Below are 115,343 nucleotides of genomic sequence, written 5' to 3'. Positions count from 1 at the left end.
AAGGAGTAATGCTATTTGTTCATCGGACAATGCGGCTACTTTCTCCAGCAGCCCACTGTTGGCTTGCGGTGGGGTCACTTCTGTATGAGTGGTAGTGGCAGTTGGAAATAACTTTCTATAGATGAAGCCGGCCAGTTTATCGATGGAGGGGTATTTATATAATACGCCGATGGCGAGATCGATATTTAACCTGCGTTCCAGCAGATTTCTCAGCTGTACGCCGTGGAGAGATTTCATGCCCTGATCTACCAATGGTTGGATCAGGTCTACATCTGTGGCCGAAATTTTAAGCAGGGAGGCAACTGTTTCCTGCAGCCAGTTTTCAATTTTGTATAACCGTAGAGTAGGTTGCTCCTGCTGCCATTGATCGAGGAAGCGCCTCGCTGATAGGGACTTCAGGGCATTCAGCACCTCATCAAATTCACCGCGGCGGAAGCGTTGCAGCAATTCAAAATGTTGAATTTTCCCGCTGGTGGTTTTGGGAATTTCTCTTACTGGTATCACCACATCGGGAACAATTCCGAGCACATCGCTGAGGGTCACCACCACTGCTTCTTCGGTATCAGCAAAGGCAGCAGGTGTGCCTTTAAACAATACGAAAATCAACAGCCGCTCCCGTTCATTGCTGTCGCCTGGAATACCGCATGCTACTACTTTTCCGGCGGCTATACCGGGAATATCGAACAGCAGCCTTTCTATATCGTGATGATAGTAATTATTACCCTGCAGGATGATCATGTTTTTATGGCGACCGGTGATAATCAGCTGGCCGTTGGGATGAATCAGTCCGAGGTCGCCGGTGCGCACCCAGCCGTCGTTTGTCAACAGTGCTTTGGTCGCTTCTTCATTGCGGTAATATCCTGCTGTAACATTCAGGCCACTGATATGGATATGCCCTACCGTACCGGGAGCCAGTATCTCATCTTTATCTCCGCAGACCCTTACTTCGCAGTGCCTGGCGGGCGTTCCGCACTCTACAAAACCTACTGTCTGAGGGGAGCTATTTCCTTCTTCAATCACGGTGTCAAACACACGAAGGTTATCGCGCTGAAAGAAATGTTCAATTACAGGTGCATCTGCGGCGCTTAACGTTACGCAAACGGAAGCCTCTGCCATACCGTATCCGGGGGCTATAGCCAATGGCGACAATCCCATGGGCTTCAGTTTGGTGGCAAAGCGGCGGCATACTTCTGCAGAGATAGGTTCTGCGCCGTTGATAATCATGCGTACAGAGGAGAGGTCCCAACTGCCTGCAGGTTTGTTATCCATGGCTTCCATGAAGTATTCATATCCAAAGTTGGGTGAATACAGGATGGTAGCTTTATGGCGGTTGACTGATTCCATCCACAGCAGCGGCCTTCTGATGAACAGTGGCGTTGGCATAAGATACTGAGTGCATCCGGCTTGTACGGCGGTGAGATGGAAGGCAATCATGCCCATATCGTGCGACAGCGGCATCCAACTGAGTTTTTTATCTGCTGGTGTCAGCTGCATTTTTTCGGTGAGATCAATTGTATTATAGAAAAGGTTGCGATGTGTGAGCATCACGCCCTTAGGGGCACCCGTGGAGCCGGAGGAATATTGTATGAATGCAAGATCGTCCAGTGCGGGCGTGTGCAGAACCGAGGTATCGGGGAAACTGCTAAAGTCAGTACCTGAATAAATTGTATGCTCGAGCAGCTGCGATATGGAAGTTTCGGGGGCTTCCACCTGTATATAGCTGATGAGGCGTTGTATATGATCTTCTGCAGCAAAGAGGTGAGGATGCTTTAGGGTATCCCAAATCTTCAGCAGTTTCAGTTTATGTTCATTCTTTGTTCCGGTAGATACAGGAACGGGGATGATGCCCCCGAGGATGCAGGCCCAGAAGGCCGTGAGCAGCAGTTCATTATCTTCTTCCTGGATAATGAGTTCATCGCCAGATTTTATACCTGCAACAGTTTGCAGGTAATACAGGCAATGTTTTGCTTTTTTAATAAGGTGCGGATATGCAACGAATGTTTCCTGGTCCCCGCTTTTAATAAAGGTGATTCCTTTTTCAGTTTCATCCTGCAGTCGAAGCAGCATATCAGTTAGCGGTATGCAGGTAAGGGTGTGTAAAGAACTCTCCATAGGGAAATAACATTTATGATAAATATTGTTGTTGCAGATGTTCGCTGATGGAGGCAAAAGGATGCAGGGCTAAAACGGTACGTGTTTTATTTACGGTAATAAAACAGTACGCGTTTTAGCATGCACCTCCCGGCCGCACCGGTAAATGCGGCAGACTATAGCAAACGTTCGTTGGTAAAGGAGTACCGGCAAAGTTCCACCAACACCGGGTTCCCGGCGAACGATCAGCTCAGCATGTGCTAATTGAAATTTTTAAGCGCATAGTCTCCTGGGACATTGACCAGCATTGCTACCGGCCGTGGCTAAAGTCCTTTTACTATAGGGCGTCCATAATTCAATCCGTTTCTTTCTATTATTAAATAAAAGTTTCATGGTGATAAACAGTATTTCAGCAATCATTCTATTTTTGTTATAGGGGGTATACACATTACCAGTTCGTCTCTCCTCCCAATAAATAATTAAAACAACGGGGATACTCCATGCTCGCAATGCTTACATGTGACAAGTAATCCGTGACAGTTAATTAGCTAAACAAAAAGACATGACAGCTGACAATAGCGATGGTATACTATTGCAACAATGAAACATTGGTAGCTCAGAGCCTGAGGTCGCTCTGAAAAATAACATCATCCTGGAATTTGGGAATTCATCGGTATGCTCTCATATGAAAACAATAACTCCAAAAGGTATCATAGTGTTCAACTTTAAAAACAGAAAAAGGTCAGAAAAATCATTTTGCTATTGCAGTATTACCGTAAAATACTGTAACATCTTTTCAACATGCAGTAAATAATAAAAACTGAACAGACAGTGGGGCCTGTTTTAACTATATAGCTGCAGGTTTTAAAACGCTACTGACTATCAACACTTGGGGTCTTCGTCTACTTTAAGTTATGGTGGATTAACCAACGAGTCAGAACGTTATTTGATTAAATTTATTATCCTTTGCATACCGTGTACAATGAATAATGATCGTAAAATAAAATAAAATGCCTGACATAACCAAATTTCAAAGCTTTGATTAACATTAATTTCAAATCATTTTCGTTTAGTAAAGCATATTCATCCTGAAAATAGTCTAAAATAGCTATAGTTATTACTAATTGTGTTTCAGTATATTTCATGTGGGAACTTCAAAATAAACAGGTCGATTATTGCGTAGGTTTTAAAGGAGGTTTGTTGGAAGTATTTGTCGAAGAAATTCTACAATCGCTAGCAATGTAAACACTGGGAACCATTCAAAGCCATTGAAGCACTCAAACGGATCATTAAAAAAACAGAAGGGTACTAAGTAATAATTCCAAAAGCCGTAACTAATACGTGCGACTTTGGGGTTTTGTAATGAAATAGCAGATGCAGTTGCTTGTACGCAACTCTATAAACAGATTACCATAACCGCCGATATACATGTACGCTGTGCTTTAGTACAGGTTCAGTAAGAATAATTTTGGGGGCGCTTTAAGAAACCCATTGTATAGTGGTAGGATATTCGTTCCTCCTTTTAAGGATGAAGCTGGCTATTTTGTTTTAGGTCAACATGAACCCTTAATCAGTGAGGCTTTGTTTAATGAAGCACAAAGAATACTTGATGGTAGAAAGCGGATTGTAAAACCCAAAGTAGTTTGTATGGATGGCTTACCATTGAGAGGCTTTTTGATATGTCCGAACTGCAACCGAATGTTGACTGGCAGAGCATCTAAAGGCAAGACGAGAATTTATTATTATTGTCATTGTTCCAGTTCATGCGGTGTTAGATTTAAGGCAGAAGATGCTAACAATGCTTTTATCAAGCAGCTCAGATACTTAACACCAAAAGAAGGAATGGTTGATGTATTTATAGAGGCTTTCATAAATGATTTTAACGAGCAAACTAAAATGCAGAATCGGGAAAAAGCCGATCTTTTGACACAAATTGAAGCGCACAACACCCGTCTAAAAAATGCCCTTATTCAGAAAATTGATGGTGAGTTGGATAACAAAGACTACGTGGCGCTGAAAAAATTTACAAGCGAAACAATTGAGAAGCTGAGGCAAGGTTAAGTGAATTGGCTATCGTTAATATAGAAATAAAAGACCTTATAAAGTCCGGTTTGCCGAAGATATCAAACATTGATCTACGTACGCTACGAGAATGGAGATATTGAAGAAAAGAGAACTATTGCAAGTTCGATCTTCCCCGAATTTCTGGAATTTGATGGAACACGACATCGAACTCAAAGATTAAATTCTGCTATAACGCTGTATTATCAGAATACTAAGGAGTTAGAGGGCAAAAAAAAGGGACAAGCCTTTTTTTTAGACTTGTCCCATGTGGTGATCCCGTTGGGACTCGAACCCAAGACCCATACATTAAAAGTGTATTGCTCTACCAACTGAGCTACGGAATCTTTCCACGTTTTCTCTCAAACGGAGCGCGAAGATAGTAAAATATTTATTTCCACCAAATATTCTTTACGCCTGATTGTAACGCCTATACCAATTTCATCCTGGTCCTGCTGTATATAAGCATTCCCTCCACTTAAAAATCACTTTTCCATTTATCACTCAATATCCAATTGATACACGGTTCCGTCCACTGTGCCGCTGCTGTCTTATTATTCACCCCAAAGCCATGCCCACCTTTTGCATATAAGAACATTTTCACGGGAACATGATGTTGCCTTAACGCAGCCTCCAGGTAAAGGCTGTTTTCCACCTTTACCACATCGTCATCAATAGCAGATACTATAAACGTAGGAGGCGTGTCGTCCGCTACCTGCAGTTCATTGGAATACTCCCTGACCCTTTCAGGTGTGATATCCGGGCCGATAAGGTTACGCCGTGAATCAAGATGCGTCAGACTGTCTGCAAAACTTACTACCGGATACACAGCCACTACAAAATCAGGTCGCAAACTGAAATTACCTGGATTATCTAATCTCGTTTGATGAAAATGAGTTGCTACGGTAGTCACCAGATGGCCGCCGGCAGAAAATCCCATGATGCCTACCTTGTCGGGTTTTATGCTGTATTGCTTTGCATGTGATCTTACATAGATGATAGCCGCCTGCACATCCGTGAGCGGAACGATTTCTTTTTCACTCATCCTGGAAGCATTCGGCACGCGATAGTCTAACAAAAAGGCAGTGATACCCGCTTCATTCAATTTCCTGCAGGCGGGTATTCCCTCGACATCGTTGGCACGTCCGCCATAAGCACCTCCCGAACAAACAATAACAGCCACGTTTGATTTCTTTTTCTCCGGCACAAACACCGTAATCTTTGGTTGTTCGGTGTTCTCTTTCGCAAACGGAATCTGATTTGCCGGGTAAAGAGGCAGGCTTTCCTGCGCCATCACATACTGGCAGGCAGCCACCAATACCGCTACACTCATTAATTTTTTCCTCATAATTCTTGTGTGTTCTTTATCCTGTTATTTAAAAATCAATCCCCTTATAATCCTTCGGCTGCCAACAGGGCCATCCTTGCCGGCATTGCCATGCAGCGCCTTCAGACAGGATATCCCAGGAACTTTGTATCGTTTTCTGCGTAAATAAATTGCTGCCGGCATTCCGGTGTTATTTAACAAATTTTCATACGCGTTGACCTAATACCTGTTCGTGCCTGACCGATACAACGCTGTGCCAAACCATACAGGACCATTCGGATCAATCGTTGTAAAGGATTTACCTAAATTTACTGAATTGAAAGGTGCACCCCATTACTTTAAAATTGCTTTCGCAACATTTTGTGTGTCGGCCAGGTATTGTGGATGGCCGGTCGCACTATAAAGTAAGGATGCAAATGCTTTTACCAACCAGGGTTTTGAACGATTTTCTTGTCCCTGTCCAGTTCATACTGACTAATGGGCCACCAGTAGTAAGGTGCCCTGAAAAGATGTGGTGTCATGGTAGCGACTATATTATAAAAGGCATCTCCGTCTTTAGTAATATCCATACCATGCATCGTTCCCATCACCTGTGGTGCAATTTTCCATCTGCGGATGTCAAAGAACCGGTGACCTTCATATGCCAGTTCTATTTTTCTCTCTGCCCGGATCTTTTCGCGCATTTCATCCTGGCTACCCGGCACCGGCAAACCAGCGCCATACTGAGGAATACCGGCACGCTCGCGGATCAGGTTGAGATACCTTACAATATCGGGGTTACCCGGATCATATTCATTGAGTGCTTCGGCATAGTTCAGATAGATCTCGGCTAACCGGAACAAGGTCGCCGGCCTGTCCTGCCGCTGCCCATTGCCACCTGAACCGATATTGGTTGCAGGGCCTACATTCTTCCTGACCAGGTAGCCGGTCTTTGAAAAATCAGTTGGATGTCCATTCCTGCCGTTAGGCCCTGATACAAAAAAGCTGATAGCTGCAGGAGACTGCATAGTGCCCCCCTGCCAGATACTGTTATTGTAAGTAACGTCCCTGTAGAACCTGGGCTCCCGGTTCAGGTACATATTGAAAATTCTTTCTCCACCTATGGTTGTAAAACCAGTTGGCGTATACAATGAAGAGGCTGAAGGCAGTTTTCCGTCGGACATAAAGTAAGCATCTACCATTTCCTGGGTGGGGCCTATCCCGCACCATCCGCCAGCCTGCCTGGGTGTGCAATGCACATCCCATTGCGCCAATCCGTTCCCTTTGCGCACGAAGATCTGTTCATCGTTCCACCCCTGGAAGAAAATGCCCTGCAATGACCTGATCACATCGCCGGACGGATCTTTGTATAGCGAATAAATACCCAGATCGATGACTGCCTTGGCAGCATCAGCGGCCTTCTTCCATTTTGAACCATCTGTTGAAGCAGCAATTAGTGGCACACCCTCCGAAGTTTTGAAGGACGCTAACAAAGGATCTGTGTTCCCATTATACAAGGGACTTGCCGCATATAACAGCAGACGTGCTTTTACAGCCAGAGCCATTCCCTTCGTCGCCCTGCCGAAGTCCGCATCGCTTTCCTGGCCATTCCTTTTAGGTACAAGCGGCAGTACGTCAGCTGCTTTATCCAGTTCACTGACTACATAACTGACGCAGTCATCGTAGGTGCTGCGCGGCAGCTGCAAATTGCTGGCCGGTGCATCTGGTGCAATCACATCATCTCCCAGGAGGATAGCAGGGCCATATTGACGCATGATGCAGAAATAATAGTAGGCCCGCAGGAACCTTGCTTCTGCTTTATACTGATCTATCAGTTGCTGCCCGTTTAGATTACGTATTTCATCATTACCATCAATATGATTAATAAAATAAGAGGCTGAACGGATGCCCTGGTAATAGAATGCCCAATATTCAAAAGCATTGTTGACAGGACTCAGGTTGCCAATATTGACCTGGTAATTGGATGAACCAGACCAGGTAATATCCGCTTCGTCACTGGTGCCTACCCATGGGAAGTTATGGATCGCTTCCCACTCATCGGGTACATAGCTGTATACACTGGCCAGGAATTGTTCTGAGGTCGCTTTCTTTTTAAACACCTCGTCGATCGTGATCCTGTCGTCAGGTACCTGGTCCAGGAACTTCTTACAGGACGTAAAAAACAGTATGCTAACTACTAAAAGTATGATGGAGCGTTTTAATTGTCGAAGCATGATCATTGTTTTTCTGTTTGCAGAGAATAAGGATGTTCAGAAATTACATCTCAGGCCAAAATTGTAGGTTTTCAGCAGGGGGTATTGCGCTCCCCTCCCATCACCCAGTTCCACATCCCAGAGTTTGAACCCGCTGAATGTAGCGAGGTTGTATCCCATAAAGTAGATATCAAGCGTGGATATGCCAAGGTTAGACAACCACCTGTTCTTACTCAGTTCATAATTCAGTTGCAGTGTCTGCAACCGCAGGAAAGCGCCGTTTTTCATCCACCAAGTACTTCCTTCATAGTTCATGTTATCAGCCCCGTAAGTAAGCCTTGGATAGAATGGGCGGGGGTTTTTATTATCAGGTGTCCAGTGATCATTGATCTCTGCGAGCAGGTTGCCCCGTTCTCCTCCGTAAGTAAAGGGGCGGAAGCCATCTCCGTACAAACTGACATCAACTTTGCCGATACCTTTGAACCAGGCAGCTATTGACCAGTTTTTCCAACTGAGAGTGGGTCCGAAACCATATACGATTTCCGGCATGCTACCATAGCCGATCGGTGCCTGGTCGTAGGAGTCAATCTTTCCATCACCGTTCATATCTCTATATCTGATATCTCCCGGTTTGTTAGTGCCCGGCTGGAAGGCGCTGTGGGCCACTTCTTCGTCAGACTGAAAGAGTCCCTCATCAATATAACCGAAGCGCTGGCCCAGCTTACGACCTATACGTTGTTGCCAGGGATATGGCCAGGGAGCATTGGCATCATCAATTACGATGGCCCGGTTCCATGTGATATTACCCCTGAAACCCAGTTTAAAATTCCTGCCTACCTGTTTGTTTATTTCGAGTGTGGCATCAATTCCTTTGTTGTTCACCGCGCCCAGGTTCGCCTGCGGCAGGTTAATAATACCTACGAACTGTGGTACATCTCCCCGTGGGCGAAAAATGCCCCTTCTTTTTTCCCGGAAGAAATCCGCTGTTAATGAAATGGCGTCCTCCCATGTCTTGAACTCAATACCGAGATTGTACTTTTTTGCCCGCTCCCAGCTGACGTCTACTGCATAGTCGCCGAAGTTTAAACCGTTTATCGTGTTGTTAATATTATTACGTCCATAATCATATCCGCCCACATTGGCAACGGTAGCGATATAACCAAATCTTCGCCCCCCAATGTTACTGTTCCCCACCTCACCATAGGAGAATCTGAATTTCAGGAAGGAAACAGCATTTTTAACCGATTCCAGGAACTTTTCCTGTGAAGCTACCCATCCTATGCCAAAGGAGGGGAAAAAGCCAAATCTGCGGTCTGGAGTGAATGTTTCTGATCCATTGTAGCCGAAGTTGACTTCTGCCAGGTAGCGGGTGTCATACGCATAAGTAGCTCTTGCTGCCACGCCCAGGTACCGGTAGGGAATAGAGCTGATAAAATCTCCTGCAAAGGCATCTATCCTGTCTGACTGGTTATATAATACCATTCCTGTTACCTGGTGCTTGCCGAAATTCCGGTTATAATTGATAGCTGATTCCAGGTAGAATTGCCTGGAGCCGCCGTTATCCCTGTTATAACCCAGGAAATCAGTTCCGATCTGCGTCTGTATAAACTGCAAATTGCCCTGACCGTCTCTGCCGGTGGCGAAATAACCATTGACTGATTTACTCCGGGAAATGTAGTGTCCATTGTTATTATCAAAGGAGTACATGCCTGTAATGGAGAGTCCCCTTGTTAAAAAATCCAGGTTTTGCGTAACGCGGATATTGCTCCACAACTGGCTGTTAAACCGGGTGGCATAACCTGATTGCGTGAGCATAGTATAAGGATTAGCCATATCACCGGTACGAACCTGCGAGAAATAACCATTCGAATATTTAACAGGAATAGAGACGGGAGGCATTACATAGGCTGCGTTAAAAATTGAGCCGGTTGCATTGCCCGGGTAATTACCATTGCTGATCCAGCCGGATGCACCGAAATCAACACGTGTCGTTTTCGTAACATTTAAGGTCAGGTTAGAAGTGAAGTTATACCTGTTAAACCGGATAGACGAGTTATACTTAGCTAATTCATCTGTTTTAAACATACCTGTTTCATCGTAATAACCGATGGACAAATAATACTGTGCTTTGTCGGAGCCACCGTTTGCATTGACCCTTACTCTGCGGTTGTTGCCATATTTTTTAAAGATAGCATTGAACCAATCTACATCAGGATACAGGTCGGGGTCGGATTTATCAGCTGTTTTCTGTATCCTTTCCTGTGAATACCTGGGTAAGGGATCAGAAGGGTTGCTGTTTTTATATGCTTCATTTGAAATTTCAAGGTAGGTAATGCCGTCGGCAAACTTAGGCAGCCTTGTAAACGAGGTCCATCCCTGGTCTACCTGTGCATTGATAATTGTTTTGCCGAGTCTTCCTTTTTTTGTTTCGATCACAATAACGCCATTAGCGCCTCTTACACCATACACAGCGGTAGCAGAAGCGTCTTTCAAAATAGTAAAGCTGGCAATATCTTCGGGATCAATATTGTTGAATGCGCGCTCAACACCATCTACCAGCACCAGTGGAGAACTGCTTGTAAACGTGGAAATGCCCCGGATATAAATTTCAGAATTGTCAAACCCCGGCTCGCCACTTCGCTGCACACCAATGATACCGGCCACCCTGCCTGCCACCAGGGTGCTCAGGTTCGCTACCGGCTGTTTTAATTCCTCTGTGGTGATCGTACTTTGTGCACCGATGGTCGTTATTTTTTTCTGCCTGCCATAGCCGACCACAATCACTTCGTTCATTTCAGAACGGTGAAGATTTAATACGACATTGACTATTTTCTGATTTTTAAGTGTTACTTCCTGGGGATCATACCCTACATAACTGAATACAAGCACCGGGCTGTTTTCAGGCACCGCAATCTGGTACTCGCCCAGGGAGTCTGTAGTGGCCCCGATCGCCAGGCCCTTAACGACGACAGTTACCCCAATCAGTGCAAGTCCCTGATCGTTTGTTACTCTCCCGCTGATGGTGATCTGCCCGGCTTTCTGGGTTGCACCTGGCCCGGGAGCAGGAACATCCTCCAGTTTTACAGGCCGGATCAGGAGCGTGCCGTTATTGTATTCATAGGTCAGCGAGCGTTCCCTGCGCAGCTGTGCCATCACCGTCTCCAGCGGAGTATCCGCAAAGTTTACTGAGATTTTATCAGCTACATTAATGCGCTCGTCAGAATAGTAAACGGTGAGATTCGTTTGCTTCTGAACAGCTTTAAAAAATTCTTTCAGGGAAATACTTTTGTTGACCAGGCTTACCCTATACCTGTCAGGAATTTTATTCTGAGCTTGCGCGAGGCAGGACAAAATAATCATAACCAGGGTCAATCCTGAGATACCCTTTTTGTGGAATTGGATCATCGGCGGTGATTTTTTACTGACTTACTATAATACAGTTCAGTAAAAAATACTTTTGGGTGACCCTGTCTCCAATTTTTTTATTTTCCTTCAATATGCACAACTAAATCGTTTTAAGCTATCTTTGGTTGTAATCTTTGGGGATATATGATAAATTTATTGGGAATTTCAATTGTATCCTTCGTTGATTCCACGTACAAATCAACCACGCATCTATATGGTATTACCGTCAACTGTTGCTGACCTATGCAGGACGATCAAATATTACTACAGGAATTGAAAAATGGTCAGGTAAGTGCTTTGAAGTCACTTCATGACAGATACGCACGTTTCTTATTTTTCACAGCACTCCAAATACTGGGATCAGAAGACGAAGCAAAGGACGTCGTACAGGATTTCTTTGCAGACTTCTGGGACAAGAAGAGATATTTTGACGTGCGGGGAAACGTCAGGAGTTACTTTTTCCAGGCCGTTCGCCTGTTATCTCTTCGCTTGCTTGAGACAAAAAGGAAGAGAGCCGCCATTGTCCGCAACATTTTCGATACAAACACCTTACCCTTATACCAGATGGACCCGGCAGAAAATAGCCAGATCAGGCTTGAGTTTACCGAGGCGGTAAAAAGCCTTCCCACACAGCAGGCGCGGGTGTTCGACCTGGCAATTATGGCTGGCAAAAAAAGAAAAGAAATTTCTGCAGAACTGGGTATTAATGCGAATACTGTCAAGACTCACCTGGCAGATGCCTTGAAAACTCTCCGGAAAAAATTAATTCATTTGCGTTAACAAGTCACCCATTTTCCAATCTCAATGAACTTAATATAGTGGATATCGACAATTTAGATGATATGGATCTACACCAGCTCATGATAGAGAAGCTTTCGGGGATTATCCGGCCGGAAGATGAACGACTGCTGGAACAACTGATCCTGGAAGACCAGGAGATCAGGCGGCAATGGGATGAACTGCGGCGCACCTTTCCGGAACAGCCTGCCCTGCAATATGACCTGGAGGAATCATGGGAAAAGATTTCCGGCAATACCCGCCGTGCAAAACGCCGGCGATGGCTATTGCGCACAACAGCTGCTGCCTTGCTGGTGGGAATACTGGCTGGTGGCTTCCTCCTGAACAAACCTGGTTCCAGGCAGCAGATGGCGCGCCATACGGGTGCCCCGCTGCCAGCAGGATTACACCTGCAGCTGGCAGGTGGTCAGGTAATTGATCTGAGCAAGGACAGTACCACTGATGCTGGAAAGTTCCACATCGCGAACAATCCTGCTGCGAGAACGCTCAGCTATACAGGTAGTGGCAACGAGGTGAGCATGAATAAATTGTGGGTACCGGCAGGAATGGATTATACATTAAAATTGTCTGACGGATCGGAGATTATCATTAACGCGGCCACAGAAATTCAATTCCCGTTTCAGTTTGGTGACTCCTCCCGCATCATCAGGATCAAAGGAGAAGCTTACTGTAAAATTGCAAAAGACGGTGCCAGGCCCTTTATCGTAGAATTGCCGGATAGCAGGCAGGTGCAGGTTTTAGGAACTACATTTAACGTGAATACTTATAAGCAGGATAACCAGAAAATATCACTTGTAGAAGGGGCTGTCGCCGTTAAAAGCGCAGCCAAAAAAGTAGTGCTGAAACCGGGCGAGCAGTGTAGTTATGCAGCAGGAGTCAATGAAATATCTGTACATACACTCAATACAGATGAACTCTCCTGGATCAATGGGCAGTATATACTGGATAATGCTCCGATCAGCGAACTGGCAGATGTCATTCCAAGATGGTTTAACACGCCTGTTCAGCTGGACAATCCGGAACAAGCTGCCAGCGTGCATTTCACAGGCATCATCTTCAAGAACAAGTCACTCGCGGAATTGCTGAATATCCTACGTTCAACTACTAACTGCGAATTTTATTATAAGGAAGAAATCCTGCATATCGGAGTGCATACTAAATAAGTAATTCATGTGAAGAACAATGCGCTGCCATATCGTTCACTCAATAACCTGCAACTGGTACATCTGATGAATCAGATAACCAGCAGGCATTTGCGGAGATCTGCCAGCGGTATTTCAGTTGACTTTACATACACACTTATAACAGGATAAATAACAGGATTGCAAATTCAAGAGAATAAAATGAATAAGATCAGAAAAGATTTCATAGCAGCAATCACCTGCATGGCGTTACTATTCACCTTATCTTCCTTTGCTTACAAGCCAGGTCCGAAGATCGTTAATATCGTAAATTTCATTCGTCTACTGGAACCGCGGGATGCCAGCATTACAGAGGATGTATTGTATCAGACGGTGGTCAAACAACTTGAAATAATGCGGCAATACAAACTACCCGGCACATTCTTACTGCAATACGATGCACTGATGGATGCCAGGTATCAAAAACTACTGGCCGGCCTGCCAAAAGATTCTTTCGAAATAGGCGGATGGTGGGAAATTCCACAACCACTGGTGGAAAAAGCCGGTTTAAAATGGAGAGGACGCTATCCCTGGGACTGGCATGCTGACATTGGGTTTTCTACCGGATACACACCGAAAGAAAGAGAGAAACTGATTGACGTATACATGGCTGATTTTAAAAAGATCTTTGGCACCTACCCCAGATCAGTGGCTTCCTGGTTTATAGATGCACACAGCCTGAATTACATGTATGAGAAATACCACATCTTAGCCTCCGCGAACTGCAAGGACCAATATGGAACAGATGGTTATACATTATGGGGTGGCTACTGGAACCAGGCGTATTATCCCAGTAAGATCAACTCTTACATGCCGGCACAGCATGCGGAGGCACAGATACCGGTACCTATCTTCAGAATGCTGGGAAGTGACCCTGTCAGGCAATATGATGACGGCGTGGGCACACAACGACAGGGCGTGATCACGCTGGAGCCGGTATACCGCTTCGGAGGAGGAGATGCCGCCTGGGTAGATTGGTTCTTTAAAACTTTTACCGGCGATGAAGCATTAGGATTTAACTATACACAGGCCGGACAAGAGAACTCTTTTACCTGGAACGCTATGGCCAAAGGTTTCCATATACAGATGCCACTGATAGACCAGTTGCGGAACGAGGGAAAACTCAGGGTCGAAACACTGGAGCAATCAGGCCTGTGGTTCAGGAAAAATTATAAGGTGACGCCCGCCACTTCATTTGCAGTTACCAAAGATATAGCAGGCAGCAACCTGAAAACACTCTGGTTCAACAGCCGGTTTTACAGGATCAATATGCTGTGGGAAAATAATCACCTTCGCATCAGGGACATCCATCTGTTTAACGAAAAGTTCCCCGACATATATACAACACAAACGGCAACATCCAACGAATGCACATTTTTTACCCTGCCTGTTGTGGATGGATATTTATGGAGTAATAAAGACCAGGTGGCAGGTGTAAGAGTGAAGGCACTGATAGACGGAAAAGAGGCTTTACTAACGGGAGGGACACCTGAATTTACAGAGAACGGCGTTAATACAGTACATGTATCCTGGCCACTGACAGACATAAAAGGCTCGCTTGAAATGGACCTGGGTGAGCAGACCATCAATATCAAACTGGTGAGCGATCAGGTTTGTGGCTGGTACCTGGACATGGAGACGGCAGCTTCAACGAAGTTACCCTTTCAGAAGATCGGCACACAACAAATTGAATGCAGTTTTGAGGGAATGAAATACAGGCTGCAGGCAAGGAAGGGAACATTTTCAAAACCGGCCAACAAGGCTTCGTTCAGGCTGACACCACAAATGAATATTATTACACTGGATCTTGCCGATGTGAAAAAATAATGTCTTTTGATCAGACTTATCCGGGGAGTATTTCCCCGGGTAAGTATTGATGAAGATGTCTTCTCTTCACAGCAGCCTTCTTATTTAGGCTCCGGGGACTTTTTTAAACTCTTCGCCACAGAAGATCCCCTTATCTTCATTTTTGTTTTCAACACGACTTCCCTGGGTGCGGCTGCACCCTTCTCCGCATCCAGCCGGTCGAGCAGCAACCCGATTACTTTATGTGCTATTTTTTCTATTGGCTGCGCAATAGCCGTTACGGGTGTCGCAAACAATTCAAAGATGTCATGGTCGTCAAAAGAGATCACGGCCAGATCATCAGGCACTTTGAGTTTTAACTGTGTCATGGCTTTCAGCCCGCATGATCCCGCCTGGATGGCACCGAACAAAACCGCATCCAGCTTTGGATGGGCCTGCAGGAACTCACGTATCTTTTGTACCATCACTCTTTCCTCAGGCGTGAAATCTATCTCCAGCACATACGGTTTCAACCCCTCTTGCTTCAGTGCATTTTTATACCCTTTCAGTCGTCCCTTCATCTGGGTGAGCGAGGAAGAAAAGGTAATAAACCCAATATTGCTATATCCCTGCTTAATCAGGTAACTGGTAGCACTCTCCGCACTTGGCTCATTGTCAATCACCACATAATCTGTCTTTACCTTCGGCAGATAACGATCAAACATGACCACCGGCATCCCTGCCTTTATGAGCTCGTTCACTTCCTTCTCTACACCAGGTGGAGGGGAAATAATATAACCATCTACGTTCCGGTCTTTCAGTACATTGATCAGTTCCTTCGTTTTCTCAGTGTCATTGTCCGTGCTACAATAGATGATCCTGTATCCTTCCTTATAAGCTTCGTTTTCAATTAAACGGGCTATGGTCGCAAAGAATGGGTCAGAAATGCTCTCTACCATCAAACCAATGATATTCGATTTACCCGTTCTCAAACCCCGGGCAATAGGACTTGGCCGATAACCTACCTCCCGGATATATTTCTCTACCCGCTCCACCAGCTCATCACTGATCCGCTTTTCCTCCGCCTTCCCGTTCAGGATAAAAGAGACCGCTGTCTTGGAGATATTCAGGTCATTAGCAATATCCTTGATTCTTAATTTCTTCACAAGTGGTTATTTAAGATCAAAAATAAAGGCATTTCTGCTGTAAAGCGATGCCCGGTATCGGAATTTTTCCAAACTTTCACATTACCCTTTCGCCAGCCGTGGATAATTATAGCCGAATAATAAGATAATGATATAACAAATGACAGGCAGATAGTAGGCCGCGGCTACATTATGATTGGCAATCAATCCCATCAAAGGAGGAAAGATCCCCCCGCCTACCACGCCCATCACAATGAACGATGAAGCCTGCTGCGTGTGCTTTCCCAGGTTCTTCAACCCCAGGCTGAAGATGGTAGGGAACATTATACTGAAAAAGAAATTGATCATTAACAGGGCTATAAACGATATCCAGTTCCACTGCTGCGCAACGATTACACACATCAGGATATTCATTCCTGCAAACAAAGCCAGTAACTTATAAGGCGGGATCACTCTCATCAAACCAGTCCCTGCAAAGCGACCTACCATCAGCAGGAGCATACTCAGAGAAAAAAAATAACCTGCTTTCTCATCACTCAATCCCATCACATCATGACCATAGTTGATAAAATAAGCCCAGGTACCTCCCTGTGCTGCCGTATTAAAAAACTGTGCTACCGCCGCAAACACAAAATGCTTTTGTCTGACCAGTGGCTTCGCCTCCCCTGGTTCTTCATGGGTAGCATACTGCACACGAGGCAGGCGAATAAATAAGAACACTATGCCCAACAGAGCTATCACCCCTCCTATTGCCATATACAGATCCCGCACCGCCAGTAAATCGTTGGATGCCTTCAGTATTACATAACTACCCAGGGCAGGGCCTATCACCCCTCCCAGCCCATTGAATGACTGGGCGAAATTAATTCGCTGATCGCTGGTGCGCTGATCTCCCAATGCTGCGATCAACGGATGTGCCACCGTCTCCAGTGTAGCCAGACCACAAGCCAGCACGAATAATGCTAACCTGAAATAATTAAAAGAAACCGCTTCTGCCGCCGGAATAAATAAAAATGCCCCTAATGCGTACAACAATAAACCCAGTAAAATTCCCCGCTTGTAACCAAACCGCTTCATGAAAATACCCGCTGGTATACCCATCACCGCATAAGCGCCAAAAAGGGATAACTGTACCAACCCGGATCGTGACTTTGAAATATGCAGCACATGCTGAAAATGCCGGTTTAATACATCCCCTAGCGTGAGTGCTACTCCCCAGCAGAAAAACAGGGAGGTCACAAATAAAAAAACAGTCAGGTATTTTCTTTCCGTGAAATTTGGTTTACCGCGCATTATTATTCCTTTTTACCGGCGACTGCCACAGCTACTCTCGAATCTGCACAGCCGTAATAAAGGAACCATTTATTCCTGAATAACACAAGTCCTTCTATAAAAACTGTACCCGCCGGGTATTGTCCACTCTTTTCAAAAGCCTCCTGCGGCACAAGGAAAGGCTGATCCAACCGGTCCAGCAGTTGCCCGGGATCATGCAGGTCAAACAATGCCTGTCCTGCAGCATAAGTGTTCGCTGTATACCGCTTGTCGCCACGGGTCGCATTGTTCTTGCCATTGTACAGCAGCACTATACCCCGAGGGGTCTTTACTGCCGGAGGGCCACATTCTGTCAGGTCACTATCAAAATATCCCCTTCTTGGAGACATCAGCTCTTTCAGTTTGCCATCCTGCGTCGTCAGCGGTGTCCATTCATAGAGGTTATCAGAAGTGGCGGCGTATACATGGTGCTCGCCCCAATACATCCAATACTTACCATTTATTTTAGAAATGACAAGCTGTCCGTTATCTACTTCTGTGAGAATAGATGCTGATTTGGAAGCAATATCCCGGAATGCCCCTTTAAATATGGGGCCTTTCTTCTCCCAGTGGACCAGGTCCCTGGATAACGCAGCTCCCAGGCGGGGCACCTTGTTATTCCATTCTGTATATAATACCAGGTAGGTACCATCCGCGGTCACTGCGACACGGGGATCTTCACAGCCACCTTTCCATTCAAACTCCTTCGCATTGTCATTGTCAGGAAATAAGACCGGCTGCCTGGACCTGTTTGTAATAGTCACCCCATCCTCGCTGGTTGCCAGACCTATGCGTGATGTACGCATCCCGATGCCCACACCGGAGCGATCTTCCGCGCGATACAGGATACAGATCTTCCCATCTTTCATTACAGCCGCAGGATTGAAAGTATCATTCGACTCCCAGCCCACCAGCTGCCCCGTCATAGGGTCCCGGAAAGAGGTTGTTGAATCAGGGCTTATCAGGGGATTTACGCCCGCAGGACGGGTAAATGGGCCCAATACCCAATCCTTTGCAGAAGAGACGGAAAAGGGCTTGTCTGCCACATGAATGCCCCGTTTCAAATCAGGTTGAGGCCCCATTACTAAATGCAGGACACCCCCGTTCATAATTGCCGCATGTGCGATATAGTTATGCCCGTAAGGTATTCCATTCAATGTCGCTGACTGGATGTATACATTCTCCTTACTGTTATTCTCCGCCTCTACTATAAACTGGCGCCCGTTTTCCAGCGTAATGGTCATCTTAGGAAACAGGGGACTACCTATTACATATTGATCAGTACCGGGGCATACACTATAAAAACCTGCTGCACTCAGCACATACCAGGATGACATCTGGCCCTGATCTTCATCGCCCGGATACCCATTCTCAGTAGCATTATACATGTTCTGCATGATCTGCCTTACATGCCACTGGGACTTCCAGGGCTGGCCGGCATAATTATACAGGTATACCAGGTGTTGAATCGGTTCATTTCCCTGCGCATACTGGCCCATTTTGAATGCCGCCATTTCTGTCATTTCATGGATCACCTGTCCATAACCGCCCACTTTGATCGTGCCCGGTATGCTGAATACGGAGTCAATTTTATTCGTAAACTGCTGGTCTCCCCCCATTAAATTGATCAATCCCTGCACATCATGGAATACTGACCATGTCCAGTGCCACGCATTCCCTTCTGTATAAGGTCCACCCCAATCCAAAGGATCAAAGGGGGTCATCCACTGACCTTCTTCATCTCTTGCCCGCATAAAGCCTGTAACAGGGTCATACAGGTTTTTGTAATTATACATCTGCCGGCTAAATACGTTTTCATAGAACGGTTGATTGGTCATCTTCGCTAACTGGTACCCGCAAAAATCATCGTAAGCAAACTCCAGTGTCCACGAAGTGGCGCCTAAGTTTTTTTCTGAATAAGGGCAATAACCTAATTCATAATATGCTTTAAAACCCGGTCTGCCGTTGGCACTCCCCCAGGGTCCTTTGTTTGTTGCCTCGTGTAAGTAAGCCTTCAAGGCACGTTGTGGATCGAAGGTGCGAATACCTTTTGCCCAGGCATCTGCCAGTAATGAGATAGCATGGTTGCCTAACATTCCCCCGGTCTCTCCCGGGAATGACCAGGCGGGGAACCAGCCGCACTGCTCCTGTGCATCCAGCAATGCCTGTGCATAACGCCCCTCCATGGTGGGATGCATGATCGTATTCAAAGGAAACTGACCTCTGAAGGTATCCCAGAAACCATTGTCGGTATACATGTATCCCTGGTGCACTTTGCCATCATAGGGGCTGAAGTAATAAGGATTCCCCTCCTTATCATATTCAAAGAACTGATGCGGGAAGAGGTTGGCGCGATATAAACAGGAATAAAAGGTGGCTTTTTGCGCTTCTGTACCTCCTTCTACCTTCATCCTTGAGAGCAGGGTATTCCAAACCTTATCTGCAGCCGCATGGGTAGCATCAAATGACCCGGTCACTTCCCGCTGCAACGTGAGCGAAGCCTGTTCAGGACTGATATAGGAAGATGCAACTTTTGCCGTTACCAGCTTCGCATTGCCAAAGTCAATGTATGCCCCCACGCCTTCACCTTCTGCTGCCGGAACATTTGCCTGCACCGTGTTATTCTTATTTTCCCATGTGCCATAAGACCTGAATGGCTTATCAAAAATGATCTCGAAATAATTACGGAAGTGCTGTGGGGCCCACCTCACATTATTGACATAGCCGGTGATCTTACGATTTGCTACGTCGATCTTTACGCCACTCATTTTTGTATACCCATCCAATACGATGATGGCTTTCTTAGAAGGAAAGGTAAACCGGAAATGCGCCCCCCGCTCTGTCGGTGAAAGCTCGGTCTTAATACCATTATCAAAAGTTACCTTATAGTAGCCGGGTTGTGCTATTTCATTTTCATGTTTAAAGACAGCGGCACGCTCATCTTCATTTACCACCAGTTTGTCTGCCTCGGGAAAAAGAGAGAATACTGCATAATCATTCACCCAGGAGCTACACTGGTGAGATTGCTGAAATCCTCTGATGGAGTGTACAAAATACTGGTATTTCCAGCCATCACCATTCTTCCCCGTCTGCGGCGTCCAGGTATGCATGCCCAAAGGCAGAGCGGTAGCCGGATAGGTATTCCCATAAGAAAATTCGTACTTACTATTGGTTCCCTGCCTTGTATTTACATAACTGACCTGGCTCCTGCCCGGCAGGATAGCACCAGTACAAAAGAACAAGGCGAATAATAATTGCTTCATCAATGAGTTAGTTTAAGTCTGAGAAACCGTGGACGATATAAATGTGGATGTTTTTGTAAATCGTTAAAAAACTCAACGGAGTTAACATTATAACTGATCAGTAATTCACCGGGAGCAGAAATACCCGGATGGGCTTTGGCATTGTACATTACATAGGTCTTTTCTTCTGCGTCCTTACTACAATCCCAGAGCCTGATCACAGGTCCGAAAGGGCCGACAGGTGTTGTACCCACCCGCATGCCGATACTCGTACCCAATCCTCCTTCCTGGAAAATGAGGGCATATGTACCATCTGGCAACGGGGATACACTCAATTCATTCGATACCTTGTCTGTCACATCTGCCACTTTATTCATCTCTTTAACCCACGCCGTTCCATCATAAAAACGCCACTGCTCAAAATGATCGAATTCCGCGGGTTTCACCCTGGCTACCACCAGGCCCTTACCCATGCCATGCACCCCGTAGATGTACACATAGCCATCGGGTGCCGGGGCGCCTGCCTTCCTGGTGTTTACGTAAATACCGGCACCGAATGAACCGATCTGACCATCTGTGTCTGTAAAAAAGAAAGGAGTATCCTTTTGTTCGTATCTCGTAAATGGAGGTGCGGTTCCCCTGCTGATCTTTATTAAGGTATTGCCCACCTCCCTGAAACCGAAGGCTTCCTGCGATACATTGTGAATACGATAACCAAATATATACAGTGCGTTGTCCTGTTCCTGGTTCACAAAACCATCACCCAGCCAGTAGTAATCATTTTGCGCTGTAAGCGGTGTGGATGGTTCGAATACAGAAACAGCCTCATGCGACTCATTCTCCGGCCAGTAGAACTTCATCTCTTTCCCATTCCAGATAGCCACACTATTGTGGATCATGCGGGAACCCGGTTGCAATGAGTCATTCTCAATGGTGCCAATCATAGAGTCGCTGAAGATGAAGAGCAGACTATCTGATCGGCGATTCTCCACGCCGTTGAACGGAATGGAATAAATACCATCGCCACCAAACCAGCCATTATTCCTGATGAAACGCGCGGACCATTCAGGAGCCTCTTCTACCTTGTATTGTGCCTGTAAATTGAAATGCAGTAACAGACCTGAGAGCATCAACAGCCATCTCTTCATAACTATGGAATTTCTTTTGCAGGTGAAAAATAAGCCCTACCCGTTAACCAAACAAATCCGGCAACCCCTCCGGCCATAAAAAGTAAGGCGATCATCTGCGCCTGGCTCAGCTGGAAGAGCGTATATTTGGGCGTTATTCTTATTATTTCGATGTAATAACGTTCAATGCCGTTTAAGAGTAAAAATAAAAAAAACATCGATCCCGGTGCACGAAGCCGTTTTCTAAAAAGCCACATTACCCCAAATAACAAAATACACAACACCGCTTCATATAAAGGTGTTGGATAAACACCTACAGGCAGTTCGTAATACCCATGTTTAAATATACCCGCATTGATGGCATTGTGGGGGTAAGTATCTACCCATGCCCATTGGGGTATCCAATCGGGTTTTATATGCCTGTTTACAATGCCCCAGTCTCCATCACCTGACAACTGACAACCTATCCGCCCGATTCCATACGCCAGCATCATACCCGGTGAGCCGATATCCGCCATATGGATCAGCTTAATTTTGTGCCGGTATCCGATATAGAGATAGGTCAATGCCCCGAATATCAAACCGCCGTAATAGGTAAAGCCACTACGTGCAAATAGTACAGTAACCGGATCATACATCAGCTCCTGGAAATGCTCCACAGCATCAAACAATTTAGCGCCCAGGAAGCCCCATACCGCCACCATAAATACGATATATGGCATCAGCTGGTATGGATGAATAACGGTGGCTGTCATCTCCTGTTTGGAGACATACGCCCATATTCCCCATACCAGCGCCAAAAGACAACCTGCTATCCAGTTGCCACGCAAAGAAAAAAGTAAGGACACCGGATCATGACCCTGAAAAAGCGCCCATACAATTGCAACAACCTTGTACCCTATCAAAAATCCTATACACGCATTCACTATTACTTCCACCGGTTTACCGGCATTTTTCACCTGTATCCCCACGATCGTGCCATCCTTCTCCCGCCTTTTAAACTCTGACACAAATACCACGTAGGCCCCGGCAAAAGCCAGGGCCATACATGTACCGAATGTCTGAAGATTGAACTTCACCTGAACGTGGAACAGGTAGCTGATAAGATCTCCGATAGTAGGAAACATATGCTTATAGACTTAATTGTAAACCCAGGTTCACTACGCGCTGATTAATATACGCATCTCCTGCCGTATTTGTACTGATCTCGGGATCCTGCTGATACTTCCGGTAGTTATCCCAGGTAAACAGGTTGTAAGCACTGACATATACCCGCGCACTGTTCAGTTTGAAAGGCAGCATTTTCGTAGGGAACTGATAGCCCAGATCCACTGTTTTCAGACGGATGTAATGAGCATTCACTAACCAGTAATCAGATGGATAATAGGTAGGACTATTTACAGATGATTTATTTGTCGTAAGTCTTGGATACTTAGCGCTACCCGCCGTCTCCAGTGTCCAGGCCTCCAGATGCACCGGCTGGAACTGACCAATAAACGGTTCTATACCAGTACCGGTAATGATAAAGCTGTAGTTGAACGAGCCCTGCAACAACACACTTACACTAAACCCTTTGTAAGACGCCTGCAGGTTCAGACCGAGGTTGGTATTCGGTAAATTCGGATGACCGATCGCACGCTGGTCAAATACATTGATAAAACCATCTCCGTTCAGGTCCTGGTATTTCAGATCACCTGCATGTAGTGGTAACCCATTATCCGGTATTGCCACATGCTTATTACCTGCATTGCTGCCACCGTTAGACGCCATATAAGTGTTTACATTATCAATATCCTCCTGTGTATAATAACCTAATGAATGATAACCGAATGGCTGGTTCAAAGGTTTGCCGGTATGTGCTAACCATGGATAGGCCGGAGATGCCTCACTCTGGTAGAGGATCTTATTCTTTGCATAAGAGAATACAAAACTGGTACCCCACTGTACATTACCGATACTACTATGATAACCGATCTGACCGTCAAAACCCTGGTTCTGCGTACGGCCTACATTTACAGCTGGGAGTCCCACCCCAATAATATCCGGTACGTTGTTAGGTACAATCAGCTGATCATAACGGATATTCCTGAAGACCTCGATAGTAGCAGAGAGCCGGTTATTCTTCAGCATATTGATATCGAGAGCCAGGTTGGTTTCTCTTTGTTTCTCCCAAACCACATTGCTGTTCGCCAGGTTACCTTCGTAGAACATGGTATAATTGGAAGGTGATTCGCCAAACGGATAACTCGCCTGGTTCTGTATATAATTCTGTGCATAGATATATCGGTTATTAGGCGCCACATCAGAGCCTACTATACCATATGAGCCACGGATCTTGAACAATCCAAATACAGGAAATGCTTCCTTAAAAAATTTCTCGCCTGACAAATTATAGCCCAGGCCAATCGCCGGGAATAACCCAAACCGGTGGCTGGCTGCAAACCTGTCTGTTCCGTTGTAAGCGGCTTTCAGATCCACCAGGTATTTCCCGTCGTATTCATAATTTGCGGACGCAGATACCCCCTGAAACTTTGCGGGAACACCCACTGATGCCGGATCCAGAAAATCATATGCATCGAAGGTCTGTGATTGCTGGTTCAGTAATAACAAGCCTGTCACATGGTGCTTCTGACTAAAAGTGCGGTCATAGTTAGAGAAGAACTGTAAATTGACATTGGTCGTGTAAATATTGGTATTGCCTGAATAATAGATATTAGGGAACACATACGTACCTGCCGGATTCAGGGTATAAGACTTATCGGTAGGATTGTAATGATAAGATGGAATAGGACCAAAATTGCCTGTACCTCTTGTATACTGCTCCTGGCTGCTATACGCAATACGCGCACTGACAGACAGACCATCAGTAATTTTATTCAGCTGCTGGGTTGCATTGAATACGATATTATAATCCGTGCGCTTTGCATTCTGATAGCCACCCGTAGCCAGTCTGGCATTCAGGGTTGGCAAATGCGCTGTATTGAAACGGGAATATGCATAAGCATAAGAACCATCAGGATTCAGGAACGGTGCTGTAAAGGGTGTCAGCCTGCTGAAGTCAAATACTTCAGACAGTGCACTGTTCGCAGAAAGGTTCGGAGAATTTGTCGTAGAGAAACGGGTAGTTACGTCCAGTCGCATGGTCAACGTCTTATTGGCTCTTAAGTCCAGGTTAGACCTGAAGTTATATCGCTTAAAGTTGTAGTTCGTGTTCACCGTTCCGCGCGGGTCAGGGAAACTGCGCACCAGGCCATTCTGGTTCATCGCACCGCCTGAAATGAAGTACTTTACGGTTTCATTTCCACCAGAGATATCGAGATTCGTATTTTGCTGAAAACTGAATTGCCTGAAGATGGCATCATACCAGTTTACATCCGGGTGCCCGTATGGATCGGAGTGATCTTTAAACTGCTCGAGGTCCTGCTGCGTGAACTCGGCTGTGAGACCATCATTGGCATCTGCCTGGTTAATGAGGCGTGCGGATTCATAAGCGTTCAGGAATTTAGGAATCTTGGTAGGGGTCTGGGTGCCGCCTTCTACCCTTACATTGATCTGCGGTTTGCCCAACTTACCACGGCGTGTGGAGACTACCAATACCCCATTCGCTCCCTTGATACCATAGATGGCGGTTGTACTGGCATCCTTCAGTACGGAGATAGAAGCAATCTCGTTCACGTTAATCTGTTGTAGCTGGTCGTAGGTATACTCCACATCATCTACAATGATCAGCGGTTTATTACCGGCAGGGTTCAGCGAACTCACCCCACGAATATAAAAATCAGAAGCATCTTTACCCGGCTGTCCGGAAGATTGTTGTGAAAAGAAACCGGGTAACCTGCCAGACAGTGCATTCTGCACATTTGCAGTAGGTACATTCCTGATCTCGGCAGCATTGATGGTACTCACAGAACCGGTAGTGGTGATACGGGTCGTTTTACCATATCCTACTACGACTACCTCATCCAACGCCTGATTATCTGATGCCAGGGAAACATCGATCCCATCAGCCTTACCTGCCACATTCAACTCCCGGGTCACATACCCCAGGTAGCGAAATACAAGCACGTTAGACGAGCCTTTTAACGTGAGTTTGAATCTACCTCCCGCATCAGTGATCACCCCATTTGTGGGCACACCCTTTTCTGCCACTGTCACCCCCGGCAGTGGGCCCTGTATATCCCGCACTGCGCCGGATACTACCCGTTGCTGCGCCAGCAAAGCCCCGGGGAGTAAATTTATTATTATACAAATCAGCAGTATTATTTTCCGCATATCTGATTGTTTGTAAATTTTAAGAATTGAGTCGCTTACCATCCCGGATTTTGTTTCATAGCCGGGTTCTTTGCCACTTCATTGTAAGGAATAGGATACAGGTACTGCTTGTCCTTAAACACCGTGGTCAGTATCGTTTGCGTATTATAAGTATAGGACACGCCATTCTTTACGATAGAGATCCCCGTACGTGGCTGATTCATGACAGTACCCGCTACTTTCCAGCGGCGAACATCAAAATAACGATGCTCTTCGAAGGCAAACTCTATTCTCCATTCATTCTGTATCACAGCCCTCATTTCTGCCTGCGTCATATTCGGTTTAAGACCATAGCTGCCATCATCTCCGGCTGCAATTCCTGCCCTTGCCCTGATGGCGTATAATTGCTGATAGACGTCTGACTGCGGTGCGGATTCCACTTCATTCCGGGCTTCCGCATAACCTAACAGGATCTCTGCATACCGCATCACAATCCAGTCTGAAGAGTGGTTACTATAAGTACTGGCGCCTTCAAAATCACCCATGAATTTGCGCATGTAATACCCGCTCTCCGTTTGCTGTAAAGAAGAATTAGGTCTGCTCTTACCTCCGTCGTAGGTATCGACAGTACTGCTTAACCAGACCGCACCATTGTAAAAGATGGTCGCGTCGAACCGTGGATCACGTTTTACAGGATTCAGCAAACTGTAAGGATCGCCAGCAAGGTAACCGGATGCAGGATCTGTAATCGGCAATCCGTTCTGCATAGGGAATGCATTGACGAGTTCCTGTGTAGGACTGGTGTTGCCTGTACCACCGGCCTGAAAACCAATAGGACCATTTCTTGTTTCAATCCCGGTAGAGTTATTGCCCGGGCGGATAAATATTCTCTCTGCGTTATTCTGATCCAGGAAGATGTGTTTAAAAGAAGGTAACAGGGAATAAACACCCAGGTTCATCACATCCTGTGCTGCCTGGGCCGCCAGCGTCCAGCGGTTCACGTCGTAATTCGTATATCCTGTCAGCGCGTTACCATTCTCCACATTACCACCATTGAACAGCGGACTGGCTGCCAGTAACAATGTTCTCGCTTTCAATGCCAATGCAGCCCCTTTTGTCGCCCGGTAGTTATCTGCATCGGCAGCAGGTGCAGCAATCAGACTATCTTTGATGGCATCACACTCACTCACGATATAGGTAATGCAATCTGCAAAGGTGTTCCGTGGAATATCCAGATTATCTTCAATGTTATATACCTTGTCGCCTAACAGTGGAACACCACCATATCGTCTTACCAGCTCGAAGTAAAAATAAGCCCGGAGAAAACGCGCCTCACTTCTCCATACCTGTGCAGTAGTAGTACCATTAGATAAACCACCTTTTACAGGTACTACGCCAATCCCATTAATGAAGATATTCGCATTTCGGATCCCTGCCCAAAACGCATCGGGTACACCGGAACTGGTGGGCGCCTGCGAGAGATTCGTCCCTTCCCAGAAATTCTCTGCTCCCGGAAAATTGAAGGAGGTGACTGCGTTCGTGGCCAGCAGGGTCACCGGAATATTGCTCCCCGTCTGTGAAGACACCGCATCATCAGCCGCTGCATCGAGGTAATCTCCCCCCACACGATTATGTCCGTTCTTTACAATGGCATATATGCCATACAGGTAAGATTGTGCATTCACGCCTGCAGAATCCAGCGGATCGAAGACATAATTGCCCGTCACTTTATCTACCGGAAACTGCTCGTACTTTTTACAGCTACCTACAATCGCCGCTATCAGCAGTATACTATGTATATATTTTTTCATGGCTCAATCTCTTTTTATAACTTAATACTTACCCCTGTGCTTACGACCCTTTGAATAGGATAGCTGTATGGTTGTACCTCCGGGTCCATGCCTTTAAATCCTGCAATGGTGAAGAGGTTCTCTCCATCTACGAAGATCTTCAGCCCGGAAATACGGATCCTCTTCAATAAACTATAGGGCAGTGAATAGCCGATCTCTGCATTCTTAAGCCGCACATAGTTGCCATTTTTCAGGTAGAAAGTCGAGAACATTGTATTGTTAGTAGTAGAGGATACTGCCAGTCTTGACAACGTTGCTTCACCGGCGGTTTCGGGAGTCCAGCGACCAGTGGCATTTTCATACACCTGACCATTGATGGTGTTATAATCCATACCAAAGTGAGTAGCCGCATTGTTCAAAGAGCTGATCTGCCGGTTGCCGACACCCTGTATCAGGAAACTAACATTGAATCCTTTGTAATTACCGCCCAGTGTGATCCCGAAGAACGCCAATGGCTTAGTCCCCCCAATGGTAGACTGATCAAAGGCATCAATCACTCCATCTCCATTCAGGTCTTTATATTTGATATCACCCGGTTGTGGGTTATACCCAGCGATGTGTGCACTGCTGGCTGCATCTTCCGCAGTCTGGTACAGTCCCAGTGAGGTATAACCATAGTAGGTGCCAGATACCGGTAACCCTGTTCTCCTGTTCCAGGCATAAGGGGTAGCCAGTTCATCATTGAAGAGGATTTTGGAATAAGCGAGGTTACCATTGGTCGTAACGAAGTAATTAAAATTGCCGAGGTGATTATTGTAGGTGAGTGTTACTTCAAAACCATGATACTGATTTTTTCCAATGTTCTCCAGTGGATATCCTGTACCGAGCAAAGCGATTGAATTACCCCGATAACCGAGGATATCCAAATACACATCATGATAGTAGTCTGCCGCGAGCTGCAAATGATTCCGGAAGAAAGAAATGTCGGTACCTACATCAAACTTGTTCGCTTTTTCCCAGGTGATGTAAGGATTAGCGAGAGTACCTTCATATTGGTAATACACAGTTGTATAACCTGTACCTACCTGGTAGTTCTTCCCGTTGTTATTGGAAGAATAAGTTTGAGAATAAGCATAGTATAGGGATGAGTTCAGATCTATATTGGCGTTCCCCGTCCTGGCATAAGTGGCCCGCCATTTCCAGCTGCTGATCCACGGCAGGTTATCTTTAATGAAATCTTCATTCGCCATCTCCCATCCCAGGCCAGCACCGTAAAACAGTCCCCAGCGCTTACCATCAGGATACCGGTTGTTACTACTACCGATCAGGGTAGCATTCACAAAGTATTTCTTCCTGTAGTCATACCCTATTCTACCGCCAGCATTCGTTGTAGTGGAAGCCAGGTCGTAGTTCGCTACGATTGACTTACGATCGTACATCAACTGTGCGTCTATATCGCTTTTTTCAAAGCTCCGGTTGTAGTTCAGACTTCCCTGCGCATACGACTGGCGGGAGGTAAATACGGTATGGAAAGAGTTATTCTGTGACGTAGTAGTCCCATAAATCACATAGGCACTATCTATATAACCATAAGAGGGATTCTGTAAACTTCTATCCAACGCTGTAATTGACTGGTAGGCCAGATTGCCTTTAATTTTAAAAGTCAACCCCTTCAGCACACTATTCAGGTCATAATTCAGATCTAAATTAGCCAGGATGTCGTTGGTATTGTTTTGTGTATATCCAGAAAACTGTGCTCTGGACAGCAGGTTGTTACTGTAAGGTCCCCCATTACCACCAATGTTGTTCCCGCCAAAAGTACCGTTACGGTTGTACATCGGATAGGCATTATTAGGCGTGGAGAACAAGGCATTCAACACGCTATTGTAATCATTACCCGGCTCACGGGTATTTTGTACACGTCCGAACAATTGCAGATCAACGTTGAGGTGCTGGTTGACCTGCACACCGATATCGGAATTAATCACATAGCGCTTCAGACTATTGTTGGTACTATAAGGCACAGCGGGACTTGTTTTGAAAATTCCCTCCTGATCAAAATAGCTGAGAGATACAGAATAACGTGCTACATTGCTTCCTCCGTTCACATTCAACTTATAGTTGGAAATCGGTGTATAGTCCTTTAAGATTGTCTTGAACCAGTTAATATCCGGATGACCATACGGATCAGTATGATGCTTATAAGCATTGAAATCATCAGCGCTGTATAAAGCAGGTTTGCCATCATTCATCAACGTTTCATTCAGCAGGTAAGCATATTGATAAGCAGGCAGGGGTTTGGGTAACCCCAAGGACTGCTGCATACCTGTTTGTGCCGTGAAGGTAATATGCGGACGGCCCATCTCTCCCCTTCTCGTGGTCACCAGCATCACCGGACGGGAGCTATTATTACCTAATAACAAAGTAGACAAACCATCTTTCAGGATAGAAATGGATTCAATAGATTCCGGATCAATGGAAGAAATTTCCCTTTGAACACCATCGATCACAGTAACCGGTGCCTGTCCACGGACACTCAGGCCGATTTCAGCGTTATCAGTAGAGCGGTTGTTATTGGAAGAGGCGTTGACAAGTGTTTGTCCAATCACGGCAGAAGAAGAGATATCGCTGATATTAAAAGAAGTAAAACCGCTATTCTGTTTGGTATACACACCTGAAAGCTGGCCAGGGAAAGCATACACATATAAAGATGCGGGCGTTGTGGTGAGCTGTTTGGTATAGATCGTAGACACAGCTCCCAATACTTTCGCCCGGTCTACTCTTTCATACAGCATATCTACCTGCCGGGGAGATTGTAAGAAAGCGTCAGTCAACTGCACAGTCATTGCCGGCGTAGCATTCAGCTCCCGGGTATAGTAGTCTTTATATGAAAACACCAGCACTGTACCAGGAGGCGTATCTATGTTAAATTCACCATTTGCATCAGTAAATATGGTTTGCTTTGTATCTTTTACCATGACCTTTACACCGGTCATAGGCTCACTGAATTCGTTAACGACGGTGCCATGAATGCCCTGCTTTTTTGCATCCTGGGCAAAGATCTTTTGCTGCGTAATGGCAAACAGGCAGATCAGGCAAAGTATGTAGCGCATAATCATCCACATTTAAATTTGTAAGTGAAAGGAGCAGTGGTGTTACCATATCCCACCTGTTTGGTGCCGGTCTTATCGGTGATGAAATAAGTCATGTTGGTAACAGTCTGACTATCGCTCACGCCGAAGAATGCCCGTGGCCAGAGCGTGATTTCATAGCGGCCACCCCCTACAGGTTTCATCAGGGTCCTGGTCGTCTGTTCACAGATTTTGATAGTTTGCCCGTCGTTGGTAGTACCTGTCGCGCAGAGGTATACTTCATCACTACCGGAAAGGACCGTCTCAGTTACATTTGCGTCGAATGAGATAGTGACCAGGTCATTGTCGAGCGATTTAGGCGGAGAGATGGTGGTAAGCTGTGGGTTACAGAAGTCTACCAGGTCGCCACTACCACCAGTTACGGTAAAGCAATCGCCGATGTACTGGTTATAATATTCGGCAGTAGGGCCATACCCTTCGTCGAAATAGGTATCGGAGGTAAAACCGTTGGACGTATTGGCCACAACATAAGCCAGTTTCACCACAGTAGGATTATCATCAGCACCCACCTTGAGGTTGATGAAAATAGAGCCCGTGATCTTGTCGCCATTGGCATAGGTAAATGGATTATCACTTTGCATCACCACCCATTCCATATCGTCGATGAGATTACCGGCAATACCGAACGTAGCTCTCATGTAATCAGGCCAGTTCTTGCCATCTCCGTGAGCAGCAAGGGTGGTGAGTGGCACCATCGTGAAGGCACCATCTCCCTTGCTGCTCTTGTAGGTAGCGGTCATATTCTGTGTACCTTTCCAGCCTTTAGGCATCAGTACACCGAGAATGAGACGGTCGCTTCCCCCGGAGTTGCAGGATTCATCAATATCCAGTTGAATAGGAACAACATCACCTACCTTGGCGGACGCAGGGATGGTAACTTTAGAGATCTTTATATGACAGAAGCTGAAGACGATGCCAATAAGGAGTAATGCAGACAGCATCCAGATCTTACGCCCTTTGATATTTAAATGTGGAAGCATAAAATTATCAGTTATCTTTTTCCAGTGTATAGATATATGCATTCAGTTCACAGCCAGGTACGAAGGTGAGATTCAACTGCCGGATACCTGCTGTAGTGATGTAATTAAAGGAGGTCGCAATAGCCGTTCCGCCCTGCGGTGTGAAAGTGATTTTGAAAGGATATGCCGGATCATCCAATGCATATGTTCCATTTGCATTCACCAGGAAAGGCACCCTGTTTGTAATGGTATAGTTACCGGCAGAATCGAACTTCACGCGGAATAGTGAGAAGTCAAATGCCTGGGTGATATCAGTTCCGTTTCTGGTAGCCTTTAAGATTTTCCAGCTACCGGAGATATTTTTAGGTGCCTCGCCTACAGGAGATACCTCCTCTATTTTGCAGGAAAAAAGCATTAGCCAAAATACGGATAGAATGAAATAACGATTCATACATGGAATGATTAGAGATTAGTAACCCGGATTCTGCACCAGTTCTGAAGATTTACCTGTTTCAGACAGAGGGAATGGCCACAGGTACATAGCCGGGCGGAAATTGTGTTTGGTCACGTTAAAGGTGCTGTAGCCTACGGTGCTATTAAAGCGGTTGACTTCCATGCCTTTTGACTGTATACTCTCCGTTTGCGGAGCGATCTTCCATCTTCGCACATCCCAGAAACGATGGCCTTCGTAAGCTAATTCAATACGTCGTTCGTTTTGAATATAGGTCCTCATTTCTGACTGGGAAAGGCCTGCAGGCAACTGGTAAGGATCCAGTCCCGCGCGTTCACGAATCGCTTCTACTGCAGCATATACATTGCCGGTAGGTCCTTCAAATTCGTTGGCAGCCTCCGCATAATTGAGCAGGACTTCCGCATACCGCATCAGCGGCTGTACCCTGTCAGAGCCGTGGTTGATAGTAGCAGCAATTGCTTCAGGATCCAGCATTTTATTATTGTAATAACCGGTGAGCGTTCCCTGGTGAACGGCATCCTGACCAGTAGATACGCCATTATAATTACCTATGTAAATATTCACCGGTGCACTGCCATTTGTCTGACCATTACTGGTACGTACCAGCAATACTGTCTGATCGTGAATAATACTATAATCCAGCCGGGGATCACGGTTCTTATAAGGATCATTTGGATCATAGCCGGAAGCCGGGTCGGTAATAGGTTTACCATTCTTCATCGGGAAGGCATCTACCAGTCCCTGGTAAGGGAAAGAGCCCTGACCATTACTTCCCCTGGAGGGAGGCAGGAACAGATTCTCAAAGTCACTGTTGCCGGTAGGACGCATCAGCTGGAAAATATATTCCGTATTCACGCGTTGTGGAAACAGCCCCTGGAAGCCATATCCGGGGGAAGTAGTCTGGTAATTGTTCTTTTTGTTCAGGGTATAAGTACCAAGTGTGATCACTGCCTGAGCCGCTTCCTCTGCCAGCTTCCAGCGGTTGATGTCAGCAGCAGGATACCCGACAAGCGCAGGATCTACAGTGATACCACCACCGGCCCCCGCATCAGCCGGCAAAGTGGTGCCATTGAATAAGGGACTGGCAGCATACAGCAACACCCTGGCTTTAAGCGCCATACAGGCACCTTTGGAAGCCCGGCCATAGTTAAGACCGGACTGTGTAACAGGCAAAATAGCCCCGGCAGCATCTAATTCAGCAAGAATGTAATTCACGCATTCCTCGTAAGTGCTTCGTTTGGCCTGAATAGGCTTATCATAGGTTAGTAAAGTATCGCCCACCAGTGGGACACCTGCATAATGCTGTACAAGCATGGCATAATACCAGGCACGCAGAAAACGGGCTTCCGCGATCATCTGTGTTTTATAAGCCTGTCGCAGGGGAGCATTGCCAATATTCTTCAACAATACATTGACAGCCCGGATCTGGGAATAGCAGGTTTTATAAGGCTCTTCACCAATAATACCAGCATTTACAGTCCCCGTGGCAAACTGGGTAGCAGGTGTGGAAAAGGCATGTGACGGCTCGGCCTCATCGCAGGCCGCTTCCAAACCGCCACATACAATGAAGTTGTAGGAAAAGCGGCTAAGGCTGGCACTCATGCCTACATTGGAATAGATGTTGGCAAGGAATCCCACTGTTCTGGAACTGTCGCCAAATACACTCTTCTCATCCAGGTTCGTGGTAGTGGTTGCAGTCAGAAATCCCTCCTTCCGGCAGGAAGAATAGATGAGAGCTGTTGCCATTAGTATAAAAACGGGAATACAGCGTTTTATCATAAATGGGCGTGATTTATTTGTATCAGAATATTTGCAGTGATAACGTGGTATAGTTTTATAAGGTTCCCCACTTCAAATGGTTAAACCGATTTAGCTATAAAAAACGTGAAATCCTTTGTCTCCCCTCTTTTCTTAGTCCTGTTCTGGTTGATTGTCTGTTATGACACTAAAATACGATTGTTAAACCGGTTTAGCAAATTAAAATGAATTATTTTTCCCGCTCGAAATAGTTATGGAAGAACAATACCTGGTACTGGATGGAATTCGACCAGTATTCCCACGTATGACCACCTGGTCTTACAGTATAATCATGTGGGATATTTCTTTCCAGCAGTTTCTCGTGGAGCCTGTCATTACAGTTATGAAAGAAGTCTTCCGACCCGCAATCGATGGTGAGGTCCAATAGGTTCGGAGTGAGGAGATGAACCATATTGATAACACAGTTTTTCTCCCATCGCTCCGGGTTTTCGCTGTACTTACCGAGCAACTTCTCCAGGTCCCAGTTCATCGGAAAGGGCCGGAGGTCTACTCCCCCACTCATGCTACCTGCAGCACCAAAAGTACCGGGATGGCGGAAGGCGAGGAACAGCGCGCCATGCCCTCCCATACTGAGCCCGGTAATAGCCCTGCCGGTACGGTTGGGAATGGTCGAGTAATGCTGATCGATCCAGTTGATCAGCTCTGTTCCAATATACGTTTCATATTTAGATCCTTTCTTCACCTCACTATCTATATACCAGCTCCCAAAGTCTCCATCAGGACATACTATAATCATATGATACAGATCTGTCAGCGTGGCAAATCCGGGATCTTTGGTGATCCAGTCCCTGTAATTGCCACTATATCCATGCAGTAAATACAATACCGGGTAATGCCGGCTGGTGTTGTAATCGGATGGCGTGATCACCACCGCCCTGATGTCTTTGTGCATCGATGCACTATAGGTATTCACGGTATCTACACTGGCAGCTGACAGGCGAGTAGTACTCAGTATAAAAAGTAACGATAAGATATGTCTCATAAATCAGGTTATCGGGCTGCAACAATGGCTACTTTGTGCAACTGAGGTCTATTGATTTCATAAATTTTATTGATCAGCACATCCTGTTCCTGTTGCCACACATCGCGCAATGCCTTATAGCGGGAACGGGTGTAATTGTCCCTGTTACCAGCTACAAAGATGTTGTTGGCAGCAAAGACATTCACAGAATCCATGGCCGCATTGCTATCTTTGAATAGCAGACCTTTTTCTTTCAGAAAATCGTAGTTCATCCACGCATACATCCTGGTTCTTCTTTCTATATCCCAGCGTTCCTCGTTCATTTCCCGGATCTGGATGGCCTGCTGGTACTCCGGTGTACGGGTATTCTCGGCAAGGTTAATGCCGGCGCTCAGTTCACTGGCATCGTAAGTACCCACGTTCTCGCCATCCATGAGCAAATTGTATTTACCTGCTTTCAAACCACTTACCTGGAGGATTTCCTGATTGAATGCTTTATTAAAAGGCACCACTTTCAACGCATCAGATTGTTTGTGGAGCTGGCCCCAACCACGTGGGATTGTATCTAACGGATAGGGCAGTGATTGTGCCAGGTAACCAAAGCTTACACCGCCAGCGGTAGTGGCTACATCGGTAATCTGGCAGTTAGTGGCCGTCTTTACCTGTTTGGAAGGAGCATCCACATGAATGACAGCTACAGGTTCGTTCTCCAGTCCCTGGGCCTTCAGGAACAGGTAAGCCATCACCATATGCCCATCATTGTCAGGGTGGATACGATCACTGGGCGTCAGGCTGAAAGTGGAATCTTTTTGTTGCTCACGTTGATTGATCGCCATCATCGGATGATAAAAATCGATGAATGGCCAGCCATTTCTCCGGGCCGCCTGTTCCTGGAAAGCGACTATTGCGGTAAGGGCTTCGGTTTTATTCGGGAATTTATTCTTATCGTTGAACTTAGCCGTATAATCGTAGGGAGAACCCCCGATGAAGATCTTTTTAATGGCCGGCTGTTGTTTCAGTTTTTCTTCGATCTTGCCATAATACTCGTAAGAACTGGCGATTCTCTTCTGCATGGTATCTTTCCCATCTGCGCGATACCACTCAAAATATCCCGAATCGTTCATTCCCCACGTCAAGGTGAGTACCGTCGGATGCTTTGCCAGTACATCGTCATCAAAGCGCTCGTAGATCTGCTTTGCCACATCGCCGCCAATCCCGGCATTCACACAGGTAATACGTCGTTCGGGGAAATGCGTCATGTAATATAACCAGATATAGGAATGATAATGTCCGCCATCTGTAATACTATTGCCAACGAATACCACACGGTCTCCCTTCCGGAAGGGTGCAGCTTTCTGTTGTGCTTTTGCCGTCATTGCGCCGGCAGCCATGAACAGGATCAGTAATTTCTTTCGCATGTGAAATTTAGTTATTGAGTGATACCCCATTGCTCATTGGGCGATGGGCCCATTACAAGTTCCAGTACGCCGCCTTTTACGATGTCCTTATAGTCGATATGACATTGGAGTAAAGGCTTCCCGTTCAGCAGCGCGCGCTGTATGTAAATATTATCTGGTGAATTGTTAGTGGCTTTGATCGTGAAATTGCCGATAACAGCCTTGTCAAATACAGGACTGGTGATCTCCTGACGGGTATCTCCAGGACATACCGGGTGAATCCCGATGGCAGCCAGTACGTACCAGGCAGACATCTGCCCCACATCTTCATTGCCGACCAATCCTTCTACGCCATCATGATAGGCACGCTGGCAGATAGCACGGGTCCATTTCTGTGTAAGCCATGGCTTATTGAGTCTGTTGAAGAGAAAAGGTACGTGGTGGACCGGTTCATTGGCATGATTGTAATAGTCATTCCACATCATGTTGGTAGGTGTTTTGTCAAAGAAGTCTTCCAGGTCTTTCACTACTTTGTCTCTTCCGCCCATGAGTGCTACCATACCATTTACATCCTGTGGTACAAACCATCCCTGCTGATAAGGATTCGCTTCAATACAGCCATACCATTGTTTCAACCTGCCTTCCTGTGGCCACGGCTGCCACTGGCCATCTTTGTTCTTAGGCCTGAACCAGCCCTTTTCTGTATCGAAAATGTTCCTGTATGCAGCACCATTCGCGGGGTAAGATGCATGGAGCCAGCCAGCCAGCTGACCTACACACCAGTCAGTATAGGCATATTCCAATGTATAGGAAATACTCAGATCACCGGGCGTAAAACCCAGTTCGCCATTACCAAAACGTAGCTGAGAATTGACGGACAACTGGTAGGCATCTTTGACATTATATTTCCGGATCCCTTTTGCGTAGGCATCCGTGATCACTGATATAGCAGGATTACCCAACATACAGCCGGAATAAGCATTCAGCAGTTCCCATCGCTCCAGGTAATCCTTGTTCTTTTCTTTTGCCAGGGTGACCAGCGAATTGATCAGGTCATTGATGAGTGAAGGATTGATAATCGTCTGCAGTGGCATCTGGCTACGGAATACATCCCATCCGCTGAAGATAGAACGCTTGTGAAAAGCACTACTGATATGTACCTTGCCATCGCCACCTGTATATTTACCATCTACATCTTCTACAATGCGGGGATCGATCATGGTATGATACAAGGCCGTATAGAAGACTTTCCTTTCTTCGGTAGTACCACCGGATACTTTTATTTTAGAGAGCGCTTTATCCCAGCTGGCGTGCGCGCGCTCCTTTACCCCCTCAAAATTCCAGCTGGTGATTTCATGCTTCAGATTGTTCTCCGCGCCCGCCATGCTCACGAAGGAAATACCTGCTTTCAGCAGTACCTGCACCCCTGCCTGGGTATCAAATTCAGTGTAGAAACCGAGATGTTTACCTTCTTTCTCCCGGATCTTTGGGAGTACCTGCGCCTGCGCAATCTGTTTTAAATACCGCTCACTGGTTACGTCTTCCAGTTTGCGGGTCCAGTTGTCAGGAATATCCGCACTCCATACGCCATAGTTACGAAGTGGCTTACTGAATACAGCGTAGAAATACACGGTATAATCGGCATGGCCTTCGCCATCCCCCCAGCCTCCGCCATCTGGCGTGCATCGCATCCAGCCGGTGATGGTGCTGTCATTCAGTACTTTAATATACTGTCTGGTAGAAGTACCCCCCACTCTGCGGGCCAGGTCGATCTGAATACGGGATTGTTTATTAGCCGGAAATGTAAAACGGAGCATGCCACTATGCGGGGTAGCAGTCATCTCTGCGTGAATATGATTATTCAGTTCTACGGCATAGAACCCCGCAGCAGCCTTTTCGCTTGATTTGATATAATCTGCCCGGTAACCATCTTTGCTGGTCTTTAAAGGCCCTAAAGTGGGCATTACGAGGAAATTACCAAGGTCTCCGTTCCAACCAATGCCACTCATCTGTGTAAAAGCAAATCCCTCTATGCTGGTATGTTCATAGCTATACCCCGAACCATTGTCGCCACCGGTAATGGTATTCGGACTTACCTGCACCATGCCATAGGGCGTAGTAGCACCCGGAAAGGTCTTCCCAAGCCCGTGATAAATACCTGCAGCACCTACACTTGTGCTGGCCCCGATAAATGGATTGACATAGTCAGCAGGCGTTTGAGCCATTGTCCTGCCGGCAATTAAAGTAAGTAGGAGTACCTGCCTGAGTTTCATCATTGTGGATTTATTGAAAGTGTACGAATCGCAAAACGCGGTAAATCTACGACTACCTGCTTACTGTTGATCATCGCTTTCGTTTTCCCATTGAGGGCTATGAGTTCCGCGCCGGCAATTGGCTTTGTGAAGGCAAGGCTGACACGGGATGGTTGAGTAGATGGATTGTATAACCTGATGATCAGACGACCATCATTCCAGGTCATAGATGTTACCTGTACTGGCGTGCGATTCAATGTAAAAATGGAATTATGATCGATCAACGGCTCATTCCATTGCATATTCTGTGCGGGAATGTCACCCTGTTCCCAATTCCCCTTGTGGGGCAGGATAGCGTAATGCACTTCAGAAGGACCATCTATGGTATAATTCCTTCCCCAGAGACCCATACCGGAATATTGGAGGTTCAGTCCCAGCGGGAAGTTAGGGCCATGGGTATAGCTGGTAGTATGGTCTGTGAACAATGCCATGCCATATTTACCATCCGTCAGATCGACCCAGTTCAGGATCACATTATTCTTAATGCTATCCCAGCTACTAAAAAAAGTGTTGTTCAGCCGGCTCTCCGTCACATCAAAAGGAGCATCCTTTGCTATACGCACGTGTGTAAGCGTCGTGGGGAAAACCGCCAGGAGCTTGCTGCTGTCATTGTAAAAAGGCTTATCTCTCCGCTCCCATTTATAGTCACCCTGCAAGGGTTGCCCTATACCCGTGTTTTCTTTCCAGTCGATCTTCAACACGAAATCTATCAACGTTGTCAACGTGATCCGCTGTGTAAAAGGAACACCAGCAATCAGTCCTCTCATTTCAAGCCCATTGGATAAACGGGTTACACACACCGGCGATTCCATAGAAGTACGGCGGCCTCCTTTTTCATAAAAGTTACCCCGTAATTCATTGAAACCATTTACAGCGAAAGATTTGTTATTGAGTTTTTTGGCAACCAAACCGGTCATCACTCCTCCATGCAAAGTATCGATGGTAAGCAGGTAGCGGTCATTCTCGAGCTGATATCCGTTTTTCACAACAGTGATGCGGCAATAATCCTGCTTTACATGGGATACATTCAGCAGGCTATCACATATATGGTGTGTCTGCCTGGTCCATTGGCGCACTTTATCAGCCCAGGTATCACCAGCAGCTCCGTTGTAAGGTACGATCCAGCAGTCATGATGCTCTGCTAATAATAAGCTACGCCAGGCAGCATCAAAGGCCGCCTGTGGCCATTGGAGTTTCCCTTCCCACACAGCCATGGCCAACAGTTTCTCTGTCTGCAGCAACTTATTCTCTGCGGCACGCACCTGCTGTGCAATTCGTTGTGTCACCTGCGATCCCCATACCAGGTTGACCAGGATATCTTCCTGGGAAACGCGCCATTGCGTAGCACTGTCTTTATTCACCACCTGCTCAAAATAATGCCGCCAGGTGGTGTAGTGCGCGTTCTCTCCCAGAAAAGGTCCCCCCTTCCAGCCGGCATCCTGCAATGTCATACCAATGGGATGCCGGATGCCATCCTTTTGAGCACGCTGTAAATACCCGGGACTATTATTCCAGGCGATCGTTTGCCATGTAGACTGATCAGAAAGTGATTCCCCCAGGTAACGCGGAGACGTTAGTATCTTACTGCCATCCGGCCCCGTCCAGTATACTTTTTCACCCGCATGTGCACGGGTATACCCTCCGAAACAGGTATTGGGATTCTTTAAAGATGCATATTTGAAACCTAAGGAAGTAAGAATTTGTGGTAAAGCACTTGTAAAACAAGGTTCCTCGGATGAATAAGTCGTAAATTCAGCATTGGGAAAATATGTTTTCAACGCCTGCATACCATATTGAAACTGGCGGATGATGCTTTCGCCGGAAACATTATATAAATAGGCCTGCCCGTAAGATGGATTCACATATTCAATCCGGCCGGCATCAAAGAGTTTTCTAAAGTCATAAAACGCGGTCGCATCTACCTGCATAGCCCTCGCCCAGGTTTCTGGTTCAATCTCTATATTAATATTCCAATCTGGGTGCTGTGCCAGCTGATCGGCCATAAAACGGGTATTCCAGTCCGGGTAATGCCCCCACACACCACCATGGTAGCCATCTATATACCAGGCCTCCTGCGCCGAAGCAGATCCCCATATAACCCACGCCAGGAGCAGGAATAAAGTACTTTTCATAAACGTGAAATTCGCTAAACTGATTTAGCAAATAAAGAATAAAAGAAATTCCCGTGCAATAACATTAACATATTATTTTAATTACCATACGTATTTAATTATTTATTATATGTTTAAAAAAACAACCTAAACCGGTTTAGCAAATATTTGTTATTATCATAGCTAAACCTTCATCTTTGCGGAAACATTTCACCACTTATGAAATCAATTGCATTGTTGCTATTATTCCATGTTACTGGTACACTACTCTATGGTCAGCAACTTCACTGGAAAATCGCCCCACAGGCGGCAACGAAAGCACAGGCCGCAGCTATCGCCACTGCGGGATTCAATGACAACGACTGGGTACCCGGCGTTGTTCCCGGCACTGTATTCTACGCTTATGTGAAAGCCGGAAAAGAATCGGATCCCGATTATGGAGATAATATTTACAAGGTGGACAAATCAAAATACAATCGTCCGTTCTGGTATAGGACTGAATTTGTCACCCCCCACCTTAAAAATAAACAGCGGGTATGGCTGAAATTCAATGGTATAAATAAATACGGTGCCATCTATCTCAACGGCAAACTGGTAGGCACTACGCATGGTCATATGCAGAGAGGTATTTTCGATATCACCGATCAATTAAAGACTAAAAATGCGATCGCGGTGTTGGTCAGTCCTCCCCGGTGGGACCCTGACCATGATCATCCTTTGGCCAACTGGGAAAGTCCCACCTATATTTGCAGCGGTAGCTGGGACTGGATGCCGGCTGTACCCGGACTGAATAGCGGGATAACTGATACTGTTGCCCTCACCATAAGTGGCCCGGTCACCATCTCGGATCCCTGGATACGTGCAGTGATGCCTGATACTTCCAGGGCTGCTGTACTCATTGCGGCCCAGCTAACGAACTCCTCCCCTGTAGCCATCAGCGGTACACTGAAAGCACTGATCACACCCGGTAATATTTCCATCAGTTCTAAACAGCTCACCTTACTTCCTGGCAGCAATCAGGAAATTACCTTACCACAACAACTACTGCAACACCCACACCTATGGTGGCCCAACGGCTACGGCGATCAGTTCCTGTATTCCTGCAAACTTACCTTTGAAACCGCAACACCAGTTACACAAAAATTCGGCATCAGGAAAGTTACCAGCGATACTACTGCCTTAAACGGACCTATGCGCTTGTATATTAACGATGTTCCCATCTTCGTAAAAGGTGGCAACTGGGGAATGTCTGACTATATGCTGAAAGTAAGAGATAAGGATTATGAACAACGCATCCGTATGCATGCTGACATGCACTTTAACATGATCCGTAACTGGACTGGCGAGGTCACGGACGAAGCCTTTTATGAATATTGTGATAAATACGGTATTATGGTGTGGGATGATTTCTGGTTAAATAATATCGGGGGAATTGATAGTCTACAGATGTTTTCGGATAATGTTGCTGAAAAACTCAGGAAGCTTCGCAACCACCCTTGTATCGTCATCTGGTGTGGCGCCAATGAAGGAACTCCTGGTGGTAATGCACACGGCGAAATCAGCAATGCCATCACAGCTGCTATCAAACAATACGATGCAGATGATAAACTGTACCTGCCCCGCTCCAATGCCAGTGTAGACAATCCTAACTTCTCCATACATGGCAACAGTAAAACCCTTTCCGGCAGTGGTATCTGGGCAAATGTAGATCCAAAAGTCTACTTTACAGATCCACATAATGGTTACCTTTTCTCCAATAATAGCTGGGGCATGCGCAGTGAATTGGGCACCGCCACCTTCGTGAACGCGGAAAGTTTTAAGAAATTCATGCCGGAAGAATACTGGGTAGCACCTACGCCTGCCGCCGTGAACAGTAAAGATAACATGTGGGCCAGGCATTACTTCTCTACCGACTTTGGATTGGGGGGCGGCGCAGATCCCGTAAAGTATATCAATGATATCAACAGCCAGTATGGGCCCTCCGCGACCCTGGAAGACTTCTGTAAGAAAGCCCAGCTACTGAATCTGGCAACCATGAAAGCGATGTTCGAAGGCTGGAACGACCATATGTGGAACGATGCTTCCGGTATGCTCATCTGGATGAGCCAATCTGCCTATCCCACCATGATCTGGCAAACCTATGATTACTACTACGACCTGACAGGCGCCTATTTTGGCGCTAAATCAGCCTGCGAGCCCCTGCATGTACAATGGAATCCTGCCAGTAAAATGGTTAAGGTGATTAATAACTATCCCTTTCCCATGAAAGACATGATCGTAGAGGCCAGTATCTACAACGGGAAAGGCCAACTTATCTCCACTAAAAATGCCGTAATAAATGTAAACGCTAGTGATCTCTGTGACGCATTCACTACAATGGAAGACTCAACCGGGTTATCTTTCCTGCGTTTGAAAGTCTCCAAAGGAAAGGTACGATGGTCAGAAAATGAATACCTGGTAGGTGACTATACATTATTGAATAAACTCCCGCCTACAAAGCAGGATCTTCTTATTACAAAGAAAGACAAACACACTTATACGATTAAAAACAACTCAACACTGGCTCCCGCTGTCGGCATCCGCCTTCAGCTTCTGGATAGCAAAGGCAACCAGCTCCTGCCTGCCATCATCAGTGATTCCTATTTTTCACTGATGCCTGGTGAAGAAAGGACAATAAAAACAGATGTGGACGGACAACTGGTCGCCACCCCTTACAACTAAATCAAATACTGGGTACAACAATGCCCGGAACATTTACAAAGCGATTCGTACCGAATAAGGAAGCCTGTAAAAAGAAATGCCCCCAAAAAGTAAGACACTTTCAGGGGGCATTTTTTTATGTATACAGGCATTGTTTTCCTATTCATATTTTTCAAACCTTTCGCCATTCCACCTGAATAAAGCTGTTGATATACTTTCAACTCCGCCCATGTGTACACACCTGACTTCTTTCTTCACCCATTCAACACCTTCCGCTTCTTCCGTTCCCGTTACGTACAACAGATCCGGATAGGGAACCGACACGAGTATATCTCCCTTTACATGCACCTGCTCTTTGATCCAAAGCGGCGGGAATAATATCATACTTGCCAGGTACTGCGATGCTGCTGTAAATAAATACCCCTTGCCAGATGGACTATTCACCTTTTTAATGCCAGGTAATACTGCCATGTAGAAATTCTTTATAGCCAATTCTTTTAAACTATCTTTTGATAACTGCAATCGCTCAAAAACAGCCGTTGTAAGATAGCTAAAACCTTCCTTCCCGTTTTCTCCGTACACGATCATCAACTGATCGTTATACCGCTCATTCACCAGCGGAAAAGGTTGCTGCCTGTCAAGGTACTTTGCCGGTTTAATAACCGGCATCACCTGCGCCGGATCAAAACCCGCCGCCAGCAAACCGGTGGCAGCTATACAATGCTGTACGGCACTATCAATCCCAGCCGGCCTGGCTGCATACTCCTTGTAAAACGGAGACAAACCAAAATTACTCCTCCTGGCACTGTTCTCTATAAAAAGTGTTTGCCTGTTGATGATCGTTACTTGCACTCCCGGGCATTCTGATTGCAATGCATGCTGGCATTTAGTGGCAAAATCCGCCTTTGACATGAGGTTGGAACTACATGATACAATGACGATACAGCATAGGGAAAATAATAGATAACGCATTGGGTCAAATTTGACCGGCAAGGTATCAATACTTTTCAAACTTTGACCCGTTCCAACGGAAGAGATGATCAGAAACAGTATAACTACCAGTTTCATAACTCTCTGTTGCATAATGCCTTAGCGTATCCAGGCCGGCTTTATTCCGGCTGCCGGTGATGAAGATCAGGTCCCGGGTGGGAATCGCCACCACAAAATCTCCATCTACCGGGCAGTCATCCATCCACAAGGTTGGCAACAGGATCAGACTCGCCTCATAATTGCCCCCCGCTCCTAACATATGCCGTCCATCTTTAGTATATCTTTCTATATTCGGTACCTGCTTGTAAAAGTTGGCAATCGCCAGTTCATGCAGACTATCTGCGGAGATCCCTATACTATCAAAATCTTTTTTCGTCAGGTATTTAAACCCCTCAGGCAAATCTTCTGCATATACGATCACCAATTGGTCATTATATGACTTTGTTGCCATTTCAATGGGTTTATCTCCCTTATTCAAAGCGGCTATATAATCGATCGGTTTAATAATGGGAACAATAGTGGAAAGATCCATTTTCTTCTTCTCTCCATACAATAAATCAGATGGTGCTATAAACCGGTTCAATACCTTCTCCAGTGAATCAGGTTCCAGCTGGTAAGACTTATATGCATTATCCAAATAAAAGATATAGTTCTCGTCCTTATTTTCAGAGGTGATACTACCATCCTGTTTTAACACAAAAGAAACATGGGGATGTCTGGCCTGTAGCACCTTTAAATAAGCATGAGCAAACTCTTCCTCGTTCAGCACATGGTGCCTGGATGTGCAGGAAACAATCATGAATGCCAGGAGCATTCCTAAGGTTGAACGCATATGGTACATTTATTCTATTATTCTTTTATTCAACATTCCGGTTTTTCCTGCCTGAAAAGATCCTGCAATTACTACACAGCCCACTACATTTCAACTTCCCCTTCCTATTCTCTATGAGCCGTTATGCTATAAAAAATGCTCCTTCCAAACCTGTGGCACCAACTCCGAAAACCTGCAGCCAGATTGGAACGCTTTATAAAAGCCAATCATCCAATGGGGGTATGAATCTTTTAATTAAGGCGAAAGTTAATATTTTGTCGGCAATATATCTACACCAGCATCATCTATTGAACTCTCTGCTACTGCCCGCTGTTATAATCAGATAAAAACAAAATTATGGCAACCATTCATGCGTATGCAGCTAAGACTGCAAAAGGGAAACTGGAACCTTTTCAATATGATCCCGGCCCACTGGGCCCCGAGGAAGTAGACATTGAAGTGGAACATTGCGGTATCTGTCATTCTGACCTCTCTATGCTGGACAATGAATGGGGCATTACGGCCTACCCTTTCGTACCCGGTCATGAGGCAATTGGTAAAGTGGTCGCATTAGGTGAAATTGCGCAGAAAAAAGGCCTGAAGATCGGCCAACGTGTAGGAGTAGGCTGGAATGCTTACAGTTGCCTCCATTGCGAGCATTGTATAGAAGGTGAACAGGAACTATGTACTACCGTACAGCCAACGATTGTACACCATCATGGTGCATTTGCCACACAGGTACGGAGTCATTGGATCTGGGCAATTCCTGTTCCCGATGGCGTGGACCCTGCTGCTGCCGGCCCATTGCTCTGTGGAGGGATCACCGTCTTCTCTCCACTGCTGGATAAAGAGATCCTGCCTATCCACAAAGTAGGCGTATTCGGTATCGGAGGCCTGGGACACATGGCCCTGAAATTTCTGAAGGCATGGGGATGTGAAGTGACCGCCTTTACTTCCAGCAGTAAAAAACATGCAGAAGCCAGATCCTTTGGTGCTACACATGCGGCCTCCAGTACGGATGCCGGAGAAATGAAAAAACTGGCAGGTAAATTTGACGTGATTGTTATTACTGCCAATGTAGCGCTGGACTGGAACAGCATCATTTCACTGCTCAAACCCGGTGGTAAATTACATATAGTCGGTGCCATACTGGAACCCATTCCCGTGCGTGCCATGTCATTGATTATGGGGAAGAAATCGATTTCCGGATCGCCGACAGGAAGCCGGAGCGAAATAGATAAAATGCTTAACTTCGCTGCGCATCATAACATAACGCCGAAAGTAGAGCATTTCCCAATGAGCCAGGTGAATGAAGCCATGGATCATCTGAGGGCAGGAAAAGCCAGTTATCGTATTGTTTTAGACGCTGATTTTAAATAATAATATAAATTAAAGGTTGTCTTAAAAATGTAGTGTTGTAGTTTGAATTGTTCTCATATAGCCCTTCACGCGAAGCGCGTTGGCCAAATCATCCAGGTGTACATCAAACTACAACACTACCCTTGAAAGTAAAACCGGTTACACGGGATTTTATGCTATCAGACACATTGAGACCTCCTTCCTTAACCGGAACAACGATGAAGATTGCTTACATCACCTATGCAGGAGATATCAGGTACACCGCTGCCAATGGTTTCAATGAATACAATGACACACTACCCTTCTTACAAAAGAAAGGCCTGGATATAGAATCCGTTATCTGGGATGACCCCACCGTTGACTGGACACGGTATGATATTGCGCTATTAAAAACGCCCTGGGATTATCACCAGAAGATTGATGCCTTCAAGGCATGGCTGGACAAAATAACATCGCTCAACATCCGGCTCCTGAACGATTACCCAACCGTTCGCTGGAACCTGGATAAACACTACCTGAAAGATATTATTGCAGATGGCTTTGATGTAATCCCTTCCGTATTCCTGGACCAGGGCTGGCGCGGAGATCTGCTGCCTGTATTTGAGGAGCTGCATACAACTGCTGTCATCATCAAACCCTGTGTAAGCGGCGGGAGCAAAAATACGATCGTAGTCAGGAAGCACGAGATCGCAGCCAGCTACGAAAAGGTGCTAACACTATTAGCAGATGGCGATTACATTGTACAACCATTGATGAATGAAGTACAAAACGGAGAATGGTCTTTTACTTTTTTCAATCGCCAATACAGCCACACCATTTTGAAAAAACCGAAAGCAGGTGACTTCAGGGTACAACAAATTTACGGTGGCTCTATTGAGCCCCTCTACCCTACTGCTGGACAAATTGCACATGCCGCCACTTATGTAGAACGATATGCCAAAAATTGCCTGTATGCCCGCGTAGACGGTCTTATGGTCAATGGACATTTCGTACTCATGGAACTGGAACTGATCGAGCCCTACCTTTACCTGTCCTATGGCGAAAATGCGGTAGAAAACTATTACCAGGCGATATTGGCACAAATAAACTAGCCTCCTCCTAATCCGGGAGAAATACATACTTACCAACAACTGTCTGCAGCATTTACGCCTGCTGATAATTTCATACGCCGGCGAACTCAAACACAAGATTTTCAAATAATTACGCTACATTCGCTGCTCGAGATCCCAAATTACCATTTCCTAACTATTTACGCTCTTACCTCTATCCACATGGAAAAACTACGTCCTTTACCAGGAAGACACGCTTTGTTATTATGCATCCTCATTGCCTTCGCTTCCTGCAAAAAAGAAGTGCTGATTCAAACCTTATCATCAGACGATGCACCTGCCGCCACTAACTATTTCAACCGTTTCTGGCTCGATACGTCCTACAACCGCCTCTACCTGAACGACACCATCCATATGACCATCAGTGGCAACACCATCACAGGCAGAATTCCATATTATACTGATCTCAGCACATTAATTCCTTCTTTCGAAACACCGGGTGCCGCTGTCACTGTCAACGACAGCCTGCAATACAGCGGCATCACCCCGCAGAACTTCAAAAAACATCCAGTCTATACCGTGACCGGTAAAGACGGTGCTAAAACCGCCTACACTGTCAACCTGGTGAACTTTACCGGGCTCCCTGTTGTCAAAATAAAAACTGCCGCAGCAGTTACCTCCAGGGAAACCTACGTCAAGGGCTCCGTCACCATTGATGGCGCAGGCCAATACGACGACCTGGGCGAAGTCACTATGCAGATAAAAGGCCATGGTGGCACCACATGGGGAAATCCTAAAAATCCCTACAGGATAAAATTCGATAGTAAAACAGCCGTACTTGGCGAACCGAAGGCCAAAGACTGGCTCCTCATCGCTAATTATTTTGATAAGACCATGCTGCGCAATGCCATCTCCCTCTATATGGGTCAATTGAGCAACCTGGACTGGACACCGCACGGACACTTTGCTGAAGTATTCATGAATGAAGTTTACATAGGCACCTACCTGGTAACAGAGAAAATAGAAACCGGCAGCAACCGGGTAAATGTTGGTGACAATGGGTACGTACTCGAAATAGACCAGATCAGCAAACTAGCTGCTGACGATGTATTCTTCCAGACCATGGGGATTCTCTGCACAATCAAAAATCCCACCGTCAGCGCAGGTGATGAAAAGTATAACTATATAAAAAACTTTGTAAGCGCCGCGGAAATCGCTTTATATAGTCCAAACTTCACCGACACCTTAGAAGGTTATAATAAATACCTGGATGTAAACAGTTTTGTTGACTGGTACCTGATAAATGAGATCACGAAAAACAATGATGCTATCTTCTATTCCAGTTGCTATATGAACCTGAAGCCGGGCGGCAAATTAAAAATGGGACCTATCTGGGACTTTGATATTGCTATGGGTAATGTCTACTACAATAATAACCAGGATTATACCGGCTTCTGGATCAGGAATGCTGTATGGATCAACCGCCTCTTCGAAGATCCGGCCTTTGAAGCCAAAGTCAAAGCGCGATTCCGGTATTTTAAATCAAAAGAAGATGCAATACTGGCTTTCATTAACAAAAATGCCGCAGACCTGAAATGGTCAGTGATCGAAAATAACAACAAGTACAATACACTATATAATTACACCTTCCCGAATTATGCTATCTGGGGTTCGTACGATAATGAGGTGTTGTATATGAAGACATGGCTGCACAACAGGATCATGTGGCTGGACCAGGCATTCGCGACAACCACTTTACCCAATTAAAGCAGGAAGCGGTCGTGTGCCATGTAACCTGAAAATAATTCCACGCCTGACCGGCGCTCAGAAGTTTCAGGGTACGTAACAGACGACCGCTTCCATCCGGTTATTTACTTCTTTACCTGCACACTATGCGTTATAATGTGTACGACTGATTTATAAGGTTGATCATGATGTGTACCCTCCACCTTCTCTGTATAAGAAGCTTCTACCAGGTGCTGTCCCGCCTGTACAGGTGAAAAGTTCGCCACACCATTCTCACCGCTCTTCAATTCCTTCACCCATCCATCGGGAGAAATGACTTCCACCTTTGCTGCTGCCAGTGGTGCCTTATCTTTATATACTGTCAACGGCACACTGCTAAAACCTTTCGGTTCTTCTACTCCCGGTACGACTGACAGGAACGTACCTCCTGCCAGGTGAGAAGCACTCTCCTTACCCACCACCACTGTAGCACTGGCATAATATTCTATCCTGGCTTCTCCATATATTGTTTCCACCGTGTGGCTGATGGTCAGGGTATAAGTACCTTCTGTAGCAGGTGTAAACTGACCATTCAGGCTCCTTCCGTCTGCCTTGAGGGAAATTTCTTCACGGGTGCCGGCTGGTGTGGTGACAAACAATCTGACATCCTTCATATTGCTGAACCAGTTGCTCACTGAGTCCCTTTCGTTGGCAGCATATTCTCCCAGAAAGACCCGTACATCCTGTGCTTTGTTCTTCGTGCCTTTCAGGGCGGTTTCAATCCAGACTGCATGGGCTGATGCAAAAAATGCGCACAACAGAAGCGCAACGCTGAGGGTAATTTTCTTCATATAAGTGAAATTTTGCCGCAAAATGCACAAATGGTAACGGACGCGTAACGCCAATCCGAAATTTCATTTACGCAAAAGGGAAACCGCCCGCCCATAGAGGCCAAAATTTTTTTTTTAAAATCTATATGACCTTTTTACCCTCTTCTTGTCTTTAACATATACCACCACTAATGAAGGACAACCAATATCTAATAGAACTACTGGAAAAATATCAGGCAGGCAATATTTCTGAAGAAGAAAAAGCAATGCTGGAATCCTGGTATAATACAGCAGCAGCCTCCGGGGACGCCGCTATGGACAATACTGAAGTACAGGAAAGCCTGCAGCACATCAAAGCCAGGTTACCCTTGCCCAGGCAAGTCAATTACTGGCCCAGGATGGTTGCCGCCGCTGCCGTGGTATTATTGGCAGGTGGTTCACTACTTTATTTTACCCGCAGGGGAACGGAACATCAGCCAACGCCTTTGTCCGAAAAGGCTGATACAATCCGTGCAGGGGGCAATCATGCCATTCTGCAACTGGCTTCCGGACAGCAGATAACGCTGAACAGCCAGCAAAAAGGTATCGTGCTCAAAGGGAAACAGGTCCTCTATAACGACGGGCATGAAGTAACTACAGCCAATAGCAATATACAGCTGCAATACATGCAACTGATCACGCCAAAAGGAGGACAATATCAAATCACCCTTCCAGACGGCACCCTGGTATGGCTCAATTCTGCCAGCAAACTGACCTACCCCGACCACTTTGAAGGGGAAAACAGAAAGGTGGAACTGGAAGGAGAAGCCTATTTCGCTGTCAGCAAGGATGTCCATCCCTTTATTGTAAAAAGCCGCGGACAACAGGTACAGGTACTGGGTACCGAATTTAATATCATGGCCTATGCCGATGAAAGCGAGATTCAGACAGCACTGGTATCAGGTGCAGTCAAAGTAAATGAAACGGTTCTTAAACCGGGGTTTGAGGCCCATTATTCACCTGAGGGGATACAGGTGGTAGCTAGCAATCTAAAAATGGTAACAGCCTGGAAAAACGGCTGGTTTTACTTCAGGGATGCCAGTCTACAAACCGTCATGAACCAGCTGCAACGCTGGTATGACATAGAAGTTATATATCAATCAGAAAGAAAAGGAGATGAGTTCAATGGACAAATACCGCGGGATAAACCGCTGAATAAGGTTTTGGAGATTTTATCACTTTCAGGGATCAACTTTAAAATGAATGGCCGACAATTAATCGTATACTAATCTATTAATTACATGAATATCGTACTCCGTCCTCCTTGATAAATATTTTATTTATCTGATTTCTCGCGTACCACAACGAAGAAAAAAGCTGGTAAGTGCAGCAACACCTACCAGCAGAAAACAATGCCTTGCCAGCCCGCATGTCGAAGCTTCGGGTAGCAACTGGCTATGCTTTTATTAAAATCAACCAAAAGTATGTATTTTAATCTTTGGGCTAAAATATTTATTAGCCGGAAATCGCTGTGTACCGGCGTTTCACTGTTTCTGGTACTCATTTTCCTAAGTATTCAGGGCCATGCTCAGGTCACTATCTCTGCTAAAAACATTCCTCTCGATCAGGCATTTGATCAACTCAGCAACCAGACAGGCTATACTTTCTTTTATAACAACAAAGACGTTCGTAAACTCGGGAAAGTAGATGTAGCCATCAAAAATGTAAGCCTGGAAACAGCTTTGGGACAACTGTTAAAAGGACTGCCGCTCAACTGGCATATTGTGGACAAAACTGTCGTGATCAAGGCGACTACGCCCAGCCACGTACAGGATACCGTAAAAGAAATCAATGGTATTGTAAGAAACCGGATCAATGAACCCCTGCCCCGCGTCAGCATCCGGGTAGGGAATGAAGTATACCAGACCAACAATGACGGTGAATTCAAATTGAAGGTCACGGACGACGATGCCCCCATCACATTTAGCTTTATCGGCTACCAGTCTGCCATATACAGGGCAACACAGGCGAGGAACGGCCGGCTCAATGTCATTCTTGAAGATGCCAAGATCGGCCTGAGCGAAGTAGTGGTGAACGGCTACCAGGAAATACACCGGGACAATTATACAGGCACCGCCGTTGTTGTCAGCGGGGAGAAACTGAAAGAACTCAGTCCGCAAAACCTCCTCCAGGGTATGCAAATGGTAGACCCTTCTTTTAAAATCCTCAACAACAACTTTAACGGTTCCAATCCGAATAGCATGCCGGTCATCAACGTGCGGGGATCTTCTGCCCTGCCCACTGGTAGTGATGGCATTCTGAGAAGAGATAATATCAGCAGCTCCGTGAACCTGCCGGCCTTCATCCTTGACGGTTACGAAGTAAGCCTCGAAAAGGTCTTTGACCTCGATATGAACCGCATTGCCTCTGTTACCCTCCTCAAAGACGCCGCCGCCACTGCCATCTATGGTTCACGCGCGGCAAACGGAGTCCTGGTTATCACCACCAAAGTACCTGCCAATGGCAAACTACAGGTGACCTATAACCATGAAACCAATATCAACGGTCCTGACCTCACAGATTATCATGTACTCAACGCCTCCCAGAAACTGCAATACGAAGTGCAGGCAGGCGTGTACGATGCCGATCAGCAGAAGGTACCTCAGGATGCACTGGATGCTCTCTACTATGAGAAGTTAAAGAACGTAGTAGGCGGTGTCAACACCTACTGGCTCTCACAACCACTACGCACTGCCGTGGGTCAGAAGCATGGCGTATACCTGCAGGGTGGCGCAGAGCATTTCCGGTATGGGATCGATCTCCGTTACCAAACCAGACCCGGTGTCATGAAAGGCTCTTCACGTGATCAATACTCCGGTGGTATGAACTTTAGCTATAACCTGAGCAACCGGATCAAGTTCCAGAACGAACTCACCATCACACAGGTAAAAGCGAAAGAATCTCCTTACGGCAGTTTTGCAGATTATGTTAAGACCAACCCTTACTACCGCATGACCAACGACAACGGCCTTGTGCTGCGGGAACTGGAAACATGGAGTGACAGAAATGGTGACGGTGGCGCCTATCAATATGACTACGTGCTGAATCCATTATACAACTCCACCCTGAGCAGTTTTAATCACAATAACTACGCCGAGGTCATCGACAATTTTGCCGCAGAATTCGAACTGGCCAAAGGATTGCGGGTGCGCGGACAAATGAGTCTCACCACCAGGCAAACCAATGGAGACGCCTTCCTTTCTCCACTGGCCAATGAATACTACTTCTATGCTGCGTCAGAGACAGACCAGAAAGGCTCCTATACCAGCAGCAACACCAAAGAAACCTACTGGGACGGAAATATCCGCCTGAACTATGTGAAACAATTGCATGATCATAGTATCAACCTCGTTGCAGGTGCTAATATCAGAACAGAACTGGCAGACTATTCCTCTTTTACCGCTGTCGGGTTTCCAAATGACCGCTTTACCAGCGTGGGTTTTGCCAAAGGCTATGCAGACGGTGCCCATCCCAGCAGCAATATTGAAAAATCCCGTCTGTTCGGCGATTTCATAAGCACTAACTATTCTTACAAAGACAGGTACCTGATGGATGCTACCTTACGTACAGATGGCTCCTCCAAGTTCGGTACTGACAAAAGACTCGCGCCATTCTGGTCACTGGGTGTGGGATGGAACCTGCACAAAGAAGCATGGTTCGATAATACCGCCATCAGCCAGTTAAGGTTACGCTTCACCACCGGTGTCACCGGCTCTGTACAATTCAGTCCCTATTTATCCCGTACTACCTATTCTTATGACCAGACCAACTGGTATTCTTCCGGCATAGGCGCCATCGTAGACAACTACGGCAACAAGAGCCTTGGCTGGCAGAAAACACGCAGCACAGATTTCGGCTTTGATCTCGGCCTCTTCAAAGACAGGATCTTCTTATCTCCACGCATCTATTATAAGCTTACCAAAGACCTGCTGGCCGATATCAGTCTCGCTCCTTCCACCGGCTTCGGCTCCTACAAGGAGAACCTCGGAGATATGGAAAACAGGGGTATTGAACTCAGCATGCGGGCTGTGGTGGTACAAAACAAAGACTGGGGCGTAAACATATACGCTAACCTCGTACACAATACCAATAAAATTGTGCGCATCTCCAATTCGCTGGAAGCGTATAACGACAAGGTCAACCAGCAGCAGGCAAATAATCCCAATTACAAAGGCGTACCACTGCTTCGCTACAAAGAAGGACAGTCGTACGATGCGATTTATGCCGTACGTTCACTGGGCATAGATCCGCAAAACGGGAAAGAGATCTTCGTAAAACAAAATGGTACCCTTACCTATCAATGGGATGCCCGGGATGTAAGAGTAGTAGGCGACGCCACTCCTTTTGCACAAGGTTCATTCGGTGGTACATTTCATTATAGGAAATTTATGATGAGCCTGAACTTCCAGACAGAATTTGGAGGCGATATGTACAACCAGACACTGGTAGACAGGGTTGAAAATGCCAATCCCCGCTACAATGTAGATAGCCGCGTGTTTGCAGAAAAATGGAAACAACCGGGCGACAGAACATTCTACAAAAGTATCACGGACTGGGGACAAACACAGGTATCTTCCCGCTTTATCCAGCCAAACAATGTACTGTCACTGCAATCCATCTACTGCTCTTATGATCTGCGCATTGTAAAGCAACTCGTACGACTGGGTGTGACTGCCAACGATATTCTCCGCTGGTCGTCAGTGGAACAGGAAAGAGGGATTGACTATCCATTTGCGCGGAGCATCACCTTTTCATTACAAGCTCAATTCTGATCATCATGCGACTCTTAATAACAACACTTATACTGACCCTAACATTTACTTCCTGCAAAAAATGGCTGGATCTGCAACCTGAAAGTGAGATCTCCGACGAGGTGCTGTTTTCAACGCAGGAAGGTTTTCAGGAAGCATTGATCGGTGTATATACCAAATGCTCACAGGAGGCTCTCTATGGCAAAGAACTTACCGTAGGTACGCCCGAAGTGCTGGCTCAAAACTATACGCTTACCGATAATGACAGGTATTACTACCTGAAGACAAGTAAATATGTGTACACAGATCCGGACTTCATCAACAGGAAAGACCAGATCTGGCAGGGTTTATACAATGCAATTGCCAATTGTAACCTGCTCCTTTCAAATATAGACAACAAGCAAAAGATCTTTACGGGTAGCAACTATGCCCTCATCAAAGGAGAAGCACTGGCCCTCAGAGCTTATCTGCATTTTGATTTGCTGCGCATGTTTGCACCTGTTACGCCTACCGCAACCGGCATTCCTTACGTAACCAGGTATACCAAAGACATCACACCGATGTCAACGGTAGGTGCGGCACTGGACTCTGCCATCAATGACCTTAAAAAGGCAAAGGAATTATTGGCTATCGATCCGATCATCAGCAAGTCCTATATAATAGGCTATCCAGCGCAGACAGATACCACCCTGAACACGGAGGAAAGCAACCCGGTATTGTTCCTGCAAAACCGCCGTCACCGCTTAAACTACTACGCTGTATGTGGTACACTGGCAAGGGTATATCTCTATAAGAATGATAAGACAAACGCGCTTGCCAATGCAATGGAAGTAATCAACTCCAAAAAGTTTCCCTGGACCAATAACAGCGATTTTCTGGCAGTAGATGATGATAAAAAAGATCGCATTCTTTACAAGGAATTGCTGTTTGGATGGTATATACCTTCTATGGCCAAGACCTACAAGAATTCATTTTTCCTGTCTGGCACCAGTGGTATTCACATCGCAGAAAATGCAGGACAATATATATACGAAACCGGTGGAGCCGGTGCGGACGATCTTCGCTACAAAGAATGGCTGGTGTCCAGCAGTGGTAATACCTCCAATACACTTAATGTGACCAAGTACATGCACAACACCGACAACACCGCCACAGATGCCAACCTGCATTATATGATGGCACCGGCTATCCGTTTAAGCGAAATGTACTACATCGCTGCAGAATGTTCCAATGATGCTACGTATCTGAATACCGTGCGCACCCATCGGGGAATTGGTAGTCCTGTCACAGGCGACCTGATCACCGAACTGTTGAAAGATTGCCGTAAGGAATGGTACGCTGAAGGTCAGATCTTTTACATGTACAAAAGGCTGAATCATGACATCTACAACCAGAACGGCAGCAGCATTCCTGCATCAGACAAAATATTTGTATTACCACTTCCAAATGACGAAATACTTTATGGCGGAAGATAAAAAACACTACACCATGAAAGCAATCTATATCATCTTATTGATGAGTCTATTGGCAGCCTGTAAGAAAGCAGACGAACTCCGCTTTGATCACACAGCAAATGTCCATTTCAACTTAAGTGGTAGCGACAAGGATAGCATTGTGTATACGTTCGCATATACTCCTACGCTTTCAAAAGACACGATCTGGCTTCCCGTGCAGCTTGCAGGCATAGCCACCAATACAGACAGGACTTATAACGCCTATGTAGAAACTGATTCTTCGTCGGCAAAATCAGGCGTTCATTTCGAACCGCTGAAATCCGGTTATACACTGAAGGCAGGTACAGGCACGGCATTTCTACCTGTGATCATCTACAACGTAGCAGATCTCGAAAATGCAGCGGTGTCGCTCATGATCAAACTTAAAGGTAGCAACGACCTGGGTATAGAGATCCCGACAGGTGACGATGGCGGCAGTATCCTGAAAGCGAAAATTGTCTTCTCCGCGATGCTTACCCAGCCTAACTGGTGGAGTATGTGGCTGGGAAGTTATTATTCCCGTACCAAGCACCAGCTCTTCCTGATCGTAACAGGTGTAACCACCCTTACTACCAACGGACTGGATGCCCCCAGGAATTTGTATATCGCCAATTTGCTCACAACGATGCTCAATGATCCATTTAAGTGGGTCGCCAATAATCCGGCGAAAGGATACATACTGGAACCAGATGGTGCTAACTACTATTTCTACAATAAGGACAATCCTAACAGGAAAATACTTTTGCGCAAAAACACAGCAACTGGTAAATATTATTTCATTGACGAAAACGGTGAGGAGGTAAACTAATATGAAAAATCATCTTACAATCATCATCTGCTTTTTACTGCTGACCGCATGCTATAAGGACAAGGGGAATTATGATATCAATATGCCGCCGACACCGATCGTCACCGGCCTGGATTCAATTTATAATGTTGTTGTCGGGGATAGCCTGATTATTACCCCGAAAGTGACCATCAGTAATACAGACTCGTTAGCATTGGAGTGGCGCATCAGCTCACCGGAAGTAGCGTCAGGCGCCCTGAATTTTACCGGTCCCTCACTGCGAATGCTCTTTGGCTTACAATCCAACCTATACACTGCCAGGCTGACGGTGTATAACAAGAAAAATGGAATACGGTATTACTTTCCATTTCTGATCCAGGGTATAACAGCATTTACTGCAGGTACCACTGTATTAAGTCTTGATAACGGCGTGACAAGACTTTCCTTCATCACACCGGGAGGTGAAGTAAAACCCAATATTTATGAAACCGTAAACGGACATTCGCTGCCACCAAATCCTTTAGCACTGTTCTATATGAAAGATAAACAGCAGGCGGATATGGCACTGGGCTACTGGATCGTTTGTAAAAATGGAGGAAGAAGGTTGAATGTAAGCAGCCTGCAGGATGATCCCACCTATCCCAATACATTGGCCGCTAATTTCTTTTCAGCGCCGGACACCATTGTTGTAGGATCTATGCAACAGGCGATCCGGGGTTCCATGACAGGGATTATCAATGATAAGTTCTACGCCGGTTTTACACTCACCTGGAATCAGGCGGCCACTTATGGAATGTTTGGCGATTATGCTACCGGCAATTACAACCTGGCACCGTCTTTCATCTCCACCTTTATCAATGGCCAGTACTCCTACATTGCATTTGAAAAAGACAAACAGCAGTTTGTACGCATCAGCGGCACGCCTTACTATTATGGTACACAGTATACCACGACCAGCACCACTGCTTTCGATCCTACAAATGTGGGTATGTCCCTGATCCATATGGAACAGATCAACAGCGGAGATTGCTTTGCTTATTGTAAAGGTTCGGATGGTACCGTGTATGAATTAAAGTTCACCGTGAGCTTTACGAATAGTCCCTACACTTTCACACCCGTACATAAACGCGCCTTTATACAGCAGTCACTGATCAATGAAAACACCAAATGGCAGGCTGCGATCAATGGGGTACTGTACCTTACCTCAGGCGAAAAGGTGTACAGATATAATCCTTTGAACCAGGAAGTACGTGCACTGGAGACCAGCTTCAATGGCAATACCGTATCTATGATCAAGCTTTCTGACAACCAGGATACACTCATTGCAGGTGCAGGCAACTCATTGTACTACATGGACATCAGCACAGGCAAATACGGTGTGCTGACAAAGACAATCACAGGTATTCCCGGGCAGCCGGTTGACATGGCATGGCGCCCATAACTTTTAAAAACTATTAACAATGCATAAATTCATTTTATCCTTGCTACTGCCGGCAATAGGCGTAGCACAGCAAAAGAGCTTCGATATTCAGGGATCAGCACCAGTCGCTAAAAATGGCTGTAAAGTATACCTGAATTATCAAAATGACGGCAAATTAGTCCTGGATTCCACCGTCGTAAAAAATGGTCAGTTTTCATTTAAAGGAAGCGTGCATGAATTATCCTATGCACGCATGGTCTTCGATCATGAAAACAAGGGTAGCTATTGGGTACTCAATTTAGGAGACCGTTCCTACTTCTACCTGGCTAATGAAACGTACAGGATTGCCGTAAAAGACTCCCTCAAGAAAGCAACGTTCACCGGTTCTCCCACCCAAAAGGTGTACGCAGCCTACCTGTCACAGATAGGTGGTGGATTTATGAATATTATCGATTCTGCCAACCAGGAGATGAGTGTGGCAGATACAGCAGCAATTCCCGCTATCCGTAAAAAGTATGACGGTAAATTTGCTGCCATGCGTGAAAAAGAGATAAAATTCATAAACGCTCACCCGGATTCCTATTTTTCCATCATCGCATTGACAGATGTGGCGAACAGAGCACCAATGAATGAAGTCGAAACAATGTTCAACAGCCTCAGCGAAAAGGTACGCACCACAGCTCCCGGCAAGGAAATGAAGTCACGCATCGTAGCCACCCATACCATACAGGTAGGGCTGGCAGCGCCTGATTTCGAGCAACCGGATGTAAACGGCAAGGCCGTAAAACTGTCTGACTTCCGTGGCAAGTACGTGCTGGTAGACTTCTGGGCCAGCTGGTGCCATCCATGTAGAGAAGAAAATCCTAATCTGAAAAAAGCATATGGCGTGTTTAAAGACAAAGGATTAGAGGTACTGGCCGTGTCACTGGATGATAAGCAGACCCGCAATGCATGGATCAAAGCCATTGACACAGATGGCCTGCCATGGATACATGTGTCAGATCTGAAAGGCTGGCAGAACCAGGTAGCGGTACTATACGGTATCAGGGCTGTTCCACAGAACTACCTCGTAAACCCGGAAGGTAAAATTGTCGCACAAAACCTGAGAGGCCCGGAATTGTCAGCCAGACTGGCAGAATTTATACACTAACTGTCCTCGCATATTCCCTGATTCACGGGTGTATCATATTAATCTATGATACACCTTTTTTTTTATCATTATTTTTTATACTTTTCTTTCGACGTTGTTCATCTAACATTATATACTTGGCAAAAAGTGACATTGCATTAGAATTACTATCGGACCAACAACTTCTTCAGCTGCTTGCAAAGGGAAGCCAGGCGGGCTATACCGTTATTTATGCGCGGTATAGCGAAATACTGTTCAGGCATGCTTATAAAATGCTGGAAGACCGGGCAGAAGCGGAAGACGTGATACAGGAGGTATTCCTGATGCTGTGGACGAAGAGAGCCGAGGTAGCGGGCGCTACGTCTCTTTCCGGCTATCTGTATACCAGCGTACGCAATCGTATATTAAATCATCTTACACACCAGAAAGTAATCGATAAATACCTGGACAGCATGCGTACCTATGTAGAAGCAGGTGGATACACAGCCGATGAACAGCTACGCGAAAAAGAACTGGCAGCCATCATAGAAAAAGAGATCGGGGCCATGCCTCCTAAAATGAGGGAGATCTTTCTGATGAGCCGGAATGAGCAGCTCTCACATAAATCTATAGGAGAATTGCTGAATATTTCTGACAAAACAGTGAAGCAACAGGTGTATAAGGCTGTGAAGCAATTGAAAGGAAGAGTTGAGCATTTCCTGAAAGTGATTCCTTTGCTACTGTAAATTTAAATAGCGCCGCTTATACACGATCAATATACTTCTAAGATAATCACTCCTTTATATACTTTCTTGTTCCAACCCTTCTCTCCTTTCAAATTTATTCTATATTTGACCCGAATTCCTATGTGCGTTTTTACATTCCCTATCACTTAAAAACCACATGAAAACTGAATCAGGATGATCCTATGCAGGTTTTTCTTCCCATATCATAAAAACCTCCTGGCACTATCGTGGATATCCTATCTCAATCAAAATAACCTAAACAAGCAAAATGAAAAAAACAGTAATCCTCTTGACAACCCTGCTGCTCGCGGTTTATTGCTACGCACAATCGCCCGTATCCCTCAATGGTCAATTGAAAGTAGTCGGCACCAAACTTTGTAACAAAAATGGTTATCCTATCCAGCTCAGGGGAATGAGTACCCACGGTATCCAATGGTATGCCGGTTGTATCACCGATGCTTCGCTGGATACCCTTAAAAGTGACTGGGGTGCAGATATTGTCCGCATCGCCATGTATGTACAGGAAGGTGGTTACGAAACCAATCCTTCGTACTACACGTCACTGGTAAAAACTTTCGTGGACAAAGTCACTGCCCGTGGCTTGTATGCACTCATCGATTTTCATATCCTTACGCCCGGCGATCCTAATTACAACACCAGCAGGGCTAAAACATTCTTCACGGATATTGCGAACACTTACAAAAATTACAACAACGTTTTGTATGAAATATGCAATGAACCCAACGGAGTAACCTGGGCCACGATCAAGAACTATGCAGATCAGATCATTCCACTGATCAAGGCAATAGACGACGATGCAGTGATTTGTGTGGGTACCAGGGGGTGGTCCTCGCTGGGCCTTTCTGAAGGCAGTACCTCTCAGGAAATCCTGAACAACCCACTCACCTATCCCAACGTGATGTATAGCTTCCACTACTACGCCAAAAGCCACCAGGATTATTACATCAATCACCTTGACTGGGCTGCTGACCGACTGCCCATCTTTGTGACAGAATTTGGTACACAGGAAGCATCTGGCGATGGCGCCAATGACCTGGCCATGAGCCAACGATACATGGACCTCTGCAGGAACAAAAAGATCAGCTGGACGAACTGGAACTTCAGTGATAATCCTTTGAGCGGCGCCGTATGGAACAGCGGTACCTGCGCTGGTAATACCTGGACGCCCGGTCAACTGAAGGAAGCAGGAGTATTCATAAGGAATAATATGCGGACGGCCGATGATTTCGGATCTGCTAATAACAGTACTAATATCGCACTTGGTAAAACCGTCACTGTATCTTCTACAGAAAGCTCCACCACTTCATCACTGGCAGGTTCCAATGCAGTAGATGGAAATACCAGTACCCGCTGGGCTTCTGCACTCTATGCAGATCCGCAATGGATCACAGTAGACCTGGGTAGTACCTATAATATCTCCGGCGTAAAACTGACCTGGGAAGCCGCTTATGCAAAAGACTACCTGGTGCAGGTATCATCGGATAATACCAACTGGACAACAGTAAAAACAATTGCAGGCAATACAAGTACAACCAACGAACATACGGGTTTATCATCCACAGGAAGATATGTACGTATCTATGGTACTGCCCGTGGCACGACTTATGGCTATTCATTATATGAACTGGAAGTGTATGGCACCAGTACCAGCAATCCTAACCTGGCACTAAACAAAGCAGTGACTACATCATCAGTTGAAACGACAGGTCTGGAAGGTCAGTATGCAGTAGATGCCAATACAGCTACCCGCTGGTCGGCTACTATGTATGCAGATCCCCAGTGGATCACAGTAGACCTGGGTAGCAGCTATAACATCGGGGAAGTAAAAATAAGCTGGGAGGCCGCTTATGCAAAAGATTACCTGGTACAGGTGTCAACAGATAATACCAACTGGACCACAGTAAAAACGATTTCCGGTAATACAAGTCTGACGAATGATCATACCGGCTTATCTGCAACTGGCAGATACCTTCGTATTTATGGTACAGCCAGAGGGTCTGCTTATGGTTATTCTATCTATGAACTGGAAGTGTATGGCAACAGTAGTGCTGCAAAACAAGCAGCAGTCAACACTACCAGTAAGCTGCAGGACATCGTTGTATATCCTGTGCCGGCACATGACCAGGTAACAATTCACCTGCCAGCCGGAGAACAGAAAACCTATATCAGCCTCGGTGATATGAGCGGTACAAAATATCGTACGATCAGTACTACTGATAAGGTGTATAATATGAATATTGAAAAATTACCAGCTGGGATTTACTATATCATGATCCAGCAGGGAGCACAACGAACGATTAAAAAAATAGTAAAACAATAAAATAAAACAGAGCTGTCTCTTCCCTGCGCAGGCTTGCGCTATGTATTTTCAGGAACTGCAGCTGATTCAATAGCCGAAGTACAGCAGTTTCAGTTCAGAAAAATGTAGTTATATCCAGGAAGAAAAACAGCATTATTCCTGTGATAAAAGGAGCTGTCTCATATCAATTGAGACAGCTCCTTTATAGTTTCACAATTCTTCTTTCTTAATCCAGCCATTCTGCTTTGCAATCCTTTGGCTTACTTTCTCCTTTCTCAGCCGGTTAGCTTCTGATTCCCTGTATACCCTATAGCTAACCATGATGCCATCTTCGTTCACACGTTCTACCCATTCATCTTCCTGTTCTTTCATGTTTTCTTCCATAACTGATTATTTTTATTGTTTTAACTTAAAAACGATGTAATTAAATAAGTCCTTATTAGTTATTTTCCATTCGTTGGTCAATTCTATTAAATTAGGTACTACCTTACTCCCTTTTAATCGGGCCAGAAAATCAAACGAATCTGACTTCCTTAAATCAATTTTTTCTACATGCAACATTGTAATTTGGTTTTAAATCAAACAATGGACGATAACTAAAAACAAAAAATGCCCTATGACACGGATATCTCCGCACCTCAGGCATTCATGTAATAATTTATCGCAGGAAAAATATTAGTCTGAAACTGTTAGCAATTCTAAGTTAAACAGAATTCGGTTATAAAAAAACAATTTTCTAACGCGTACGACTAAATAAATACCCTACTAAAAAAATGCGCGCCTCACGATCAGAATAACATTATTTCATTCTGTAACCTGGAATTCCCATTCCCCCCAAAGCAATAATAATATGTATCATTACTGTACACTATTTGTCCGCAACCGGACAATCCCACCCCCAACATTCCACATAACACAATCATATACAATCATTTACATTCCGGCACCTCCTTTGACGCAAACCGTATAGACTATTTAAAATTCACATGCTCAGGAACTATTTTAAAATAGCATTCAGAAATCTGCTAAGAACTAAAACGTTCTCCTTCATCAATATCACAGGCCTCGTTCTGGGCATGTCATGCTGCATACTCATTTGCCTCTGGATATACAATGAAGTAAGCTTTGATCAATTTCACAAACACAAAGACTACCTGTACCAGGCATGGAACAGAGGCACCTTCGACAATAAACTGCAATGCTGGAACACAGTACCTACCCCACTTGCACCAGCACTAAAAAGTGATTACGCAGGTATCCAAAACACCTGCCGGACAGACTCCCGCTGGTTTGTAACTACAGTCGGTGAAAAAAAGCTCTCTACCCAAGCCCTCGTGGTAGATCCTTCTTTCCTTTCCATGTTCAGTTTTCCACTGATCAAAGGAAATGCAGCCACCGCCCTCAAAGATGTTTTTTCTATCGTGATCACAGAGAAAATGGCGACCAAAATGTTTGGTTCGGCCGATCCAATGGATCAGATTATATCCATTAACAAAGATCGCTTTAAGGTAACCGGGATCTTAAAGGATCTTCCGTTAAACAGTACTTTCAAATTTGAATACCTGCTACCATGGGCCTATTACATATACCTTTCAGGCCATGAAAATCAGTCCTGGACCGATAACAACATAAATGTCTTCGTTCAGCTCACATCTCATACAACAGCGGCTGCCGTCGATCAGCAGATCAGGGATATTATCAAAAAACACACAGGCAGCAAAGAAGAAAACGAAATCTTTCTCCATCCGTTGAGTAAATGGCACCTGTATTCAAAATTTGAAAATGGTGTGATCGCAGGTGGGCGTATTGAAATCGTAAGATTGTTCGGCATCATCGCCACCTTTATACTACTGATCGCCTGTATCAACTTTATGAACCTCAGTACAGCTCGTAGTGAAAAACGCGCCCGGGAGGTAGGAATCCGCAAAGCAGTAGGTGCAAGGCAACAATCACTGGTATTCCAGTTCCTGCTGGAATCGCTCCTGTTGGTGACTATTGCTGGTGTCATTGCCATTATTGCCGTATTCTTTACGCTGCCTGTTTTCAATGTGCTCATCAACCAGGAGCTGGTACTCCCTGTTACCAACCGGGTCTTCTGGACTACACTGGTTGGATTCATTTTGCTGACAGGGTTACTGGCAGGTAGTTACCCGGCATTCTTTCTTTCCTCCTTCCATCCCGCAGGGATCTTCAGACGTAATTTCAAAAAAGGACGTGGTACCGTCAATCACAGGAAGATACTGGTAGTATTGCAATTCTGTATTGCCATCACGCTGATCATCTCTACAATCGTGGTCGTTCGGCAGTTACAATATGCACGTAACCGGAGTGCAGGTTACACGGGAGATTTACTGTTATATCACTGGAACAATCCTTCTTTGGATAAGAACTTCCAGTCACTCAAAAATGAATTGCTGTCAGCAGGTATTGCCACTTCAGTAACACGGACCGCCTCCCAGCTGACAGAACCATTTAGCTCGTCTACATCCGTAACATGGAGCGGGAAAGATCCTAATGACAATACTGATTTTGAACGAGGTGCACAGGATGAAGGACTGATCCGCACCGCAGGATTAAAATTGCTGCACGGACGAGATCTCGACCTCGCAAAGTTCCCGGCAGATTCCACAGCCGCCATTATTAACGTGTCTGCCATGAAAGCCATGGGCTTTACAGATCCCATTGGCCATGTAATCCATGAGTTTAATACAGATTATCATATCGTAGGGGTATTTAACGATTTTATCTTCGGCTCTCCTTATGAGCAAACGCACCCGATGGTCATTTTCGGTCCTAAAAACATGTTCTTCAGCGTTATCCATATGCGCCTGGCACCTGGCGGCGATGTCGTGAAACAAGTGCAGGGTGTCGAAAAGCTCTTTGCAAAATACAACCCGGACTATCCTTTCGAATATCATTTTGTAAACAAAGACTACGAACAGAAATTCCAGGATATGTCTATCATCGCGCGGCTGACTACATTTTTTGCTGTGCTGACAGTCCTGATCTCCTGCCTCGGTTTATTCGGACTGGCAAGTTATATGGCAGAAGAGCGAATCAAGGAAATCGGTATCCGGAAAGTACTGGGTGCTTCCGTAGTCAGGATCATTGGTCTGCTTACAAAAGATTTTCTTATCCTCGTAGGTATCGCCCTCCTGATAGCCGCCCCTATCGCCTGGTACGCCATGCACGAGTGGCTCCTGCAATATGCTTACAGAACGATGATTGAATGGTGGGTATTTGTTATGACTGGTTTGCTGGTGATTGCTATTTCTCTGCTGACTACCGGCTATCATGCATGTAAAGCTGCGTTAATGAACCCGGTAAAGAGTTTAAAAGCGGATTAAAATAATTCCCGGATACTTCTCTCTGCATGGTTGAAAAGGAAGGTATCCCCTTCCTTTTTTCCATTGAGCAATTTTGCCAGTGGTGATAATGGAGAAAGGAAAAATACCGTTTCTCCCGCGATGAGCTGTTTGCCTAAACCTGCCGCAATAAAAAACGATTGATCCTTACACCTGATAAATGTACCCGGTTGAGCGGTCGTATATATTCTCTCAACATTTACTTTTTGCAGCCTGTCCAGTTCCTGCTTATGTTCCTCCTGTTGACGGGCATGCATATCTTTTTCCAGGTGACCCATGGCCCGGCCGGTTTCATATTTATCTCCTGCGGAGCTTTTCTCTTCACTATTCGCGGCCTCCTGGGCATTCACGATCATTTGTCTCGTCAATGCAATTCTGTTATTAATGAGGTCTAATCCTGTTTGCTTTAAAATACTTTTAAAGGAAAGCATTTCCTGGCTCGTCATAATTATGCTATTTAGAAAGATGTCTCAAAATGAATGTGAAAACTTTGAGCATCATCTATTCGTAATTTCGTTCCTGGTAAATTTACATGAAACCTTCCCATTCATGCTAACTTAATGCAGTATTTCAATATACCCTTCAGTCCCGTTCACCCGTATCCGCTGCCCGTCCTGAATCAACCTGGTAGCATTTGCCACTCCAACCACTGCCGGCAGGCCATATTCCCGTGCTATGACTGCACCATGCGTCATCAATCCACCGATCTCAGTAACAAGGCCGCTGACAGCTACAAATAACGGTGTCCAGCTGGGATCTGTAAAGGTAGTCACTAAAATATCGCCTTCCTGCAGATCGGCGTCTTCCATCTTCAGGATCACACGCGCCCTGCCCTCTATGACCCCTGCAGAGACAGGTAGCCCCACCAACGCGTCAGCAGGCATACCTGCTCTCTTGTAGGTAGTATGAATAATCTCTCCATCAGAAGTCATAACACGCGGTGGGTTCATTTTTTCAAACACTTTAAATTCCGCCTTCCGTATGTCGATCAACTGATCATCCACCTTATGCGTACGCACGACCTCCTGCAATTCATCAAAGGTGAGATAAAAAATATCCTCTTTTTCACGAATCACTTTAGCCGCTACCAGCTTCGCCGCTTCTTTTAAAATTGCCTGCTTGTAAATAAAATACCGGCATATTTTACCATATTTAGGGAACTCCCTAAAACCTATAAAATTCCTGATCAGACTGATCTTTTCCTTTGCTTCTGCCGCCTGTGCAGCAGGTAAGCGAGCCAGTAACTCCTGCTCTTTTTGCACTGCCTCTGCTTTTCCCTTCTCAAACTTCCGCTTGCTTTCCCCGGGTGGAAAGTTCCGGATATTACTAAGGATCAACGGCGCCAGCATAGCCGGGTTTTCACTCCAACGTGTCTTCGTAATATCGATCTCTCCTACACACCGCATACCGTATCTCTCCAGGTAATCACTGACCGCCTTCCCACACAATGCATTCAGCGCATACAATTCTTCTAAAAAATGTTCCTGTTTCGCCTGCTGCAGAAATGCTATCACATCAGGATAAGGACGGATCACATCTGCAACATCCAGTAACGCCAATCCCATCTCTGAAGTAATGTTATTGGGTACAGACTGGGAGATAATATCAGCCACCCCCTTCTCTCCCAACCATTCATTCATCTTTTCATTGACCCAGGCAGAAGCTTCCATACCCGCCATAATCACAGCCAGGCTTTGCTGGCCTGACAGCGTTTGCTTAAGCGTCTGCAAATCATGCCGGATAAAATCGAATACCGCTACCCCATCCTGTGACTGTATATTCCGTGCCATTTCTTCAATAGATGCCCGTGTCGATCGAATCAGTTCATCTACCAACGCGGGATCATTTTCAACCTGTACCTGAGGACGGGGCGGAATAGTATCAGCAGCTGATTTGATAAACCCCTCCCGGTCAACAATCGTCTGCAGTGCATCCCTGAACAGTGGATCATATTTTCCAAAAGTACCAATCAGCATCTCCCTGCTGGCAGGCTGCGATAATTGCTTCGCCACATCAATGTATAAGCGGCCACCCGCAGTACACATCCTGGCAGGTGTGGTCATCAGGAAGAAAGATAAACCCAGCGGCTTCATCGCATCCGTCATCATCTGGTTATGCCCCACAGAAAGATAAACGTGGTTCTCATCATCATCGGCTGCGGGAATAGGATATAAAGTAGTCACTGGTCTGCTCTGAACAATGTAAATCTCCCCGCCTGCCAGACACCATTCAATATCCTGCGGCTGGCCAAAATGCGCCTCAATTTTCCGCCCAAGATCATTTAAAGATATCACCTGTTCATCTGTCAAAACAGGCGCATTTTGCCGGTTTATTTCGATTTCCTGCTGTATAGTACCACTGCCTTCCTCCACAGGGAGCACTTCTATATGCTTTACAGCCACTTTCTTTTCAATAATTTCGCGCCCCCGCACCTTGTAATTATCTGCATTCACCAGCCCTCCTACCAGCGCCTCCCCGAGTCCGAAGCCGGCATCTATAGACACCACCTTCCTGTTACCCGTTACAGGATCTGCTGTAAAGAGTATCCCCGACGCCTCGGGGAAAACCATTTTCTGTATAATAACAGACAACAATACCTTCTTATGATCAAATCCATGTTGCTCCCGGTACACAACCGCCCTGTCTGTAAACAGTGAAGCCCAGCATTTACTAATGTGTACTGCAATATCCTCCTTCTTAATATTCAGATAGGTATCCTGCTGCCCTGCAAAAGATACGGTTGGCAGATCTTCAGCCGTAGCACTGGATCTTACCGCATACGTATGCCCCTCACTCAGGGTCGCTATCAGGTCCACAATTGCTGCCGGTACCGGCACTCGCTCAATAGCGGCCCGGATCTCTGCACTGGCATTCACCACATCTTCAAAGTCCATCTGCCGGATAATATCCTTATATACATCCGTCGTGATACAAAATCCCTCCGGCACCTGCACCCCTTCTATTTTGCACAGTTCCCCCAGGTTAGCCCCCTTGCCCCCGACTAACAGCAACTTTGTACGATCTATTTCCTTAAATCCCAGTATCATAATTTACTAGTTGTTTCATTCATGATATCAATAGCTCCCGAAAAGTACTTTTCGAGCACCTTCAACTCCTTATTATTGAAGGAAGCTATCAGCTTTTCTGACGCACTGCGGAACTCCCTGTACAAAGGCTCCAGCAATGCCATGATCTTCTTCGTGTCGGGTACAATCATCACCTTCCGCCTGTCATCCGCGGCAAATTGCCGCTTTACCAGCTTTTTCTTTTCCAGCCGGTCTATCAATCCGGTTACAGCACCCGTCGTCAGGCCGGAAAGAGTCGCCAGCTCCCCCGCCGTCATCTCCCCCTTCTGCAACAAAAACCCCAGGTATTTATGATCTGTACCTGCCAGGCCCGCCTTCCGGCCTATCGCTTCATGCATTTGAATAGAGGTATATGCATATACCTGGCTAAGCCGCCTGATCTGAGTGACTACTTCAGCATCCATATTTTTATCTTATCTGGTAAATATCTTAGGCACTAAGATAATATTTTATACCTAAAAAAAGACAACATGTTAATTATTCTCTTTTGAAAATTCACAATTTTAATCCCCTGGCTTATTACAATATGCCGACCAGCAATGCTCAGGTATTGCCCCCGCGCAGAGGTATCGTTACAGGAATCAGGTTGAAATGACACATACATTATCCTGCATTTTTCCTGTCGAGCCACATGCTTTTTTGTCGGTAACTTATTTTATAAGATCCTTCAAATTAACACAGGCAAATCTACAGACCAGTGCCTGACCGTACAGGCAGCTAACTGTCTAAACATTCAGACAATCTCCTGACTCGCTACATTGACAGGCAATATTCTCCTTCAATTGTATCATTCTATACCCTACTTTGAAACATATATTCCCCCATATTTACGACTTAGCCGCATAAATTTGACATACATTTCAACCTATATGAAGAACGCGATTATAACATCCGTTAATTGCATAGGACTGATACATTTACTGTCATTTTGACAATTCAATCAATAAACAATTGATTATTTATTTCTTGTAACTGACCCTGTCAGGTCGGATCATTTACTACCGTTGTGAAGACAGACTGACCGGGCTCCTGCGTTATGCCGATATACTGATAAATCTTTATGGAAAAGAAAACCCTTATGCATTTAATCAGGTTCTCAAGCTACATGCAATCATTATAGTCAAACTATAATAGATACTTTTTTCAATCAAATCATCAATAAAAATGATCAGACCTTTATGCCTTTCATTACTGGTAATAGCCCTGGCGACAGTAACATGTAATGCTGCGCAGAAAATCCCTTTCGATTTTGACTGGAAATTTGCTTTAAACGATCATCCCGGTGCTGAGCAGATCGCCTTTGACGATTCTAAATGGCGCTTGCTGGATGTGCCACACGATTATAGTATTGAACAGCCTTTCGATGCTGCTAATGCCACAGGTCCCGGCGGAGGCTATACATACAGTGGCATCGGCTGGTATAGAAAACACTTTACAACAGCACCCGGTTTTTCAGGTAAAAAAGTGTGGATACTGTTTGACGGTGTGTACCGTAACAGTAAAGTATGGATAAACGGCCATTACCTGGGCATTCGTCCCTATGGCTACACCTCTTTCTATTACGACCTCTCCCCCTACCTCCACCCGGCCGGCCAGGAAAATATGATTGCCGTAAAGGTGAATACAACGGACCAACCTAACTCCCGCTGGTATACAGGCGCCGGTATCTACAGGCATGTATGGCTGGAGACTGCAGATCAATTACATATTGATCAATGGGGTGTTTTTGCCCGCACCACTGAGGCAGACAGTGAGCATGCCAACGTGGACATCTCCATAGATCTGCGTAATGAGTACAACCATGAAAAGCCCTGCACGGTGATCACAAAATTACTGGATGCTACCGGTAAGGAAGTCGGGAGAACTGCATCTCACGTAAAACCTGCAGCCGGACAATCGCTTAAGATCGAACAGCAGATCAGGATCAGCCAACCTGTGCTATGGTCTGTAGAACACCCATTTTTATACAGGTTAATTGTAGAAATTACAACAGGCAGTAAAGTCACAGATAATTATGTGGTGGCTTATGGCATCAGAACGACCCGTTTCGATCCCGATAAAGGATTGTTATTAAACGGGCAACATGTGAAACTGAAAGGTGTCAACAATCACCACGATGGAGGACCACTGGGCGCTGCGGTGTTGGACGGCACCTATAAACGCCGGTTGGCAATGTTGAAAGGCATGGGCTGTAATGCACTCCGAATGAGCCATAACCCGCCAGCACCCGAGTTGCTCGCCTATGCTGACAGCCTGGGATTTTTGGTGCTCGACGAGATCTTTGATGAATGGATGGATGGAAAAACAACCGCCGGATACGCGCCTCAATTTGCAAACTGGTGGGAGAAAGATGTTGAAAACTGGATCAGACGCGACCGGAATCACCCTGCTGTTATTGCCTGGAGTATTGGCAATGAAGTGAAAGAACAATATAACAAGGAAAATGCCCTGAAAATAACCCGCCTGCTTGTAAACGGTTCGCGTAAATATGATAGTACGCGTCCTTTTACCGCTGCCTGCAATGAGATCGTCAATGTCAATTCTTTCGGCATGGGCGAGCTGCTTGATATAGTGGGTTACAACTACCAGGAAGCCTGGTATAAAGCCGACCATGAAAAATATCCTAACCGGGTCATCTTTGGTACTGAAACAGTCATGTACCCCTATCACCCTGGCACCTGCCAGCAGCTGCACTCCTACGAACAGTGGCTGGAAGGACAACAAAAAGATTATGTGGCAGGTGAATTTCTCTGGACAGGATTTGACTACCTCGGCGAAGCGGGCATTGGCGAAGTCGGTAGTGGTTGCGATTTCTGGAAAACATGGCCCCAATGGCCTTCCCGTGGCGCCTCCTGCGGTGTAATTGATATGTGCAACTTTCCGAAACCCGGATACTGGTTCCGGAAAGCGCTCTGGAATGATACGCCCATGGTGCATATCGCCGTACAAACCGATACGTCCGCCAGGAACAGGGAATATTGCTCTTTCTGGAGCTGGCCCAAAGTGGAGACCCACTGGAACCATCACCAAATGGGCGATACACTGGCGGTGCATGTATATACCAACGTACCAACGGTGGAGCTGAAACTAAATGGCAGGTCGCTGGGCATCCGTACCTGGGACCTCAATAAGGAAGCCTTCCTGGTATGGGAAGTCCCCTATGAGCCCGGTAAACTGGAAGCCATCGGGAAAACAAAGGATGGTAAAACTGTTTCCTTTGCTGTTCAAACTGCAGGCGAGCCAGCTACTATTGCCTTGTCCGCCGACAAGAAAGTAATGGCGGCTAACCGGCAGGATCTCTGTTATGTTGCCGTACAACTGCTGGATGCTAATGGTATACCCGTACCTTTTACTGACAATAAAATCTCTTTTGAAGTGAGTGGTGCCGGCAAACTGGTAGCTGTAGGTAATGGCGACCAGAAAAACCACACTGCCTTAAAAGGCTCACAAATGGAAGCCTGGCAGGGCAAATGCCTGGCCATTATTCAATCTACCAACAGGAAAGGCAGCATCACCATTACCGCCCGGAGTGGTTCACTGCCCATAGCGACAGCTACTTTAAAAGCGGAATAAGCTGCAATCGTAAATGGTCTTTCTTCATTGTGCGTTGTCAACATCGGCCTGCAAAACTCCAATGCAACACCTACATTGGATGCCGATGTTGTCTTTCCTTCAGCACCAACCATTCACTGATCGATATAACATTGATCACAATAAACGATACCCACTCATTTGATCGCCTGGAAAACCACCTTCGCAATCTTTTCCTCGCTGCTAATCGATATATCTGTATAATTCTTACCGGGAAAGAATATACTTGTCATCACAGAGAGTCCGCCATCTGCAAACACCTCTACCGATGCATCGTCGATGATCAATGTCAGGTCCATAGCAGGCTTAATTGTGAAACGCGGAGCCGTATACCGGCCCCCAAAGCCCTGGGCAAAGCCTACATCGCCCGACTTACGCCTGTCTGTAAAATATTCATTCTTAGCCCGATCATAACCTATCACCATCTGTTCTCCCTGGTTATTCGACAGTGTTATCGAAAACGATGCAGCTTTCGCGAATGACAGGCTCAGCTTCCCCGGTTGGGCATGAAGCGGGAAATGATTGGTAGTTACATTTTCAGCGGTAATCACCTTTCCGGTTATCTTATCATACTCTCTCACAGGTACACTGGCAACCAGGTATTGCCCACCGGTTTTCACCAGCTTCAGCTCCCTGGCAATGGTGCATGCACTGCGCCAGTTGCCGGTAGGCACTACATTGGCATACTCCCAGTTGCTCATCCAGCCCAGAAAGATGCTGCGCCCACGTACATTTGACCAGGTAACACCAGCATACTCATCGGGACCATAATCCAGCCATTTTGTAGTGGTATGATCTGCTTTAAATGTATGCCCATCAAAAGTGCCGGTGAAATATTGTGTAGCGGAGCCGCCGTTCGGACCACCAGGGTTAATATTTACGATCAATACCCATACCTCATTTCCCTTATCATACAATGGAAACAGATCAGGACATTCCCACACACCTCCATGTGCACCCTCTTCCTTCCCAAACCTGCTTTCCTCCTTCCAATGCTTCAGGTCTGTAGACGAGTAAAATGTAATATGATCTCTGGTAGCAAGTGTCATTATCCATTTTTTACCCGCAGCATACCAGCTCACTTTGGGATCGCGAAAGTCACGTATCCCCGGATTGGATAATACCGGATTCCCTTTATATTTTGTCCAATGCTTACCTTCATCCAGGCTATAAGCGATACTTTGATTCTGGAAGGTTTCAGTACCTGCTGCCTCCTGTTGATGATTATGGTTGGTATAGATAGCTACCATCGCATTTTTACCAAATCCTGCGGTATTGTTGGAATCAATGACTGCACTGCCGGAAAAAATAGTTCCAAGCGAATCGGGGTACAATGCGATTGGTAATTCTTTCCAATGCAGGAGGTCTTTACTCACAGCGTGGCCCCAATGCATCGGTCCCCAGACTGTACTGTCAGGATTGTGTTGAAAAAAAAGATGATAAGTACCATTCAGGTATACCATACCATTCGGATCGTTCATCCATCCTTTCCGGGGAGAGAAATGGATACGGGGCCGGTGCTGTTCGCCCTTGTCGTCCTGAGCCATGGCGAATACCGGCAGTAGCAATGCAAGGATCAATTGTTTTATACGCATACGGATTAGTTGAGCTGGTAAACTTTCAGTTTCCTGGTACAGATGTTACTATTGACAGCATAAAAGACCAATAGTTGTTTGCCATGAAATAGATACGCGAAGTCAATACAACCCGGTCATCCAAATATAATGTACAAACAGATCCATCTATCACTCACTTCAAAAGATACGCTTTCCCTTCTTCAAAGTTAAATTAATATTGTTATTGGTATACAGATATCCGGCATTCAGATATTTACTGGAAATACTGCCTGCCGTTTCACTACATGCTATACGATATTGATTGCTTTGCTCAGGGATTGATCCATGCCCTCAACGATACCGAACTGCCCGCTGGCACCGGCAATGGTGCCGGTAATCATTTCCCGCCCGCCTATCTGCCTACCTGCTCAATGTAATCATCTCTGCCAATTCACCTAAGGCCTCCTCTACCGTTCCATTATTCCCTTTCAGACTAAATCTTATATACCCCTTCTTATCAATGATAAACTTTGCAGGAATACCATCTACCCCATACTGCTTCACCACTTCATCCTTCCTGTCCCTTAAGACCCTGAAGGTATAATGCTTCTTCTCTAAAAACTCCTTTATTACATTATCCATGTCTTCTTCATACTCCCAGGTATCTATAAACAGAAATACCACTGACTGATCCGGTGCATATTGCTCAATTGCGCGCTGCATGGTGGGAAACGAGGCCTTACACGGCACACACCAGGTAGCCCAGAAATCAAGTATAACGACCTTCCCTAAATAATCTGCCAGTTTCACCACGTTTCCGTCCAGGTCCTTCAACTCAAATAAAGGAGCCTTCACCCGAACAGTTGATTTGCGGATACTATCACTAAACTCATGTGCAATCCTCGCCTTAATCCCTGCCAGGTAGTTTTCAAATCCAGTGGTGTCTGCGCGGTGCAATGCAATATATGCCTGTTTCATTTTCTGCGCCACCACCGTCCCTCCTGCCCGCGCTTTCAGCACTGCAGTATAGGTATCCAGTGCATCCTTATACTTTGCGGCCTTCACCTGCATATCTCCTTTCAAAGACAATAACCCCGGTCTGTTCCTTTCAGAACAATAACCTATTCTATCCATCAGCCATGTTATTGCCTCTTCATACTTTTGTTGCTTCTCCAGTACCGCTGTCAATAATACCAACGACGAAGCCAGTATTGAAACAGGCGTTACACCCGGTCCCTGCACATGCAGGTAGCTCATCACTGAATCGGCAGCCAGCTTTGCAAAGCGCGCTGCCTGCTCCGGGTCATTGGCATTTTCAAATGACCTGGCGATCCTGAAATATTGATTTCCTTTCTCCGGCCCGTATTGCAACTGGTTTACATAGTCATCCACCTTTAAGATGTCATGCCTGAATGCATAGGATGCCGCAATGTATGACCGGAGATCATCCAGCTGGCTAACACTGACACAATCCCGTAACACAGCAGGGGAATAACTCCTGAATACCGAATCCATTGCTTCCGCGTCCTGCAACTTATAAAGATCGGTGATATGCTGTGCACGCAGATTTGCAGTACACAGCAGTAGCACTATGTAAAATAAAAATCTCATCGGCTGCAGTTAACTTTTACCCAATATTTCCTCCAGTTTCTGTTCCAGCTCCTCACCACGCAGGTTCTTTGCCACGATCTTCCCGGAAGGATCCAGCAGGAAGTTCGCCGGTATGGCCTTCAGATTATACAACATCGCAATCGGGCTTGTCCAGCCTGCGAGGTCTGACAACTGTACCCAGGGCAAACCATCCTTTTCTATCGCCTTTAACCACTTCTCTTTGCCATCATTTCCTTCATCCAGCGAGAAGCCTACTATGGTAAAATTTTTCCCTTTAAAACGGTTAAATGCTTTCACTACATTTGGATTCTCATGGCGGCAGGGTACACACCAGCTAGCCCAGAAATCGACCAACACATACTTTCCCCTGAAACTCTTCAACGACACATTCTCCCCTGCTGTATCAGCAGCCGTAAATATGGGTGCTTCCCCCCCAATATCCAGCACCTTTGCTTTATTGATCATGCGGGCAAATACCTGTCCCTGTGACGAGGCCTTCAATGCCGGATCCAGCTGGTCAAATGCTGCCGCCGCCTTATCCATACTGGTAGCAGGATCTAAATACGACCGCAGTGAAAGCAGGGATACCAATGAACCTGGATGCTTTGCCACAAAGCCCATGACCACGCTATCCCGTTGTAAAGCAACTGCCTCATAACGCATTCTTGCTACACCCGCCTCCAGCGAATCTGAAGTATTCATAGCCGCAGCATATTGCATTTCCAACAGGGCCACCTTCTTTTGAACAGGCACCAGCAAATCCGTCAATGCCTGCTGATCTTCATTCAACTGGGTACCACCTACCCGTGCATGCTTTAATGAATCTGGTGCTGTTACCTTTACGGTCCCATTCTCCAGGTACACAGGTACATTATCGCCTAACCCTATGCTCTGCGGCATAATACCACCATGGGTTACATAGAGGAATGCCTTCTGCTTTGCCGGTGTCGTCCCCGAGAATGTAAAGGCCCCATTTACAACATCCACTGTATCGAACAACATCCTGCCTGGTACCATGTGCATGAGTACCGCCTTGTTATTCTTCTCTGAAGCGAGTTGCTTTATATACCCTTCCAGCCTGTACTGCTGCGGATCCTGTGCTTTCAGTACTGCCGGTGCAATGGCTGCCGCTACCAGCATATATTTGAATACCCTGTTCATAACAGTTATTTAGTCATAATTGAATAAATAGATCTTACAGGAATGGTCTGCTTTACCACCATCTGTAAGTCCTCTCTTTGTTTGCTATAAATTGAATGTGTGCTGGACACAACACCTACCAACCCGCCAAATTCATTCACTATCGGTCCTCCGCTGGAACCAATCCCATAATCAGCCGTGATATCCATCCTTTCTGTATACGCACCGAACGCCGCATACTTTGCATTCCGCGCTACCACTCCTGAAGAAAAATAGTAAGGGAAGCCTTCAGGGTTGGAGAGCGCATACACCTGCGCGCCTGCCGGTGCATCATTGCCCAGTGTAAGCGGATGGATTTTAATACCGTGCACGTTCTTAACTGTAAACAACGCCAGATCTGCGTTCTCATCGTAACTCAGTATACTGTCTATACCAAATACATTCCCATTCACATCGGACAGGAAGAGGGTGCTATCCATGTCATAAAACTTCGTCTCCTTTTTAAATAAGCGCTCAAATACATGGTGATTTGTCACCATTGTTCCAGCTGAATTAATAGGAAATGCAGTCGCTGAAACAGCAATCCCCTCTATATTCTGGTCCGTTTTCCTGAAAAACTTCCAGATAATAAATACCTGTTCGTGCAATTGTTTAGCCACCTCTACGGATGTCATGGGCTTACGTACCTTCGTTTTCTCATAGTTTACTTTCACCGGCTGAGAAGGAACGATATTGACAGCAGCTGACCATAATTGCCTGAAGCCTTTCACTTCACCATGCGCCATCTCTATCCTCGCATTCTTATACACGAGGTCTTTAAACTGTTCATCATCGCGGAACTGTATGGTATCCTGTGCAAACGTGGTGACAACGGGTACCAATAACATCACTGATAACAAAAACTTTTTCAACATGAATTATTAATTTAAAATTTCAGCCAACTGTTTACCGAGCTCTTCTCCTCTCAGGTTCTGTGCAATGATCTTCCCGGCAGGATCGATTAAAAAGTTTGTAGGTAATGACGTTATCCCATAGAGCTTAGCGACCGATGCATCAGGGTCGAGGTAATCGACAAGGTTGGTCCAGGTATACTGATCTTTTTCTACCGCCTTCTTCCAGTCAGCGGATTCTTTATCTACTGAAAAACTGATGATCTCGAATTGCTTATCCCTGAACTTTGCGTAACTATCCACCAGGTTCGGACTTTCCCTGCGGCATGGGCCACACCAGCTTGCCCAGAAGTCGAGCAATACATACTTACCTTTGAAATCAGATAAATGTTTTTCAACACCCTGCATGTCTTTTGCTGCAAAATCAGGCGCAGGTTTACCTACACTTAGTTTATAGACGTTCTCTATAGCCTCCTTATATAATTCACCTGAAGAAGAAGCCTTCACGGAATCTGTCAGCGAGTTAAATAAGTTCGTGGCCAGTTCTACATTATCCACGGGATTGAAATTGGCTCTCAATGCATGCATCGCCACCAGGGAGTTAGGATGTGACTGAATAAACCCTGCCAGGTTCGTTTGCAGCAATACATCCAGTTGCTTGTAGTCTTCCATTAAACGCATACGTTTTACAGAATCAGGTTCCATCTTAAATTTCGCAACGATACCCGCCTGTAACTCTTTGAGATTACCCACGGTCCTGACCAGCTCCTGCTGATCTTTGTTCAGCTGTGAGCCGCCCAGTATGGCATGTGCCAGGGAATCCGGAGAGGTCACTTCTATTACACCGTCCTCCAGGTAAATGGCTAACTCGTCCCTGGAACCCGCGGACCTTCTATTACCCTGTCTCAGGAGGATATTTACCCGCTGTTTCAGGTTGACAGTACCTGACAGTGTAAACTCGTTGTTCTTTACTTCGGCAGAATCCGTTTGCAGGTATTTATTGAAATACATGATATATACCATTGCCGGCTCTTTTATATGGCCCAGCTTACCTTTGATGACGAATTTCTGCTGTGCATGTACCATCCCGAAGGAACCTGCAAGCACTACCAGCAGCATAATTAATGTAGACCTCATATCTATTATTTCAGATTTTTTAAGAATGTAATTGTTTGCGCATCCGAGGGCCTGGTCATAGAAAACCGCATGACCTTTCCCTGCTTATCCAGGAGTATAAACCGGGGAATCCTATCCACCCGGAAATCTGTTACAAACGCAGTATCATGCGCCCACCATTGCATGCCCTGATTGATACCGTACCCCATCATGCCTCCTTTCCACCTGTATTCCTGCTGGTCAATAGAAATACTGATCACGGCAATTTTCCGCGGGTCAATATTGTTGGCCAGCTCCCGCAGCGCTGGATACTCCTTACGACAGGGATAACACCAGGATGCCCATATATCCAGGTAGACATACTTCCCTTTAAATTCTTCCAGTGAATGTTGTACACCTGCCGTATCGGCAAACTGGTACTGATAGGCTGCCAGCTTAGCCGCATAAGCACTGGTATCTTTCAATGCCTGCCCCTTCAGTGCAGTGCACCACAACAGGACCGGCAGGATCAGGATCTTCTTCATCATTATTGTAGGATATAAAAACTGAACAATGCATAAGCCGCAGCGCCTTTTTTAGCCGGCGCGCTGAGTGCATCCTGCTGATTGGTCACCAGCCTGACACCCATGAGATAAAAAACACCAGGTTTGAAAGCATCATAATTACTGAAAGAAATTGTCAGGCTATCAGTGCTGTACAAAGCTTTTGCAGGTACAGTAGCCCCGGCCTTTGTAAGAGAATAGGTCCCTTCCGGGAAACGTTGATATGTATTATAAGCAGCAGCTGAAAATGCCGTGATCAGCGAATCACTCACATCTGTCACGGCGTAAGCATGCAATTCACTGGCAGAAAAGCGCGCACTCGCCGCTACACTGATATTCAATGAAGAGGGTCCCGTTACCTGTCCTGATCCGTCTTTCGACAGGTATAAACCCCAGTACTGGCTGCCATTACGGGCATAAGGAGATGTATAGCCAAAAGCCGACCCGCCATTTACATACAACTCAACATTGGTAATCGTCACCATCATTTTGAAAAAGACAACAGACGTCGTCACCTTTCCTCCATTGCTGGCAGCGAGGCGAACCGGTACCAGGTAAACTGTGCTATCCGCCAGTTTAGTCGCATCATTTAATAAAATGTACAGCGAATCTGCAGCTGTTGTCTCATTGGCGGCAATCCGGTATGTACCATTAAAAGAAGGCCGGAAAGCATTGGCATCAATGGAAGGATTTGACTCGTGATATAGCGTATTATAGGAAGCGATCAGGGAGGTATCGATGGTTGCCGTCACCACCGTTTCACCTGACGCATTGCCTGTCAGCGACACCGGAAATCCGCGGTAAGTCAGTGTTGTATCGCCTGAAGTGACGCCATTTAACCGGATGGCGGAACCCGTTTCGATATATGAATATTTATAGGCGCCTAATTCCCTTGCCAGCGCAGTCAGTTCATCGTCCTGCTTATGGCAGGAGAACAGGAATAATAATAAAATGATGGCACTATATTTTGCAAGCATAATTTCAAATTTATTGTCTGACATTCTGCACCATATTTGGATTGTTTGCCAATATCTTTTGTGTAAATGGTACCAGGTACCTGCTGGATAAAGGGGGCAGTGTAGCAATCACAGTACCGTCATCCTGTTTCCTGGTCAAAGTGACCTGGGTACTGGTGTTAACATTGAACCGCTTCAGGTCAAATAAACGCAGGCCGCCGTGTACAAACAACTCCCGGCGCCGTTCGTTCAATACATATACCAGCGCACTATCTGCATTACTGGTGGTAAGCGATACGTAATTCCTGATCCTTTTAGCTGCGAGGGTATTCACCAGGTTCATTGCACCAGCGGCATCTCCCCTCCTGGCCAGGCACTCTGCTTTGGTAAGCATTACTTCGGGTACGCTGACACTAAAATCAGAGAACAAGGTAGTACTACCGTTATAGGTGGTAGTTTTGTAAGTGTACCAGGTGAGCCTTGTATTATAGCGGCCGTCGCTGAACGACAAAAGGCTGGCCAACTCACTACTGACCTGAAAGGCATACTTGATAATGGAATAGAAATTCTGTTCGTATGCCACTTTTGCCATGAGAATCTCAGGGTTTGTTTTGAGATCGACTAATTGCGTAGGCCCGGAATAAGACGATGAAATATCCTTCAGCGAACTCGCCAGTGCCAGTGAAGAATCGGCATATAACAAGGCGGAATCATATGCAGCCATGTACAGGTAGGCACGTGACAGCAGCGCATACCCTGCTGCCTTGCCGGGATGGATAATGTCCTGTCCCATTGCAGGCAGGTAAGGATTATTCACAGCCTGCCGCAAATCAGTGATCAATTTGGTGTACACTTCTTTTACAGTAGCCCTGGATGGTTGTGCTGCCGCATCTGGTGCTAATACCAATGGTACGGCAAGATCAGTAGCGGCAGTCGTACTGTTATAGCCCGCGCCATATACATTGGCCAGCTGCAGATAATAATAGCTGCGCTGAATAAGACTCTGAGAAACCACATTGCTCCGGTTCTCCACAGTATTCACAGAATCTTTCGGAGCTGTATTGATCCTGCTCAGAATAATGTTCATCTGCAGAATACGGGCGTAAGAACTACTATACATATAATCTTCATCCGTGGGATTCCAGATCACGTTGCTCCACAGATAAGAACGGGAATAAAAATTATCCTGTCCGGCCAATGCTGCATTTGTCAGCCGTACATCATCACTCATCAGGTCTGTGAGCATATAATTACCGATAGCCAGCGAGTCGGCATTCAGGATCTCCTGGAACTCAGCGACAGTAGTAGGATTGACAGACGCTGTGGATGGATTTACATCCAGGAACTTTTCACAACCCGTGAACACAATTAAGGTCAGTAAAAAATATATAATCTTTTTCATTTCCAGGATTTTAAACTTTCAATATTAGAGACCGATCATGAAGCTGCATGAATACTGTTTAGGAATAGGCATCCCCACTACCCCGTTGGAGCTTACGACGGTTGGATCCAGGTGATATTTGTTCTGGGTCCATATTGCCAGGTTCTGTCCCTGCAGTGTCACCAGGATATTATTCATTTTCAACCGCTGCACAAATCGCTGCGGGAAGCGCCAGCCAATCATCACCTCCTGTAAGCGTATGTAATTGGCCGACATAATGCTGTTCGTTGAATTATTAGTGACAAAACCGCGGAAACTGCTGGCCCCATCTGTAGACATTGCAGGTACATCCGTATGCAGCTCATCTCCTTCTTTTCTCCACCTGTAGCGGATCAAACTGCTGTTTGGCGCATCCGTGGAAGGAGTTGGTATATATCTCTTCATAATCGCGCCCCAGCTAAAAGTCACGGCAGCCCTGCCAAAGAAATTCCCCCAGGTAAGTTCATGGATCAATCCACCATTCCAGGGGGCCCGCAATACACCTGCGTAGGTCAATGCAGAAGATACCGTTGCACTGTCTAATACAGCCGTTATTTTGCCCTCTTTATTATAGATCTGGGGATTACCCTTGTTATCCAGTCCGGCCCATTTAAAAGCCCATAAATTGCTGGTATTATAGCCATCACGATAAGCGGTGGCATAGGCATCTGTTGCGGTAAAACCGGGAGTTGGTACAGTCTTCGCCATATTGACATTGTAAGCACCATTCAGGGTAACACTATACGAGAACTTCACCTTCTTTATTAATTCTGATTTCAGGAAAAACTCGACCCCTTTATTGACGATATTACTATAGGTAATCTGGCTACCCAACCCGCTGGATGCATCTGCTGCAACGGAGATACTACTATTCACACCGGAAGTGGTCCTGTTATAATACCGCAGATCAAGCATGTACTGATCATTGAGCATACCAATACGGCCTCTCACTTCATAATTGAGGTTTTGTGGTGGCAAAGTGGTGAATGAGCTGTTGGTCGCCAGGGAATAACTACCTCCACCAGCCACGTTGGTACTCAGCATCAGATCAAGCCCCTGGTATGCGCTGATATTCTGGATCAGCCCTTCAGCATCCAGTGTACTGATGATGGAAGAATGGAAATAAGTTTCTTTGGCGATGCTGTATTTCATCGCACCATTTACCTGCGACTGCCCTTCAGGAGATTTGCTGTAATTAACCACCAGGTTGAATAATCCTTTGCGCAGGTTGGCTTTTGCTGTTGCACTTACATAATGTATTAATGCACTGCTATCGCCGGCAGTGGTGTAGTCTTTACTACCAGACCCGACCAGTCCCGTCATTTTTTGCGAATTATAACCTATAGTCACCTCGTATCGACCTTTACCCAATCCGACCTTCACACGCTGGTAGATGTTGCGGATGGACTGACCGCTTTGTTGTGTAGGTGAATAACCACTCACCCATATACCATAGTTATTCCAGTACACCTGCTGATACCTGTTGGTAGCATAGCTTACAGGCAGATCCGGCATCCTGGTATCTGATAAGCCAGTGGAAACAGCTACACCATCTATCCATTTATTGACAGGTTGTTTGAACAGCTCCCCACTACCTTCCAGGTTTAAATTTGTTAATGTTGAATACTTCGTGTTCTGTCCATAACTTGGATTCAGCACACTATTGTAACGGCCTGATAAAGTGATGCGCTTATTGAAAGTGTACCGTGCACCTGCATTATAGTTGATGTTCCTCGAATTGGTATTTAACATATTGCCAGGTACAACCAGGCTATACGGATATACAGTTGCTCCCTGACCATTGAACAGTGCATAGTAATTGGTAATAGCTGCCGTTGGATCTGGTGTTGGCAAATAAATGGGAGCACCTGTACCTGTTGCAGAATTGTAGCCGTACAACACGTAATTATTGGGTCTTCTGTAACCTATGCTGGCTGCACCTCCACCCACAGAGAGGTCAATTTCATGTTTGCCGATAGTCTGATTATAAGATAAGCCGGAACGAAGGTTCCATTCGGTGTTGGTGCTCTTACTTCTGTTCAGGATATCGCCATAAGGCACATAAAACTTCACCCCGTTCGCATAATATTGACCATATTGGTTCACCAGTTGCCGAACATAACTGGATTGCTGATCATAAAATAAATCAGCGGTATTATCCTGTGCATTATTTAACAGGGATGCGCTCCATTGCAGACCAGGCAGTAACTTCCAATTTAGGTTTAACCTGGACTGTGCCAGTAAACTTTTGTTGATAGTGCTATTCAGACGGGCATCTTCAAGAATGTTGACCCCATTGTTATAATAGCCTTTGCTCATGATCACATTGTTCGCATCGGGATTGAAAGTAGAATAGTCATATATATATTTCCCCTGGTTATCGAGCAACAATTGGTAAGGCTGCAGGCCGAGGTTACTTGGGTTGATGCTATAACCGGCACGACTGGTAGTATGAGCCACATACAATGTCCAGTTAATGTTCAGATTGTCATGTAGTAAGTTTAATACGTTATTGGCATTCAAACTTACGAGCTTGTTTGAGCCGTTGAGGGAGTTGTCATTGGTAGTATTATACCCGCCAATAAAAGAAAAGCGATACTTATTGGAGCCGCCGGTTACCGATAGGGAATGATTTTGATTAAGTGCATTTTGCTGCAGGTGACGTAACTGAGAAGCATTATCTAATCTACCCAGTGAGTCCCAGCTGGCTTTAAAAGCATCTGCCGTAATATAATTATTATGCAGCTGACTGAGCAATCTCTGCGCGGGATTGATCTGGAATGTAGTATTTGGATTAAATGTATTCTGATTAAATAGTGAATCTGCCTGCCGCATGTAATCCAATACATCAGGAGAAGAAGGCAAATACAGTTTCTCCCGGTTGAATTTTGGGGCAGGCTGGTAATACAGGTTTACAGAATAATTCACACGAATCTCTCCCGATCTCCCCTGTTTGGTCCGAACCATGATAATACCATTAATGGCTTTGGCGCCCCATTTCACCAGCTCTTTAGGATCTTTGATCACTTCCAGCGATTCGACATTGCTCATAGGGAAATCCGCGGGGAAACCATCTCTGGGAAAGCCGTCTATAACTACCAGCATACCATCTGTATTGCCGGCGAATGAATTAGAACCTCTTAGTTCCGGAACCAGTGAAGTAGCTACCTGCGTAGTGATCCTTACCTGGTAAATAGCTTTGTTCATCCAGCTGGGAAAATTGCCGGAGAGGAAAGCATCTAAAACCTGTTGTCCATAAGTCGGATAAGATTTCAGGAACTGTTCTGTCGTCATGAAGGTCCAGCCCAATCGCGCATTCCATACACCGATGCTGGTTATTTTTTTGACGGTGGTGCTTCTTGTTTGCAAGCTTAATCCGGGTACGGTGCCCTGCAGTACCTGTCCCAGGTTCATATAACTGCGATTGGTTAAATCGATCTGCAGGGTGGGATCTTTTACTTTTGTGGTGTTGGAGATATTCACAGCCTCCAGGGTCGTTTCTACCTGTTCCAGGGCAATAGACAAGCGGCCCATGTTAGGGTGCACCCTGATGGTGTAAGGTTTAAAACCTACATAGCTGATGGTGAGCTGACTACCCCTGGGTGCACCGATCACAAACCACCCTTCTCTATTGGTGGTAACACCGGAAGGCATACCTTGTACTTTTACTGAGGCACCTACAAGGAATGCACTATTCTTACCACTCACCTGTCCTGTTACAACGACTGTCGTATCTTCGATGGCAGCCGGAGAAAAACTTTTCCTTGGTCTTTCGATGATGATGATGTTACGCTCTACAATCCTGTAGGTAACGGGCTGGCCGTCGAAGCAGCGTTCCAGCACTGCAGTCAGCGGCTGGTTCGAAAAAGTTGCGGTGACGGGGTGAGTGTCCTTCAATAGCTCTTTGGTATATACGATCCCATACCCGCTCTGCGTTTTGATAGTAGCCAGTACAGATTGCAGACTGGCATTGTTCACAGTAAATGAAATGGCGGACTGCGCATTTGCAGTCATTGGCAGCATGTATAGCAGCAATGCACATAACAGTGCCTGGTGCCGTCGGATAAAGACAATAAAAAGCCGTCTCCACATCCGTGAAGTAGATTCTGCATTCATAGTTGGAGGATTAAGTACTGCAACGCTGGCCACTCGTTTGCAGTTTTTTGGTTGATTATTGGTTTAGACTCAAATTGGTTGTTGACTTTTCAATGTCGGTGTTGTACTGTTGATTTTGATTTAGATGTAATCATGATAAGCGTACATCTGTTGCTGATTTGATCTGCATGAAATTAAATTCAATCTGGTATTGTTTTAATCATGGGCATCTTCATGAATCACTCTTAATGATGATGAAGTATGCTGAATTACCCTGATTCATTTTACCTACTCCGATCCCCGCTTCCTTTTCATCTGAACAGGGCCTAATTTGACCTGAACGGCAAAACTGTTACTACATCTCCATCTATTTTAAACCTGGCTGATTTCGTCAGCATGATCATCTCTAATATTTTCTTTAATGGTACATCTCTGCTGATTTCAATGGTCACACCTGTTGCGCCTTTAAAATCACCTGCATAGACTACCTCTACATTATACCACCTTGACAATTCCTCCATAATATCCCGCAGATCGGCATCTCGTAATATGATCTGTTTGTTTTTCCAGGCCGTCACCTGTTCTACATCAGCGGTTGTAATACGCAGCCCGCCATTACCTGACCTGGCCATTTGCCCCGGGTGTAAAACCTCTCCTTTGCTACCGGCCGGTGCAACCCTCACAGCCCCGTTTACCAGTGTAGTGTAGGTAATAGCCGGCTGATAGGCTTTCACGTCAAAGGCGGTGCCCAACACCTGGATTTCCGAACCATTTACCGTTACAATAAATGGTCGTTGCGGATCGTGTGCTACTTCGAAGTAAGCTTCGCCGGTAAGTTCCACAGCACGTTGTTTGCCGGAGAACCTGTTCGGGAAGCGGATAGAAGATGCTGCATTTAACCATACCACGGTACCATCATGGAGTACCAGCTTATACTCGCCTCCTTTGGGTGTAATGAGTGTATTGAAGGATGGTAGCTCCCTGGCATTATTCTTTGCCTGAAACGACAATACACCCTGTTGTTGCTGCACCTGTACATCCGCGCCTTCAGCAAAAGTGGAGTCCCCCGCTTTATCCAATCCGATGGTATGACCATTGTCCATCACAAGGCGGGCCTTTGTGGAACCGGGAGGGACCTCATTACCTGGAACAACCATCACCATCTCCGATTCTGGGGGGGTAAGCACCTTCAGGTATTGCATGCCTATGCTACCGATAATCAAAAGAACAGCGGCGGCAGCACTATAAATAAAGATGCGGCGCTGCCTGTTTTTCCTGATCTTTTGATGAATTGAGCCAATTACCACGTCCATATCAAATGACTGCAACGGCGTGTTGGTCCACCCGGAAGCCTGCCCTTGCAGGAGGTCATCCCAGAGTATCCTGTTACTGTCGGACTGGTTGATCCATGCATCTAATGTGGCCTGCTCCTCCGGCGAGATCTCACCGGCAATGTATTTCTTTATTAAGTAGGCTATCTGAAATGGCAATTCTGGTGGTGGTTGGCTCATCATTTCAAGCGATTACATTATAATAACACCAAACAGGTGTGGTTCGTCTAAAGGATTTGAAAAAAAATTTACAGGAGTAACAACAGGAATGAAAACGCCGGGTTAGACAGGGACTTTTTAAGCAGGGAAAGGCCCCTGGCTTTCTGATTACGAACGGTGCTTTCAGTAATATCGAGCATTTGGGCGATTTCGTCGGTTGTTTTGCCTTCCTGGAAGGTGAGTTTGATCACTTTCTGGCATTGCTCAGGCAGGGTATTGATGGCGTGTTCGATTTCCCGCCAGATTTCGGCAAGGATGATATTGTTGGTGATTTCGTCTTCGGAGAGAGGGGCGAGCGGGATGGATTCTTCCCTTTGTTGTCTTCTTTTGTTATCCCTGATATAGTTAAGACAGCGGTTACGAGCTGAGAGATAAAGGAAATTCCTGATATGGGTGTCGTTCCCGAAGTTGTTTCCCTGCTCCCATAATTTCACAAAGACATCCTGTGCGATTTCCTGTGCCACAGCATGGTTATCGATAATTTTTTCTGCGAAAAAGACGATAGCCGGGTAATACTGTTTTACCACGGCATTAAATTCAGATGTTCTAACTGTCCCAAACATATTAACTGCCTTGGGGTTAAAATACAAAAAGAATGGAGCTTTTTGCAGTTTTTTATCGCTGAAATGGTAGGGCATTGGAAACAGCGAACTGATAAAGATCTTTTCAGCACAGCTGACAATTTCCGGGGTTACCTCATAGAAGGCAGGTACCTTTACCCGCCAACATACCCCGGTATTGCCGCAACAATTCATCGCAGGTGGCATTCAACGAAAACGGATGCGGCGTATTATAAAACTCCTGCATCCAGGACAATTGCGTTTCATTTACATTATAGTGATTGAAACGAAGATGACTGATATCTGCCACCATCCGTCCACAATTCCTGACGGGCAGCTGGTGTATTCCCCAGTTCCAGTAGGGCAGGCTGAAATCCAATTTACAATGCCTCAGAATGTGCTTGGGTGCCCAGTTAGCCGTATCAATACCTTCAATACAATCGACAATCTCTGTAACCGGCGTGTATGGTACTGCAAAGCGATCCCTGAATTTCTTTTGCAGTATGACGATATCTGAAATACCAGTGCGGGTGCATTTTTTTAAAACCGCTGTGATCGGGTAACGGCTATAGATGTATTCATCCATATCTATAAAAGCCGTCCAGCCATCCTTATCAGCATATTCCTGTTTGTAATGCATGATCGCGTCCCTTTGTCCAAATGTCACCTTCCCTTCCTCATCAAGGGGATCCCACTGCGTATAAACAATATAGCGACCATAGACATCCAGCAACCTGTCACGAATAGCAAGCACCGCATCATCCGTAAGGTGTGCGGTCAGATCTGCATAACAGATATTATACCGGTTAGTGGTCCTGGTACTCCCGTCATATCCCGCCGAATTAGAATTATCATATAGAAAGAACCGCTGTACCCCCAGCGCCAGATGATATTTGATCCATTCTTCCAGGAAAAGAATGTTTTCCCTCAAAATGAACACGGTCTGAATACTTAAAGTCATTTGACTGGTTTTCATACAAGCACCATCTAAGTAGTTGATTACTTCCAAATAAGTGTTTCCTTATGCCTGCAGGGCTTGAATACCTCCACATATTCTGCCTGCCGTTCCGCCTCCGGGGGTAGTAACATATAGTTGCCGTAATTCCGACGGAGGTAGGGGTCGTAACCCGCAGGAATATAAAAGTGTGTGTCTTCGAATTTACACTTCTCCTGGTATTCTACTTCCGCTTCCGTAAGATAGCTGTTACTGTGGTTAAACAACCGCTCATAGGCATTGGTAAAGCATCCCCCGTGCACCTCATCATAGTCATAAATGAATATATCCACCTGTATACCATTATGCCACCTGAACTCGGGGTGATTTACTTCAAAATTGCAATAATTGCTATACTTATCCCTCAGCTTAGCTTCAATATAATTACTGGAATAAAGATATTCCGCATCTGTATCTTTCGTTTGGAAGAAAATATCATGAGGCAGTGCATTTGCAGCTATTGCTGAAAACTGTTCAAAATCATTTCTCATCATACCGATGTCAGCTTCATTATCCCAGGGAATAAATCCGTTGTGGCGAACGGCGCCCAGCATTGTTCCATATTCCAGCCAAAAATGGATATCATTCTCACTACAAATGTGGTCCATTATTTTGAGCATTCTAAGCACAACACTTTGCACCTGTTTAATATTGGTAGAGGCCTGGGTTCTGTTGTCAGGAAAATATTTCATAAACGATAAATGTTTAGCGCATCAACAGGATATCGCTGGAAAATGCTTTACAATTTAGTGGGTCCACACACTGTAACATCTGATAAATGACGCTTTGTAAAAGCAGGTCAGCATGGATACTTTCATTGTCTGCAGCATCCTGGACAAGGGTATCCAGCAAAGCGGCAGCGTCTTTTCTCTCTGAAGCAACAGCCCATCCATATAAGCTGAAGGTATATGCTGCGCAAAGATAGCCGCTGTCTTCCATCAAATCAGTAATGGAGAAATTGACATTCCCAATAATCTGATCAAAGTGTAACAGGGCTCTTTTTTTCCAGATATCGAAATTGTATCTATCGCCGGTATAGTATTGCGCATATGCCAGGTATACACAGGCGGCATATGCCCGCGGGTCCGACAGGTACTTAAAAGCTGTTTCGAAAAATTTCTCGATAAAACCAATGATATAATAAATAGTCTCGTTGATCAGTACATATTTCAGGTTCACTGAAGACAAATTGGAAAAGAAAAGTAGGCTTTGTGCAATGTCGATAAGCGTATTATATCCGGCCGCCTTGCCGGGTTCCAGCAGGGCTTCGAGTTTTCCGCTTTCCGTTGACAAGGCTTCTGCGATCTCCTCCACTATCAGAAAGATCGATTCCTGATGCACTACCTGGTTAAACCGATGCGTTTTAAAATTCCTGCTTTTAAGTCTGCTGGTAAAATACATGCCCTGGGAAAGACTGCCATCAGACAATGAAATATGTGTAGCATATGCATATACCAGCTTCTTATATAATTCATCATCCAGATCCTGCAATATATCATCTGTATTTGCTGACAAGAATTCTTTTTGTACCGTCCATTCTATTCCCCAACCTATGCCTGCCAACCCGTTGGAAAAGCTGGCATTATCTACCTCCATAATATGATCACTGATGTGGTCCAGCAATTCGTACCCCCGCTGGTGATATTCCGGTGGAAGTGTAAAATAAAAGAGCGCCAGCCCCATCTTGCCACCAATAAGACCCAATCCTGCTGTGCATTTCTGTTCCAGGATATTAGTGATCGCCTCAATATTAAATAGGCTGTTTGCCGTAATCATAAGTAATTACTTTAAGGATTTATTATTAAACGTCCGTTCCGCTATATCATTCCATAATTCTTCATGATCCATGTTGGTTATCTTAAGGTATCTTCCCATCATTTCTATATGTGCGTCTGCCGATGCATAGCCAGAATTCAGGCCTCTTTCATGGGGTAGGTGGAAGAGTGGACCGTCTATCCGTGCAGTTTTATATCCCAGGATCCGCATTCTTTTAGGCCGTTCAATATCTTCAGGCCCCCAGCTGACGAAATGTTCATCTTCCATTCCCGCTGCCATATAGTCTTGTCTGTGAACGAATACCGCTCCACCGAAGGACCGGTGTGTGGTAACCGGGAATTTGTCTATATGTGCTTCCAGCAGGGCCGTGTCCAGCAATTTGTCAAACAGCGATTTAAAAATAGTGTCCAGGCTAATAAAGCGTCCATCATATGGTGTAACAAGAGATACCTTGCGGCTCCTCAGCATGTTCACTGTTGCTATGATTTGTGTAGGCGGAATAATGACATCCGTGTCGTAAATAGCTACCAGGGGAGTCTGTGCCTGCCTGATTAATAGATTATTGATTTTAGTTCTATGCAGCAGTGGGGTATCATCGTACCTGAAAGCGTTCATCGTTCCGGGCGCCAACAACTGCCTGTCTATTTTGGAGGTTTCATCAGACTCCAGCAGCTGAATGTTTGTGTCGAAATACTTATACAGGAAACGAGTAATGATGGAGATATTTTCCAGGCGGCTGGCAGTATCTATCCTGACAGGAATCAAAAATGTCACATCCCTGAGATCTGTTCTGAGTGGGAGTTTATGTTCCCGGGTATAATCGTTTATTAACGCTACCAACGGAGCGCAGCATATTTCCGGATTGATCTTGTCCAGATTCATGTCAAAATAAGGAGGATGATGCAGATAAGTAGTTTTCCTGAACACGGTCTTCTTCCTTTCCTCTACCAGTCCGGAATAATGCAGCATTTTTTTATTGTACCAATCTGCGATGGGATCGTCTGTCCAGCAAAAATCCAGCTCCCGGTGAATCCGGACTTCTTTTTGAAACAACAACGCATTCCATAGCAGTGCCCACATGTCTGCACACCAGGCCTGCGGCGGACCGCTGGCATCAGCCGTTTTCTTTTCCGGCGGATGCAGGTACTGCTGTTCCCTGTGTGATGCATTGCATGCATTCAGTAGCAGGTATAACTGCTCGCTGTCTTTTTCTACTTTCTCCCAGAAGCCGATGCTCGCTTCTTTGATGAGGTACTGGGCGCCGCCGGCATTGGCATCAATGGAGCACGCACACGCAGGCTCAATACCAACAATCCGGCACATTTTGCTCAAAAGCTCAGCCCCTGCTACCTGTGTTATATAAGCGGCGCTGATATAGGCCGAGGTATCGGACATGTACCAGCAATCATCCCTGAGCAGGGAGTTAAAATCAGGCAGCTCCCGAAATATCAGGTCCGAATCATGATAAAATACGGTTTCACCTTCCAGCCACGGATGTACTGTAAAATGTTTCCTGATGATATGCGGCCTTATGCCGGACGGATATTCTCTTTGGACGCGGGTATCAGGATATGTAAAAAAAGTCGCGTACCTGTTTTCCCTGATAAACTCAGCGAAATGCGCCTGCAAACCCTTTAACGGATCATATGCGATCAGTACATGAATTTGTTGAGGGGCAATCTTCATCAGGTGAAAATTATATAGTTGTATCTCTAACTGCCATAAAAAATAAAAATCATCCGGTTGTGCCGACAGGAAAAACATGTTGGTGCTGGTTTGAAATTTCGAAAACAATACTAACTGAGTAACAGGGATTCGTCCCATGCGGGGTTGTGACTGTCAATCCCCGCCAGCAAAGACAAACCGATACCAGCAATGCCTTCCAGCATAGCGTATTCATTTTGCCATCCTCTTTCCGCGTCGTACTTTTTGTAGCCGGAAAGCCCGTCTGTAAAGACTGCGTGGTCCAGCGTTTGCGTATACCAGTACAATGCAGCATCGCGAAACTCCTCACCTCCGGCAGACTGATACATCCTGTTAAACATATGTGCAATGCCGGCGGTACCGTGGCACAAGCCAGCATCAAATACGGAATTATCTTCCGGATTTCTTCTGCCGGCAGCATGCCGCATCACAGACAATGCCTCTGCAATAAGGGCATGATCTTCAAGTGCTTTCCCTGCCGTGTAAAGTGCAAAGGCATTCCCCATATCGCCATAGCACCAACCCAAACGGCTATTACCTGGTTGTACAACAGCCTTTACATAACCTGGGAATACAGATCTAAACCCGGGCTGTTGATTTTTACACGAGCTAAGAAAACCAACCGCCTGCTTCAAAGTATCCGCCAATTTTGGGTCTGGCTGACTATGCAGCATCCTGGACAACAGTATTATCCTGGCAGATATTCCATGCGACAAACTGAGATTATAACCTTTTTCCTGCGTTCTGAAATCAACGTACGATTCCCATTTAATGCCGTTGGCATCCTTTTCCGACTGTCGGTATATTTCCCACAGGTGTTTGTTCAGGTGGTCCTGATCAATATCCGCGGCGCGTTTCATTAAATACATCCATATCCCGTCTGCGCCATGCAGGTAATCAAAATTATCCATGCCAGACAATACTTCCATTTCATTCAACAGGCAGATGGCCACGTCATCCAGATCAAACTGCATGTCCAGGGCATGATACCTATTCAGGTAATCCGTGGCCCATAATAAACCACTTACACCCTGGCAAAATGAAGCAGTCGGCCATTCAGCCTGGATCTGTTCAAAAGCACCTTCAATCAGCATCTCTACGATACCGGCATTCTCACGCGCCCCATGATACCGATCATATTCCGACAGAAAAATGGCCAGGCCCGCTGCACCATCAAATACCCCCGGAGATGGGCGGTATCCATTCTCCAGTGCGGAAACAATGGTATCTCTGATCTCCGTTATTTTTGGTAAAAAAAGCCCTGGTATGGCTATTGGCGTCCACATAGTAACATCATTTAATAACTTCTTTTATTTGAATGTATGTATGGTTGCGTTTGGATATATTTCCTTTAAGACTATGTCCAGTGCATTATCAAGATCTACATCATCAAAGCGTCCCTCCCAGGTCAGGCTGGAAACATAGGCCTCCGGCACCCCATCATATAAAACTACCCTATCTATTTTATGAAAATAAGACCGGGTATCCTTCTTATGACGTAAATAGTTGGCGTACCAGAACTGGTATACTTTAAAGAGTTCTTTAGCCCTTCCATCCGCCCGCTGCGTAACGTAATAAGCGGCTCTTCCAGGATGGTTGAGGAAACTCTCCAATATATCAAACAGCGTGAAAGAGATCCGGTTATCAAACACTTTGCTCCGGATATCCAGCGTGTCAAAATAGAACTCATATATGGAAGCATTAATACCGGAATATAACTGTACGATATCACCCTGCCAGTATTTGACGAACGATACAGTATATTCATTCCCATGATCAGTAATAAACTTATACTCATCCTTTCCCGTTGGATAATAACTATAAGGCATTTCATTGGCTGCTGTCATAGGTTACGTTTTATTCTTTGGAGTTAAGCAGTATGGCTTTGTCCAGGTCCAGTAAAAGAATAGTCCTGCTTTCAGCGGTATTGTTCCAGGCTTCATGTATAAAGGTGTCGTCAAATATGAAACTTCTTCCCTCCTGCCAATGGATGGTTTCACCATCTACTTTCAGGCAGCAATCGCCATCAGGGATCCGAATACCCATATGACATCGCAATAACGCCGAAGTATATCCTGCGTGCGGGTGGATAACAGTACCGGCGGCCATTCTGGAAAAACCGGCAGTAGCAATCAGCTTGTCATACTGCTGTATAATATAAGAGAGAGTCGGGCTATATTGATGCGCCAATTCAATATCCCTCCGCTGAAAACGCAAGCCAAACACATTCCACCCATGATTATACAGCTGTGTTTCCGGCCATTCCAGGTATATCTCCTGCCCGGCTACCTCACTGAACTCCTGACTAATTTGCCCGTAATGCTGCTCCAACACCGTCGTAATTTCAAAGTGATCCTTATAGAAACGTTGTCCTGGCATAAAGAAGATTTTTATATGATCTAATGTGCACTTGTGCGTAACAGGTTATATAAAAGATGATGCTCCGCTTTGACTATCAATACAGCCTGACCACGAAGATGCTTCCACTGCGTAAATGGTACCTGATCCGGCAGGTCGGCCCTCACGAGGAAAGTATCTTTACTTCCATTTCTTCCCCTGCCCACGCATTTAAGTAAAGTTAAACCGGCAGGTATGGTCTTTTCACAATCCCCGGTGGTAAAATCCGCGCTGATGTGCTTACCTTCCAGGCTAACATTTGGACCAGCCCCGGAGATAACCAAAAAGGCATTGCCAGGCTGCATATTTTCCATCCTGAATACGGACAATGAAACCGTCCTGGGCACGCTGGGATGGTAACAATACAACAAGGTTACAAGACCAATAGTGAACAAAGCAAATATCCCAATCGTAATCCGCAGCAGTTTTACACTTTCTCTTCTGAGAATAATACCATTTAATGACATAAGCATCAGGTTAACCGACCAGATTCATGGCCATTTGTCTTTTAATCAGTTCATAATATTTTCCCTGGCGGCTTATCAGTGCATCATGGGATCCATTTTCAGCCACCATTCCTTTATCTATCACCTGGATATGATCCACAAATTGCACAGTACTTAATCTATGCGCAATAATCACCACAGTTTTACCTTTAAAAAAAGATGTAAGGTTATCCAGAATGGCATGTTCATTTTCTGCATCCAGCGAATTAGTTGCCTCATCCAGTAAAATATATTTAGGGTCTTTATAAATTGCCCTCGCAATCAATATACGCTGGCGTTGCCCCTGACTGATCCCCTTACCTTCGGCACCGATTACCGTGTGATGCTTCATTGGTAATTCCTCCACATAGTCATGTATATTTGCCAGCTTCATTGCATACAGCAGCCGGTCATAATCCACATGCTCATCCATCGCAATATTTTTTGCAATCGTATCACTAAATAGATAGCTCTCCTGCAACACTACGCCACATTGGTTTCTCCATTCATTCAGGTCCAGCTGATTAATATCAACGCCTCCTATAGAGAGTTGCCCGGTATAGTTGGTATAATATCCCAACAATAATTTCAGGATGGAGGTCTTGCCGCTGCCACTTAATCCTACAATGGCAGTCGTTTTTCCGTGCGGGATCTCCAGGTTAAGGTTGTTGATCGCGGGGTCGGACTGCTGGCCTGGGTATCTGAAAGTCAGATCCTTGAATACAATATTTCCTTTTGCCGGCACGTTCACTTTTTCCCCGTTCACCGTTCTTAGTTCTTCTTCATTCTTGATACTCCAGATATCCATGAGTCGCTCAAAACTCAATTTAGCATCTTGTCCGCTTATTAATGCGCTCACAATACTACCTATTGGCATAATCAGCTGGCCGATAATAAACTGTACGGATAGCATAGCGCCCATGGTAAGCTGATGCCCGATCACCAGTTTGACGGACAAGAAGGTAATACCAATCTGTGAAAGCTGAAAGATGATAGAAGCCCCTGTTTCCTGTACCTGAGACAGTCGCATACTATTAAAGTCATTCTTCACCAATTCCACCTGGTTACCTCTCCATTTCTCATAAAATTTATCATGCGCATTATTCACTTTCAGGTCATGTATTCCATTTACAATCTGGATAATAACAGACTGATTTTGGGATTCCATTTCAAATCGCTTCCAATCTATTATCTTTCTTTTTTTCATAAAGAGCGCTATCCAACCCAGGTAAAGGATTGCACTTGTATAAAAGAGCAACAGGAAAGACAAATTATAATACGCTAATACGATAGAGTACACAATGATAGTAAGCAATGAAAAGAAAAGGTTCAGTAACACCCGCGTCAAAAACACTTCGATGCGGTGATGATCTGTAATACGCTGGAGTATATCGCTAACTTTCCGGGTTTCAAAAAAGAGAAGTGGTACTTTGAATAATTTTTGCAGAAAAACAGACAACAACGAAAAATTAATCCTTGTACTCAGGTGAAGCGTAATCCACCCCCTCAGTATTCCGAATAAGGTAGTACTTAACATCATGACTGCCTGCCCGAGTAATACATAGGCCACAAATTGCAGGTCTGCTGACCGTATACCAAGGTCGACTACTGATTGTGTAAAGAAAGGGATAAAAAACTGTGCTCCCAATCCCAACAGTAATCCCCACATGATTATGAAAAAATACACCTTATACTGGCGGATATTCGATGATAAGAATGCCAGTTGTCTTTTACGCCCTTCTTTGTCTTCTTCCTGCAAATGAAAATCAGGGGTTGGCGTTAACCGCATGATATAAGCCACGTCTCCATGAACCGGGTCAGTATAAAAGGCAGAACGGATTAAGTGATCTACATCTACTCCAATCATCCCCTTTGCCGGATCTGCGACGAGAAACTTATTTCCCTTCATGCTATACAAAACAACAAAATGGTTTTTATTCCAGTGTAGAATCAATGGTCCGCTTAACAGCCATTGCCGGAGATTATCCAGGGAAATCATCATGGCATCCACCTCAAATCCCAGGCGCTTAGCACCATTGCTAAGGCCAAACATAGATACGCCGCTTCTTTCGAAATCGGTGAAAAGCCGGATATATTCCGTACTAAACCGTTTTCCGTAAAACGCCGATATCATTTTCAGACAGGCGATGCTGCAATCCATCGAACTGGTCTGAAAGTAAAAAGGTGTGCGTGATCTAAACCATTTCATGCTGCTGATATTCATTTCTGCCTATTAAGTACCTGTAGTGCTGCTCCATCAGCCCGTAAAGCAGGTACTCATGCAACCTGTTTTTAGAACTGAAAAACCTGACGATGAACATATGCAGGAAGCTTCCTACATAATTCTGCCGTTCTTCCAATGGCAGATTTGCATAAGATGCTTCATATATTGCTGATAGTTTAACCCGGTATTCTTCCAGGATACTGATAATGAATGAGACATCGATATCGTTGATCCGGTAATCGCGCCAATATCCGTCAATCATGGATTTTTGCAGGCGATACCGGGATACAATATGTCGCCGTTGCTGCTTATTTCCGTTAAACTCTGCGCTAAAATTATCCCGCATCTGCTTGGAGAAGTTATATTTCTCTTTATCATTAAGTCCAAACACACCCAGGTACATATCGATAACCGACAAAGCGGGCAGCCATGCGTAGCCTGATACACCTTTCTCCCCCAGTTGTTGTAACAATGCCAGGCAGCCTTCACTATCAATGGCAAAAATTTGCTCCGCCGGCGCGATCAGTCCAAAGCCGTAACGTTCCAATTCGCGCGTATACGTATCCAGTACCAGGCTCTTAACTGTTTCGGCTTCCACAAAAGGAGAAAGAGCATCCAGTAAGCGCTGGATAGTGGTATTATAGTCGGAACGGTCTCTAAGCCGAAGCCGGATTCGCAGATGAAATGACGGGTCATTGTACCGGATAAAAAACCATTCCGTTATTATTGCCTGGTTTTTTAATTCTTCAATTAGTGGAGGCAATACAGTAGTAACAATTTTACTACAGGTCTTTACGCCGGCATATACCTTCAGATAAACCCAGTCTTCTCCCGGACAAAAACTTCTTTTGACTCCTTTTGAAAAATAAGCGTCCGGAAGTTCGCTCTTTAGGGTTACGGACTTACCAGGTTTCTTTTCCTTCTTAAACGGAATGATCAACTCGTGTGCATAATGGCCTTTCCCATTTGCCACTACTGTTGAAGTGGCGGCAGCCAGCAGCGACTCTTTCAGCGTAATCCGCTGCATGTCATGTATCTCCGATATAAAAAAGTCGACCATAAAAGGATTCGATGTATCAATCAGCATATCCCCTTCCCCGTAACTCAGACAAAAGCAGGCGGGAACACCTTTGGCATTGAGAAATGCCAGTACCTTGCTCCTCAGTTCCTCCTGCGGCAAGGCAAACAGGCGTTTTATCTCGTCCACCTGAATATACCAGGTAGCCGGCCAGTAAATAAAATTGCGGTAACGTATCCTGGGTATATGCTCCAGCAGCTGCGGCAGCGGACCAACATCCATGACCATTGTCAGGTAGCCATTACCACAATTATCCTGGTAGTCACACAGAAATCGATATATAGGCAGTGGGTCTTTATTAAAATTCTGTGCATTTGATAACCGCGGCACGACCTCCTTTCCCAAAGACTTAGCATATAGTATCAGCCGGTTATCCTTGATACCGATATAGAGATCGTCTATTCCTATTTTGCTATATGCAGGTTGGGCAGGTTTAGAAAAGTAACTGATTTCAAAAGAACGGAATGCCTCCCTGAGCATGATATTACCTGTTCTCGAATCGGGAAGATGATTGATTTCAGCAACTGCACAATCGGCAAAATAGGCTTCTTCATATGCACAGATATCCTTTATCAATGTTCCAAAGTCTCCTATTCTGCCAAAACGGCCCATCAGGCCTGTGGCTGTGCTTGCCCCTACATGGTGGAAGTTAATCAGATGTTTTCCTTCTTTGTCAAAATAAATAGAAACAAACGCATTGAAAGTTGCCGGCACGCCCTCTTCATCGTAATTGAGTTCTTCCAGTTCCTTATCTGTCAGTTCTATTTCCGCTCCTTTCCCGGCAATAATTCTCCTTAGCAACAGCGTGTGTAGCTTACTTCTCCAATGCAACTCCATATTTTCACTGCTTCCTCTGCCAGCTATAGGGATATCATCCACAAAGGGAGTGATATCGAGCAAATCGTTGGAGATAAGTCCATATCCTATTCCCATTTCGGGATCGAGGGCTTCCGACAGCTTTACGAATCGTCCTTCATAAGCATCGGCAAACTTAGTTCTAAAGCGCTGCATGATACTTGCAGAACTGTAAAGACAAAGCTTCAGGTAGTTTTTTGTTCCTTTGATAACCTCGCTCAGGATGTTTTTATCGAGGCTGCCAGCCTGTGTATCCCGAATGCTGCAATCTACCTGTATATAATGTTTTACCGGGTAGCGCAGGTCCAGTTGCCTGGCCAGTGCTACGATGTCTTTATAAACTGACTCGGAGTACGTGGAAGCCTCCAGGATCTCTTTGCATTTATCTGCAATCTCTTGTAGTAGTGCAGCGCTCTTCGTTAAAAACACTGTTACCTGTTCCGGCCAGCCTCCTGCCGTGAGTTTGTCCTTCAATATTCCCATTAACTGGGAGTTATAGTCTACACCAGTGATCTGTGGCTCCAGCTCGCTAATGAGCAATTGGGCGTCTATCATTTCCTGGACAAAATCTTCCGCTTCTTCATAAGTAATGTCATCGTCCACCAGCACTGTCGAAAGCTGCTCAATCGTACTTCCTTCCAATACCTTATTCAGTATTTTCTCAACATATTCATTTGTCATCGCGGAAGCCAGGTTGTAAGAACGCCCCTCCTCGTCATACCTGTATTCAATATATCTCAATTGTTCTCCGTTCCTATACAGCGTATTATTGGGAAAATACAACAGGGTTTTTCGCAGCTCCCTGTCGGCGAGCATATATTCCGCGAATGAACTTAATAACCCCATATCCAGCCTTACGTGCCTGTCGAAAGGCTGGTACTCATCCGGCACTAATGCAGTTTTATCAGAGAAAATACCAGTGCCGCAACCGGAAAATAATCCGAAAGGAGTAGCCCTGGTCGTCATCCTCATAATATATTTCATCGTGGTTTCCCTGAATTTTGCCAGCCGTCGCGGATTAAATGCAGCTGGTTCCCGAAGAAAAGTTTCGGCTTCCTGAAAAAAGTCTGGTGATGCAATATATAAAGCTTCCCTGAAGCTATCCCGGCGTAAAAAATGTATCAGGTAATCATCCATCTCCTCCACCGTACGCGGTGAAGGACCTTGCTGATACGGCAGGAAAGGAATACGGTAGACAAATTTCTCAAAAGCGGATATCATAGATTACATTTTACTGGTTTTGAAACAAGCCCGATTTCCTGGTCCAGCATGTCCAGTGCTTCCATTTTTGCAACTGGATCCAGGCTCCGGTCATAGAGTATATATTCATCCACGCCAAAATCCTGTTGCAGTTGCCGCAGGTATTCGTGAATTTCTGCAGGACTACCTAATATGGTATTTATCACTCTCTTTTCTGCAGTTCGCTCTTCCATACGCAGGGCTTCCTCGCGGGTAGATGCACAGATAAAAGGAACAGCCAGGCTCACCTCCGGACAGACCTGGTACTTTTTATAAAACTGCTCCCGGTAGCGTTCGATCTTATCTCTTTCCGGGGTTCTGCTGCCAACATCATGAAACAACGATTTGCAGAAGTTGAGCTGCAATTCAGTAGCCTTATCGAGATGTGTAGAAAAGGAAGAAAGCAGGTAAAGTGAAGGCACGATGCCTCCATAAGGTGGTATGACTATTTTCTCGGTCTGACTGAGTGCCTCCTCCTGGAACATAAAGCGATGTACCTCCCCGATATTTTTAAAGTAGTTGTCAGGCCTTTTATCGAAATCGCTTTGTAACAGGTATCTTGATACATTTTCCGAAGGCGTGCCGTTAGCAAAACCCAGATCCACCCTGTCCGAAAAAAGGTTGGCCAGCAGCTTAAAATTCAGCGCTACGCGATAAGGAGAATGGTAGTTAATCAATATCCCCGCCATACCAACTTTTATGCGCGCGGTTGCAGTGAGTAACACCGGCAAAAACATTTCAGGATTTGACCAGGGGCTGGTACCATAATAGCTGTGGTGTTCTGTGAGCCAAAACCGGGTATATCCCAATCGATCCGCCTGTTCTATGTAGTTCAGTATATTTTGCATTACAGTGAGGCTATCCACGTTTCTTTTGTGATAACCAAACTCCAGAAGACCAAGTGATAACGCTGCCATATCCGATTTTTTACTGTAGTAAGAAAAATTGATCCCACTGAATGCCAGCCGGTAGCAGACTAAGACCTATTCCAGGTAAGCCTTCCAGCAGTGTAAACAACTTCATGTTACTGTCTACATCGATTCGTTCAGGTTGAAGCCGTTCAAACAACTGCTGTTCCCAAAACGTACGAGCTTCCAGGAAGCACTGGTCACCAGTAAGCTGATACAACTTATCATAACTGTACCTGACACCGGCTGCACCATGACAGAAATAGATATCCCCCACATGGTTTTCGTCGTAGGTTAACCTGTTGGCTGTGAGTCTTCCTACGGCTACCCCTTTTTCATAAAGCTCCTGCTTGTTCAGCAAGCGCCCCATCCTGATGAATAGCATCGCGATATTCAGATCTCCATAACACCAGGCCAGCCTGGAATTATAACCTGATAGATTTTCAGGGGCGCCGAAGGGATATTGTTCATTAACAGATGACGGGAAACAGGAATTTCCCCAGCATCGGTCAATTACCCGCTCCCTGTTACAGATGTATTTAAGTCCATTTTCTATCAAAGCTTTTATTTCCTGCGTATGATAACCAGCATTCATACTTTCTGCGAGGATGAAGATGTTCCCCGTCATGCCGTGTGCCAGTCCTAAATCATAGTCCAGGTCTCCGGTTTCCTGCAAAATCATATTCCTGATACGGAGTCCCTGCTGATCGATCCTGGCACATTGGATAAAGCCCTGCAGCAATTGGTCCATGTGAACTGCGACCGACTTATGATGAGGATATCTTTTACTGAAATAATAAAAGACCCCCATAGGACCATGAAGAAAATCCGAAATACCATCCTGGTAATCCTGCAATGCCGCTTTCACCAGTTGTTCGTCAAAAACAGCAAATGTCTCTTCAATGTCAACATCAATCAACTGTTGCCGCTGCATATGTAAAAAGGCAAAGGCAATACCCGTTATCCCATTGGAGAAGCTATGCATACGCCTGACAGGCAGGTATGTACCCTCATTGAGCTGATCAATCACCTGCTCCAGCAATGCATGACCCGTATCCATATAACGTTGTTCTCCTAAGGCCTGACCGGTATATATAAAGAAAAGTGCCAGGCCTGTCAATCCTGACATCACTCCAATACCGAGCTGGCTTTGCCTTTCAGCCAGTCTTTTCTCCACAATCTGCGCGATGAGCGACAATGCCGTTTGCCTGTCCATTTGATACCCTTTTTAGTACAGATAATATAAGTTGCCTAACTGCTGCAACATCTGGCTTTCGCCGGCCATTAATACAGTGAGTACTCCCATTATACCTTCGTGGAAAGCCCAGTTGCCTCTTACCACTTCATTCTCCATTTCACTTTTCATATGGTCGATCGAATACTGTTTCCAGCGACCTGCAACCAACTGATTATCCTTATCTCCTGTGAACCGGAAAACATGTTCAAAATACAGGTACATACCTGCACTTCCATACAATGGGCAGGTATCCACAATTCCCGTCCGGAGCGATGAGCTCCGCTCCCTCGTTGTTCTGAGTAAAGCATTCGTCTTCCATCTCAGCGATTGATCATTCAATACTTCAGCGGCCTTGAGCAGAGACCAGATAATACCGGCATCACCATAACAAAGGTTCAGCCTTGTGTTATAATCTCCACCGGTAAAATCGGGGAACAAACTGCTGTTACTGACGTCGGTATTCAGCTCCCGCAGCAAAAACATCACATATCCCTTTATCAGCGATGTACAACGATCATCATCCCTCTTTTGCTCCATCAGCTTACACAGGAATAGCAGGTAAAAAGCCAGTCCATGTGTAATGCTTAACCACTGCCTGCCTGCTGTAAACCTGCTGTCAAAGAAACAAGCGCCATCTTCGTCAAAAAAAGATATTTCAATTAATGTATCGAGGCAAGCACTGATCAAAAGATCCTCTTCCCTCCTTTGTAGTATAAAATATGCGGGATAGAAAGCCCCTATATAGGGATCGTAACTTTCGCCGGCCAGTTTTTTTAATGCACTTATGTTGATGATTTCGTATAGTTGTGCCCGCAACGAAGTCAGCTCAAATAAATTTTGCATGAAAGGGGTAACGCAATCAATAAAATAGCAAAACTCAGTTAGATCAGCGAGTGAAAATCCCTGATCCGGTGCCGTCTCCAGCACTTCGACTGCCTGCTCCAGGAGGTCGCACAGCGTTGCAAGGTCCTCAGGTGCGTTATATCGAATGTACCGATGCAGGAAAAAAAAGCCTATGCCGGACAAGCCATTGTTGACCGACAGGCTCCTGCAATGACGCCATTGTGTTTGCAGGAAATCTGCATATTGACCGGACCATCCGGCAATAAGGTAATCTGCTATGTTGCTGTTACTAAACATCAGTTCGACTTAAACCGGCTTGCTTCTTTCCCGGTCGATGTTTGCTTGTTATAATTGCTTTTTAGTTCCCCCAGATTCAGGACCACACTCAGTTTTAACTTCTGGGTATAAGGATCCAGCCTGGCATCTGATACATAGTTGTCATAGTATTTGTGGATATCCTGTTTCATAGTATAAAAGATGTCCTGTAAATAAACAGCAGTAGTCAATTTACCCTGTAGCAGGTTGATTTTTAGCCCCGCGTTCAATTGCCATCTACCTGCAATCGTTACCTGGTTTGATTTATTCTTATGATAGTAGTAGTATTCTGTTTCAAAAAACAGGTTCTTTTTCAACCGCACAGATTGTAGTATATTGGCACTGAACTGCCCGAGTATGCCCGGCTCACTCGTACTGGTTACAAACTCCGGCTTCACCTTGGGCTTATAAAAAAAACCGGATATACCCATCTGCCCCTGCCAGGCATCCTTAAAGAAACTAAAGGAAGCGCCAACCGACCCATAGAACATGCTGTAGTTCATTGCGTTCTCGGGCGTATAAACCGTTACAAGATCGTCATCCTTCCGCCGTTTCAACAACAGGATTGCATCTTTGGTATAGTAATATCCCAATGTCAGGTATATAAGATCGTAGAAATGATTATTTAAGTTGATGTTATAAGTGTAGGTAGGCTTCAGTAAGGAATTACCCTGCTGATAGTTAAATTCGTCGATATACTTAATGTAGGGATTCAGATAGCCGTAATAGGGTCTTGTTATGGACTTGCTTAAATTGATTGCACTACGGATATTATCTCCATTGTAAGCAACATTGATATAAGGAAAGATGTCGCTATATGTACGTTTATATACGTCATTAACCTTCAGGGATATATTCTCCATATCGGTGTATTCATACCGCAATCCAAGCATCACATTCAGATTACCTATTGGATGTTTGTAAGATATATACAGTGCTGTAACCCGTTCCCTGTATAATAAACTATCCGATTGCCGCTGATCCCTGAATAGCTGGTCATTTTTGACCGTATCATATCCAACGTAGTTATAGATATTGCTGCGGGTATATTTAAACCCGGCCTGCAGCGACTGGCTTTTCCCGAGCACCTTTTCATAATCCAGCTGGCCAATGTACTGGAACCCTTCGAGTGGGATGCGGGCCCTGATATTCACGGGGCCTTCCAGTATTTTTCCTTTATCATCAAGATAGGTATTTTGAAACAGGGGCTTGTCAATACTATATCCTGCCAAATAACCCAGGTCTACTTTTAGTTTGGAGCCAGCTGAGTCCAGTTTATTTTCATACACCACATCAAAGGAGTGCAGGTCTTCGCTTGTTTTTTGTGCATTGAGGTTTACGATCTCAGCAGGGTTCTCTTTATCCAGGATGGTGTTTAAATCATTATTACTTTTTGTTACTGAATAATACAAGCTGGTGGCAATGCTCAGCACCTGTCGTTTATCAAGTTGGTAGTCAACCCCTATGTCCATGTAAGGGGTTTTTATACCTGCATAATAGTTATTCGTATCCCGCGTCTTTGTTTGACTATTGGGAGCTGTATTACTATATACAGCATGGCTGGTTCTATCGCTATAGTTATAGTTTTGTTCGTACCCCAGGGATGCATACAGGCTGAAAGCGCCGGCTTTCATATTGCAAAAGAGATTATGCTGATGCCCTATGTAACTGTTAATGTTCAGGGTATTACTCAATTCAAGGTTGTAGCCGTCTGCCAGTGCCTTTTTGGTCTGGATGTTAATTACCCCGCCTGCACCCTCTGCATCAAAGCGCGCAGATTTACCGGTGGTAATTTCTATATTACGGATATTAGCCGCGGGGATACTCCGCAACAAACGGATGGCCTGTTCCGGTGTAAAACTGCGCTTGCGGTCATTAATTAATAATGTGATATCTGTTTTCCCATTGACCTTGAGTACTTCATCGTTTTCCACCGTTACACCCGGCACTTTTTTCAGAACATCCAATGCATTACTGCCGCTTGTTCCCGGAATTTTTTCGGGGTTAACGATTAGTTTATCTCCATCAAAGGTGATTGCTTTCTTAGTTGATTTGATTTCTACCTCCGCCAGCTCCCTTGATAAGGGTTCCATCTCCACATTCAACACGTATGGATTTTTTTCAGGCGATACTGTCAGCGATAATATCTTATATCCCGACAGGTCAAAATGGAGATGAAGTGCACCGGCACTACCTGCTACCACTGTGTAATAGCCCGTAGTGTCACTATAAGCTTTTAATAAAGCATGGTTTTCTTCACCCGTTGTTACTACCACTCCCGCCATGGGTAAATGGCTTGATTTATCGGTGATCTGTCCTTTAATTGTGATATTTTTCTCCTGTGCCCATACGTTAACATGGCAGTTGATGGCTGCCAACAGTATGACAAAAAATAGTCTGATAATATTCTGTTGCATACAGATCGTTAAGCCTGCTACTTTATAGATGATTATTTACCTCTTTCCCGAACGGTTTCCTGCCAGTGATCCATTCAGCCACTTCAGCAGGGACCAGCTCCCCCGCTGCACCTTCGGGCAGCGTTTGATCGGGAGATATTTTACCGTAGTACATTTTACCATTGTTATCTGAAAAGATGCTGCAAACGATATATAGCATCGCCTTATCGGGCAACATGAACACCCTGTTTCCTGTAGGCACTCCCGCAGTCGGGTCGCCAAAGAACCGTACGTTTGCGCAACTTCGCAGGGCTATAGATGTGATCTCACCAGAACTGCCTGTCTTTCCTCCTATCAGCACGGCAATTGGCAGCCTGGGTTTTTTCAGGATATATGTCTGGGATGGTTTGAAAAAAGTATTGGTAATCTTTTTTCTTTTCTCTATACAACATCCATTGTTTATTTCAATAGTGGATATATCGCCATTCCGCTCTCTGTTGCTAAGCACGGGCCCTTCCGGCAACAGCGGTGAAAGTGCAGCAATCATAGGAAACATATTTCCCCCGGTATTTTCCCGAAGGTCAATCACCCATCCCTGCACGCCTACACTATCCATCGACCTGATCTCGTGGATCATCCTTTCACTCCAGCTTGTCAGCTGATTCTCCGGCCCGAAATAAGCGGGTAGTTTCAGGTATCCCCAGGCATGATCGATTAACCTGGCCGTCGGATAAATGAGCATACCGGTGTCCTCCTGCAATTGCTGGCTGGCATCGGGTATCAGGAACCCACTGTGTTTTTCATAGAGATGGTCCAACAAGTAGCGAACGGCTTTATAAGCGGCAGTTGTAGCTGGTGTATCTTCCACCAACTTATACGCATCAACACCCAGTTCTTTGAAGTTGACCTTTTCGGCAAAAAAATAGTTGGCCTCGAGTATACGGATCACGTTATGCAGGTATTTTCTTCCCTCCCGGGAACCCTGTCTATGATCCTGTCCATATAACTGACTGCAATAAAAAAATACGGGCAATAAAAGAACACACTTCATATTTTTTGCTGAATTTGTTCAACTTCGCGGGTCAATAGCACTCCGGCCTACCCCATACAGAGGCCGGAGCATTTTTATTGTATTTTAACCATTACAGGTCTTCTTGCAGCAACTGGCAGCTACATCATCCATCGGCACTACAGACCTTTTAATAGTCACATTTGGACAGAAGCAGGAATTGCCGCTGCACGAGTAAGTGGAAGAAGTTCCATTACTAATCATTTCTTCACCACCAACAATTGCTTTCAACTGTTTCTCCTGTAGATTGAGCAGGGTTTCTTTCTTCAGAGAGAGTTTTTTTAATTCTTTCATAATTGTTTATTTTCAAATAAATGGATGTCGAGGGTCAATCGCTTAGAATGCCCGATACGTTTAAGGTTTGTTAGTTGCTGGTGTTGGATGTTTACAGGATTTTTTGCAGCAGGAATCATTGCAATCTGAGCTTGCACAACCTGAAGTTTCTCCACTTGTGTAGAACATTTCTTCTCCTCCAAGGATAGCCTTCATTTGTTTTTCCTGTAGGCTAATGAGCGTCTCTTTTTTAAGAGCCAGTTTTTTAAATTGTTTTTTTTCCATAAAAAAGGTGTTTTAATGTGTATAAACGAATGTATGAGGTGCGGAAAGAAATACGCATTAAAACATACAGGAGGGCTTTCACAACTAACCAGGTACAAACAAACTTCCGATTAACAACGCTGTGTTTGCATTACAGGACTGGATCTCTTCTTTCACGACTCCTTATGTCGGGCATTCAGGTATGGGCTTAGCGCTGATAGGTTCTCCTGGCGATATTAATGATGGCAGCGGTTCCTATAATAAACCAGACGGCATTCACAAGTATATTGGTATTGTCTTTAAAATGCAATGCATTAATAACAAGTCCCACTGCTCCCAGGACATTCAGTAAATGATAGGTGATTTTATCGGCAGAAATTCTGTTCAATGCCAGTAGTGCATAGGAGCTAACATAAGAAAAAGTGCCTAGCCAACCGAGGTACTCTGCTATTGACAGGTTTAAAGTAAAGAATTTAACAACAATGCTGGTCATAGGGCATTTGCTGATTGAGGAATGAACAATAAAAAGTACAGGTTCAAATTGCCTTACTAAATTCAGGGCTAACTTCCGGTATATGCTGTACTAAAACTTCCTTTAATTCCGTCAGGTCTTTGTAAGCATCAATTTCATACCAGTCATCTGTTGCCAGTGGGATCAATTCTATTTGAAGATCCGGTAGCAATTCCAAAACGATATTATCCCAATATAATTTTCTCACCTCTTCCTGTTGTAATGAGCCACTGTTCTGCACTTTACCACGAATAGCATCAGCTATTATACGGGCCGTAGACTTGTCCCAATAGGATACGCCACACATAATATTCGCTCCCTGTTCGAACTTTTTCAATCCCTCCCCCAATTCATTGGCAATCCAGATATTCTTTAGTAAGCCCTTTTCATTTTCCAGTATCCATTCGTTGGCAATACTCCTTTTAAATCCTGAAAAGTAACTTGCATGGCGCAGATCATTCCGAAAAAAATTCTTTCTCATATATACATCTCCTTCTATCACGTAGCTATCACCGAAGTGTTCGAGCGCAACAAACATAGAATACAGGTTATTATAAGTGTCGTACATCGGATTATATATCAAGGTTACATTGAATCGTTGCACCAGGTAATCAAAATACTGCGAGAGATAACCAACAACAACAAAGATTTCATCTATGCCTACATCCTGCAGAAAGGCGATTTGTCGCTCAATAATAGGTACACCCTGAACTCTTATAAGTGGCTTAGGAATATGTTCTGTAAGTGGAAAAAGCCTGGTCCCTTTTCCTGCAGCGAGGATAATCGCATTCATAAGTTATTGGGTTATTGGGTTAAATGCTACATTAAATCAAAAATACTCACTTTTTTGAAAGCTCATCCGGTCTTACATGGAGTTAACAATTTCGTAAAGTAGAAAGATTTATCGATCATCCTTTTCCATATTATATTTATGCTTCAAACCCATCCAAACTATGCCCCTGCGTGATTTCCTGTTATCCATTATACAGTTAGCCGATAAAAGTGTGATCAATCATTTACTGTCAGAAGATCTATCTGCTGTTTCCTTAATTAACCAGGGAATGACAAACCGGAATTTCCTGATAAACACGAACAATCATCGTTACGTAGTTCGGGTTCCGGGAAATGGTACTAACACATTTATCGACAGGGAGCATGAGTGGGAGAATTACCAGTTGATGTCCGGCCTGGAGATTAGTATAGGAGAGATTTATTATAACAAAGATACAAGTCTGCGGATTACTCCTTATATAGAAGACACCTTCAATGCCAGCCCAATTGACAAGAATAAAATTGCGGTAATCAGCCGCTTATTAAAAAAAGTTCATCGTGCAGCTGTACTGCTCCCGGGCAATTTCCGGTGGGTAGAAAAGCTCCATTCATATGAAGCAACAGCACAAGCGAATAGGATTATACTTCCTTCCTCCTATTACCAGCTAAAAGAAAATGTTATGCCGCTGGCTTCCTTTATTTATGAAACCAGGGAGCCACTTTGTCCGTGTCATAACGACCCCGTTCCTGAAAACTTTATTGGAGATCCTACCGGAACATGTTATCTTATAGACTGGGAATATGGGGGCATGAATGTGCCATCCTGGGACCTTGCAGCGGTTGTGTTGGAGTATAATTTAACTCCCGAACAAACATTACAATTGTTATCGACTTATTACCAGGACGCATCCATTCCATCGGATGCAATGAAACGGATTATTATATGCGGCATCTACCAGGACTTGCTTTGGTACCTGTGGGCAATGATAATGAGTGCACATGGTAAAGATTATTGTGAATATGGAAATGAACGGTTCAGGAGAGCAGCAGTGAATGCCGGGCGGATATGATATATAATGGAAGATGTCCGGATTAGTTAGAGGGGCTTTCGATTGGTAGGTTTGCTGATCTATATTAAAAGGGTCAAAGCTTCCCTTGCGCCTATATAAATCCGGTTGTTCACCGGCTAACCAATTACTGAGGAACTGAACAGTTCATAAATTGTGGATTATTGTGTTTGTCCGGAATTATAATTATCATTGCTGATCAATCAGGATTTTTATTAGCGAAATCGATGGCAATGGGGGGTTCTCTTAAAGACAATGCAAGGCTTTTAGCTGATGTCGCCCGGCGGGATCAAAAGGCTTTCCGTATGATCTATGATACTTACGGCAAGAAGGTATACACCTACGCTTTCCAGTTGCTACACTCGGAGATAGAAGCGGAAGAAATGGTGCAGGATGTTTTTTTGAAGCTATGGCTTATGGGCGACCGAATCCTTGAAATAGAAAACCTGGAATCCTATCTGCGGACGACGACGAAACACCGATCTTTAAACGTGCTCCGTAGGCACGTGCTCGAAGGGAGAATAGAAAAAGCCCTTGGCAAGGAATGGAGGGAGGAAAATACCGAGATTGAAGATGAAATTCTTATTCAGGATGTGCGCGAAATACTCAACCGTGCCGTTGAATCTTTACCCAAACAACAGAAGGAAGTCTATGTATTATGTCAGCAACGGGGCCTAAAATATGAGGAGGCCGCTCAGCAACTGAACCTTTCCCCTTTGACCGTACAAACCCACGTTAAACGTGCGCTGAGATCCGTGCGCGCTTTCGTCAAAGCTAATACCGACATAGCGGCAATTTTGATTATATTAAAGCTGCTCTGATTATTTCCCGGGTTTATTCCTTCTCTGACAAGCTTGTATCAGGCAAAGGCAGTTTTTAACACTGCTCATAAATATTTTAAAAAAATCTTCGAACCCTGTACCTCGACCTCAGGTGCGCAGGTGTCTATATATGAAATAAGCCGCCAGACGGTTCCTCTATCATATGGATACCAATAACATCGACGCACTGTATAAGCGATATTTGGAAAAAAACATGTCTCCACAGGAGCTGGAAGAATTTCGGTTGCTCATACTCGATACCGGTAGAGAAGATCTGCTGGGCGAGCGAATGGAAAGACATTGGAATGAGTTAACCGGGGATACGATGATCTTTTTGCCGGAAAATAAGGCGGATCAGATATTCAGCGGGATTATCAGTCAGCCGCTGCCCAAGGCACGGAAGGTAAGGCTCCTGTCGCGCATCTCTATTGCCGCTGCCGCCGTTGGTATCATCGTTGTGGGCATTTCCCTGTTTTTTACTTCCCATAAATTTAAAGCTGCTAAGGAGTTGGCAAACCAGACACATGGTGCACCCGGCATGAACAGCGCAACGCTTACCCTTTCTAATGGCCGCGCCATCAGGCTTTCTGATGCGGCCAGTGGCGAACTGGCAGCCGATGCTGGTGTAGTGATCAGTAAGTCGCCCACAGGGCAGCTGATATATGAGATCAAAGGGAATTCCGGACACAAAGGGATCAATAAACTATCTACCGCCAACGGTGAAACTTACCAGATCCGCCTGCCAGATGGATCCGATGTCTGGCTGAATGCTGCTTCCAGTCTTAGCTACGCGCCAGACCTGGTAATTGATGGGAAGCGCTCCGTTCAACTTGAAGGAGAAGCCTATTTCAGTATCACGAGGGATCAGGCACACCCGTTCATTGTTCAAAGCAAAGATCAGCAGATTGAGGTACTCGGCACCCAGTTCAATGTCAATGCGTATGCAGACGAGCCTGTGGTAGCCACGACATTACTTAACGGCGCAGTAAGCATCATTACAGGTAAACAGAAGAAAAGGATCTATCCTGGAGAGCAGGCACAATTAAGCGCAGGGCAACTATCCATACAGAAAGTTGAAGTTGACAATATTATTGACTGGAAAAACGGAGACTTCGCACTGAATCACGTTGAGTTTAAAACCGCCATGAGAAAGATTGCCAGATGGTATGATATGGAAATTGTCTATGATCAGGGTGTTCCAGACAACCTGGAGTCTGGTGGCTGGATATCCAGAAAACAGCCGCTATCAGCGGTGCTGAAGTCCATCGAAGCATCAGGATTAGTTAAGTTCAGGGTTGAAGGCCGAAAAATTTATGTAATGCAATAATTAAACAGAATAATATGAAACGACTTATTTTCTTTATAATAGTCTTTCTGGTGGCCATTTCAACCTTTGCTCAGGACAATCATCCGGTTTCCTGGAAATGCAGTAGTACAAAGATTGGCCCCTTCACCTATCAGATCAAATTGCACGCTACTGTCCAGGCACCCTATCACATTTATCCACAAGGTTCAGCAGGTAGTATGGGAATGCCTACAGAATTTTTGTTTGATGAGCATGACCAGGTAGAATTTGTTGGAGAGATGGAAGAGCAAGGAGATGAACAGAAAGGCATGGAGAGCCTGGCTTATTACGCAAAAGGCGTAACCTTTACCCAGACACTTAAACTGCAATCTGAAAGGAAAACGACTTTAGCCTTTACCATTAAATATATGGCCTGTACCAATGAGATGTGTCTTCCACCATCAAAAAAGCAATTTACATTGGAATTGGGTGATCAGGGCAAAGAAGCCGTAACTATTAAAAAAGAAAAGGCAAGATCATCTAAAGAGACTGTAGCTTTTGAATATGAGGATTTCAAGATGGCTGACATAGAAGGGAAAACGATATCCTCTAAAAATATTACTGCAAAAAGTCAGTATACGTTTATTGACTTTTGGGCAAGCTGGTGTGCTCCATGCAGGGCGCAAGGCCGGGAATTGATCCCGATATACAACAAGTACAGATCTAAAGGTTTTGATGTAATTGCAATATCACTGGATACTGACATCATAGCCTGGAAGAAAGCAACACAAGCTGATGGCTACACCTGGACGAATTTGAGTGATCTGAAAGGATTTGAATCGCCGATCACTAAAAAATATAAAATCATTGCGATCCCGAGAAACCTGTTGATTGATCAGAAGGGAAATATTATTGCCATGGACTTGCATGGTGAGGCGCTGGAAGCTAAACTCGCCGAATTATTTAAGATATAATGTAGCAAATACCTAAGCCTGACTATAAACATAAACCAACCATACATACAGGGAAACATAACCCCTGAAAAAAAGCCAGTCCCAACGTGGTTGGGACTGGTACAGCCTGGAAATAACTTTAAATGCAAACTACAGCAGCCAAACCCTTAGAAAGATAAGGCTCGCTGTGATCAACCAAACTAAACGATGTACGAGAATTCTAACAGCTACCTGGGAGCACGCAATCCTCTCAAGTCAAAAATTATGCGGATAATGCGATTAACCACCATAATACTAATAGCATCTATTGTGCTGGTTAGTCCTTCCTTATTCGCCCAGCAAATCAACATCAACCGCAAAAATGCTTCCCTGGAGTCGCTGTTAAAAGAAATCCGGGCGCAAAGCAGCTATGATTTCTTTTACGACGGGAAAATAATTCCTAAAAACAGAGTGGTTGATATCAGTTTGAAAAATGCTGACATTAACGAAGCACTCAAAAAGATTCTGGCTGGCTCTTCACTCAGCTATACCATTGAAGGTAAAATTGTGACCATCCGGAAAAGCATGCCTACAATTATTGATAAGGTCTCTTCCCTTTTTACCAGGATAGATATAAAGGGAATTGTGGTGGATGAACAAGGCAAACCTTTACCGGGAGCATCTGTGTTTATCAAGGATTCCCAGATCAGAACGACCACGAATAAAGATGGAGAATTTTTCTTGCAAAATGTGGAAGACAGTGCCACGGTGCTAATTGGCTATGTTGGATACCAGCCGGTCCAGCGTACCGCTTCACCCAATATGGGAACAATTCAAATGAATCCGTCAACCAGCAACCTGAAGGAAATAGAAGTTAAATTCAATACAGGTTACCAGGAAATATCCCGGGAACGCGCCGCAGGATCGTTTGCCAAACCAGATCTTAAAGTGATGCTTAACCGGACCAGTACGCCCAATATTTTAACGCGTTTGGAAGGATTGGTTCCGGGTTTGACTACCCGTGGTCCAGGCGGTTTACTTGTACGCGGTCAAAGCTCTCTGCCAACCGGTGACAACCCCCTAACTACTACCAGACCCTTAATTGTAATAGATGGGATTGAATTTGAAGGCAACATTGAACAGGTGAACCCGCAGGATGTTGAAGATATCACCATCTTGAAGGATGCAACTTCAGCCTCCATCTGGGGTGCCAAAGCAGCAAATGGCGTCATCGTAATTACCACGAAAAAAGGGAAAGCAGGTGAACGGCTGACGTTTAATTACGATGGATATTATGCATTTCAGGGTCGGCCGAACCTTGATTATGTCAAGCGAATGAGTTCGCAGCAATTTATCGCCCTCTCCAGGGAACTGTTCCCACAATTTTTTCCATATTTCCCGGACT

80 protein-coding genes, 1 tRNA gene and 1 pseudogene (1 of these 82 running past the window's edge) are annotated in these 115,343 nt (G+C 45.3%); 25 read left to right on the top strand and 57 right to left on the bottom strand.

Features of this window, described 5'->3' with window-relative positions; all coding sequences use genetic code 11:
• A protein-coding gene (locus ABDW33_RS14565) for an AMP-binding protein (protein ID WP_343690798.1) crosses the window boundary here: on the bottom strand, positions 1-2,112 show its 5' portion. The gene continues 18 nt to the left of window position 1, outside the view; only the first 2,112 of its 2,130 coding nucleotides appear in the window; its start codon is at positions 2,110-2,112; its stop codon lies off the left edge, out of view.
• Between the two features lie 120 nt (positions 2,113-2,232).
• Here ABDW33_RS14565 and ABDW33_RS14560 point away from each other — a divergent pair, with 120 nt between their 5' ends.
• The 3 genes and pseudogenes from ABDW33_RS14560 (at position 2,233) to ABDW33_RS14550 (ending at position 4,152) form a co-directional block, all read left to right on the top strand.
• Positions 2,233-2,355 carry a hypothetical protein gene (locus ABDW33_RS14560; protein ID WP_343690797.1) on the top strand — a complete coding sequence of 41 codons (123 nt, stop codon included), beginning with the start codon at positions 2,233-2,235 and terminating at the stop codon, positions 2,353-2,355.
• Between the two features lie 1,200 nt (positions 2,356-3,555).
• Positions 3,556-3,696 (top strand): annotated as a pseudogene (locus ABDW33_RS14555) (recombinase family protein); the annotation flags it as partial.
• A 42-nt stretch (positions 3,697-3,738) separates the two neighbouring features.
• A complete protein-coding gene (locus tag ABDW33_RS14550; RefSeq protein WP_343690836.1) occupies positions 3,739-4,152 on the top strand; it encodes a zinc ribbon domain-containing protein in 414 nt (137 codons plus the stop codon).
• Positions 4,153-4,423: 271 nt separating this feature from the next.
• Here the strand turns inward: ABDW33_RS14550 and ABDW33_RS14545 are convergent.
• The 4 genes from ABDW33_RS14545 to ABDW33_RS14530 all read right to left on the bottom strand — a co-directional run bounded on the left by ABDW33_RS14545 (position 4,424) and on the right by ABDW33_RS14530 (position 11,076).
• Positions 4,424-4,499: transfer RNA gene (locus ABDW33_RS14545), tRNA-Lys, on the bottom strand.
• A 131-nt stretch (positions 4,500-4,630) separates the two neighbouring features.
• Complete coding sequence (locus ABDW33_RS14540; protein ID WP_343690796.1) at positions 4,631-5,500, bottom strand: alpha/beta hydrolase; 870 nt, start codon at positions 5,498-5,500, stop codon at positions 4,631-4,633.
• Positions 5,501-5,901: 401 nt separating this feature from the next.
• Positions 5,902-7,692 carry a RagB/SusD family nutrient uptake outer membrane protein gene (locus tag ABDW33_RS14535; RefSeq protein WP_343690795.1) on the bottom strand — a complete coding sequence of 597 codons (1,791 nt, stop codon included), beginning with the start codon at positions 7,690-7,692 and terminating at the stop codon, positions 5,902-5,904.
• Positions 7,693-7,728: 36 nt separating this feature from the next.
• The gene (locus ABDW33_RS14530; protein ID WP_343690794.1) at positions 7,729-11,076 is read right to left on the bottom strand and encodes a TonB-dependent receptor; all 3,348 of its coding nucleotides are present in this window, start codon (positions 11,074-11,076) and stop codon (positions 7,729-7,731) included.
• Positions 11,077-11,319: 243 nt separating this feature from the next.
• On the opposite strand from ABDW33_RS14530, the gene ABDW33_RS14525 reads away from it, so the two are divergent.
• The 3 genes from ABDW33_RS14525 to ABDW33_RS14515 all read left to right on the top strand — a co-directional run bounded on the left by ABDW33_RS14525 (position 11,320) and on the right by ABDW33_RS14515 (position 14,882).
• Positions 11,320-11,856, top strand: coding sequence for a sigma-70 family RNA polymerase sigma factor (locus ABDW33_RS14525; protein WP_343690793.1), 537 nt, complete (start codon positions 11,320-11,322; stop codon positions 11,854-11,856).
• 62 nt (positions 11,857-11,918) lie between these two features.
• Complete coding sequence (locus ABDW33_RS14520) at positions 11,919-13,037, top strand: FecR domain-containing protein (RefSeq protein ID WP_343690792.1); 1,119 nt, start codon at positions 11,919-11,921, stop codon at positions 13,035-13,037.
• Between the two features lie 180 nt (positions 13,038-13,217).
• Complete coding sequence (locus ABDW33_RS14515; protein WP_343690791.1) at positions 13,218-14,882, top strand: hypothetical protein; 1,665 nt, start codon at positions 13,218-13,220, stop codon at positions 14,880-14,882.
• Between the two features lie 80 nt (positions 14,883-14,962).
• Here ABDW33_RS14515 and ABDW33_RS14510 read toward each other — a convergent pair whose 3' ends face one another.
• The 15 genes from ABDW33_RS14510 to ABDW33_RS14440 all read right to left on the bottom strand — a co-directional run bounded on the left by ABDW33_RS14510 (position 14,963) and on the right by ABDW33_RS14440 (position 40,909).
• The gene (locus tag ABDW33_RS14510; RefSeq protein ID WP_343690790.1) at positions 14,963-16,006 is read right to left on the bottom strand and encodes a substrate-binding domain-containing protein; all 1,044 of its coding nucleotides are present in this window, start codon (positions 16,004-16,006) and stop codon (positions 14,963-14,965) included.
• Between the two features lie 81 nt (positions 16,007-16,087).
• On the bottom strand, positions 16,088-17,278 hold the full coding sequence (locus tag ABDW33_RS14505) for a sugar MFS transporter (RefSeq protein ID WP_343690789.1): 1,191 nt from the start codon (positions 17,276-17,278) through the stop codon (positions 16,088-16,090).
• Between the two features lie 2 nt (positions 17,279-17,280).
• Positions 17,281-20,559, bottom strand: a complete 3,279-nt coding sequence (locus ABDW33_RS14500) for a GH92 family glycosyl hydrolase (RefSeq protein WP_343690788.1) — start codon at positions 20,557-20,559, stop codon at positions 17,281-17,283.
• Positions 20,559-21,686 carry a DUF4185 domain-containing protein gene (locus tag ABDW33_RS14495; RefSeq protein ID WP_343690787.1) on the bottom strand — a complete coding sequence of 376 codons (1,128 nt, stop codon included), beginning with the start codon at positions 21,684-21,686 and terminating at the stop codon, positions 20,559-20,561. The genes ABDW33_RS14500 and ABDW33_RS14495 overlap by 1 nt, the downstream gene beginning before the upstream one ends.
• Before the next feature lie 2 nt (positions 21,687-21,688).
• Positions 21,689-22,792, bottom strand: coding sequence for a prolipoprotein diacylglyceryl transferase family protein (locus ABDW33_RS14490; protein WP_343690786.1), 1,104 nt, complete (start codon positions 22,790-22,792; stop codon positions 21,689-21,691).
• Between the two features lie 4 nt (positions 22,793-22,796).
• Entirely contained in the window at positions 22,797-25,937 is a 3,141-nt protein-coding gene (locus ABDW33_RS14485) for a TonB-dependent receptor (RefSeq protein ID WP_343690785.1), read from the bottom strand.
• 35 nt (positions 25,938-25,972) lie between these two features.
• Positions 25,973-27,727, bottom strand: coding sequence for a RagB/SusD family nutrient uptake outer membrane protein (locus tag ABDW33_RS14480; protein WP_343690784.1), 1,755 nt, complete (start codon positions 27,725-27,727; stop codon positions 25,973-25,975).
• 14 nt (positions 27,728-27,741) lie between these two features.
• Entirely contained in the window at positions 27,742-30,819 is a 3,078-nt protein-coding gene (locus ABDW33_RS14475; protein WP_343690783.1) for a SusC/RagA family TonB-linked outer membrane protein, read from the bottom strand.
• Positions 30,820-30,821: 2 nt separating this feature from the next.
• Positions 30,822-31,838, bottom strand: coding sequence for a DUF4961 domain-containing protein (locus ABDW33_RS14470; protein ID WP_343690782.1), 1,017 nt, complete (start codon positions 31,836-31,838; stop codon positions 30,822-30,824).
• A 7-nt stretch (positions 31,839-31,845) separates the two neighbouring features.
• Positions 31,846-32,268 (bottom strand): DUF5004 domain-containing protein, encoded by a 423-nt coding sequence (locus ABDW33_RS14465; protein ID WP_343690781.1) that lies wholly within the window; start codon positions 32,266-32,268, stop codon positions 31,846-31,848.
• A gap of 18 nt (positions 32,269-32,286) precedes the next feature.
• On the bottom strand, positions 32,287-34,068 hold the full coding sequence (locus ABDW33_RS14460; RefSeq protein ID WP_343690780.1) for a RagB/SusD family nutrient uptake outer membrane protein: 1,782 nt from the start codon (positions 34,066-34,068) through the stop codon (positions 32,287-32,289).
• A 208-nt stretch (positions 34,069-34,276) separates the two neighbouring features.
• On the bottom strand, positions 34,277-35,089 hold the full coding sequence (locus ABDW33_RS14455) for an alpha/beta hydrolase-fold protein (protein WP_343690779.1): 813 nt from the start codon (positions 35,087-35,089) through the stop codon (positions 34,277-34,279).
• Between the two features lie 8 nt (positions 35,090-35,097).
• Positions 35,098-36,486, bottom strand: a complete 1,389-nt coding sequence (locus tag ABDW33_RS14450) for an SGNH/GDSL hydrolase family protein (protein ID WP_343690778.1) — start codon at positions 36,484-36,486, stop codon at positions 35,098-35,100.
• 11 nt (positions 36,487-36,497) lie between these two features.
• Positions 36,498-38,741, bottom strand: coding sequence for a GH92 family glycosyl hydrolase (locus ABDW33_RS14445; protein WP_343690777.1), 2,244 nt, complete (start codon positions 38,739-38,741; stop codon positions 36,498-36,500).
• Positions 38,738-40,909 (bottom strand): glycoside hydrolase family 38 C-terminal domain-containing protein, encoded by a 2,172-nt coding sequence (locus ABDW33_RS14440; RefSeq protein WP_343690776.1) that lies wholly within the window; start codon positions 40,907-40,909, stop codon positions 38,738-38,740. The genes ABDW33_RS14445 and ABDW33_RS14440 overlap by 4 nt, the downstream gene beginning before the upstream one ends.
• Before the next feature lie 198 nt (positions 40,910-41,107).
• Between ABDW33_RS14440 and ABDW33_RS14435 the strand changes: the two genes are divergently transcribed.
• Positions 41,108-43,609, top strand: coding sequence for a sugar-binding domain-containing protein (locus ABDW33_RS14435; RefSeq protein ID WP_343690775.1), 2,502 nt, complete (start codon positions 41,108-41,110; stop codon positions 43,607-43,609).
• Between the two features lie 138 nt (positions 43,610-43,747).
• Here ABDW33_RS14435 and ABDW33_RS14430 read toward each other — a convergent pair whose 3' ends face one another.
• Entirely contained in the window at positions 43,748-44,560 is an 813-nt protein-coding gene (locus ABDW33_RS14430; RefSeq protein WP_343690774.1) for a DUF1444 family protein, read from the bottom strand.
• Positions 44,561-44,585: 25 nt separating this feature from the next.
• A complete protein-coding gene (locus tag ABDW33_RS14425) occupies positions 44,586-45,410 on the bottom strand; it encodes a DUF1444 family protein (protein WP_343690773.1) in 825 nt (274 codons plus the stop codon).
• 336 nt (positions 45,411-45,746) lie between these two features.
• Between ABDW33_RS14425 and ABDW33_RS14420 the strand changes: the two genes are divergently transcribed.
• From ABDW33_RS14420 to ABDW33_RS14410, 3 genes are all read left to right on the top strand, one after another.
• Entirely contained in the window at positions 45,747-46,769 is a 1,023-nt protein-coding gene (locus ABDW33_RS14420) for an NAD(P)-dependent alcohol dehydrogenase (protein ID WP_343690772.1), read from the top strand.
• A 197-nt stretch (positions 46,770-46,966) separates the two neighbouring features.
• Positions 46,967-47,839: a hypothetical protein gene (locus ABDW33_RS14415; protein ID WP_343690771.1), complete on the top strand. Its 873-nt coding sequence runs from the start codon at positions 46,967-46,969 to the stop codon at positions 47,837-47,839.
• A gap of 180 nt (positions 47,840-48,019) precedes the next feature.
• Positions 48,020-49,564: a CotH kinase family protein gene (locus tag ABDW33_RS14410; protein ID WP_343690770.1), complete on the top strand. Its 1,545-nt coding sequence runs from the start codon at positions 48,020-48,022 to the stop codon at positions 49,562-49,564.
• Positions 49,565-49,668: 104 nt separating this feature from the next.
• Here the strand turns inward: ABDW33_RS14410 and ABDW33_RS14405 are convergent, their stop codons facing one another.
• Positions 49,669-50,373, bottom strand: coding sequence for a DUF4198 domain-containing protein (locus ABDW33_RS14405; RefSeq protein WP_343690769.1), 705 nt, complete (start codon positions 50,371-50,373; stop codon positions 49,669-49,671).
• A gap of 170 nt (positions 50,374-50,543) precedes the next feature.
• Here ABDW33_RS14405 and ABDW33_RS14400 point away from each other — a divergent pair, with 170 nt between their 5' ends.
• The 8 genes from ABDW33_RS14400 to ABDW33_RS14365 all read left to right on the top strand — a co-directional run bounded on the left by ABDW33_RS14400 (position 50,544) and on the right by ABDW33_RS14365 (position 63,037).
• Positions 50,544-51,620: a FecR domain-containing protein gene (locus ABDW33_RS14400; protein ID WP_343690768.1), complete on the top strand. Its 1,077-nt coding sequence runs from the start codon at positions 50,544-50,546 to the stop codon at positions 51,618-51,620.
• Between the two features lie 195 nt (positions 51,621-51,815).
• A complete protein-coding gene (locus tag ABDW33_RS14395; protein WP_343690767.1) occupies positions 51,816-55,163 on the top strand; it encodes a SusC/RagA family TonB-linked outer membrane protein in 3,348 nt (1,115 codons plus the stop codon).
• A 5-nt stretch (positions 55,164-55,168) separates the two neighbouring features.
• Positions 55,169-56,617: a RagB/SusD family nutrient uptake outer membrane protein gene (locus ABDW33_RS14390; protein WP_343690766.1), complete on the top strand. Its 1,449-nt coding sequence runs from the start codon at positions 55,169-55,171 to the stop codon at positions 56,615-56,617.
• A gap of 13 nt (positions 56,618-56,630) precedes the next feature.
• On the top strand, positions 56,631-57,443 hold the full coding sequence (locus tag ABDW33_RS14385; RefSeq protein WP_343690765.1) for a DUF4843 domain-containing protein: 813 nt from the start codon (positions 56,631-56,633) through the stop codon (positions 57,441-57,443).
• Between the two features lies 1 nt (position 57,444).
• Positions 57,445-58,863, top strand: a complete 1,419-nt coding sequence (locus ABDW33_RS14380; RefSeq protein WP_343690764.1) for a PKD-like family lipoprotein — start codon at positions 57,445-57,447, stop codon at positions 58,861-58,863.
• A 19-nt stretch (positions 58,864-58,882) separates the two neighbouring features.
• Positions 58,883-59,992, top strand: a complete 1,110-nt coding sequence (locus ABDW33_RS14375; RefSeq protein WP_343690763.1) for a TlpA disulfide reductase family protein — start codon at positions 58,883-58,885, stop codon at positions 59,990-59,992.
• 116 nt (positions 59,993-60,108) lie between these two features.
• Positions 60,109-60,696: an RNA polymerase sigma-70 factor gene (locus ABDW33_RS14370; RefSeq protein ID WP_343690762.1), complete on the top strand. Its 588-nt coding sequence runs from the start codon at positions 60,109-60,111 to the stop codon at positions 60,694-60,696.
• 268 nt (positions 60,697-60,964) lie between these two features.
• Positions 60,965-63,037, top strand: coding sequence for a cellulase family glycosylhydrolase (locus ABDW33_RS14365; protein ID WP_343690761.1), 2,073 nt, complete (start codon positions 60,965-60,967; stop codon positions 63,035-63,037).
• Positions 63,038-63,226: 189 nt separating this feature from the next.
• On the opposite strand, the gene ABDW33_RS14360 is transcribed toward ABDW33_RS14365, so the two are convergent.
• On the bottom strand, positions 63,227-63,400 hold the full coding sequence (locus tag ABDW33_RS14360; protein ID WP_343690760.1) for a hypothetical protein: 174 nt from the start codon (positions 63,398-63,400) through the stop codon (positions 63,227-63,229).
• A gap of 602 nt (positions 63,401-64,002) precedes the next feature.
• On the opposite strand from ABDW33_RS14360, the gene ABDW33_RS14355 reads away from it, so the two are divergent.
• Positions 64,003-66,363, top strand: a complete 2,361-nt coding sequence (locus ABDW33_RS14355; RefSeq protein WP_343690759.1) for an ABC transporter permease — start codon at positions 64,003-64,005, stop codon at positions 66,361-66,363.
• Here the strand turns inward: ABDW33_RS14355 and ABDW33_RS14350 are convergent.
• From ABDW33_RS14350 to ABDW33_RS14340, 3 genes are all read right to left on the bottom strand, one after another.
• Positions 66,360-66,827: a hypothetical protein gene (locus tag ABDW33_RS14350; protein ID WP_343690758.1), complete on the bottom strand. Its 468-nt coding sequence runs from the start codon at positions 66,825-66,827 to the stop codon at positions 66,360-66,362. The genes ABDW33_RS14355 and ABDW33_RS14350 overlap by 4 nt on opposite strands.
• A gap of 111 nt (positions 66,828-66,938) precedes the next feature.
• Positions 66,939-69,428, bottom strand: a complete 2,490-nt coding sequence (gene ppsA / locus ABDW33_RS14345; RefSeq protein ID WP_343690757.1) for a phosphoenolpyruvate synthase — start codon at positions 69,426-69,428, stop codon at positions 66,939-66,941.
• Positions 69,425-69,871: a MarR family transcriptional regulator gene (locus ABDW33_RS14340; RefSeq protein ID WP_343690756.1), complete on the bottom strand. Its 447-nt coding sequence runs from the start codon at positions 69,869-69,871 to the stop codon at positions 69,425-69,427. The genes ppsA and ABDW33_RS14340 overlap by 4 nt, the downstream gene beginning before the upstream one ends.
• A gap of 760 nt (positions 69,872-70,631) precedes the next feature.
• Between ABDW33_RS14340 and ABDW33_RS14335 the strand changes: the two genes are divergently transcribed.
• Positions 70,632-73,040 (top strand): sugar-binding domain-containing protein, encoded by a 2,409-nt coding sequence (locus tag ABDW33_RS14335; protein WP_343690755.1) that lies wholly within the window; start codon positions 70,632-70,634, stop codon positions 73,038-73,040.
• Positions 73,041-73,195: 155 nt separating this feature from the next.
• Here ABDW33_RS14335 and ABDW33_RS14330 read toward each other — a convergent pair whose 3' ends face one another.
• The 30 genes from ABDW33_RS14330 to ABDW33_RS14185 all read right to left on the bottom strand — a co-directional run bounded on the left by ABDW33_RS14330 (position 73,196) and on the right by ABDW33_RS14185 (position 109,855).
• Positions 73,196-74,653 (bottom strand): glycoside hydrolase family 32 protein, encoded by a 1,458-nt coding sequence (locus ABDW33_RS14330; RefSeq protein ID WP_343690754.1) that lies wholly within the window; start codon positions 74,651-74,653, stop codon positions 73,196-73,198.
• 381 nt (positions 74,654-75,034) lie between these two features.
• A complete protein-coding gene (locus ABDW33_RS14325; RefSeq protein WP_343690753.1) occupies positions 75,035-76,225 on the bottom strand; it encodes a TlpA disulfide reductase family protein in 1,191 nt (396 codons plus the stop codon).
• Between the two features lie 9 nt (positions 76,226-76,234).
• Positions 76,235-77,386 (bottom strand): TlpA disulfide reductase family protein, encoded by a 1,152-nt coding sequence (locus tag ABDW33_RS14320; protein ID WP_343690752.1) that lies wholly within the window; start codon positions 77,384-77,386, stop codon positions 76,235-76,237.
• Positions 77,387-77,391: 5 nt separating this feature from the next.
• A complete protein-coding gene (locus ABDW33_RS14315) occupies positions 77,392-78,279 on the bottom strand; it encodes a serine protease (RefSeq protein WP_343690751.1) in 888 nt (295 codons plus the stop codon).
• A 6-nt stretch (positions 78,280-78,285) separates the two neighbouring features.
• Positions 78,286-79,392, bottom strand: coding sequence for a TlpA disulfide reductase family protein (locus ABDW33_RS14310; protein WP_343690750.1), 1,107 nt, complete (start codon positions 79,390-79,392; stop codon positions 78,286-78,288).
• 5 nt (positions 79,393-79,397) lie between these two features.
• Positions 79,398-79,898, bottom strand: coding sequence for a TlpA disulfide reductase family protein (locus tag ABDW33_RS14305; protein WP_343690749.1), 501 nt, complete (start codon positions 79,896-79,898; stop codon positions 79,398-79,400).
• Positions 79,898-80,890: a DUF1735 domain-containing protein gene (locus ABDW33_RS14300; protein ID WP_343690748.1), complete on the bottom strand. Its 993-nt coding sequence runs from the start codon at positions 80,888-80,890 to the stop codon at positions 79,898-79,900. The genes ABDW33_RS14305 and ABDW33_RS14300 overlap by 1 nt, the downstream gene beginning before the upstream one ends.
• Positions 80,891-80,900: 10 nt before the next feature.
• Positions 80,901-82,271 (bottom strand): RagB/SusD family nutrient uptake outer membrane protein, encoded by a 1,371-nt coding sequence (locus ABDW33_RS14295; protein ID WP_343690747.1) that lies wholly within the window; start codon positions 82,269-82,271, stop codon positions 80,901-80,903.
• A 24-nt stretch (positions 82,272-82,295) separates the two neighbouring features.
• Entirely contained in the window at positions 82,296-86,405 is a 4,110-nt protein-coding gene (locus tag ABDW33_RS14290) for a carboxypeptidase-like regulatory domain-containing protein (protein ID WP_343690746.1), read from the bottom strand.
• A 305-nt stretch (positions 86,406-86,710) separates the two neighbouring features.
• Positions 86,711-87,898, bottom strand: a complete 1,188-nt coding sequence (locus ABDW33_RS14285) for a FecR domain-containing protein (RefSeq protein ID WP_343690745.1) — start codon at positions 87,896-87,898, stop codon at positions 86,711-86,713.
• Between the two features lie 65 nt (positions 87,899-87,963).
• Positions 87,964-88,497 (bottom strand): RNA polymerase sigma-70 factor, encoded by a 534-nt coding sequence (locus ABDW33_RS14280; protein WP_343690744.1) that lies wholly within the window; start codon positions 88,495-88,497, stop codon positions 87,964-87,966.
• 133 nt (positions 88,498-88,630) lie between these two features.
• Entirely contained in the window at positions 88,631-89,455 is an 825-nt protein-coding gene (locus ABDW33_RS14275) for a glycosyltransferase family 2 protein (protein WP_343690743.1), read from the bottom strand.
• 38 nt (positions 89,456-89,493) lie between these two features.
• Positions 89,494-90,180, bottom strand: a complete 687-nt coding sequence (locus ABDW33_RS14270) for a LicD family protein (RefSeq protein WP_343690742.1) — start codon at positions 90,178-90,180, stop codon at positions 89,494-89,496.
• Positions 90,181-90,193: 13 nt separating this feature from the next.
• The gene (locus ABDW33_RS14265) at positions 90,194-91,264 is read right to left on the bottom strand and encodes a hypothetical protein (protein WP_343690741.1); all 1,071 of its coding nucleotides are present in this window, start codon (positions 91,262-91,264) and stop codon (positions 90,194-90,196) included.
• A gap of 6 nt (positions 91,265-91,270) precedes the next feature.
• Positions 91,271-93,028: a galactosyltransferase-related protein gene (locus tag ABDW33_RS14260; RefSeq protein ID WP_343690740.1), complete on the bottom strand. Its 1,758-nt coding sequence runs from the start codon at positions 93,026-93,028 to the stop codon at positions 91,271-91,273.
• Positions 93,029-93,060: 32 nt separating this feature from the next.
• The gene (locus ABDW33_RS14255) at positions 93,061-94,254 is read right to left on the bottom strand and encodes a lanthionine synthetase C family protein (RefSeq protein WP_343690739.1); all 1,194 of its coding nucleotides are present in this window, start codon (positions 94,252-94,254) and stop codon (positions 93,061-93,063) included.
• 24 nt (positions 94,255-94,278) lie between these two features.
• On the bottom strand, positions 94,279-94,815 hold the full coding sequence (locus ABDW33_RS14250) for a hypothetical protein (protein WP_343690738.1): 537 nt from the start codon (positions 94,813-94,815) through the stop codon (positions 94,279-94,281).
• 10 nt (positions 94,816-94,825) lie between these two features.
• Positions 94,826-95,347 carry an aspartyl/asparaginyl beta-hydroxylase domain-containing protein gene (locus ABDW33_RS14245; RefSeq protein ID WP_343690737.1) on the bottom strand — a complete coding sequence of 174 codons (522 nt, stop codon included), beginning with the start codon at positions 95,345-95,347 and terminating at the stop codon, positions 94,826-94,828.
• A gap of 20 nt (positions 95,348-95,367) precedes the next feature.
• Positions 95,368-95,832, bottom strand: coding sequence for a hypothetical protein (locus tag ABDW33_RS14240; protein WP_343690736.1), 465 nt, complete (start codon positions 95,830-95,832; stop codon positions 95,368-95,370).
• A 10-nt stretch (positions 95,833-95,842) separates the two neighbouring features.
• On the bottom strand, positions 95,843-98,059 hold the full coding sequence (locus ABDW33_RS14235; protein ID WP_343690735.1) for a peptidase domain-containing ABC transporter: 2,217 nt from the start codon (positions 98,057-98,059) through the stop codon (positions 95,843-95,845).
• On the bottom strand, positions 98,046-101,228 hold the full coding sequence (locus ABDW33_RS14230; protein WP_343690734.1) for a lantibiotic dehydratase: 3,183 nt from the start codon (positions 101,226-101,228) through the stop codon (positions 98,046-98,048). The genes ABDW33_RS14235 and ABDW33_RS14230 overlap by 14 nt, the downstream gene beginning before the upstream one ends.
• Positions 101,225-102,163 (bottom strand): LLM class flavin-dependent oxidoreductase, encoded by a 939-nt coding sequence (locus ABDW33_RS14225; protein ID WP_343690733.1) that lies wholly within the window; start codon positions 102,161-102,163, stop codon positions 101,225-101,227. The genes ABDW33_RS14230 and ABDW33_RS14225 overlap by 4 nt, the downstream gene beginning before the upstream one ends.
• Positions 102,164-102,173: 10 nt before the next feature.
• Entirely contained in the window at positions 102,174-103,370 is a 1,197-nt protein-coding gene (locus ABDW33_RS14220; RefSeq protein WP_343690732.1) for a lanthionine synthetase LanC family protein, read from the bottom strand.
• A 12-nt stretch (positions 103,371-103,382) separates the two neighbouring features.
• On the bottom strand, positions 103,383-104,531 hold the full coding sequence (locus tag ABDW33_RS14215; RefSeq protein WP_343690731.1) for a lanthionine synthetase LanC family protein: 1,149 nt from the start codon (positions 104,529-104,531) through the stop codon (positions 103,383-103,385).
• The gene (locus tag ABDW33_RS14210) at positions 104,531-106,966 is read right to left on the bottom strand and encodes an outer membrane beta-barrel protein (protein WP_343690730.1); all 2,436 of its coding nucleotides are present in this window, start codon (positions 106,964-106,966) and stop codon (positions 104,531-104,533) included. Before ABDW33_RS14210 ends, ABDW33_RS14215 begins: the two co-directional genes overlap by 1 nt.
• Positions 106,967-106,988: 22 nt before the next feature.
• Positions 106,989-107,996, bottom strand: a complete 1,008-nt coding sequence (locus ABDW33_RS14205) for a S41 family peptidase (RefSeq protein WP_343690729.1) — start codon at positions 107,994-107,996, stop codon at positions 106,989-106,991.
• An 84-nt stretch (positions 107,997-108,080) separates the two neighbouring features.
• Positions 108,081-108,308, bottom strand: a complete 228-nt coding sequence (locus ABDW33_RS14200) for a class I lanthipeptide (protein ID WP_343690728.1) — start codon at positions 108,306-108,308, stop codon at positions 108,081-108,083.
• A 60-nt stretch (positions 108,309-108,368) separates the two neighbouring features.
• A complete protein-coding gene (locus ABDW33_RS14195) occupies positions 108,369-108,572 on the bottom strand; it encodes a class I lanthipeptide (RefSeq protein ID WP_343690727.1) in 204 nt (67 codons plus the stop codon).
• 187 nt (positions 108,573-108,759) lie between these two features.
• Positions 108,760-109,044 carry a hypothetical protein gene (locus ABDW33_RS14190; protein WP_343690726.1) on the bottom strand — a complete coding sequence of 95 codons (285 nt, stop codon included), beginning with the start codon at positions 109,042-109,044 and terminating at the stop codon, positions 108,760-108,762.
• Positions 109,045-109,087: 43 nt separating this feature from the next.
• Positions 109,088-109,855, bottom strand: a complete 768-nt coding sequence (locus ABDW33_RS14185) for an NTP transferase domain-containing protein (RefSeq protein WP_343690725.1) — start codon at positions 109,853-109,855, stop codon at positions 109,088-109,090.
• 160 nt (positions 109,856-110,015) lie between these two features.
• Here ABDW33_RS14185 and ABDW33_RS14180 point away from each other — a divergent pair, with 160 nt between their 5' ends.
• From ABDW33_RS14180 to ABDW33_RS14160, 5 genes are all read left to right on the top strand, one after another.
• Positions 110,016-110,903, top strand: coding sequence for a choline kinase family protein (locus ABDW33_RS14180; protein WP_343690724.1), 888 nt, complete (start codon positions 110,016-110,018; stop codon positions 110,901-110,903).
• Positions 110,904-111,070: 167 nt separating this feature from the next.
• Entirely contained in the window at positions 111,071-111,721 is a 651-nt protein-coding gene (locus ABDW33_RS14175; RefSeq protein WP_343690723.1) for an RNA polymerase sigma-70 factor, read from the top strand.
• 163 nt (positions 111,722-111,884) lie between these two features.
• Positions 111,885-113,048 (top strand): FecR domain-containing protein, encoded by a 1,164-nt coding sequence (locus ABDW33_RS14170; protein ID WP_343690722.1) that lies wholly within the window; start codon positions 111,885-111,887, stop codon positions 113,046-113,048.
• Positions 113,049-113,062: 14 nt separating this feature from the next.
• Positions 113,063-113,980, top strand: coding sequence for a TlpA disulfide reductase family protein (locus tag ABDW33_RS14165; protein ID WP_343690721.1), 918 nt, complete (start codon positions 113,063-113,065; stop codon positions 113,978-113,980).
• 252 nt (positions 113,981-114,232) lie between these two features.
• On the top strand, positions 114,233-115,343 hold a 1,111-nt coding region (locus ABDW33_RS14160), incomplete at its 3' end, for a carboxypeptidase-like regulatory domain-containing protein (protein ID WP_343690720.1).

This window comes from Chitinophaga sp. (assembly GCF_039596155.1).
GTDB lineage: Bacteria > Bacteroidota > Bacteroidia > Chitinophagales > Chitinophagaceae > Chitinophaga.
The sequence above is the reverse complement of the archived record's forward strand: the minus strand, read 5'-3'. Positions and strand labels throughout refer to the sequence as shown.

What these genes read in the sequence shown, in the direction of transcription:
- ABDW33_RS14560 (WP_343690797.1), top strand. Translation starts at nt 2,233, where the DNA reads ATGCACCTCCCGGCCGCACCGGTAAATGCGGCAGACTATAGCAAACGT.
- ABDW33_RS14550 (WP_343690836.1), top strand. Translation starts at nt 3,739, where the DNA reads ATGGATGGCTTACCATTGAGAGGCTTTTTGATATGTCCGAACTGCAAC.
- ABDW33_RS14540 (WP_343690796.1), bottom strand. Translation starts at nt 5,500, where the DNA reads ATGAGGAAAAAATTAATGAGTGTAGCGGTATTGGTGGCTGCCTGCCAG.
- ABDW33_RS14535 (WP_343690795.1), bottom strand. Translation starts at nt 7,692, where the DNA reads ATGCTTCGACAATTAAAACGCTCCATCATACTTTTAGTAGTTAGCATA.
- ABDW33_RS14530 (WP_343690794.1), bottom strand. Translation starts at nt 11,076, where the DNA reads ATGATCCAATTCCACAAAAAGGGTATCTCAGGATTGACCCTGGTTATG.
- ABDW33_RS14525 (WP_343690793.1), top strand. Translation starts at nt 11,320, where the DNA reads ATGCAGGACGATCAAATATTACTACAGGAATTGAAAAATGGTCAGGTA.
- ABDW33_RS14520 (WP_343690792.1), top strand. Translation starts at nt 11,919, where the DNA reads ATGGATCTACACCAGCTCATGATAGAGAAGCTTTCGGGGATTATCCGG.
- ABDW33_RS14515 (WP_343690791.1), top strand. Translation starts at nt 13,218, where the DNA reads ATGAATAAGATCAGAAAAGATTTCATAGCAGCAATCACCTGCATGGCG.
- ABDW33_RS14505 (WP_343690789.1), bottom strand. Translation starts at nt 17,278, where the DNA reads ATGCGCGGTAAACCAAATTTCACGGAAAGAAAATACCTGACTGTTTTT.
- ABDW33_RS14500 (WP_343690788.1), bottom strand. Translation starts at nt 20,559, where the DNA reads ATGAAGCAATTATTATTCGCCTTGTTCTTTTGTACTGGTGCTATCCTG.
- ABDW33_RS14495 (WP_343690787.1), bottom strand. Translation starts at nt 21,686, where the DNA reads ATGAAGAGATGGCTGTTGATGCTCTCAGGTCTGTTACTGCATTTCAAT.
- ABDW33_RS14490 (WP_343690786.1), bottom strand. Translation starts at nt 22,792, where the DNA reads ATGTTTCCTACTATCGGAGATCTTATCAGCTACCTGTTCCACGTTCAG.
- ABDW33_RS14485 (WP_343690785.1), bottom strand. Translation starts at nt 25,937, where the DNA reads ATGCGGAAAATAATACTGCTGATTTGTATAATAATAAATTTACTCCCC.
- ABDW33_RS14480 (WP_343690784.1), bottom strand. Translation starts at nt 27,727, where the DNA reads ATGAAAAAATATATACATAGTATACTGCTGATAGCGGCGATTGTAGGT.
- ABDW33_RS14475 (WP_343690783.1), bottom strand. Translation starts at nt 30,819, where the DNA reads ATGCGCTACATACTTTGCCTGATCTGCCTGTTTGCCATTACGCAGCAA.
- ABDW33_RS14470 (WP_343690782.1), bottom strand. Translation starts at nt 31,838, where the DNA reads ATGCTTCCACATTTAAATATCAAAGGGCGTAAGATCTGGATGCTGTCT.
- ABDW33_RS14465 (WP_343690781.1), bottom strand. Translation starts at nt 32,268, where the DNA reads ATGAATCGTTATTTCATTCTATCCGTATTTTGGCTAATGCTTTTTTCC.
- ABDW33_RS14460 (WP_343690780.1), bottom strand. Translation starts at nt 34,068, where the DNA reads ATGATAAAACGCTGTATTCCCGTTTTTATACTAATGGCAACAGCTCTC.
- ABDW33_RS14455 (WP_343690779.1), bottom strand. Translation starts at nt 35,089, where the DNA reads ATGAGACATATCTTATCGTTACTTTTTATACTGAGTACTACTCGCCTG.
- ABDW33_RS14450 (WP_343690778.1), bottom strand. Translation starts at nt 36,486, where the DNA reads ATGCGAAAGAAATTACTGATCCTGTTCATGGCTGCCGGCGCAATGACG.
- ABDW33_RS14445 (WP_343690777.1), bottom strand. Translation starts at nt 38,741, where the DNA reads ATGATGAAACTCAGGCAGGTACTCCTACTTACTTTAATTGCCGGCAGG.
- ABDW33_RS14440 (WP_343690776.1), bottom strand. Translation starts at nt 40,909, where the DNA reads ATGAAAAGTACTTTATTCCTGCTCCTGGCGTGGGTTATATGGGGATCT.
- ABDW33_RS14435 (WP_343690775.1), top strand. Translation starts at nt 41,108, where the DNA reads ATGAAATCAATTGCATTGTTGCTATTATTCCATGTTACTGGTACACTA.
- ABDW33_RS14430 (WP_343690774.1), bottom strand. Translation starts at nt 44,560, where the DNA reads ATGCGTTATCTATTATTTTCCCTATGCTGTATCGTCATTGTATCATGT.
- ABDW33_RS14425 (WP_343690773.1), bottom strand. Translation starts at nt 45,410, where the DNA reads ATGCGTTCAACCTTAGGAATGCTCCTGGCATTCATGATTGTTTCCTGC.
- ABDW33_RS14420 (WP_343690772.1), top strand. Translation starts at nt 45,747, where the DNA reads ATGGCAACCATTCATGCGTATGCAGCTAAGACTGCAAAAGGGAAACTG.
- ABDW33_RS14415 (WP_343690771.1), top strand. Translation starts at nt 46,967, where the DNA reads ATGAAGATTGCTTACATCACCTATGCAGGAGATATCAGGTACACCGCT.
- ABDW33_RS14410 (WP_343690770.1), top strand. Translation starts at nt 48,020, where the DNA reads ATGGAAAAACTACGTCCTTTACCAGGAAGACACGCTTTGTTATTATGC.
- ABDW33_RS14405 (WP_343690769.1), bottom strand. Translation starts at nt 50,373, where the DNA reads ATGAAGAAAATTACCCTCAGCGTTGCGCTTCTGTTGTGCGCATTTTTT.
- ABDW33_RS14400 (WP_343690768.1), top strand. Translation starts at nt 50,544, where the DNA reads ATGAAGGACAACCAATATCTAATAGAACTACTGGAAAAATATCAGGCA.
- ABDW33_RS14395 (WP_343690767.1), top strand. Translation starts at nt 51,816, where the DNA reads ATGTATTTTAATCTTTGGGCTAAAATATTTATTAGCCGGAAATCGCTG.
- ABDW33_RS14390 (WP_343690766.1), top strand. Translation starts at nt 55,169, where the DNA reads ATGCGACTCTTAATAACAACACTTATACTGACCCTAACATTTACTTCC.
- ABDW33_RS14385 (WP_343690765.1), top strand. Translation starts at nt 56,631, where the DNA reads ATGAAAGCAATCTATATCATCTTATTGATGAGTCTATTGGCAGCCTGT.
- ABDW33_RS14380 (WP_343690764.1), top strand. Translation starts at nt 57,445, where the DNA reads ATGAAAAATCATCTTACAATCATCATCTGCTTTTTACTGCTGACCGCA.
- ABDW33_RS14375 (WP_343690763.1), top strand. Translation starts at nt 58,883, where the DNA reads ATGCATAAATTCATTTTATCCTTGCTACTGCCGGCAATAGGCGTAGCA.
- ABDW33_RS14365 (WP_343690761.1), top strand. Translation starts at nt 60,965, where the DNA reads ATGAAAAAAACAGTAATCCTCTTGACAACCCTGCTGCTCGCGGTTTAT.
- ABDW33_RS14360 (WP_343690760.1), bottom strand. Translation starts at nt 63,400, where the DNA reads ATGGAAGAAAACATGAAAGAACAGGAAGATGAATGGGTAGAACGTGTG.
- ABDW33_RS14355 (WP_343690759.1), top strand. Translation starts at nt 64,003, where the DNA reads ATGCTCAGGAACTATTTTAAAATAGCATTCAGAAATCTGCTAAGAACT.
- ABDW33_RS14350 (WP_343690758.1), bottom strand. Translation starts at nt 66,827, where the DNA reads ATGACGAGCCAGGAAATGCTTTCCTTTAAAAGTATTTTAAAGCAAACA.
- ppsA (WP_343690757.1), bottom strand. Translation starts at nt 69,428, where the DNA reads ATGATACTGGGATTTAAGGAAATAGATCGTACAAAGTTGCTGTTAGTC.
- ABDW33_RS14340 (WP_343690756.1), bottom strand. Translation starts at nt 69,871, where the DNA reads ATGGATGCTGAAGTAGTCACTCAGATCAGGCGGCTTAGCCAGGTATAT.
- ABDW33_RS14335 (WP_343690755.1), top strand. Translation starts at nt 70,632, where the DNA reads ATGATCAGACCTTTATGCCTTTCATTACTGGTAATAGCCCTGGCGACA.
- ABDW33_RS14330 (WP_343690754.1), bottom strand. Translation starts at nt 74,653, where the DNA reads ATGCGTATAAAACAATTGATCCTTGCATTGCTACTGCCGGTATTCGCC.
- ABDW33_RS14325 (WP_343690753.1), bottom strand. Translation starts at nt 76,225, where the DNA reads ATGAGATTTTTATTTTACATAGTGCTACTGCTGTGTACTGCAAATCTG.
- ABDW33_RS14320 (WP_343690752.1), bottom strand. Translation starts at nt 77,386, where the DNA reads ATGAACAGGGTATTCAAATATATGCTGGTAGCGGCAGCCATTGCACCG.
- ABDW33_RS14315 (WP_343690751.1), bottom strand. Translation starts at nt 78,279, where the DNA reads ATGTTGAAAAAGTTTTTGTTATCAGTGATGTTATTGGTACCCGTTGTC.
- ABDW33_RS14310 (WP_343690750.1), bottom strand. Translation starts at nt 79,392, where the DNA reads ATGAGGTCTACATTAATTATGCTGCTGGTAGTGCTTGCAGGTTCCTTC.
- ABDW33_RS14305 (WP_343690749.1), bottom strand. Translation starts at nt 79,898, where the DNA reads ATGATGAAGAAGATCCTGATCCTGCCGGTCCTGTTGTGGTGCACTGCA.
- ABDW33_RS14300 (WP_343690748.1), bottom strand. Translation starts at nt 80,890, where the DNA reads ATGCTTGCAAAATATAGTGCCATCATTTTATTATTATTCCTGTTCTCC.
- ABDW33_RS14295 (WP_343690747.1), bottom strand. Translation starts at nt 82,271, where the DNA reads ATGAAAAAGATTATATATTTTTTACTGACCTTAATTGTGTTCACGGGT.
- ABDW33_RS14290 (WP_343690746.1), bottom strand. Translation starts at nt 86,405, where the DNA reads ATGAATGCAGAATCTACTTCACGGATGTGGAGACGGCTTTTTATTGTC.
- ABDW33_RS14285 (WP_343690745.1), bottom strand. Translation starts at nt 87,898, where the DNA reads ATGATGAGCCAACCACCACCAGAATTGCCATTTCAGATAGCCTACTTA.
- ABDW33_RS14280 (WP_343690744.1), bottom strand. Translation starts at nt 88,497, where the DNA reads ATGTTTGGGACAGTTAGAACATCTGAATTTAATGCCGTGGTAAAACAG.
- ABDW33_RS14275 (WP_343690743.1), bottom strand. Translation starts at nt 89,455, where the DNA reads ATGACTTTAAGTATTCAGACCGTGTTCATTTTGAGGGAAAACATTCTT.
- ABDW33_RS14270 (WP_343690742.1), bottom strand. Translation starts at nt 90,180, where the DNA reads ATGAAATATTTTCCTGACAACAGAACCCAGGCCTCTACCAATATTAAA.
- ABDW33_RS14265 (WP_343690741.1), bottom strand. Translation starts at nt 91,264, where the DNA reads ATGATTACGGCAAACAGCCTATTTAATATTGAGGCGATCACTAATATC.
- ABDW33_RS14260 (WP_343690740.1), bottom strand. Translation starts at nt 93,028, where the DNA reads ATGTTTTTCCTGTCGGCACAACCGGATGATTTTTATTTTTTATGGCAG.
- ABDW33_RS14255 (WP_343690739.1), bottom strand. Translation starts at nt 94,254, where the DNA reads ATGTGGACGCCAATAGCCATACCAGGGCTTTTTTTACCAAAAATAACG.
- ABDW33_RS14250 (WP_343690738.1), bottom strand. Translation starts at nt 94,815, where the DNA reads ATGACAGCAGCCAATGAAATGCCTTATAGTTATTATCCAACGGGAAAG.
- ABDW33_RS14245 (WP_343690737.1), bottom strand. Translation starts at nt 95,347, where the DNA reads ATGCCAGGACAACGTTTCTATAAGGATCACTTTGAAATTACGACGGTG.
- ABDW33_RS14240 (WP_343690736.1), bottom strand. Translation starts at nt 95,832, where the DNA reads ATGTCATTAAATGGTATTATTCTCAGAAGAGAAAGTGTAAAACTGCTG.
- ABDW33_RS14235 (WP_343690735.1), bottom strand. Translation starts at nt 98,059, where the DNA reads ATGAAATGGTTTAGATCACGCACACCTTTTTACTTTCAGACCAGTTCG.
- ABDW33_RS14230 (WP_343690734.1), bottom strand. Translation starts at nt 101,228, where the DNA reads ATGATATCCGCTTTTGAGAAATTTGTCTACCGTATTCCTTTCCTGCCG.
- ABDW33_RS14225 (WP_343690733.1), bottom strand. Translation starts at nt 102,163, where the DNA reads ATGGCAGCGTTATCACTTGGTCTTCTGGAGTTTGGTTATCACAAAAGA.
- ABDW33_RS14220 (WP_343690732.1), bottom strand. Translation starts at nt 103,370, where the DNA reads ATGGACAGGCAAACGGCATTGTCGCTCATCGCGCAGATTGTGGAGAAA.
- ABDW33_RS14215 (WP_343690731.1), bottom strand. Translation starts at nt 104,531, where the DNA reads ATGTTTAGTAACAGCAACATAGCAGATTACCTTATTGCCGGATGGTCC.
- ABDW33_RS14210 (WP_343690730.1), bottom strand. Translation starts at nt 106,966, where the DNA reads ATGCAACAGAATATTATCAGACTATTTTTTGTCATACTGTTGGCAGCC.
- ABDW33_RS14205 (WP_343690729.1), bottom strand. Translation starts at nt 107,996, where the DNA reads ATGAAGTGTGTTCTTTTATTGCCCGTATTTTTTTATTGCAGTCAGTTA.
- ABDW33_RS14200 (WP_343690728.1), bottom strand. Translation starts at nt 108,308, where the DNA reads ATGAAAGAATTAAAAAAACTCTCTCTGAAGAAAGAAACCCTGCTCAAT.
- ABDW33_RS14195 (WP_343690727.1), bottom strand. Translation starts at nt 108,572, where the DNA reads ATGGAAAAAAAACAATTTAAAAAACTGGCTCTTAAAAAAGAGACGCTC.
- ABDW33_RS14190 (WP_343690726.1), bottom strand. Translation starts at nt 109,044, where the DNA reads ATGACCAGCATTGTTGTTAAATTCTTTACTTTAAACCTGTCAATAGCA.
- ABDW33_RS14185 (WP_343690725.1), bottom strand. Translation starts at nt 109,855, where the DNA reads ATGAATGCGATTATCCTCGCTGCAGGAAAAGGGACCAGGCTTTTTCCA.
- ABDW33_RS14180 (WP_343690724.1), top strand. Translation starts at nt 110,016, where the DNA reads ATGCCCCTGCGTGATTTCCTGTTATCCATTATACAGTTAGCCGATAAA.
- ABDW33_RS14170 (WP_343690722.1), top strand. Translation starts at nt 111,885, where the DNA reads ATGGATACCAATAACATCGACGCACTGTATAAGCGATATTTGGAAAAA.
- ABDW33_RS14165 (WP_343690721.1), top strand. Translation starts at nt 113,063, where the DNA reads ATGAAACGACTTATTTTCTTTATAATAGTCTTTCTGGTGGCCATTTCA.